This is a genomic window from Lactobacillus kimbladii (genome assembly GCF_000970755.1).
Classification (GTDB): Bacteria; Bacillota; Bacilli; order Lactobacillales; family Lactobacillaceae; genus Lactobacillus; species Lactobacillus kimbladii.
Genome location: NZ_KQ034007.1, coordinates 1,213,380 through 1,326,828, shown reverse-complemented (window position 1 = coordinate 1,326,828; position 113,449 = coordinate 1,213,380). Strand labels below are relative to the sequence as shown.

Sequence of the window (113,449 nt, the reverse complement as noted above, 5' to 3'; positions counted from 1 at the left end):
TTTAATTTTGGAGTGTTGTCCGAGTGGCTTAAGGAGCATGATTGGAAATCATGTATATGGGTTAATCCTGTATCGAGAGTTCAAATCTCTCACACTCCGTAAATAGTAATAAGAAGCTTGTAGTATCAACTGTTACAAGCTTTTATTATGCTTTCGCACGGAATAAAAGTATAAAAAATAAAACAGCTCGACGTGTTGTTAAATTTCATCCGGTACTTGCAATTTGTTAGAATTTTGAATTTAATTTATCTAGCATTCAGTCATTAACCCATGGCACAATAATGAGCGAATTTGGCGCTCTTAAATTATAGGTGAGCCTCATGTGTAGGCCTTAAACTCTCGAAATGAAATTCTTTTTCTTTAATGCCAAATTTTTAAAATGTTAGAAAAATTACGTTACAGACTTATGTGTCCTACATCAGATTGCGAAGCCAAATTATCTTTTGTGGTGGGGAAAATCTTATTTTAAATCAAGCAACAAAATCAGCTATTTATTTTATGCCGGTATAAAGATAAAGAAGAAAAAAATTAGTTTCATTAGATGAAAATAGCGTTTATACCATGCTTCATGAATTTAAAAATTATTTTTATACTAATTTAAAGACCAAAACTAATTAGCTAAAATATAATAACAAAGGCATTCAGAAGACTAAAAATAGTGTTCAAAATTCCAAGCCACAAGGTGTTGTTAGTGCTAATAGTGTTGTTTCACCTAGAGTCAGTAAAAAACGCTTAAATGAATTAGTATTAAGTGATCAAGGGAAAGTTTTTCAAGTAGCTGCAAAATTAGGAGAAACAAATATGCACCAACAAGTATATTTTTAAAATTGAAGATGAAGTAGGATTGCCTTGCAGTTAATTAAAGGTGGCTGACCAGCTAGTTTTAAAGTGATCAGAAGGAATATGAACGAACTGAGCTTAGGGTTTAAAAGCCAATAAATGAAATCGGCGCATGTGTTTTAGTTATTGCTATATAATTGGTGAGATTGCACCTAATTTAATTAAACTCAGCTTCTTTTACTTAAGACCAAATATGAAATAGTATGCGGATATTACTGAATTTCATCTTAGGGGACAAATGATTTATTTGTCAACCATTTTGGATGGCTATGTTGGCGATATCGATTCCTACTCAATTTCAGGGCATCTTAATATGGAACTGGTAGTGTCAATGTTGGATAAAATTTTTCCTAAACATCAGGCTTTAAATGCTTGTGATTTCCATACAGTGTAATATCAAAATTCGATTTATCAGAGTGTATTGAATTTACATGGCATTATTCAAAACGTGTAGCGCAAATGAAATACAATGCACGAGCGGATAGTGGAGAACTTCTTGGCTTGATTAAAACGAAAATGTTTTACGTCCAGGAATATAAGTACCATAATCTGCAAGAACTAAATAAAGAAATTGCGTAATAACACTGAAAGAAATAAAGACAGACCAAAAGGCCTGACCCAAAAGAATACTGGGCTCAGGCCTTAAAGAAATTATATTAATTTTTATCAAAATTTTAGGACTTAAAACATAATATAAATTTAAATTAGTCTTTTTTCATTAATAATAAGATCAATTGAATTGCCTTTTCTTTTTAAAATAGTTTTTCATCAATCAGATTAATGGAATAAAACCCCTAAAGCTATACTTTATAAATGAATTAAATGATTAATAAAATTAAATAAGTTTGGCTTCTATAATGCTTGTGATTTTAGTAGTTAGTCTTCTACTAATTTTATTTTAGGAACATCAGAAGTTATTATTTCACCTTTATTTAATTCAACATGAATTTTTGATACCTGGCCGTAGTCCTTATCAGGGTGCTTTGCTAAAATTTCATTAATGTCATCTTCGCCATTGTCAGAGAATATGTTTCCAGTTCCTCGTACAGCTTTAATAGTATAATCGCCAGGTTTGATATCTTTACCTACTGTCCAACTGCCGGGGGTTAGTATCTTTCTAAAAATACGTTTGTCTGGAGTTGGTATTAGTTTTGTTGATTCAATTCCGTCAATCTTTATCTTTTCTCCAGCTTTTAAGTCAGTGGTGTACGAAGAAAGTTTCATCCATGTATCATCCTCAGTTGGCCCTAAAATGACATTTATATTACGATCATTAGGACTGTTTCGTGAAAATAGATTGCCACTACCTGAGACGGCCTTAATTACATAACGCCCGGGTTTAATCTCTTTACCGACTTTATGAGTACCCGCCGATAGTGTTACTTCTTTAGCAGTATTTTTCTCTATTACTACTTTTTTACTTTGTCGATTGTTACTACCACCTTTATCACCTGATTTGTTCGTATCATCAGCTGAACATCCTATCAAAGAAAAGATGAATAAGCTTGTTATTAAAAATGATAAGGTTTTTTTTAGATTACCCATTACTTCCTCCCAAAGATTTACTACCATAGGTTTAATGTCGCTGGTGTTATGGACAAAATATGAACCTTAATATTTAAGATTTTTAATGTTACAAAAACTTTATATAATTAAATTTAAAAATTTCATGTGATGCTTTTATTTTTTTAATTCTAGTATAAATAATTATTATAGAAGATACAAGAATAGATTATTTTAAGTGACAATTTTTCAATATCAAAATATATTGTACTTTTTAAAATAAAAGTTGAAGTAGGATAAAATCTAACAAGTGAATAAGAAAACTCTTTTATCAGAAAATAAAAATTTTTAATGGAATGTGAGAGATTTAAACTTTCGATATAAAATTTTCAATCATACTCCCCAAAATTCAGATGAAAAATACATAGAAATTAAACTCCGATTGTCATACTTGATCCGACAACTTCTTGAATAGTAGTCAAGCATTCTTCACCTGATCTAGTTATATCCTTAATCTTTAATATAAAAAAGAATTGAAAAAAGTTTAGTTAATTCATAGAAATTAATATTAATAAACAGAATCCTACAAAAATTTCAAAAAAATGTAGACATAAATAGAAACTTATGCTAAATTATTAAGAGTGGTCGAGAGATGACAACAAAATGGAGGATTAGCTCAGCTGGGAGAGCATCTGCCTTACAAGCAGGAGGTCACAGGTTCGAGCCCTGTATCCTCCATAATAATGGTGGTGTGAAGGGAAGTTCGCGCCGCCATTATTTATTGATTTAATTAATAAATGGAATTCTTGCATTTTCTCTCAGAATAGGTATACTATTGAATGTGCTTTGATTCAGAACAATGACCCGTTGGTCAAGTGGTTAAGACATCGCCCTTTCACGGCGGTAACATGGGTTCAAATCCCGTACGGGTCACTTTGGAGGATTAGCTCAGCTGGGAGAGCATCTGCCTTACAAGCAGGAGGTCACAGGTTCGAGCCCTGTATCCTCCATCGTTCTATGGCTACCGAACATACGGTAGCTTTTTTTATTATCAATATAATATATAAGAACATAGAACGGAAATTTTAAAAAATCGGTTCAAGTCCTGAGAGGATCCTTAAATGGAGATGCCTTGTAACCGAATAGCTATTGTCTATAGGGGGACTAATATGGAAAAACGTTTGTTTACTTCAGAATCTGTTTCTGAAGGTCATCCAGACAAGATTGCTGATCAAATTTCTGATGCAATTTTGGATGCTATTATTGCCAAAGACCCTCAAGCTCATGTAGCTTGTGAGACCATCGTCAATACTGGTATTGTCTATGTCTTTGGTGAAATATCAACCAGTGCTTATGTTGATATTCAAGGAATTGTTCGCAAGACAGTTTTGAGAATTGGCTATGATAAACCTGAACTTGGCTTTGATGGCAATAATTGCGCTGTCTTAATTGATATTGATGAACAATCACCTGATATTGCTCAAGGCGTTGATCATTCTCTTGAAACGCGTGAAAATCAATCTGACGAAGATCAGCTTGATCAAATTGGGGCGGGAGATCAAGGCTTAATGTTTGGTTTTGCAATCAATGAAACGCCTGAATTAATGCCTTTGCCTATTTCGCTTGCCCACCGCCTGATGAGACAGGTTGCCAAGCTCCGTAAAGATGGTACTTTAACTTGGCTTAGACCCGATGCTAAGGCAGAAGTGACTGTTGAATACGATGAAAAACAAAAACCAACACGTGTAGATACCGTTGTTATTTCAACACAGACCGATGATAAGGTTTCAAACGAAGAGATTCGCCAAGCTATGATAGATTTGGCAATTAAAAAGGTAATACCTGCTAAATACCTTGATGAAAAAACCAAGTTTCTGATTAACCCATCAGGTCGCTTTGTTATTGGTGGACCTAAAGGTGATTCAGGATTGACTGGACGTAAAATTATTGTTGATACTTACGGTGGTTATGCTCGCCACGGTGGTGGTGCATTTTCAGGAAAAGATCCGACAAAAGTTGACCGCAGTGCCAGTTACGCTGCCAGATATGTGGCTAAAAATATCGTGGCTGCAGGTTTGGCAGATCGCTGTGAAGTTCAATTAGCTTATGCAATTGGCGTTGCCCATCCAGTTTCAGTTATGGTTGATACAGCCGGAACCGGCAAAGTAAGTGATGAACTTTTAACAAAAGCAGTACGTAAAGTCTTTGACTTGCGCCCAGCGGGGATAATTAAAATGCTTAATTTAAGGCGGCCGATTTATGAGCAAACAGCAGCTTACGGACACTTTGGCAGAACAGATATTGATTTACCATGGGAGCAAACGGATAAAGTTCAAGATCTTTTAAATTTTGTTCATGAAAATAAATAATTTTAGCAGCTAATGAAGGAGTTGTAATTGTGAAGAAGACAAATGTACGAGTAGTAATGATTGCGATTTTTATGACGACATTTATGACCGCCATCGAAGGTACAATCGTTTCTACTGCAATGCCGACAATTGTTTCCGATCTGAATGGATTAGAAATTATGAATTGGGTTGTTTCCATATTTTTGTTTATGACTGCTGTGTCAACTCCTTTATATGGCAAATTAGCAGACAGCTTTGGTCGTAAACCAATTTTTCTATTTGGAATAGCTCTTTTTGTGATTGGGTCTGCTCTTTGTGGTCAGGCTCAGAATATGGTTGAACTAATTTTATTCCGTGTTATTCAGGGACTGGGTTCTGGAGCTGTTCAACCAGTTGCGATGACCATAATTGCAGATTTATATAGTCTGGAAAAAAGAACAAAAATGCTGGGTCTCAATTCTGGTTTTTGGGGCGTAGCTTCAGTCATTGCTCCATTACTTGGTGGCTTTATTGTGCAAAATCTTTCTTGGCACTGGGTTTTCTACATTAATGTGCCAATTGGTATCATTGCACTTTTATTAATTGTCTTTTTCTTAAATGAACCAAGGAATAAGCAAAAGACTAAACTTGACGTTAAAGGAACATTTTGGCTGGTTGTTTTGCTTTTAACCTTAATGTTTACATTACAAGATCTTGGCACCATTAAACCGCTTATTTTAGCGGCTTTGGTTGCTTTAATCATCGTTAGTACAATTATCTTTTATCATGAAGAAAAGCGTGCCGCTGACCCGATAATGCCACTTTCAATGCTCAAGGGCAGAGAATTCTTAGCTGTCAATATGATTACCCTGCTTGTAGCAGGGGTAGTTATTGGCTTTGAGTTTTATATTCCAACTTGGATGCAGGGCATTAACGGAACTTCTGCTACAATAGCAGGTTTTGCCGTAACTCCAAGTTCTGTTATGTGGGTTGTAGGCTCATTTTTGATCGGGGGCATGCTAAGTCGCTGGGGTGTGAGAAAAACCTTCTTTGGATTGCTTACAGTTCTTTTAGTGGCTGATTGTATGTTACTGCTTGTTCCTATTCATACTCCGTTTTGGGTATTTTGCGTCATAGCAACGCTTAATGGCTTTTCCTTTGGTGGAGTTCTAACCGCATCACAGGTCAGGTCACAGGTTTTAGTTTCTAAAGAAAATATTGGTGTTGCCACTTCCTTTAACACATTAATGAGGTATTTAGGTCAGACTATGATGGTTTCCATTTTTGGTATTACCTTCAATACTGTGGTGGCACATCAACTTGCAAAACATCCGAATTTAACACCAGGCATGATGAACAAAATAGTTTCATCGGCTAAAGCCCAAGAACTATCTGCGAACTTAATTCCACAGCTAAGACAAGTACTTTTCAGTGCTTTAAAAGGGGTTTACTTTGTTTCACTTGTTGCTATATTAATATCTGTTATTTTTAACTGTATTTATAAAAGCAAAGAGAAAGCTAATTAGTAATTCGATTTATAACAGACCTGCTGGTTTATTTGCCAGCAGGTTTTTTATTAGTAGAAATATTTTTCCTGAAAAATTATAATTGTTAATATTAAATTTAATAGGTAACTGGGGTATTAAAAATGACAAAGGAAATTACTAATTGGCGTTCCTTAGGTGGTTACACTGAATTTGCAGGAAGAAAAGTAAAAGCTGGACTACTATTTCGATGTGGACAATTGAATAATTTGACGCCTTATCAAAAAGAACAAGTCCAAAATAAATATCAAATTAAGAGGGTTTTTGATTTTAGGGGCGAGGAAGAAAGAAAACAATTTCCGGATTATTTGTGGTCCGGATTAGATTACGTTGTAATTGATGTGTTAAAAGATGCGCAAGTTAATCAAGCCAGTGTTGATGAAATTGTTTCCGGTAATAATCAGGCTGAAGAAGATATGCTTACCACCTATGAAGAACTGGCTTTACAAAAATCTGCTCAAAATGGCTATCACCAATTTTTAATGGCGCTCATAGATGATCCTGTTCCGACAGCATTTCATTGCTTTGCAGGTAAAGATCGCACAGGAGTGGCAGCAGCTTTAATTTTGAAAAGCCTGGGAGTAAGTGACGATCAAATCTTTGCCGATTATCTAAAAACTATTGAAGCGCGCAAGCAGGAAAATCAGGAAATTTTGGACTACCTAAGAGACCAATTAACAAGTTCACAATTGAAAGATGTTGCTGTAGCTTTAACGGTTCAAAAGTCATATTTAGAACGGTATTTTTCTGCCATTAGGCAAAATTATGGGGATTTTGATAATTACCTGATTAAAGGACTGAATTTACCGAGTGATTTTAAGAGCAAAATGAGGCAAATTTATTTAGTCTAAATTTAATTAAATAAAAAAATGATATGTTTCTTGAATTCTGGAATCATATCATTTTTAGTTTTTGACTTCCTTCACAACTGATTTTGAATAATAGTGTCATACCAATATAAAGTATGTGCAATATTAGTTTTGGTAGATGTTGTTTGCCTACAAAAAAATTCAGCTGACAATAGAGACAAAGTGAGCTAAATTTATAATAAAGGAATTTAATTATTCAAAATTTATTAAGGAGAAAAAATGCAAAGAAACGACTATATCAAAAGTTTAAATCTTGAACCTCACCAAGAAGGTGGCTGGTTTAGACAAGTTTATACTAGTGACGAAGAATTTTATGATAAGGATAGCAAAGGAAATCGTTTTTATTACACTTCAATTTACTTTTTGCTTGATGATACGAGTTGTTCTCACTTTCACCGACTGAACCATGATGAAATGTGGTATTATCACGATGGAGAAACAATTACTATTCATTGTATTTTTCCAGATGGTAAATATACTGCTGTTAAGTTAGGCAAAAATGTTGCGGCTGGAGAATGTATGCAATTCAAAGTTCCCAAACACACCATTTTTGCATCAGAAGTTACTAAACCAAATAGTTTTTGTTTAGTAAGTTGTGTTGTTTCACCAGGATTTGATTACCATGACTTTGAGATGCTTAAAAAGGCAGATTTATTAAAACAGTACCCTGCATATAAAAGCATCATTGAACGACTAGCACTAGATTAGAGTAATTTTGATATAAAAAAGGATTCAAGCTTATTTTCAAAGCAATGAATCCTTTTTACTTAGTAAATATTGTTTTGTGCTCTTTGATTTTCTAAATAATAGTGGTATAAGAAAGAATAACCAATCAAAAGAAATGCAATTCCTTCTAAAAAACCACCAACCACATCAGAAGGGTAGTGAACGTGGTTAAAAATCCTTGTATAACCAATTAGTATTGGAAAACAGGCCCAAATGATGCACAATACAGTTTTTATAGCTTTATTTTTAATTAATAAAATTGTTAAAACAATCAAAATCCCAAATAATGTGGCACTGCCAACTGAATGTCCTGATGGAAAACTATAACCGTGAGCTGCCACAAGGTGTTGGGTAAGCGGTCTGTGACGAGCTATTGCGTGTTTGATGATCCAGTTGTATCCGTTAGCCGCAATCATTGTTCCAGCAGTAAAAAATGCATAAGCAAATTTTCTGCAAAACGCCAAAACAATTACCAAGATGATCGTTTCGACCATAATTACGTTAGTATTACCTAAATTAGTAAATGTAGTTGCAAACTTGATTGCAGCAGGATTGTTATTGCAAATAATATTTATGACAGTTTGATCAAATTTTTGGATAAACTGGTTTTCGGAAGCAACTAAAATTGCCCACGCTGCATAAGCAATCAAAAAGATTGTAGCAGGTACTATGGTGTCTCTTTTTGTCTGAATTGTTTTGTTCAAAAACTTTCTCCCCTTGTTTTTTTTATTCATTGTGGTAAATTATAATCATTATTGGTCAAAAAATAAAGATCAGGAACTAGTAGCAATTTTGTTTTTCTATAGAGAAGAGTCGGAAGGTGCAAGACTTGAAAAATAGGTTGTGAACTGAGCCTGGAACAAATCTAACGTTTGCTATCCGCGTTAAGGGGCATGAGTGTCGCACTTTTGGTGCGGAACTTAGGTGGTACCGCGATTATTCGTCCTATGAAAAAATATTTCATAGGACTTTTTTTATGAGGTAAAAAATATGTACAATCACAAAGTTGTCGAAAAAAAATGGCAGGATTACTGGGAAAAAAATCAAACATTTAAAACCGGTAATGACCCGAAAAAGAAAAATTATTATGTTTTAGATATGTTTCCTTTTCCATCCGGTAAAGGACTGCATGTAGGACACCCAGAAGGTTACACAGCAACCGATATTGTCGCACGAATGAAGCGCAGTCAAGGCTATAACGTCCTTCACCCAATGGGTTGGGATGCTTTTGGTCTTCCTACTGAACAATATGCTCTTCAAACGGGACAAGATCCGGCTGTTGTTACTACTGAAAATATTGCTAATTTTAAAAGACAGCTCAATACTCTAGGATTCTCATACGACTGGAACAGAGAATTGGCAACTTGTGATCCAAAATATTACAAGTGGACGCAATGGACTTTTGAGCAAATGTATAAAAATGGCTTGGCTTATGAGGCAGAAGCACCGGTTAACTGGTCACCAGATTTAGGTACAGTTGTTGCTAACGAAGATATTGTTGATGGTAAGACTGAACGTGGTGGTTACCCAATATATCGTCGTAACATGAAGCAATGGATGTTAAGAATTACCAAATATGCTGACCGTCTTCTTGCAGGCCTGGATAATCTTGACTGGCCAGAAAACATTAAGGAAATGCAACGTAACTGGATTGGTCGTTCAGTAGGTGCCCAAATTACTTTTAAGGTCAAAAATTCTAATGAAACATTTGATGTCTTTAGTACACGTCCGGACACTTTATTTGGCGCAACTTATGCTGTGTTAGCTCCTGAAAACAAATTAGTCAAAAAAATTATGACTGATGGTCATAAAGATGAAGTCAATGCCTATATTAAACAAATTGAATCTAAGTCCGACCTTGAAAGAACAGATTTAAATAAAACTAAGACTGGCGTTTTTACTGGTGCATATGCAATTAATCCTGTGAATAATGAAGAAATTCCTATCTGGATTGCTGACTACGTACTTGGCAGTTATGGTACTGGTGCGGTAATGGCTGTCCCAGCTCACGACTCCCGTGATTATGAGTTCGCCCGGAAATTCAATTTGCCTATTAAGGCCGTTATCAAGGGTGGAGATATTGCACAGGAAGCCTATACCGGTGATGGTCCACACATAGATTCTGAGTTCCTAAACGGCCTTAATATTGCAGATGCTAAAGAGAAAATTGTCGCCTGGCTTACTGAACACCATGCAGGAGAAAAAAAGGTCAATTACAAATTACGCGACTGGGAATTTAGTCGTCAGCGCTATTGGGGCGAGCCAATTCCAGTAATTCATTGGGAAGATGGGGAAACTACTTTAGTTCCTGAAGATGAATTGCCACTGGTTTTACCACACGCAACAGATATTAAGCCGTCAGGCACACCAGAAAGCCCCTTAGTAAACTTAAAAGACTGGGTTAATGTAGTTGATAAAAATGGCCGTAAGGGTAAACGTGAAACTAATACTATGCCTAACTGGGCGGGTTCTTCATGGTACTTCCTGCGCTTTGTTGATCCGCACAATGATAATAAATTAGCCGATTACGAATTGCTCAAGAAGTGGATGCCGGTTGATCTTTATATCGGTGGTGCAGAGCATGCTGTACGACACCTGCTTTATGCTAGATTTTGGAATATGGTTTTATATGATTTGGGAGTTGTTCCAAATGAAGAGCCATTCCAAAGATTATTCAATCAGGGATTAATTCTGAAAGACCATGATAAAATGTCTAAGTCAAAAGGCAATGTAGTTAACCCGGATGACGTGATCGATGAGTATGGTGCAGACAGTCTGAGAATGTACGAAATGTTCATGGGACCTCTTGATGCTTCTATTGACTGGGATGATAATGGTCCCGCTTCAACCAAGAAGTTCTTGGATAGGGTTTGGCGCTTATTTGTCAACGATTTAGATCTTAAAGCTATTCCTCAAGAAAATATCGTGGAGGACAACGATGGTACTTTAGATAAAGTTTATAATGAAACTGTTAAAAAGGTAACGGAAGATTTTGATGATTTACACTTTAATACCGCGATTTCTCAATTAATGGTCTTTGTTAATGCCGCACAGAAAGCTAAAACTATTCCAAGGAAATATGCGGAAGGTTTTATCACGCTTTTAGCGCCGATTGCTCCACACATGATGGAAGAAATCTGGCAGATATTTGGTCATAATGAATCTGTGACCTTTGCCAAATGGCCAACCTATGATTCGGCTAAATTAGTTGAGTCAACAGTTGAAATTATGGTACAAGTTAATGGCAAACTACGCGGAAATTTCACAGCAGCTGTTGATTTAGATAAAGCTGAAATTCAAAAGCAAGCCCTGGCTTTACCTCATGTACAAAAATTTTTAAAAGGCAAAGATATTAAGAAGGTCATCGTCGTACCAAATAAGATTGTTAATATTGTAGCCAAATAAAGTTAATTTTTCCTAAAGTGCAAAGTATATTTGTTGTTAATTGCCTTTTTTCATTCACAATAATATAGTTAGAAAACTAGATTTAGGGAATATTAATGAGAGAAAATAATTTAACTGAACAAAATACACAAAATACCTTCATTAAGGGCAGTGCGTGGATGACCTTTGGCTCTATTACGTCACGTATTTTAGGGGCACTCTATATTATTCCATGGTTTTATTGGATGTCACCTTACGGTAATATTGCCAATGCATTAACTGCTAGAAGTTATAATATCTATAGTATTTTTATTTTAATATCTACAGCAGGAATTCCAGGTGCTGTTGCTAAGCAGGTAGCTAAATACAATGCACTTAATGAATATGGTGTAGGACGTAAGCTTTTTCATCGTGGTCTGATTTTAATGGTAATTTTGGGTATCATATCAGCTGCAATAATGTACTTTGCTTCGCCTTTTCTGGCATCTAACGGCTCGCAGATTGATCCCAGACAGGTAAGAGTCATGCGTAGTCTGTCATACGCTATCTTGATTATTCCTGTGTTAAGCATCATGCGGGGATATTTTCAGGGCTATGAAGATATGATGCCATCGGCCATGTCTCAGTTTGTGGAACAGCTGGCGCGGGTTATTTGGATGTTATTAACTGCTTATGTAATTATGCAGGTGCAACACGGCAACTTTGTTGACGCTGTTGTGCAATCAAATTTAGCTGCAGCAATCGGAGCAATTTTTGGAATTGCCGTTCTAGCCTGGTTTTTGCTTTCGCGACGTGAGAAGCTTAATGAATTAGTTGAAAACTCTAATAATGAAATCCAAGTTTCAACCTCTGCTCTTTTTGCAGAAATTATTGCTCAGGCAATTCCGTTTATTATTATTGATGCTGGTATCCAGCTTTTTTATCTGGTGGATCAATATTCTTTTCATCCCATGATTGCTAGCTTAATCAATGCATCTAATAATACAATTGAGACTTGGTATGCGTTATTTGCCCTTAATGCCAATAAGTTGATAATGATTATCGTGTCTCTTGCCAGTGCAATGGCAGTGACAACAATTCCTTTGTTGTCTGCAGCACATACGAAGCATGACTTTCACGCGATTTCAAATCAAATAGGCAACACTTTAGATTTATTTCTATTCGTCATGATTCCTGCTTCTTTTGGTATGGCAGCAATTTCTACACCGGTTTATACAATTTTCTATGGTTATGATAAGCTGGGTGCAAATGTATTATATCTATCATCTTTTACAGCAATTAGTTTGGGTTTATTCACTGTATTGATGGCGATTTTGCAGGGATTATCAGAAAATGGTCTTGCGATAAAGTATTTATTATTAGGCTTGATTATAAAAATTTTGATGCAATATCCAATGATTTATTTGTTTAAGGTTTTTGGACCATTGATTGCAACTAATTTAGGGATGCTTGTCATTATCTTTATGGCTTTAAAACACCTTAAAGTCGGCTATAATTTTAACCAAGATCGAACAAGAAGGCGTTTTATCGGAATTACCGCATTTTCTGTAATCATGTTTTTAATCGTTTTGGCAGTAGAAAAGGGACTTGAATTGTTCTTGAATCCTGCAAGTAGTTTGCAGTCGTTAATTATAGTAGTTATATCCATTATTGTCGGGTGCTTATTTTACGGATTTGCTGCGATTAAGTCTGATTTGGCACAAAAAATTCTTGGGGATAAAATTATTCCTATATTGGATAAACTGCACATTCGTGCTTAAACAAAACCCAATATAATTAAATTTGATATCGATATTCTTTCGGTATCATTTTTTATTTTATTTAACTAACCGATTTAAGATTAATTATGCGGTGTAATTAAAAAATTAGGTAAAATAAAAAGCTCATCAATTGCTAAAATTCTATCTAGCAATTGATGAGCTGCTTTTAATATACCAATCTTGAATTTATTTGTTCAACTTAATTAAAATTATAACTTTATGCCTTCTGTTTATCATAATTCAAGGTATAATCTACACAATCAATAATTTTTTGAGCACCTTCTAATAAAATTTCTTTTTCAGTTGATAGGGAAATTCTGAAGTATCTTTCTGAATATTGAAAATCACTTCCCTTGGCCACAATTACATGGAAGTGTTTTTCCAGCAATTTATAGTATAAGTCAATGTCCTTGATAGCCTCTGGTACTTCAATAAACATGTATAAGCCACCCATGTATGAGGAGGAAGGAAAATACTTACTCGTAGCAAAAAGTCTAGTTAATTCTGCGCCTGTCTGTTTGATTTCTGCGATATGGTGGGTATATTTCTCTGGTTCTTCCAAAATTATTTCCCCGATGAATTGACTAATAGTCGGGGAACTAAAAGTGATTCCTTCATTATAAAAGCCATCCCGCTCAATAATATTGGCTGGTGCAATGACATAGCCAAGACGTATTCCTGGTATGGCAAAACTTTTGGAAAAGCTGCTTACTAAAATTTGATGGGAAATATCAGTTGAAATTGGCTGATATTGATATTTACTGGGATAATCGCTGTAAACGTGATCGTCAATCACAAAAATATTTTTCTCTTCACAAAGATTATTCAAGAATTCCCGATCCGTTTGCGATAAACTGGCCCCAGTAGGATTGTTAGGATAATTAATAATGATGGCCTTGGTATTTGTATTTACGGCTTTTTTGATTTGCTCAATTGGAAGTGCAAAAGTGGGTGCTTCTGATTTAACAATTACTGGAGTTGCGCCAACTCCCGCAATTAAATTTAAATATGAAGGGAAAAAAGGAGCAACAACAATAATTTCATCGGATTTAGTATTAATGAGTGATTTTAATGATAAAAAAGCACCGTGTAGACACGAAACGGTAATTTGAATATTATTGATGTCAATATCCTTTATTCCGTAGGTTTTACTGTAGTATGACACAATTTTTTCTCTCAGTTTAGGCAGTCCCAAACCCGGAGTATATCCATTTCCAGCATTCTCAACTCTTTTTACCAATTTATCAATTATTCTTTTGTTTATTCCAGAACGAAAATCTCCAATAGACAAGTCAATGTAGTCGGAGGGAAGTATATTAACGTCTAAGCTCATAATACGCTAACCTTTCTTTAAGTAAATTATTGTATAAATCATATTCTTTAATTAAAAAAAGGTCAACTTAACTAAAAAATAAATCCAAGTATAATTGAGCAGTTTTGCCCATATATACTTGGGTTTTTAGCTAATCTCACGTTAATTTAGTTTTGAAAGGCTTAAATAACGTGTTGAAATTCAATTATATTTTTATAATCAGTTTAAGGCTTGTGAAATTCACCATCAAGAGTATCATCATGACGATTTTTTTCAGGCATTACAATAGCAGCAATAATATATAAAAGCAGTCCGGGAAAGGTTGTACATAGTATTAATGCTGCACCACCAATTCTGGTCCACGCTTTATCCCAACCAAAATATTCTGCAACACCGCCAAATACTCCGGATATAACTTTATCCTTGGATTTTGTTAATCGTTTTTGCATGACTGTGCCTCCTTTTGTATTAATTTTAATACAAAATAATCATTAAAGTATATATTAAAATATTTTTTTATTATAAAAATACTAGTTACAATTTAAAGCCCAGTAAATGAATAAACTAATGACTTAAGAAGTAGTAATTTGGTAAGTAGTACTTTTTATATTTTAAAGAAGTTGTTGAATATGACATTTTAGATGTGTATTGTTTGTATGCCAAAAAACTTGTTTTAGATATTAACAAATACTAATTATACCCAAATTCATCAAACTCATATTGGATTGCAAAAAGAAAAGGGAGACTCAGTGATGTTACCTAGACGATATTCACTTATTTGTATTATGATATTTTTGAAAGATTAAGATGAAAGTCTTTCAATGGCAAAATTAACTCTTTTGTAGGTTAAGGTAAGGTTTCTCGTTTGTTATTTAAATGTCTTCGCTACAAAAGATTAGCTTAGTTGGTAGAGCATCTGACTTTTAATCCCTGAGTAGTTGGTTCAAATCCCGTCTCCTTCGTGAATTCTTAACAGGTGTTGAGAATTCTTATTTATTCATTTAAGAAGGTCTGGTTATTTTGACCAGGCTTTTATAATCGTTTTTGAGGTATGTAAAAATGAGCAAGGAAAATAATGAAATATCTAATCTTTTTAGAAATACTGTAGAACATTTAGTTGAAAAATATGTTCCAATTTGGGGGGATATTTTAGCTGTACTTAATAAAAATATTTCCGATAACAAATTGAATGAAATAAATACAAGGCTTGAGCCGCTAGAAAAAAAGTTGGCCAAAATTAAGAAATCAGATTTAAAAAAATTGGAAGATCTTTCTGGTGAAAATGCATTGTTGATGAAAGCCGATTTGTACAATTTATTAGATGCATATTTTAAAGCAGCTTTAGAAAAAAGAAGAGAGTATTTAGCTAATGCAATTTTTAATACTGTAACTTTAAAAAATTTTGATTATCAGCAAAATTCATTTTTTACTTTAACTTTGAATAATACACCTGATATATCAATTGAATTTTTGCAACTTTGGTATAATACTTTTAGGGAAGATGGGAGAAAAAAGATTCCTAATAAAGAATTTAAAAAATTACAAAAAAAGTATAGATCAAATATAGAACAGCATGAAGTTATATTAAGCTGTGTATCTAATGGATTATTACTTAGTTATGAAGATAGTACGAGAATTAGTATGAATGATGACCAAGATTATGGATGGAAAATTACTGAACTAGGAGAAAATTTATTAAAATTTATTTCAGAGAAAAAATAACTTTACATTGCTCCAAACTGATTGCCATTTATATGTACAAAATTAAACAGGTTGGTGGAAAAATATGTACAAATTAATTGCAAAACGAATATTTCAAAGTTCTATTGAAAAAAGTAGATTAATTTAGCTAAATAAGAAAACGCAGCTTTGAAAGATAAGTTACAAAAATTAGAATAGCAGATTGCTCAAGATGAACAAGAGAGTCACAACCTTTACAAATGATTGTGCCTGCATAAATGCCTATAACCTGCTGAAGTCATTTTGTTATGCCTTGGTCACCAAAAAGCTGCAGGCAATTAAAAAAGTCAATTGTGCTAAAGAAGATGTTGACAGGCAGAGGCCAAATTATATTAACTTTTAAGTATAATCTTAAAGCGGTAATAACGGGACAAAATCGGATTATTCCGAAGATATCTTGGAGAGCTTCAATCGCAAAATAAAACAAATCGAATGCACAGTTTTTGATTATTCCAATTTCCATAATTTGTTAATTAGGATTAAATTGAAGGAAAAAAGGTAAAAGGAAAAGAATCAAGCAGCTAATAAACTGCTTGATTCTTTTTTAATTACTTTTTAACAACAGAATTTGATAAAAACCAAAATTATTTGCACGACGACTGCCACAGCTTTATATCCTGCTGTTGATATTTTGAAATATGCCCCGAAAAAGATTCGAACTTTCACTTAGTTACCTAAACAGCGACCTGAACGCTGCGCGTCTGCCAATTCCGCCATCGGGGCTTATTATTTTTAGCACAGTAATAATCATACCAAAAATTTGGTAAAATGTAAGCATAAAACGTAAAATAATCCAAAAAATATCAGGGAAGGGAGACTCATACTTGAAAAAGAAAGCAAAAACCGCCATTCTATTTTTTATCAGCCTTTTATTACTGGCACTGCCAGTTGACGTAAATGCTGCTGCAAAATTGCCTGATAATTATAATCAAGGTAATGTAGCTATCGATGCCAAGGCAGCCATAGCAGTTGATAGTAAGACTGGGCAATTATTGTATGGCAAAAATATTAATCAGCCATTGCCAATAGCTTCAATGACAAAACTGGTAACCGCATATTTAACCCTAAAGGCAATTGATCAGGAAAAAATAAATTGGAACACTAAGGTTACACCTACTCGGCAAATATTTGCCGTTGCCAGTAACAGAGAGTATTCAAACGTTCCCTTGCGTATGAAGCACACGTATACGATTAGACAATTGTATCAAGCAACTTTAATTGAATCCGCTAACGGAGCCGCAATGATGTTAGCAGAAGCAGTTAGTGGTTCTCAGGTTGCCTTTGTTAAGCAAATGAGACAGCAATTGCAAAAATGGGGTATCAAAGATGCTCGTATTTATACGACTTGCGGCTTGCCCAATAAAAGCGTTGGTAATGATGCTTATCCTGGGGCAGGTAAAAATGATGAAAATATGTTGTCTGCCAAGGATATGGCTATTGTAGGGCAGAAATTAATACAGGATTATCCCGAAGTACTTAAGACGACTAGAATTGCTAAGATGGACTTTATTGACCAAAATATGGCAACGCCAATGAGCAATTTTAACTGGATGCTAAAAGGGATGCCGCAATACCATAAAAATCTAAAAATCGATGGTTTGAAAACAGGAACAACTGACGCCGCAGGTGCTTGTTTTATTGCGACTGCACCTCATCGTGGTGGGCGAATCATTACTGTAATCATGGGCGCAAAACATGTTACTAACACTGATCCAGCCCGTTTTATTCAAACAGCTAAACTGCTCAACTATGTTTATCAAAAATACGAGCCCCTAGTTTTTCAGCGTAATGAAATAATTATTGGTCACACTAATATGGCAGTTCACAATGGACAAGCCAGGCAGATAAATATTGGTATTAAAAATAAAACACTAATCTGGAAACCACGAAATGGTTCTAAATTTCGGGTAGGTTTAACATCCAAAATCGTTGAAGCTCCGGTAGAAAAAGGGCAAAAAATTAACTCTTATTACTTCAAGATTGGCAAAAACAAAATTATTTCATTGCAAAGTCCTGATGGTCTAATGTTGTCCGCCCAGGCTTTAGAATCAACCAATCGAGTAAACATTTTTGTAAGGTTTTGGCGCTGGTTATTTGGAGGCTAATATGGCAGAAATTACAGAAGATATTTTGACCAAAGTAATTAAAAAAAGGCCAAGTAATTCTCACAAAGGCAATTACGGCAGGGTCTTATTAATAGGTGGCAGTGAAAACTATGGTGGTGCAATTATCATGGCAGCCGAGGCTGCACTTAATAGTGGTGCTGGACTAATTTCTGTGGCTACCCATGCAGTAAACCTGGATGCACTGCATGCGCGTAATCCTGAGGTCATGTTTATTGACTGGCGTGACCGGAATTTGGTAAATTTAATGAAAAAAATGGATGTTATTGTTTGTGGACCAGGTTTGGGCTCCGGCACTTTTGCCCTGCAATTAATGTCAACGATATGTCAAAATATTTCTCAAAATCAAATATTAATTTTGGACGCAAGTGCTTTGGACATGATTAGTCAGGATGCAAAATTAATTCCAACTCAGGTCGGTTTAGTGGTCATAACACCACATCAGATGGAATGGCAAAGGTTGAGTCAAATTAGAATTTCATATCAGACTGACAGTGCGAATTTAGATGCTTTAAAAAAGATTTTTCCTACTCAAAATGCTATTTTGGTTTTAAAATCAAATCACACTCATGTTTATACCAAATCTAATCAGATTTTTGTAAATCCAATAGGCAATCCCGGTATGGCTACAGGTGGAATGGGAGATACATTGGCTGGTATAATAGGAGGCTTTACAGCTCAATTTGGTGATAGTTTAGATTCTGTTCTGGCTGCAGTTTTTATTCATTCTTTGGCAGGCGATAAAATTGCTGAAAATAATTATGTAGTGCGACCGACTGAAATAAGTGCAATGTTGCCTCAGCTAATGAGTCAATATGCTAATTAGATATTTTACGTTAAAAATTTGGTTGGGAGAAAGGTTATAACATGAAGAAAAGTCTTTTAAAAGTTCTTACTGCTTTTTGTGTTCTATTAATATGTGCTATTAGTCTGGCACGAATTTCAATGCCATCTCAGCCAGAAACTAAAAACTCAACTAAGGAAGCGAAGAAAACAGCTGTTATTAAAACCGCAGCATCTTATCGACCGTACCGGGACCCAAAGGATTTACGTTCTCCTTTTAATTGGAAAAAGCCAAGTGAGACAAAGCCTTATCCTAAAATTAAGCATCTCGAAAATGACTTAACAATTAGAGTCTCCCTCAAGGGTAATCGAGTTTACATCTTGCGGGGTAATAAACGAGTGTACACCATGCTGGCAAGTGCTGGTTTGTTTAAAAAAGGCAAGTCATTGACACCAACAGGAAATTATAAAATTAAAAATGGTCGTGGAGACTCTTTTTATAATCCTGAATTAAATGAAGGTGCTAATAACTGGACCAGCTGGGACAAGGAAAATGTTTATCTTTTTCATTCGGTTCCTACAAAAAGTAATGGCAAATACAACATCAAAGAGGCTGAAAAGTTAGGTGTTAAGCCTGCCTCTCATGGCTGTATCAGATTAAGCGTACCTGATTCACGCTGGTTGGCTGAAAATATTCCAGTAGGTACCAAAGTAATTATCAAAAATAACTAAAAAATTTGGCTAAGCTTTCATTTACTGTTATAATCTTTTGATGAAAGTGGTTAGGAGTAGTAGGCTTTTTTCTAGAAAAGCGAGCTTGAGTTGGTGAAAGTCAAGCTGGAAAAATGACTGAAGGCGTGTCTAACTAATAATTTAGCAAATTTAATAAGCGGATACTTTGTATCAAATAGAGTGGTACCGCGGGTTATAACTCGTCTCTTCTTCAAATAATGAGGAAGAGACTTTTTTTGGCATTTAGGAGGAAAAATGGATTTTAAAGATAAGGTAGTTGACTTAATCGCTAGTCAGGTTGACCTTCCCAAAGATCAAATCAATTCATTAATTGAAAGACCAAAAAATGAAAAAATGGGTGACTATGCTTTTCCAGCCTTTGCATTGGCAAAAGTGCTGCATCAAAATCCTGTAGTTATTGCGCAAAATATTGCAGACAAACTAAAAAGCAGCGACTTTGCTGCAATTAAAGCTGTTGGACCCTACGTTAATTTTTCTATCAATCACAGCAAGTTGATTTCACAAACTCTCACAGAAATCTTGCAACAAAAAGAACATTATGGTGACCAAAAATTGGGAGAGGGGAATGTTCCTATTGATATGTCTAGCCCCAACATTGCAAAACCAATGTCGATGGGGCACTTAAGGTCAACAGTAATTGGCAATTCAATTGCCAAGACCCTGCAAAAAGTTGGTTACACACCAATTAAAATCAACTATTTGGGTGATTACGGCACGCAATTTGGTAAATTAATAGCGGCCTACAAGCACTGGGGCGTTGAAGAAGACGTTAAAAAAGACCCCATCATGAATTTATTTAAATATTACGTCAAGTTTCACAAAGAAGCTGAAAAGCATCCAGAACTTGATGATGAGGGACGTGCATGGTTTAAAAAACTAGAAGACGGTGATCCGGAAGCAGTTAAATTATGGCAATGGTTCCGTGATGTATCTTTAGCTGATTTCAACCGTATTTACAAAGAATTAGGAGTTACTTTTGATTCTTATAAAGGTGAAGCTTTCTTTAACGATAAAATGCAACCCGTGATTGATGAACTAAAAGAGAAGGGACTTTTACATGAATCTCGCGGTGCACAAGTGGTTGACATGGGTGAAGATAAAAATCCAGCTTTGATTGTTAAATCTGACGGTACGAGTATCTACTTAACACGTGATTTGGCAGCTGCAATTTATCGTATGAAAACTTATCATTTTGTCAAAATGCTTTACGTAGTCGGTAATGAGCAGGCTCAGCACTTTGTGGAATTAAAATCTGTTTTGAAAAAAATGGGTTATGATTGGGCTGATGAAATTTACCATGTTCCTTTCGGCTTGATTACTCAAAATGGTAAAAAGTTATCTACTAGAAAAGGCAATGTGGTTTTTCTTGATCAAGTTTTACAAGATGCCGTTAAACTAGCTCAAAAACAAATTGAGCAGAAAAATCCTGATTTGACCAATAAAGATCAAGTAGCTCATGATGTTGGAGTTGGCGCAGTTATTTTTCATGATTTAAAGAATGAAAGAACTGAAAACTTTGACTTTGACCTTGATGAAGTTGTTCGTTTTGAAGGTGACACAGGTCCATATGTGCAGTATACAAATGCTCGTGCACAAAGTGTTTTGCGCAAGGCAGCCGTTCAAGGTCACGAACCGCAATTAACAGATATACAAATTGATGATGACTGGTCTTTTGGTGTTGCTAAGTCCCTTGCTGATTTTCCTCGTATCATTGCTCGCAGCAGTGATAAGTTTGAACCATCAGTTATTGCTAAGTTTGCTCTTGATTTAGCTAAGAAATTTAACAAGTATTATGCAAATGTTAAAGTTTTAGTAGATGATGATCAAATTAGTGCTCGATTGGCACTAGTTCAGGCAACTTCAATTGTTTTAACTGAATCTTTGCGTCTATTAGGTGTGAATGCTCCTAAAGAAATGTAAAAGTTTTAAATAATAACGTTTACATCAAATAAAAGATTGTTCAACGATTAATTAATACGATACAATATGACTGTAAGTTTAATAGGAGGTATATTTAATGGCATATTTAGATAATGGTAATCAAATCTTTAAAGATGCTCGTAAAAACCATTATGCAGTAGGTGCTTATAACACTAACAACTTGGAATGGACACGTGCAATTTTACAGGCAGCTGAGGAAACAAGAACCCCAGTTTTAATTCAGGTGTCAATGGGTGCAGCTAAGTACATGGGTGGCTATAAAGTTGCTAAGGACTTAGTTGAAGACGAAATTGATGCGATGGATATTTCTGTTCCAGTTGTATTGAACTTAGATCACGGTAGCTTTGAAGCTGCTAAAGAATGTATTGCTCTTGGTTACTCATCAGTTATGTTTGATGGTCATGCATTACCAACTGAAGAGAACTTAGCTCAAACTAAAGAAATTGTTAAGTTGGCGCATGAACGTGGCATTTCAGTTGAGGCCGAAATCGGTAAAATTGGTGAAAATCAAGGTGCCGATGGTGGTGAACTTGCTTCTGTTGAAGACGCAAAAACTTTCGTAGCTGCAGGTGTTGACAAACTTGCTTGTGGTATTGGCAATATCCATGGTGTTTATCCAGAAGGCTGGAAAGGTTTAAACTTTGATCGTTTGAAGGAAATTGCTGATGCAGTTTCTGTTCCATTGGTATTACATGGTGGTTCAGGTATTCCTGAAGACCAAGTTAAGAAGGCTATTTCTCTCGGAATTTCTAAAGTTAACATTAACACTGAATTTCAATTAGCTTTCCAAGCTGCTACTCGTAAGTACTTTGAAGCACATAAGGATGAAGATAAAGAGAACAAGGGTTACGATCCTCGTAAGCTTCTTCTTCCAGGTACAGAAGCAATTACAGCTTCAATGAAGGAAATGATCACTTGGCTTGGTACTCCATCAATTGATGACAAGATTAAGTCAGCAGGTTTTGACAAGAGTTCATTGAACTTGGAATAATTTAATAATTATAATATAAGAGAGATCAATCTGAATGATTGGTCTCTTTTTTATTTTAACAACTGGGATTAAAAATCGATTGCAAACGAAAAACATTATTTTCATAATTATATTTTAAGACTGAAAAATGTGCCTCTTCTAATTTGACTTTCTCATGTTCAAAATATTCTTTTTTCGGTTCTTTTGCTTGTTTAATTCCTAAAGAAGTTAGAGGTGAATCACAAAATCCCTGGATCTTATGTTGGACATTAAACAAAGTTTGTCCGTTACGCATTAGATAAACATATTTCATTTTTACCTTCTCGGATATATACATTTAATTGTAAACAAAAATATCATAAAATCTAAATGAAATAAATTGACTTAAAGTCTAATTTAAGCGTTATACTCAAGAAAAGAAGTATGGAGGGATAAACATGATTTTTGAAGAAACATTTACACTTAATAATGGGGTAAAAATCCCTAAACTAGCATTAGGAACCTGGAAAATCCCGGATAATGAAGTAGCTGCACCTGTGAAAAATGCCTTAAAAATGGGTTACCGGCATATTGATACTGCTCAGGCATATCATAACGAAAAAGGAGTTGGTCAGGGTATCAAAGATTCAGGTATTAGCCGTGATCAAATCTTTGTTAATTCTAAAGTAGAGGCTGAAATCAAAAATTATCAAGAAGCTAAAAAGTCAATTGATGAAACCCTTACTCGCATGGATCTTGACTATTTAGATATGATGATTATTCACAATCCTCAACCTTGGAAGGAAGTTAATCAGTCAGATGATCGCCATTTTGAAGGAAATCTAGAGACTTGGCGAGCATTAACAGATGCTATGAAAGAAGGAAAATTACGCGCAATTGGTGTTTCCAGTTTTCAGCCGAAGGATTTGCAGAATTTATTTGACAACAGTGATGTTAAACCAATGGTAAATCAAATTTTGTGTCATATTGGAGCAACACCAAAAAAGTTGATTAATTTTTGTCAAGAACATGACATCGTTGTGGAGTCATTTTCGCCTGTTGCTCACGGTGAGGCTCTGACGAATAATACTATTAAGAGTATGGCAGAAAAATATCAAGTTTCAGTTGCACAACTTTGTATTCGTTACGATTGGCAACTTAATACCGTAGTTTTACCTAAGTCTGTAAATCCAGAACATATGAAACAAAATTCAGAATTGAATTTTGAAATAAGTGATGTAGACATGAAAACTTTGGAGAATATTCATAATTTTGATTATGGCACTTCGAGTCATTTTCCAGTATTTGGTGGAAAAAGATAAAAGAATACTTCAAATCTTCTAAAGTAAACTATAGTTTAAATTTTTCGAATAAGTTATCGGAATATAAAGTTAATTTCTTGATTTAACTTGATAATAAAAACAATCAAATACCAAACTTGCCTTCTAAACTGATTTTCAGCATAGAAGGTTTTTTGTATTTAAAAAATTTAAATTAAGTCGATTTATAACTAATAAAGTAACTTCTTGATAAGCTTATTTTTACTTACAATTAATATAAATGTCCGTTGTAGAAACAAACAACGGACACTTTTTAATTATTTAAGCGTTTACATGAATGGCAAAATAAAAATATCAGGAGGTATGACCAGTGCATAAAGAAATTAGTCAAGAAATTATTGATTATCTCAAGCTTCACAATAAGTTCATTACTTCTGAGGAACTATCAAATGGTTTAAATGTTTCGAAAAAAACAATTGCTCGCCATATCAATAGTATCAATAAAAAATATTCTCAACCAATAATTATTTCTCAAAGGGGGCGGGGCTATGAGCTAAACTATTCAAATTATCTAAATGTGGCAAATAACAATGTCCATAATGATTCATCAACACAACTAAGACAGGAGAACATGCTGGCAAAATTGCTTTTTGCATCCCCCAATGATGTTAAAATTTATGACTTAGTTAACAGTTTGTATATAAGCGAACCTGTCTTGAGAAATGATGAAAAGCAAATCGGTAAAAGAATAAGTAAGTGGAATTTAAAACTTGAAAGCAAACAAAGATCTGTAAAGATTACTGGCAATGAAAAAGACATCAGAAGTGCTTTGATGGAGGTAGTTCTTCACATTAATAAGTCTACGGACATTGAAACTTTGCGAAAAAATACTTCTCAATTAGATCAAAAGGATTTTAATTTTGCTTTGAGCCAGGTCGAAATGGCACTGCGAGTTTTAAATGGCTCTTTACCTTATCCGTATAATATAAATTTCTTTGCTCATATTTATGTTCTTTTGATTAGGGCAAAAAAATTTAAGGCAATGGATAAGTCAATTTCTCTAGATACCAGTTTGCAAACAGAAATTAAAATGAATCCTGAAATTTTTAGCATTTGCAAAAGTATTGTATCAAACATGAAAAAGTATCTAGGCTTTAAAGGAGAAGAATTAGATTCCGAAGTTTATTACTTATTTAAGTATCTGCTAACTTCTCGCTTTAATTCATTTGATGGCATTGTTCTTGATGATCGCGATTTGGCAGATCAGGTTACCGACTTTTTTATTTCCAAAGTTTCCGCTTATTTACATTGCAGCTTTTCACCTTCTATAAAAGATGAAATTAAAAATCATGTTTTGGCCATGATTAGCAGGCTGAAAATGAAGATATCCTTACCAAATGCCCTTTTAAAAGATATTAAACTAGAATATCCGCAAGTTTTTACTGCCACTAAAAAAGCTGCCACCTTAGCAAGTCAAAAATTTAATTTACCGGTAATCTCGGATGATGAAACTGGATTTATCTGTTTGTACTTTGCTAAATATTATGAAGAAAATAATAAATCAAATAAGAAGATTAAGGCCTATGTTATTTGCACAACAGGTATTGGGACTTCCGGAATTATTTCCACCAAGATAAAAAATTCAATCCCTGAAATTGAAATTGTTGGGTTAGCTTCAAATTATGATGTTGAAAGTATTATCAAAAATGAGCCTGAAATTGAATTGCTAATTAGTACAGTTCCTATTAATTATCACGGAAAGATTCCTGTCGAATTAGTAAGTGCCTTTTTTACGAAAAAGGATGAACAGAAAGTCAGAAATGTAGTAAGGAACATCATTAATGAACGAAATTTTGCTTGAAAGTTATGATTTTGATGTAACAGATCAAAAAGCGGCTTTTCAAATTATAGCTGATATTGTCGCTCCCAAAATGGAGGTGAGCAAAGTAACAGTTTTAAAAAGCTTGTTAACGAGAGAAAAAACCGCTAATACGGCTTTAGTAAAAGGGATTGCCATTCCCCACATAATTTTAGAACTTGATTTTACGCCTTGGCTATTAATTATAAAATCACAAACTCTAGTCGCTGACTGGGATTGTCTTGATGATTCCAAGGTTAATACGCTTATCTGTTTAATAGTTCCTAGAATAATAAAAAAATCCAACAAAAGCTTTAAAAAAATAATTCAGATCATCGACAAGTTGGCTGATGACAATGTTATTGCAGAAATAAACAAAGCTGAAAGTGCAACTGAAATTGTTCAGATTTTAAAAAGATAGGAGGTCAAAAAATTTGGCTGAAAAAGAAATTAATATTGCGAAAGTCATTAATTTAAACTTGATTGACCTTCATTTAAATGGAAAAACTAAAAAAGATGTAATTAAAGAGCTTAGTAATCTTTTGAAAGAGGATGACGATATTACGAATACCCAAGACTTCATTGATGACGTATTTCTACGTGAAGAAGAAGGGGAAACTGGAATTGGTCAAGGGGTGGCAATTCCACACGGCAAATCAAAAGCCGTCAAAAATACTATGATAGCGATTGGTCTAAGTGATCATCCTATACCTTGGGAAACTTTAGATGATAAACCAGTTACAGCCGTAATTTTATTTGCAGTCAGGGATCAAGATGCGGATACGTTGCACCTAAAGCTTTTACAAAGAGTGGCAATTTTACTGTCTGATGATGATTTCATTGATAAGCTACATGACGCCAAAAATAAGAAAGATGTTATTGATCTTTTGTGTGGAAACAAAGGGAGATGATTAATTATGAAAATAGTTTGTGTTTGTGCTTGCACTTCTGGTATTGCCCATACTTACCTAGCTAAGGCAAAGTTGGAAAAAGCAGCCAAAGAATTGGGGGATGAAATTCACATTGAAACTCAAGGAACAATTGGTACAGAAAATGCATTAACTCCTGAGCAAATAGCTGAGGCAGATGTGGCATTGCTGGCTGTTGATATTGCAACTACTGGCAACGAGCGTTTTAAAAATATTCCGACAGTAAAAGTAGGTACTTCTCTTGTTGTAAAGGCTCCCAAACAATTGCTGGAAAAAATTGAAGAAGAAGTGAAAGAAAAAAAGAGTCAAAAGGAGTGATTTAAATGAATACATTTGTCACAGGTGCTAAAAAAGCTGGATCAGCCGTCAAAAAGCATCTGTTAACTTCCATTTCATACATGTTGCCATTAGTTGTGGCTTCTGGATTATTGATAGCCATAGGTAATCTGATGGGCGGTAAGCAGGTAACAAGCCTTGCACAAATGAACTTTCCCAATAGCATGACCACTTTAGGTGTGCTGGGAATGGGATTATTACCATCGTTCATCGCCGGTTATATTGGTTATTCAATAGCCGATAGACCGGGTATTGCGCCTGGATTTCTTGCAGGACAGATAGCTTCTTTTTTGGGAGCAGGTTTTCTTGGCGGTATCATTGGAGGATTTATTGCTGGTTATATCGCACTAGGTATTAGAAAAATTAAAGTCCCTCGGTGGGCTAACGGACTGATGCCTATGTTAATAGTACCAACTGTTACTGCAATTTTTACAGCTCTGATTATGTTTTTCCTATTAGGTCAACCATTAACTGCTGCCACGACCGCTCTTAATCATTTCATTACTGGCTTAGATCGGTCACAAAGAGCCTTATATGGCTTCTTAATTGGCTGGATTGGTTGTGCTGATTTTGGTGGAGCTATCAGTAAAATTCCAAACCTAATTTGTGATGGCTTATTGCTTGATGGAATCAAAGGGCCTGAAGGAATTAAAGTCCTAGCGGCCATGGTGCCACCATTTGGAATTACTATGTCTTACTTTTTTGCCAAACTATTTCATAAAAATATTTATACCAAAAGAGAAATTGAAAATATTGAAGTAGCCTTTCCGATGGGATGTTGCATGATAACTGAAGGTGTTATTCCTATTGCAATGAACGACTTATTACGGACTTTGCCTTGTACTTGGATTGGCTGTGGCATTACAGGAATGATTAGTTATGGCTGGGGCAATGAGAGCTCAGTTCCTTCTGGCGGAATTTTTGTAATTCCAGCTATGTCTAAGCCGCTGGTTGCTGTAATTGCTTTAGTAGCAGGTTCATTAGTAACAGGAATTTTATTGGCAATTATTAAAAAGCCGTTGACTGATAAAGAGGTAAATGAAACTCAAGATGAAAGTCAAGATGATGAAAAGAATGTTGATCTCTCAGGAGTGAATTTACAATAAAAAAATTAGAGGAAGTGATGCAAAATTAATTTATAAAAAGAAGTTAATAATATTTAAATTTATTATATTTAGTATTTGAGGAGAAAAAATGACCTTAGTAAATATGAATCAGCTACTTGAAGTAGCAAGAAATAACAATTTTGCAGTAGGAGCATACAATGTTTCAAACCTGGAATTAATGAGAACTTCAATTGAACAATGTGAAGCTGATTATGCCCCTGCAATTATTATGATCCACCCAACAGAGTTAAGATATTGCAAAGATGACTTTATCAGCTATGTTTTAACACGTATTCGTGATAGTAAAATTCCTGTGGCACTTCATCTTGACCATGGTGATTCTGTGGATAGTGCAGCTAGAGCAATTCATGATGGCTTTAGTTCGGTAATGATTGACATGTCAGCTGAAGATTGGGATACAAATGTTGCTCTAACTAAAGAAACAGTAACAATGGCTCATAGAGTTGGTGTTTCTGTTGAAGGTGAAGTTGGTACTATTGGTCAAACTGGAGTTCATGTTGAAGGACATAAAAAAGAGGGGATTTACACCACACCTGAAGAAGCTCAAAAATTTGTCGAAGAAACAGGTGTTGATACTCTAGCAGTAGGAATAGGTACCAGTCACGGCATTTACCCTGCTGATGTTACTCCTAAAATTAGAATTGATATTTTACAAAAAATAGTTCAGGCAGTTCCTGATACACCTCTAGTTTTGCATGGTGGTTCTTCAAATCCAGACGAACAGATTGCTGAAGCAGTAAAGAACGGTATTAGCAAAGTTAATATTTCTTCAGATTATAAACACGCCTTCTTTGAAAAGACTCGTGAAATTCTAGCTGAAAATGACGGTTGGGATCCTAATCATTTGTTGCCAGAAGCAATTGAAGCAGGGAAAAAGGTTATTCATCATAAAAATGACCTATTTAATTCTATTGGCAAAGCCAAATTATATGAGGGTATAGATCCTTGGCGAGCAGATAAAATCTAACTAAAAACTAAATTGTTACATAAAAAGTCTACAACGTTTAAAAGTAGTTGTAGACTTTTTATATACATTTGAACACTCAATATATTGTATTGGTGTACAAATTTAGAGTTAACAGTATAATGTATCTTGTAACGGATGAATAATGAAATATTTTTTGAGGTGATATAAAAATTGCGCGAAGAACTGAGATTTTTAAAATGTATTGATCATGATGTGCCAATGCAAATTGATATTCCGGATGAAAGTAGTAAATCTCCCGCTGTATTGATGATTCATGGTTTCATGTCTTCCAGAAATAATGATAATCATATGCTGGCCAGAATTAGCAAAAGAATTGTTGAAGCCGGAATTATTGCAGCAAGAATTGACTTGTGCAGCATGGGAGAGAACCTTTATTCAAGAGAAAATTATGGCATGAAAGTGATGACTGATGAGGTTAAAGCAAGTTTTAAATATTTGCAGTCTTTACCTTATGTTGAAGAAAATAGCGTGGGACTTTTAGGTCATAGCCTTGGTGGTCGTTTAGCATTTACTTGTTCGACATTACCTGCAAAAATCATAGTTTCTCTAAATGGTGCTATCAATACATCAGAGCCTCTTGAAATGACCTATGATAAATTTGAAATGGCTAATCTAGGTTACAGCATTGTTCATACTAGTAGCGGCGGTGTTGAACTGGTTTACCGCAGATTCTTTGATGAGTTGAAGACAACTTTGAATGATAACATTAAAAACTTTAAAAATCCTATTTTAGTTGAAGTTTGTACCAGCGATCCTACTTTGGATCCGAATATCAGTCTCAATTTTATTAAAAACTGTCACATGGATAATGTGGATTTGTTCACTGTTGAAAATGCAAATCATACTTACAATGTTGAAACTGGAGATTTTACCAAACTTAATGAAGTTATTAGTAAAGTCGTCCCATGGATTAATTCACATATCAAATAAAAACCAGCTTAATTAAAGCTGGTTTATAAGTACTATTTTGAGCTTAGCTTTAATCATAAAAGCTAAGTTTTTTTATTATAACTTTGTAAAGGTAGTTGGTTCTTTAAGTGCGCGCTCTGTCCAAAGCAAAACTTGATTTTGTTGAATTTCAATTGGTAAAAGCTCATGTTGATATAATCTTTCTTCCACAAACATCTTACCTTTTTCATTAACAATAACTGGATAATCCCACTTGCCAATAGTAACTGTTAAATTACCATCTTTTTCATTTAATGTAATTAGGCCATAACCGGGGTTTTGGTAGTCACCTAAAAGGTTATCCTTAGCCACAACATTTTGGGGTGAATTTCCTTTTAGTTCAGCAATATTAGCTTCTCGTGTTGCTGCTTTTTGATCAACAATCTGTTTTATTTTGCTTGTCCAATCAGTTTCTGAAATGCCCATAGCTTCATCAATGGTCTGGTAGGCTAAAGCAAAAATTGCATCTGTTGAATCCATATTTGTGGTTGAAACAAAAGCTAGATCAAGATCTGGTACAAAGCCCATGAAAGAGCAGTAGCCAATGTATGAACCACTATGGTAGAAGTATTTGTGTCCGCGGTAATCTTCCATCATCATGCCTAAACCATAAGCACCAAAATTAGCGCCACCGTAGGCGCGACTTGGAGGCATGATAGATTGAGGCAAAAAGTGTTCAGCCATGGCATTACCGTTATTTTCTTTTTGCAATTTTAGTTGATATTCGGCCCAAGTTAGCAAATCCGAAATACTTGCGAGCATACTGCTGGCACCGCCAACCTTACCTGGTGCAATAAAAGGAACCTCTTTCGTAATTCCATTATCTCTAATATATGGTTTAACTATATTTTCTCTTGGTGCTTCATGGTGGTTAATATAAGTGTTTTTTAAATTAAGTGGTTCTAGCAAGTGCTGCCGTTCATAAGTACCATAATCTGCACCAATTGCTTGTTCAAAAGCATAAGTGGCTAATGCAAAAACTAGGTTGCTGTATTGCATTTTATAACGCAGTTCATGGTTAGGTTTTAAATAACCCACGTGCTCTGCTTTTTCTTTTAAAGAAAGGTCATGCTTATTCATATTAGTGAAGCGCATCAGATCATGAGCAGGTAAGCCACTTTGATGACTAAGTGCATCCCTCCATGTTAAATGGTCTTCGGCATACTTATCTTCAAGCTTAAGCTCAGGCCAGTATTTTTTCAAAGGATCATCTAAATCGATTTTACCTGCATCAGCTAATTGACAAACAGCCGTAGCAAAAAATGTTTTGGAAATTGATGCTAAAGGATAAAGAATATTTTGCTCAGCTTGACCATATACATGACTATAGCTTTCACCTTTGTGATAAACACCAATTCCTAAACTAGGTAAATTAAAAGTATCAATAGCTTTTTGAGCTAAATCGGCAATTTTTTGCTTGTTCATATTCACTTTCTAACTCTTTCTATAATTATTTTTCCATACTAAAATTATACAGAAGCATTTGCTATTTTACACTAAATAAAAATCTTTTTAAATGCTCCTTTAAAATATATGATGATACAATTTGACATAAATGACAAATTTATTAATAATATGAGTAAAACATAATGAAATGAGTGATTTTTATGAAAAAAAGAAGTAAGCTTGCTTCTGCTGGTATTTTGACTCTAGCCGCTCTTACACTGGCAGCTTGCAATAAAAGTGCTAACAATAGTGATGACACTAAGACAGTAAAAAAATTTCCTGTTGAAACTCCTGAAAAGAATGTTAAAAATGGTGGAACTGTAAAAGTTGCAGTTGTCACTGATACTCCATTTTCAGGTATTTTTTCACAAGAACTTTCCTCTGAAGATGTAGACTCGATGGTTGCAGCTCCCGGTCAAGAAACTTTATTTGATAGTGATGATCAATATGGCGTCACTGATAAAGGTCCAGCTACACGTAAATTAGATCCTAAGAAAAAGACGATCACAATCAATATTAAAAAGGGCGTTAAATGGTCTGACGGTAAACAGGTAGTAGCTAAAGATTTTGAATATGCGTATGAGATTTTAGCTAACAAGGATACAGCTTGTCCGCGGTATAGCAGTCAGTTTGAAGTCTTAAAGGGCTTAAAAGAATATCACGAAGGCAAAGCTAAAACTATTTCTGGAATTGAAATGCCTGATGGAGAAAATGGCCGTAAAGTTGTTTTACACTGCTCAGCTTTAAATCCAAGTATGTCAAATGCAGGAAGTCGTTCGCTTTGGGAAGCAGTTGAACCTTATCATTATTTAAAAGATATTCCTTTTTCTAAATTAAAGTCTTCAGATAGGATCAGGAAGAATCCCTTATTTTTCGGACCGTTTAAGATTGAAAAACTAGTTAGAGGGCAATCTGCAACCTGGGTACCGAACAAATATTACTGGAGAGGGAAACCAAAATTAGATAAAGTTGTTATATCAGTGGTATCTCCTAATTCTGCTTCTCAAGCAATTAAAAGTCATAAATTTGATATTATTCCTGTAATTAATACCCAGTGGCCACAAGTTAAAAATACCAAAAACGTGAACTTCATTGCCCAAATCCCAATTGCTTATCATTATTTAGGCTTTAAAGTAGGAAAATGGGATGCTGAAAAGAGCAAGAATGTTATGAATCCTAATGCTAAGATGAATAATAAGGCTTTAAGGCAGGCAATAGGTTATGCCATGAATGTTGATGCGGTTAATAAGCGTTATACATATGGTTTAACGTTTAGAGTAAAAACTTTGGTTCCCGAAAAGTTTGGTGACTACTTTGATAAAACTGAGAAAGGATATAATTACGACTTAAAAAAGGCAAATCAGATTTTGGATAAAGCGGGTTACAAGAAGAAAGGAAAGTGGCGCGTTCAGCCAAATGGCAAGACTTTGGTAATTCATTTTGCAGCTATGAGTGGAGACACTACTCAGGAGCCAATAGTTCAAAACTACTTGCAGCAGTGGCATAAAGTTGGACTGAATGTACAATTGTCCACGGGTCGTTTAATTGAACACAATTCTTTCTATGATAAGTTGCAACACGATAATAAGGGCATCGACATGTATCTGGCTGGTTGGTCAACACCTACTGAGCCTTCGCCACACCCATATTATAGTGAATCAGCACCGTTTAACATGACCAGATTTGTAACTGCAAAAAATAATCAGCTTTTGGATGAAATAAATTCACAAAAAGCTTTTAATCATGATTATCGAGTTAAAAAATTTCATGAATGGCAAAGATATATGAATGAGGAAGCTTATGTTATCCCAGTTGATAATTCCTATCAGATCTTTGCTGTTAATGATAAGATTTCGGGCTATTCGCTTAAGCCGTCAAAACAAAACAATAATCATCCTTTATGGAATGAAGTAGGTTTTACTAAATAGAAAGAAGCTGTAAATTTTAATGAGAACTGGAACAAAAATCATCACTTTAGATAATGGCTATCATTTGTGGACAAGTACCCAAGGTGAAGGTGATATTCATTTATTAGCCCTTCACGGAGGTCCTGGAGGAAATCATGAATATTGGGAAGACGCTGCCGATCAATTAGCAAAGCAGGGACTACATGTTCAAGTTACTATGTATGATCAATTAGGTTCGCTCTATTCAGATCAACCGGATTATGATGATCCTGAAATTGCAGCCAAATATTTAACTTATGAATACTTTCTCGACGAAGTTGATGAAGTTCGCGCTAAGCTTGGTCTTGATAATTGCTACTTGATTGGACAAAGCTGGGGCGGCTTGCTCGCGCAAGAATATGCGGTTAAATATGGTCAACACTTAAAAGGTACAATTATTTCTTCTATGGTTGATGATACTGATGACTATATTGAGTCAATTAACCGTCGTAGGCAAGAAATTTTCCCACAAGCGGAAATTGACTTTATGCGTGAATGTGAAGCAAACAATGATTATGACAATAAACGCTATCAAGAGGATATTCAAATATTAAATATTAACTTTCTTGATCGGCGACAGCCATGCAAGTTATATCATATTAAGCGTATCGGTGGTTTGCCTGTGTACCATGCCTTTCAAGGTGATAATGAATTTGTGGTAACTGGTAAATTAAAAGATTGGCATTTTAGAAAGTATTTAAAGCAAATAAAAATGCCGACTCTTTTGACTTTTGGTGAAGAAGATACTATGCCTCTTGAGACTGCAAAGATTATGCAACGTGAGATTCCTAATTCACGCTTAGTTACTACACCGAATGCAGGACATCATCACATGGTTGATAATCCTGATGTTTACTACAAACATGTAGCAGACTTTATACGTGAAGTTGAAGCCGGTACTTTCGTGGGTGATTAAATTATTAAAAATCCTATTAAATAGATTTTGTTGAATTAAAATTTGTTAATAAGCTGCAAGCAGGAGAGGCATATAGTTTTATTATTTATTAGCAAAATTATCTAACTTGAATTTTAAAGAACTATATTTAGAAATTTTAATTATATAAAGAAGACTGTGGATCGTTTGATAAACGGTCTTTTAATTTTGCAGTAAAGGTATATTTTCATCTGGTAATTTCACTTTCAGTTTATCTAATGTAAAAGGTTTTTGTAGCGAAATTTGATACGCAGTTAAATGCAAAAATTGTTCATTTTTAAAGTCGGGGTTATACAGTGGATCTCCCACAATTGGGCAGTCAATCGCAGCCAAATGAACCCTAATTTGGTGTGTTCTTCCTGTTTCCAGTTCTAATTTAACTAAAGCAGTATTATTGTCTAAATGCTTTAAAATCTGATAATGTGTGATTGACTTTTGACCGTTACTTATTATCTTGCGTTTGCGCTGATCAAGTGGGTCATGGCCAATTGGCAAATCGATTGTTCCTCTGTTAGCTATCGGTTCATTAATATTAATCACAGCTAAATACTCGCGCTGAAAAAGTTTACTGGTTAATTCGCGATTTAAAATAGGAACAACAGCTGGGTTCTTGGCAACCAGTAGTAGACCACTGGTTAACATGTCTAGCCGATGTACAATAAAAGGGGAAAATCCTAAATAGGTGGCACAATCATTCAAAGCTGTATTAGTTTCATTTGAATTAGGATGCGTCTTTTGTCCTGCAGGTTTATTTATAATTAAGAGATTGTCATCTTCATAAATCACTTCTGGATTTTTACCACTTGCTGGATAAGTATGTTGCTTACTTTCAACGTGATTGAGCCAGAGTTCAACTTTATCCTTTGGCTTTACTTTTTGATTAAAATGATAGTATCTGCCATTAATCAGTACTTTTCGTTCAACGCGTAAAAAATGACGCCATTTTCTCGGAATGAGTAATAGACGTAATAAATTATTTACAGAACACGGATTGAGATTTTGGGGAAAGTTAAAGGTAAAATAATAGCTCATAAATATTTGTTAAATCTTTTTGAAAATAAAGGTAATTTCCTTTAATATGATACAATTTTAGTTGTTTCTAAAGGAGCAGATAAAATGGAAAACAATGAACCAAAGAAAAACGGGATAGGTGGCCTATGGCACCGTTTTGATAACCGTTTTTTTATCGGTCGCTGGATCATTTTGATTTTGCTTACCGTGATGTTATTGGTTTGTACTTATTATACCGTTAAAGTTAAAACTTCAAATATTTCAAATTTAAAGGCATCATTATCAGCTACAACTGGTATTTACGATTATAGAAGCCAAAAATCTGGTTCACTATACTCACAAAAAGGTACGTATGTTGGTTATAACAAAATTTCACCTAATGTAAAAAATGCCGTTATTTCTACGGAAGATCGTACTTTCTGGACGAACCCGGGCTTTAGCATCAAAGGCATGGGCAGAGCCGCTTTAGGTTTGATTCTTAATCGTGGTCAAATATCTGGTGGTGGTTCGACTATTACGCAACAATTGGCTAAAAATGCTTTATTAACGCAAAAACAAACATTCTCTCGTAAAGTTGAGGAACTTTTTTTTGCTGTTGAGATAAATCATGTTTATTCCAAAAAAGACATATTAACTATGTACCTTAATAAAGCATATTTTGGCAATGGTGTATGGGGGGTTGAAGATGCCAGTCAAAAATATTTTGGCAAAAATGCTAGTCAGTTGACAATCGGAGAAGGAGCAACATTAGCCGGTATTTTACGTAATCCAAGTAAATATAACCCAATTGATCATATGACCTACGCTTTGTCTCGGAGGAACCTGATTTTAAATTTAATGGTTGATAATAAAAAATTATCAAGTTCCAGGGCGAAAAGTGAACAAAAAATTGGTTTAACTTTACACGATACTTATCATAATAAAGATGGCTATCGTTACCCTTATTTCTTTGATGCAGTGGTGGACGAGGCAATTAACCGCTATGGGCTAAAAGAAGAAGATGTAATGAATAAAGGGTTGAAAATATATACAACCCTTAATCAAAATTATCAAAGTCAGCTGCAACAAAAATTTGACCAAGGCTATCTGTTCCCACAAAACGCGACTGATGGTACGAAACCTCAGGGTGCAACAGTAGTAATGGATCCCACAACTGGTGCAGTTAGAGCTGTAGTCGGTGGCCGAGGCAAACATGTTTTCCGTGGTTATAACCGTGCTACTCAAATGAAGAGACAGCCGGGCTCTTCGATTAAACCGCTAGTTTCTTATGCTCCAGCGCTGCAACAAGGTTATCACTATGATTCACAGCTTTCTAACAAACTGCAGCGTTTTGGTAAGAATGGTTATCAGCCGCATAACGTTGACAACGGTTATTCTGATAAAATCCCAATGTATTCTGCCTTGGCGCAAAGTAAAAATGTTCCCGCGGTTTGGTTATTAGATCGAATTGGGGTATCTAAAGGAGTTCAATCTGCTAATAATTTTGGTATCAAGGTGCCCAAAGAAGACCAAAATCTTGCTTTAGCTTTAGGTGGACTGTCAACAGGTGTTTCGCCTATTCAAATGGCGCGAGCATATTCGGCTTTTGCCAATAAAGGTAATTTGCCTAATAATTCTTATTTCATCACTAAGATTACTGATGCTAGTGGGAATGTAATTGCTGAAAATCATGATACTGGCACACACCGCATTATTTCGGAAAATACTGCTAAAGAAATGACTACCATGCTATTAGGAGTGTTTGCAGGAGGAACTGGAACATCCGCTCAACCAGCCGGCTATCGAGTTGCAGGTAAAACTGGGTCAACGGAAGTACCAAACTCTTATGGCTTTGGTACTAAAGACCAGTGGATTGTTGGCTATACACCGGACGTTGTGGTAGCCACTTGGGTTGGCTTTGACCGTACTAATCAGCAGCACTTCATGCATGGCGTTTCAGAAACTGGTATTACCAGGCTATATAAGGCTGAAATGGAAAGTATTTTGCCATATACAGCTCAAAATCAATTTAAAGAACAAGCGCCAAAGCAAATTATTCAAAATAACGGTGCAGGTTCGGATTGGACAAAAGGCTTCGGAGATAAAATCGAAAAAGGCATAGGTTCAGCAGGAGAAAAAATTAATGAATGGTATAATGACATTAAAGGACTTTTCGGTCATTAATTAGGAGGAAAAAGATGATTAATATTTATGATTCAGCAAATCAAGTAGCAACTGATCTACAAAAGCTTGACGAATTTAAGGCTTTAAGTGATGCTATTGCTGCGGTTAAAAACAATGAAGAAAGTACAGCTTTGTTCAAACAGATGGATGAGATGCAGACAAAGATTATTAATTCACAGTCTGAAGGAAGAGATTTTCCTAAGGACTTAGAAGAGGATTATAAAAAATTAAATGAAAAGGTGCAAAAAGATGCCCAAATATTAAAGCTCTTGCAGGCTGAACAAAGTATGTATAAAACTATTGATGATGTTCAAAAAGCAATTGCTAAGCCAATTAATGACCTTTATGACGGTCTTAGGAATAAATAATAATGAAATTTATCCATTTTGCTGACGCACATTTAGATAGTCCATTTTTGGGGCTATCTTTTTTACCATCTGAGAGTTTTAAGCAGATTCAAAATGCTCCAATGCAATCTTTAACTAAGATTGTAGATCTGGCTCTGAAAGAAAAGGTAGATTTAGTATTAATTGCTGGGGATACTTTTGATAGTTTCAAGCCAACTCCCAGTGCACAAATTTTTTTTGCCCATGAAATTGAGCGACTAGTCAATGCGCAGATTCAGGTAATTATGATTTTTGGTAATCATGATCATATGGCAAAAGAAGACTTGCTGGTCGCTGAAAGTCCCTATTTCAAATTATTGGGTAATGGTGAAAAAGTAGAAACTGTCTCTTATAAAACAAAAAATGGTTTTGAGTATGACGTGACAGGCTTTTCATATTTGGCAAATCATATTAATGAAGACTTTGCAGCGCAGTTTCCTGCTAAAAGCAATCGTTATACCTTTGGGATCATGCACGCACAGGAAAGAGCTGGTGCAAGTGCACAAAATGTTTATGCGCCTTTTAGTTTGAGTGAGTTACAAAATCTCAATTACAATTATTTTGCATTGGGTCATATTCATTTAAGACAAGTCTTGTCCGAAACGCCATTAATTGTATACCCGGGAAATATCCAAGGGCGTCACATTAATGAAACCGGCCCAAAAGGTTGCTATTTAGGAACTATTGATGAGCAAACAAAACAAACTAAGATTCATTTTGTGCAGACTAATTCTATTACATGGAGTAAAAAAGAAATTGAATTAACACAACCAATGACAAAAACTGAACTGGAAAATATGGTTATTAATTGTTTGTCCGCAATATCAACTACTTATTTTTGTCTGCAAATTAAGGGTGCTGATTTTTTGAATGAAAAAGAAAAAGAATTGGTTCAAGACAGTGATTTTTGGCAAATGATTTCCAGAAAACTGACTCACGATTCACAATTGGTAGATGTGAGGTTTATTAATGGGGATAATTTAGAAATCGCTTCTAATGATCAAAAATACTTTAAACAGGCTGAAAAAGAAGTTTTTAGTTCTGAACAATTTGCTCAAATAAGCAAAATTTGGGCTTTAAAATCTGATTATACTGATACTTTAGCCCAAGACCCTGAATTTGCTCAGGAAGTGAAGCAACTCGCTGAAGTTAAGTTGAATAGTAAATTGAAAGGAGCTAATGATGAAATTAATTAGAATTCAAATAGTTAATTTTGGTCAATTTTCAAACTTTACTTTTGACTTAACAAATTCAAATATTGATGTTTTTTATGGGGTAAATGAAGCGGGAAAGAGTACCGTCGTTGCCTTCATTAAGCAGATTTTATTTGGTTTCCACCTTGCCAATCAGGGTTCAGAATTTTTTGAGAACTATACTCCTTTGGCACAAGTTAGTCCAATGGGTGGGTCTTTATTTTTTGAAAATGAAAATGGTCAGCATTATCAATTGGAAAGACTTTATGCAAAGGGTAAAGGGTCAAAAGCTGGCACTCTGACTGTTAAATGTGACAATCAGGTTATACCAGAAAGTGTTTTTTTTGATCAAATTAAAAATATTGATGGTAAATTTTATACTGACAGTTTTATTTTTAATCAGGATATGCTGGCAAAAGTTGATCAGATTAAGCAGAAAGACTTAATGGAACGTATCTATTATTTGGGTGCGGCTAATAGCGACAGTCTGATAACTTTACGTGACGATTTTGCTAAAAGTGCTGACGCCTTGTTCAAAAAGACTGGTAGAAAGCCGCCTATTAACCAATTGTTGTTAGAAATTAAAGAACAAGAAAATGAAGTCAGTAACTCTGAAAATGAATTTTCGGTTTACCAAGAACTCAATGACAATTTTAAGAAGCAAAAAGGTTTGCAACATCAAGAAGAGCAAAAAGAACTTGAATTACAAAAAGAGTATGACAGTTTAGATAAGATTCAAAAACTTTTTCCGAGTTACGAAAAATTGCAAGATTTGCAAAATCAAGTTAGAACAATTAATTTTGATTCAGAGCAGTTTCAGTCTGCACAAACTTTAACAATGCATGCTGAATCTTTGCATAAAAAACAACAAAAAATCATAGCAAAGTTAAATGAATATTCTGATGATCCTGAAGAAAATACAGCAGTTTCAAAGCTTATTCAAAAAAAGCCGGAAATATTGCAATGGCAATCAGAATATAGTAACTGCTTGCAAAAAGATGAACAAATTAAAGATGAGCAAAATCAACTTATTGCACTCGATCCCAATCTGAATAAGATTGTGGGAATGGAGCAAGAAGAAATTATTAAACTGCAAGAAGACTATCAAAAACTACCCCAAAAGGAATTGAAGATTGGGCAGAGTAAGAATGGTAATTCTAAGCAGTATCTTTTATTTGGTGGCGTTATTTTTGTAGTCGGTTTAATTTTGTTGTTTATTGCACGAGCTTTTGGTTTTTTAGCTGTTGGTATGGGATTGGCTCTAGTAGTATTTGGTTCTTACCAGCAAAAGCAAACGCAAAAAGCAGTAAAAATTGCCACAGAGCAAAATGAAAAAATAAGGCAACAAAGACAAACCTTTGAAAAACGATATGGAATTAAGCCCATCAATTTAGATATAAATAATTTAATTAATGAATGGCGACAATATCAAGTATTAATTCAAAATCTAAAAAGAAATGATCAGCGAAAAACTGAATTAATAGGATTAGTCAAGCCGATAGCAGTTCAATTAGGACATGAACTGAAGCAAACTGTAAATACTTTTGCAGATATTTTGAATGGACTGGATCAACTGACCAAGAAAATAAATTTAGAACGTTTACGTCGAGAAAGGCAAACTAGCTTGGAAAATAGTTTGGCTGAAAATAAAGATGAACTAACTGAAAATGAAACTAAGCTAAAAATGGTTCTGGCAAAGGCTCAAGTTACTAGTTTAGCTGAATATGAGCAAATACAAAAACAAAAGCTAAAGCAGGATGAAATACAAAACCAGATCGATGCTCTTAAGACAAATTTGCAAAATGATTTGAGTGAATTAAAAAGTTATGCTAAAAATAAAACGGAAAATCAAACTGAACTTGCAAATTTAAGGTCAAAAATTTCTGCAGTTCATGAAAATATTAATCACTTACAAGGAAAAGCAGCTGAAATAAAAGTCAAAATGGAAAACTTGGCAAACTCAACAGCTGTTTTCGTGGAAAAGCAAAAGCTGGCTAACTTAAAGGCAAGATTGAAAAATTTGAGCGTTGAATATTTGGCTGACCTATTTACCGCCAAATGGATTAGTCGTGCTCTTGATTTAGCTTCGAATGAACGCTTTCCCAAAATGCTGGTTACTGCTAAAGAATATTTGCGACTATTAACGGATAACCGGTATAATAATATTGAAATTGATAAAAAAATAACGGTTACTCGTTTTGATGGTAAAAAAATAGAAGTGCAATATCTTTCACGAGGAACTTCTGAACAATTATACTTTGCGTTAAAACTGGCTTTTATTCAACAAATACGAGATGAAATAAATTTACCTATTTTAATAGACGACTCTTTTGTTAATTTTGATGATCACAGAGTTGATGAAATTGAAAAGCTGCTTCAAGCAATTGCTAGAAACAATCAGGTATTAATTTTTACTGCGCAAACAAGTCTTGTTGATAAATTGCGAATACAACCGCTAACTTTTAAGAGAGGAACTAAAAATGTATAAACGTTTGCTGGATTATAATGATGGCGAAGAACTAGAGTTGGTTGTGCTAATTAATAATTCTCAATTAAGACATACAAAAAAAGGCAAACTATATTTAGCAATGTCATTTAGTGACTCATCTGGTGAAATTCGCGGCAATTTTTGGGATGCAAATGATCAAGATGCTGCAACATTTAATGCAGGGACTATTGTTGAGCTTGATGGCAAGCGCGAAGAATATCAGGGACAACCACAAATAAAGATTTATAGTTTGCGTGTTGTGGGCCCCGAAGAAGGGTATGATCTTAGGCAATTTATCAAATCAGCTCCTGAAAAAATAGCTGATATGAAAGAAGAAATAAACCAATATGTCTTTGAGATACTGAATCCTACTTGGAACAGGATCGTACGATTCTTATTAAAAAAATGGGATAAACGTTTTTTTGAATTTCCTGCTGGTAAGAGTAACCACCATGCAGTGCGTGGTGGATTAGCCTACCATACTGTATCGATGCTGCGTGATGCAAAAGGTTTAGCTGATAATTATTCGCAAATTAACCGTTCTTTGTTATATGCCGGCTGTATTCTCCATGATATGGGCAAAGTACTCGAATTAACCGGTCCGGCTGCGACTCAATATACAACTGAAGGTAACCTGATTGGACATTTGGTTTTAATTGATGAACAAATTATGCTCGCGGCTCAACAGCTTAAAATTGATTTAGAATCTGAGGACTTGTTGCTCCTACGGCATATGGTTTTATCTCATCATGGTAAATTTGAATATGGCTCACCTAAGTTACCTGCTTTACTTGAAGCCGAGTTATTGCACCGCATAGATGATTTGGACGCATCTGTTTATGCTATCACCAATGCCTTACAGCACACTCGTCCTGGTAACTTTACCGATAATATAATGAGTCAAGGCGGCCGTAAATTTTATAGACCCAAAACAGATGAATCACTAGGAAAGGCTCATAAATTAGAGTAAAAAAAGAGTTCAAGCATGCTTGAACTCTTTTAATATACTTTAATATAATTATTTTTTATCAGTAGATGTAGAAACATAAGAAGCTAAGACATCTTTTAGATCTTTATCTTTTATGTCAACTCCAGCCTTTTTAATAACTTTGGCTAGAACATCATGCATAGTTTGTTGGTCTTGTGACATCGTCTGATAGATCTGGTCATCAATCTCTTTTTTGTGTGAAGCAAAAGTTCCTTTAGCAGGGTGCTTAATCATTTTGATTACGTGATAACCTGATTGAGATTTAACTGGGCTCTTTGTTATTTCGCCAGTCTTTAATTTAAAAGCGGCTTTCTTAAACGCAGGATCTAAACTGGAATCAGTAGAATCAAAAGCAGGCAACTTTCCTTCATTGTTTTTAGTTCCTGTATCTAAAGAATACTTTTTCACTAAACTCTTAAAACTTTTACCATTTTTTAGCTCATTAGTAATTTCTTCTGCTTTAGATTTTTTGGAAACTAAAATATGTTGTACTTTAACCTTTGGTTGATAATCTTTCCAAACTTTATCTTCTTGACTCTTTGAGATCTTCTTAATGTCCTTTAAAGCAGCTTCAGTAAGCAGGTTTGTTTTCAAGTTTTGCTTGAAACTTGAAGCAGTCATGCCATTTTGTTGCAAAACGGCATCAAATTGACTACCGTATTGCTTTTTGTAATTATTGTATTGTTTATCAACTTGCTTCTTTGAAACCTTGTTGCCATATTGTTGCTCTAGAACACGATTGATAATCATGTTTGCCAGGGCGGTTTTACCAGACTGAGACTTTTTCATTTCGTCATAGTATTCTTGCTGAGTAATCTTGCCGCCTTTATAAGAAGCAACGGTTTTACCGCCATTGGAACAGGCCGCTGTTGATAAGGCCATACTTGCTACGGCAATCACAGCTGCTGCTTTTCTGATATATTTTTTCATAAAATAAATTCTCCACATCCTTAATAAATTAAGTCACCGACAACTAATATAACATAAACTGGCAATTCTAGTTTTTATTTTTAAGTTTTTTGCTAAAATTGCCAGTTTCTTTACTAATTTTTAGAATTATCAGCTTCATTTTCAATATTACGATTAATTGCTGAAGCTTTGCCTTTTAGTCTGGCAATAACTCGATTAATGCCTATTTGATAATATTCCACCTCATTTTGTAATTCAGAAATAGCTCTTTTTGCTTCTGGCAAAGACTCTTTTAACTCCTGCTTGGCAGTCTTTAATTTTTTGTTAGATATGGCAAGATCATTAATGTCTTCTTTGACTGAATTAATTTGTTTTTGCACCGATGGGAATAAACGATTACCATTTTGGTCTTTAAATAGTGAAAGAACAACGCCAAAACCCGCTCCCACTGCTAAACCTAAACTAAAATGTTTCATCATGTCACCTTAGAACTCGGCTCTAATTGCAGCTGCAACTTTTTGGTAATCTTCCTCAGTATATTTTTCAGCATTATTGCGCGTTGCAATCTTTAAACCGTCTCCTTCAAAGCGTGGTATAAAGTGAATGTGTGAATGCATTACTACTTGGCTAGCACTAGCGCCATTATTGCTACTAATGTTCATACCAGTAATTCTTGGGTCAAACTTTTTAATTGCATTGGCAATTGTTGGAATATACTGCAAGTATCTTTGAGCATCTTCAGGCGTATAATCAAAAAAGTTAGTGATGTGTTTTTTAGGAACCATCAGAGTATGACCGGGATTAACTTGAGATAAGTCTAAGAAGGCTTTGACGTCATCATTCTCGAAAACTGTGTAGCTGTTGGCTTCACCTGTGATAATTTTACAAAATAAGCAATCTTTATCTAATTCTTCCATTTTAAAACCTCTTCATTTCAAAATTTAGTTTCTTTTAATATCATGCTATCATATTAAATGAGTAAATTCATTAAAAGAAAGATAGGAATTATGACTTTAAAAATTGAACATTTGACTGGTGGATACATTGGTGTGCCAGTCATTAAAGATATTAACTTGGAAATTAAACCAGGGGAAGTTTTAGGAGTTATTGGGCTAAATGGTGCTGGCAAATCGACAACAATTAAACATATCTTGGGGTTATTACGACCACAAAAAGGGAAAATTACTCTCAATGGCATTGATTTAGCTGCTCAACCTACTAAATTTAAAAGACAAGTCGCATATATTCCCGAAACACCGGTTTTGTATTCAGAACTGACTTTGAAGGAACATCTGCAATTAACTATTCTCAGCTATCAGTTAGATGAAAAGCAGGCTTGGGCAAAAGCTCATGAGTTGCTGCAGATGTTTAGGCTGGATGATAAACTGGATTGGTTGCCGATTCATTTTTCAAAGGGTATGAAACAAAAAGTCATGATTGTGTGTGCCTTTTTGGCAAATACAGAACTCCTTGTAATAGACGAGCCGTTCACTGGACTAGATCCTTTAGCAGTAGCCAATTTAGTTCAATTGATCAAAAGCGCTGCTGATCAAGGCAAAATGGTGTTAATGTCAACACATATTTTAGCTAACAGTGTCCAAGCAGTTTCACGCTACGCGGTCTTAAACAATGGCAAAATTGCAGCTGCTGGCACTTTGGCTGAAATTCGCATGCACTATGCTTTAAAGGAAACAGATTCATTTGACCAAATTTACCAGATTTTAAGTCAGGAGCAACAAAATGCGTGATTTGGCTAAAAGAAGGCTGCAGGAAAATTTAAGCCAATCTTTAAAATATCTAGTTTTGGTTTTTAATGATTTCTTCATCTTGGCTCTGATTTTTCTTTTTGGAGCGCTCATGTTCTGGTACGCACAGGCAATGAAAAGCATGCCTGAAAGTCTGTGGTACTACCGTCCACTAGTTGGGATTTTGCTATGGCTGCCACTTTTAATAGGCAAACTGGTAACTTTGCTAAAACCAGCTGATTTACAATTTTTACTGCCCGAAGATGAAAACTTAGCATCATATTTGCAACCAATGTTAATTTACAGCTTGATTGTACCTACAATTTGCTTGGTTTTAATGGCGGGGATTATATTTCCTTTTGCCACGATCAAGGCAAAGATTGGACTGTTAGATTATATTTTCGCTGTTTTTGCTGTTTTTTTAGCCAAGGTGCTGCAGCTTAAAGTTATGGAATATAATTTATACTTTAACCGTAAAATTTCCATCTTAATTTTAAATATCCTTTTCCTGCTTTTGTTGGGTTGGGGAATGTTTAAACCACAGAGCATGATCATAATCGCAATTTTGCTAGCTGCTGCTGTTTTTATTTTAGTTTTGAATCCGCTGCATGCAGCTCTTTTTGACTGGCAATATGCGGTGGGGCAAGAAGAAAAGCGCAAAAATGTTGTTTACAACGCTTTTAGTATGTTCACAGACGTTAAAGAAAGACAGACCAACATTAAAAGACGGAAATATTTGGATTTTTTATTGCCTAAAAATTTAGCGTCAGAAAATCCGCATAAATTTTTGTATCGCCGTTCAGAGCTTAGAAACCCCGAAAATATCAATTTAATAGTGCGGATGACTGCTTTTGCAGTTTTAATTTCCTGGCTGGTACAAAATTGGGTTTGGGCATTATGTTTATCATGCTTAGTAGTCTTTTTAACTATTTACCAGTTAATACCAATGGTTGATGAATTCGATAACAATATCATGTATCGTGTTTATCCAATTGAGCGTACCAATCGGGGATTAGATTTAGTATCCGCATTAGCAGGAATATTATTAGCTCAATGGCTTATAATCAGTATTTCCTGGCTGATCACTTTACCGATTAATTTACACTTATTTGTGGCAATGGGATGTTTAGTTGTTTTCAGCTGGGGCGTATTAAGGTTATACTTACCTGCAAAAGTAAAGAAAAGGAAGTAGCAAAATAGATGAGATTACGTAACAAGCCGTGGGCTGTAAAGCTGGTACAAGATCATCCGGAAAGTGTGATTGATCGACCAGATCCAAGTCAAAAAATTAATTGGTCAAAACGGTTTGCTGATATTTCAAAACCATTAGAGATAGAAGTAGGGCCCGGCAAAGGAAAGTTTATTACCACAATGGCAGAAGAGCATCCTGAAAAGAATTTTGTTGCTCTGGAATTGCAAATGACAGCAGCTGGCATGATTTTACGGACGAAATTAGCAAAAGATTTGTCTAATTTACAAATTTTATGTGCGGATGCTGCAAATATCGCTTCTTTTTTTGATAGTCACAGTGCAAGTAAAATTTATTTGAACTTTAGTGATCCTTGGCCTAAAACTAGGCATGAGAAAAGGCGGTTAACTTATAAGTCTTTTTTACAAAAATATCAAACCGTCTTGCAGGAAAATGGTCAAATAGAGTTTAAAACTGATAATGCAGGTCTTTTTGCCTATTCTGTGCATAGCATGAATAATTTTGGGATGCATTTTGATTTTGTGTCAGTTGATCTTCATAATGAAAAAGATGAAATTGTAGCTGCCAATATTGAAACTGAATATGAACACAAATTTGCAGCTCAGGGCAATCCAATTTATGCTTTGCATGCTGATTTTGGGGTAAAATAATTAAGTAAGAGTGATGAATGAGAGGTTTTTTCAAAATGGAACAAATAAAAGAATTAAACAAAGATAAATTAGACTCTATTACCAAAAATGGTCGCGTAGTTTTGGAATTTTCAGCAGGTTGGTGCCCTGACTGTCGTTTTTTAGACCCGTTCATGCCAGAAATCGAAAAAGATTTTTCCGATAGCAAATTTTATCAAATTGATCGTGATGGCTCAGTTGACCTAGCTAAGGAAATGAATATCATGGGTATTCCTTCCTTTGTGGTCTACCAAGATGGTCAAGAAATTGGTAGACTAGTTAATAAGGATCGTAAAACTAAAGATGAGGTTGAAAGCTTTTTACGGTCACTTGACTAAGTGAAAGAGGATTATTGATTCATGATTACTAGTATTAATAAAAGAAGTTATCCTAATACCTTGATTGTAATTTTAGGTCAAGACAAGGGTAAAAGTGCATATGACGAAAAAGGTGATGTTACACGCATTACTGATGAAAAGGGTAATGTTACCGGTTATAACTTTTTTAACGTTGATCAACTAATTGACTACGATAAGTTACCAGATGGACAAGTTAAGCTGTCAAATGATGATTTAACTGCTTTAAATGAAAAACTGGCGGAAGTTGGTTTTACTGATAAACTTGCCTATGGCAAGCCAACACTTGTTTATGGCTATGTCAAAAGTTGTGAGAAACATCCCGATTCTGATCATTTGCATGTTACACAAGTTGATGTGGGCAATGGTGAAGAACATCAAATTGTCTGTGGTGCACCTAATATTGCGCAGGGACAAAAAGTGGTTGTTGCCTTGCCAGGTACTTTGATGCCTAATGGCCAAGTGATTTGGCCAGGTCAACTCCGTCATGTGGATTCCTATGGTATGATTTGTTCTGCTCGTGAATTGGGTTTAGCTCATGCACCGCAAAAGCGTGGAATTATGGTAGTTCCTAATGAATTTACTGTTGGAGAGGCCTTTGATTCCGAAAAGTGTGATGAACTTTTAGCAAGCGGTCAGATTACTTTATAACACTGAGGACTTTATCAGGTTTTGGTAAGGTCTTTTTTGTTGCAAAAAGAATGTCAATTGCATTAGTTGTTTTATCGTCATATTGCTAAAATTTGATTGCAATTTTTTGATGATCCTGCTTTTTGGACTCAGTAATGGTAAAATAAACTGCAATGATAAAATTTTGGAGTTCAGTAAATGTTAGATAAAAATAAGCAAATTTGGTTTATCGGAATTAAAGGAACTGGAATGGCTTCTTTAGCTTTAGTGTTAAATGATTTAGGTTTTAACGTAGCTGGCAGCGATATTAAAAAGTATACTTTTACCCAAGAACCGCTAAAAAAAGCTGGTATTGAAGTTAAAGAATTTAGTGCGAATAATATTAAAAATTCAGGACAAATTATCGTTAAAGGAAATGCGTTTAAAGATGACAACGTAGAAGTAAAAACTTGTGAAAATAAGAACATTACCTGGCAAAGTTATCCTGATACAGTCGAAGAAATTATCAAAATGCATACAAGCATTGGTGTTTCGGGAACTCATGGTAAAACTTCTACTACCGGTCTTTTAGCCCATGTATTGGGTGAAGCTGCACCCACGTCCTATTTAATAGGTGACGGAGAGGGCAAGGGTGTTAAGGATTCTCGTTTCTTTGTCTATGAAGCAGATGAATATCGACGTCATTTCTTAGCCTATCATCCAGATTATCAAATTATGACTAACATTGATTTTGATCATCCGGATTATTTTAAGGATCAGGCTGATTATACTTCAGCTTTTCAAACTGCAGCAGACCAGACTAAAAAAGGACTATTTGTCTGGGGTGGTAATGAAAGATTGAGAGACTTGCATTCTGATGTTCTCAAATATACTTATGGTTTTGAAGATAATGACGATTTTCAAGCTGTCAATATTAGAAGAACAACTGAAGGATCGACCTTTACGGTTATGACTCATGGCAAAAAAGTTGGTGAGTTTGAAATACATCTTTTTGGTGATCACAATATTTTAAATACCACAGCTGTGATTGCTGTTGCCTACACCGAAAAGATTCCTGTAGCTGATATTCAAAAAGGTCTACTTACTTATCAAGGTGCAAAACGTCGTTTTTCTGAAAAAGATTTCGGTGATATCAATATTATTGATGATTATGCTCATCATCCAACTGAAATGAAAGCAACAATTCAGGCTGCACGACAAAAGTTCCCACAAAAGAAATTAGTTGTCGTATTCCAACCACATACTTTTTCCAGAACGAAGAAATATGCGCAAGATTTTGTAGAAATATTGCGTGATGTAGACAAGGCTTATGTGACTCCGATTTATGCTTCAGCAAGAGAGGCCAATGGAGATATTTCAAGTAGTGATTTAGTTGCTAAAATCCCTAGTTCTGAAGTGATAGATCTTGATAACATTGCAGATCTTGCTCAAAACAGAAATAGTGTGATCGTCTTTATGGGAGCTGGCGATATTCAGAAATATGAAGATGCTTTAGAAAAGTTACTGTAATTTAACTTTATAGCTTTACTAGAACTCTAGTAAGGCTATTTTTTTGCGCAAAATTTATGATATTTTGTGAAAAATAATGAAATATAATTAAATAAAATGAAAAATAATGATTGATAAATGGAAATAAATGAAATATAATAAAAATGTAAACGATAACAAGTGAAAAGAGGACGAATTGATGAAAGAAATAAAAACTGCAACAAGGTTAAATGCTTACTTGCCACATTATGACAATAAGATTGATAAGGTTTTTGGTGAACTGAAAAAAGTTGGAATTAATTATGTAGATATTAATTTCCCTCAACAGACTATTGGGATTCCGGCACGAGACATGAAGAAAATGTTAGACGAAAACGGTTTGCGTCCTAACGGAATGGAAATGAGATTTGAAGGTCATTACCTTAACGGTGATCTCGGGAATTTAAACGATAAGATCTATCAGGATGCAATTGAAATGTGTAAGCAGGCAGTGGATTATTGCCGAGAGATTGGCGGTTCAATGATTAATATCTGGAGTGCTCATGATGGTTTTGACTACAGCTTTCAAATTGATTATTTAAAAGTTTGGCATAGAATTGTCAAAGCTTGTCAAGAAATCGCAGATTATGCGCCTGATATTAAATTTAGTATTGAATATAAACCTTATGAGCCCCGTGCCTATGCTTTTGTGGACAGCATGGGAACTTTGGGAATGATTCTAAAAGATATCAACCGTAAAAACTTTGGCGTTCTTTTAGATTATTGTCACATGCTAATGAAACATGAAAACCCGGCTATGGGATCTGAAATTTTTGCCAGTCGTGGTGAATTATTTGGGGTTCATATTAATGACGGCTATGGTGTCCATGATGACGGCTTAATGGTCGGTACCGTTACTCCATTTAAAACCTTAGAATTTCTCTATTATATGAAAAAATATCATTTTGATGGCATGTACTATTTTGACACAGCTCCAGTAATCGAAGACCCTAGTCAAGAAACTAGTAAAAATATCGAAATGTTGAAATACTTTTTAAATCTGCTTGACCGAGTGGGCATGGAAAAAATAGACAAAGTGATTAATGAAAATGATGCAATAAAAGCAAGAGATCTATTGTTAGATTTTATAAAAAAATAACTATTTTAATTTAAAAATTGTATTTTTGGAGGCAAAAAATGGATTACAGAGAAACTGCACGAGGTATTTTGGATGCCGTTGGCGGACCAAGTAATATTTCTAATATGACACATTGTGCAACCAGGTTACGATTGAATTTAAAAAATGAAAATATTGATGATGCCAAAGTAAAGGCAGTAGATGGTGTAATTAATGTTTCAAAGGGTGGTGGACAATATCAGGTATTAATTGGTCTTGAAGTACCGAAAGTTTTTGATGAATTTGAAAAGCTTGTCAATGGAAGTACTGATAATGAAGTTAGTACGCAAATCAAACCTCATGGGTTTAAAGGATATGTCAATGCCTTATTTGCGGCAATTGCCGGTATTTTTTCACCACTGCTTCCAGCCCTTGCAGGATCGGGAATTTTATATGGCTTACTTTTGTTCTGCAGCCAAATAGGATGGATCAGTCAGAAAAGTGGTACTTTTGTCATCTTGACTGCTGCTTCAAAAGCCGTATTTTATTTTTTGCCCATTCTGTTAGCTTTTTCGGCTGCACGAAGATTTAAAGTCAGCCCTTACATTGCTGCATTAATTGCCGGCGCACTTTTATATCCAGATTTCATTCAATTAATGGGTACCCATGGAAATGGTGCAATGACTTCATTCTTGGGTATTCCAGTTGTTTTAATGAATTACAATTCAACAGTAGTTCCAATTTTAATTTCTATCTGGGCTTATTCATATTTGTATAAGTGGTTAGATAAACACGTCAGTAAAGATTTGGAGCTTGTGGTTGTGCCACTCGTTTGTCTTCTAGTTATGGTGCCACTGACTGTAATTGTTATTGGTCCACTCGGTGTATATGGTGGTCAATTTGTTGCAGATGTAGTTAATTGGTTAATTAAAAATGTTCCACTGCTTGCTGGAGTAGTTGTTGGTGGTGGATGGAGTTTCCTGGTATCTTTTGGAATTCACTGGGCTGTAAATCCAATAATGATTAATAATATTGCTACACAAGGCTTTGATTTTATTTGTCCATTAACCTTTGCCTGCAATTTTGGTGTTATCGGAGCTGCTATAGGAGTTTGGCTTAAAACGCGAAATAAAGAGCTAAAGAGCTTTTCTTTAACTGGAGTAATAACAATTTGCCTTTCTGCAATAATAGAACCAACATTATTTGGTTTACTGGTAAAAAACAGAAAAATATGGGCAGCACAAATGATTGCTGGTGCCGTTGGCGGAGCTTATCTAGGACTAACAAAGGTATTTACAAACGCATTCGTTTTTGGTTCGGTAACAACTTTTCCGGCTTTTGTAGCTAAAAATAGCAATAACTTCTTAAATGCGATGATAGGATTGGGGATTTCTGTAATTGTCGGAATCATTCTTGGCTTTATTGTTACCAAAAAAGATGAGCGTCTTGCTTAAAATAAAGTTAGATGGGGTATAATTAAGGGAGCAAAACACTTATGCATATAAGGAGAAGAGAATAAATTGCTTCCGATCGAAAGACAAAATCAAATCTTAAAAATTTTAGAAAACAAAAATTTGAGCAAACTGGATGAACTTCATAAACAAATACCCAATGTATCTATTTCAACATTAAGAAGAGATATCAAAACGTTAGAAGATGAAGGAAAAATTGAATATTTATTTGGCGGAGCTGTCAGGCTAAGTAACGGTTCTGGAGAAGTCGAATTCACTAAAAAGGAACATAAGTACCAAAAGGAGAAAAAACAAATTGCTGCTTTAGCTGCCCAGGAGATTCATGATAGCAATGCAATATATGTGGATTCAGGTACAACATGTACTCTGCTTCTTGATAAAATAAAAAATAAGCGAATCACAATTTATACTACAAATACACAAGTATGTCATATTGTTGGTAATTTTAAGGCTAAAATAGTTTTAATAGGTGGCAATTATAACGGAGTCACTTCTTCACTTACTGGCGCATTAACTAATGATTTACTATCCAGGCTCCGTTTTGATAAAGCTTTTTTTGGCATGAATGGTGTTGATATTAATAATGGATACACCACACCACAATTTGATGAAGCAATAAAGAAGCAGTTAATCGCAAAAAGAACTTCACAGTCTTTTATATTGGCTGATTCTAGCAAGTTTGGCGTATCTTCAAATGTTCAGGCTTTAGAATTAAAAGACGCAATCCTAATTTCTAATGATAATGATTCTCAGATTGCTAAAGAAACAAAGATTATTTGTCCGTAACTAAAACATAAAAGTTAATTAAGATTATATTTAGTAGAAACATCAAACCCAATAGGAGTTTGATGTTTTTGTTTAAAAAAGTTCTAAAAATCCTATACAAAAAGTGAAATAAGCAAAATAGGAAGTGATAATCTTAAGAGAGAAACTAAATATAACTAATTTGTTAAAAAATCAGTATTATGCAAGATCCATGGAAAAACTGTTAAAATGGTAGTTGAATAAAGAAACTTGGTTTAATTGTAAGGAGATCAAATGGCTGATAAAAAATTACTTTTAATTGATGGTAATTCAGTTGCTTTTCGTGCTTTCTATGCACTATACCGCCAACTTGAAAATTTCAGAAATCCTGAAGGATTGCATACTAACGCCATTTATACGTTTAAAAACATGCTTGATGTTGTATTAAACGATGTCGAGCCTGACTATGTTTTGGTTGCTTTTGATGCGGGCAAAACTACTTTTAGAAACAAGATGTATGCGGATTATAAAGGCGGTAGACAAAAGACTCCATCAGAATTATCTGAACAACTGCCATATATTCAGGAGCTTTTGCATGATTTGGGCTTGTCCACATATGAACTTGATAACTATGAAGCCGATGATATTATTGGCACTTTTGTCACTAAGGGAGAAAAGGCAGGCTTTAAAATTACTGTGGTCACAGGAGACAAAGATTTAACACAACTAGCTTCACCTCAAACAACAGTTATGGTCACTAAGTCTGGTGTCCTTAATTTAGAGTCATACACACCAGAGCACATGAAAGAAGTTAACGGTGTTACTCCAACAGAATTTATTGATATGAAAGCATTAATGGGTGATAATTCTGATAATTACCCTGGTGTGACTAAAATTGGGCCAAAAAAAGCTTCACAACTTATTCAGGAATATGGTACGGTTGAAAATCTTTATGATCATATAGATGATATGAAGCCATCTAAAATGAAAGAAAACCTTATCAATGATAAAGATAAGGCTCTTTTAGGTAAAAAATTAGCTACTATTGATCGTCATGCTCCTTTAACCATTGGGATTGATGATGTTAAAAGGGGTGAAGTAGATTATCAAAAATTGCGTAGATTCTATGAAAGAATGAATTTCCGGAAGTTTTTGAGTGAACTAAATCCGGATGGAGAAAGTCAACCACAAGATCAGTCTGAAAAGGCAAATGCTAAAGCAGTTGCTTTTACCGAACTTAAAGAAAATGATATCAATAATTTTGCTGTTACTGATGGTCAAACTATTACTTTTTATCTGGGAATGCTTGGTGCTAACTATCATTTAGCCAAGTTTGTTGGCTTTGCTTTAAAAATTGATCAAAAAATATTTGTTAGCCGCAACGTCGAGCTTTTAAAGGAAAATAAACTTAAAAACTTACTTGAGAGTGATAAAGTTTCTAAAAACGTGTTTGACCTAAAAAGAACAACTGTAGGTTTGAACCGATTGGGTATTCAAGCTCGCAACATTGATTATGATATGCTACTTGCTTCATATTTGATTAATAATGAAAACAATTCTGACGATATGGGTGAAATCTGTCGTATGTACGGCGATAATTCGGTTAAAAGCGATTATGATGTTTATGGCAAAGGCAAAAGCGTTCATATACCAAAAGATGATCAAGTTTTGTTTAACCATTTAGCTGGTAAAATAGCAGCTATTGAAAATCTAAAAGAGACATTACTGGCAAAATTAAAAGAGCATGAGCAGGATGATCTTTATGCAAATATTGAAATACCAGTTGCAAGAGTTTTGTCAGTCATGGAAATAAATGGTATTAAGGTCCAAGCCAATACTTTAACTGAGCTGCAAGATGAATTTGCGGTTGACCTCAAGAAAATGGAACAACAAATTTATGATGAAGCTGGTGAAGAATTTAATATTAATTCTCCTAAGCAATTGGGTCATATTTTGTTTGAAAAGATGGGCTTGAAGCCAATTAAAAAGACCAAAACTGGCTATTCAACTTCTGTTGATGTTTTAAACCAGTTAAAGGATGAGAATCCTATCATTGAGCAAATTTTGACTTACAGACAAATAGCTAAAATTCAATCTACCTATGTTAATGGCTTGCTAGATGTTATCCAAAAAGACGGTCGCGTTCACACCAGGTATTTACAAACCTTGACCGCTACTGGTCGCTTGTCCTCAGTTGACCCTAATTTACAAAATATTCCTACCAGAACGGAAGAAGGAAAGCAAATTAGAAAAGCTTTTGTGCCTAGTGAACCAGACGGTTATATTTTCTCATGTGATTATTCTCAAATTGAATTGCGAGTCTTGGCACAAGTTTCCGGTGATGAACAGATGCAGGAAGCTTTTAGAACGGGTTATGATATCCATGCTCATACGGCCATGCGCATTTTTCATCTCAAATCAACCGATGATGTGACTCCGCTAATGCGGCGTAGAGCTAAAGCAGTTAATTTCGGTATTGTATATGGTATCTCTGATTATGGCTTGTCTAAGAATCTTAATATTAGCCGTAAAAAGGCTAAGGAGTTTATTGATAATTACTTTGAGCAGTATCCGCAAGTTAAAGAATATATGAATAAAGCTGTGCAAGTGGCACGTGAAAAAGGTTATGCCGAGACAATAATGCATAGAAGACGTTATTTACCAGACATTCATGCTAAAAATTATAACGTCCGTTCATTTGCCGAAAGGACAGCCATCAATTCTCCTATTCAAGGTTCAGCTGCAGATATAATCAAAATTGCGATGATTAACATGCAGAAAAAGTTGGATGAATTGCATTTAAAGACTAAAATGGTGGTTCAGGTGCATGATGAATTAATTTTTGATGTACCAAAGGATGAATTAGAAACAATTAAAAAAATTGTGCCGGAAGTTATGCAATCCGCTGTAAGGCTTGATATACCTCTTGTAGCTGACTCTGGATATGGTCATAACTGGTTTGATGCGAAGTAAGGAGTAATTTTAATGCCCGAAATGCCGGAAGTTGAAACTGTCAGGCGGACTCTTCTTCCTCTTATCAAAGGGAAAACAATTAAAGAAGTAACTGTATGGTACCCCAAGATTATCACCGGAGATGCTAAAGAATTTGCAAAGCAGTTAACCGGAAAAAAGATTGAAAATATAGAGCGCTATGCTAAATATTTGCTAATTCGACTCAGTGACAATTTAACAATAGTGTCGCATTTACGCATGGAAGGTAAGTATCGTTTAGTCAAAATAAATACTAAAAAGGACAAGCATGATCACGTGCAGATCATTTTTAGCGATAACTCTGCATTGCGTTATAATGATGTGCGTAAGTTTGGCCGGATGCAGTTAATTAAAACCGGAACTGAAAAAGAAAAGACTGGTATTAGCAAATTAGGTGCAGAACCCAACTCAGCAGCTTTTACCGTTTCTTATTTACAAAATGGCTTAGCCCGTAAAAAGAAAAATATCAAAAGTACGTTGCTGGATCAGTCTGTTGTTGCAGGCCTAGGCAATATTTATGTTGATGAGGTTTTGTGGGAAACAAAAATTCACCCGTTAAGTCAGGCCAATAGCATTCCAGCAAAAAAGGTAGCACAATTGCACGATAATATTAATTCTTTAATAGAATTGGCAATTGCTGAAAGAGGTACTACGGTTCATACCTATCTAGATGCAAACGGTAAGACAGGTGGCTTTCAAAAAATGTTGCAGGTTTATGGACATAAAGGGGAGCCTTGTGTGCGTTGTGGTACGCCTCTTGAAAAAATTAAAGTAAACGGACGAGGTACGACATTTTGTTCTAAGTGTCAGGTGATTTATAAATGACAAAGATTTTAGGCTTAACCGGTGGAATAGCCAGTGGTAAAAGTACTGTGGATGTTTTTTTTAGAGAAAAACAAATCCCTGTTATAGACTGCGATCAAATTGCTCACGATATCTTAAATAAAGGTGAAAAAGGTTATGAACTAGTATTAAAACAGTTTGGAATGAACATACTTAAGTCAGACCAATCTATCAATCGTTCAGCGTTAGGACAGATTGTTTTTGATGATGAAAAACAGCTTGAAACCTTAAATAGAATTACCCATCCGTTGATTTTTCAAGAAATACAGGCTAAAATTGCGCTAAACAACCCGAGCAAAAATTCTTTGGTTGTTGTGGATGCACCAGTTTTGTTTGAAGCAAATGGTCAAAAATATTGTGATTTTACCTTATTAATTGCAATACCTGAATCGCTGCAAATGAAGCGGTTAATGTTAAGGGATCGTTTAAGTAAAGGCGCTGCTTTGAAGCGCATTCGCAGTCAGATGCCTTTGTCTCAGAAAGAGAAATTAGCTGATTTTGTAATTAATAATACTGGTACAAAACAAGATTTGAAATCCAAATTAGAACAGTTGCTTCTTGAAATAAAAGGGGAGGACTTATATGGAATGTCCTAATTGTCATAAAAATGCATCAAAAGTCATTGATTCACGTCCAAGTGATGAAAATCGCGCAATTAGACGTCGGCGTGAATGCGAAAACTGTGGCTTTCGTTTTACCACGTTTGAACGAGTTGAAACCACGCCTTTACTAGTGATCAAGAATGACGGTACTCGTGAACCTTTTAATCGTAAAAAAATTTTGCATGGCGTGATGGCGGCTGGTCAAAAGCGACCAATATCAAGTACACAATTTGAAGAACTAGTTGACCATGTAGAGAACAAAGTGCGTCAGCAAGGGGTAAGTGAGATTTCTTCGAAAAAGATTGGTCAACTGGTAATGGATGAGCTGGCAAAAATTGATGATGTTGCCTATATTCGTTTTGCTTCCATCTATCGTGAATTTAAAGATATGTCCAGCTTTATGAAAACAATGGAAGATATGATTGCAAAAAGGGAAAAGGGTAATTAATTATGTTTGAGACAAATGATCCCAAACAGCCGTTTTTCATTACCAACAGGGTGGATATTTTTCCTAAAGATTTGCGCATATTAATTAAACTATATCAACCCCTTATTGGTTCTCTTGCTTTAGCAGTCTATTTAAGTCTGAATGAAGATTACAGTGCACAGGCAATGCTTTCTGATGCTAAAGGAATTTATACACTGCAAGAACAGATCGATTGTGATATAAAAAAGTTATTTGGTGCGTTGCACAAGCTTGAAGCTGTCGGCTTGATTCAAACGAGACTGCTTGATAACCAAATCATGGGTCAGGTTTTGTGTTTCGAACTTAAGAGAGTTCCAGCAAGCAGTGAATTTTTTGCAACTGCACTTTTAGCTAGTTTATTAAAAGAAAAAGTTGGAGTAACTGCTTTTAACAAATTGAGTCACGAGTTTGCCAGAGAAACTAAACAAAACAAGAGCGAATTAAGTGGCATTAAAGAAGCACCTAACATTTCTGCTTCTTTTATGGATGTTTTCCATATATCCGATCAAGAGGCGATAGATCCTTCGGTTGAGGTCAAAGAAGCAGCTCAGGAAAATAATTATTCTTCTAACAATTTTGCTACTGTCAATGACCAGGATCAGATTGACTGGGATTTTATGAAACAGCAATTCGAAATTTATCAAATAGCTGGCAGTGAAATTGATCAAAACAAAGAGGCTATTCGGGCAGTCATGCGCATATATGGGCTGTCAGAACAGGAATTTGTTGACGAGGCATTACCTTGCTTGCATGGTGACTATCATTTAAACATGAGGGAAATTAAGCAAACTATTGCTAACAGCATCCATGGCAGTGATACTCGCAGACATTTGCAAAGCAAGGCTAAAATACCTGACAAATTTGATAATAATAGCCAATTAAATCAGGAAGAACAAAAATTATTGCAAAAAGCGCAAACGGATACTCCGGCACAGTTTTTATATCATTTAAAAACTGAAAAAAATGATTTTGTTGACGCTAGTGAATATCAGGTGTTAGATAGCCTATATAACGATAAGGGAATATCAGCGGAATTACTTAATATTCTGACATATGCATGTTTAAAAAGTGGCCCCAATATTTCATTTCGTTTAGCAAATAAAATTTTGCATGACTGGCTGCAACACGGTGTTAAAACTGGTAGTGAGGCCTTGGATTACATGGACAAAAGAAAAAAGGCACAAGAACAAAGGCAGAGCAAGCGGTATAGCCGGTTTGCTCCTAGAAAAATAGTTGAAAAGGGCACTGATTGGAACAAGCAACAGCCGAAAGTAAAATCTAATGTCTCAAGTGCGGAGCTAAAAGAATTTTTTAAAAATTTTGAAGATAAAAACGGTATGAAGTAGGTGAAAAAATGCAACCCATTAAAAAATTTATGGTTAAAGGACAAACAGCTAAAGCAGAAGACCAGAGCACCGCTAAAATTAAGCAAAAAGTTTTGGCTGAGCCCAAAGTGCAACAATTTATCAATCAGCACCGAGCACAACTTAATGACAGTATAATTGATAAAAGCCTTCCCAGTCTTTTTGAATTTTATCTAAGCCAACATAAAAAAGATCCTGTGACCAAAGGATATTATCCGGATTTGATAATGAATAAAAATGCCATTAGTCTTAAATTTGTTCCTGAAGACAGTAAATTGATACATGATCAGGAAATTAATATCAAAAAGCACTTGCGTTTAATTAATTTACCAGAGGGGTTGCATGATGTTCGTTTAAGTAAAATTGAAATGACACCAGAAAGAGCCGAGGTAATGACTGCTATTCAGCGCTTTTTATATCGATATTCTCAAGATATTCACCAAAAAGGTCTTTATTTATCTGGTAATTTTGGTATTGGTAAAACGTATATTTTAGCAGGACTGGCAAATCAAGTAGCTGCAATGGAAAAATATGTTGTGTTTCTGCATGTTCCTACATTCATTGCCAGTTTGTCCAGTCATTTTAATGACAATAGTTTACAAACTGAAGTACAAAAAATAGCTAATTCTGACTTGTTAATATTGGATGATATTGGCGCGGAAAATTTAAGTCAATGGTCGCGAGACGAAGTCTTAGCAGTAATTTTGCAGGCTCGAATGGACAATATTTTGCCCACCTTTTTCTCGTCCAACTTTGTCATGGCTGATTTGGAGGACCATTTCAAGGAAACTAAAAATGCAATTGAACCAGTAAAGGCTGCTAGAATAATGGAGAGAATACATTCTTTAGCAACGGAAATAGTAATATCTGGACCTAACCGGCGTCACTAAGTTATAAAAGATGCAGGATGATTTAATTTTTTAATGAAAATATACTTGCATTAAAAAATTATTGGGTTATAATTAAGTCCAATGAATGAACATGTTGCAACGCAACTCAGAGAGAAAGCATTATTCTGAAAGCTTTCATTAGCGTTTGCAATCCACTCATTCATACCTAAATTTTGATAATGGGTTAGATTCCGTTAACAATCTATAACGAGATAGTTCATTTTTTGAACTAAATTTTGGGTGGAACCACGTTAATTAACGTCCCAGTGCTTAATTGCACTGGGATTTTTTGTTATAAAAATTTTGGAGGAAATAATGAGTTTTTCGATTACTTTGCCTGACGGCTCAAAAAAAGATTTTACAGACGCTGTTTCAATATCTGATTTAGCACATGGTATTGGTACATCTTTAGGTAAAGCAGCTCTTGGTGCAAAAGTAAATGGTCAAATTGTTGCTTTAGATTACAAGTTAAGCAAAAATGCAGAAGTTGCAATTATTACTGACAGAGATGAAGAGGGCTTAGCAATTCTGCGTGATACTGTTGCATTTGTTCTTGAAGCTGTTGCCAAGAAGGCCTATCCTGAGATTCATTTTGGTGAACATGGAACCGACGACGAAGGTTTTTACGTTGACACTGATAAAGAAAATCAAATAAAAATTAATGAATTACCTGACTTGGAAAAAGCGGTCAAAAAAGTAATTAAAGCGGGAGAAAAAATTGCATCCTGTATGATGTCTAAAGACGAATTGGCCGATATATTCAATGATGATCCTTATAAGAGTGAAATGCTTAAGGCTGAAAAAGGTGACCAAGTTCAAGTATATAAACTGGGAGACTTTATCGATTTTGGCTTTGATGCATTACTGCCTAACACAGGAAAAATTAAGCAATTTAAATTATTGTCAGTTGCCGGTGCCTACTGGAAAGGGCAATCTTCTAATCCTATGCTTCAGAGAATTTCAGGTACTGCTTTCTTTAAAAAAGCAGATTTGGATGCAGATATTAAACGGCGTGAAGAAATTAAAGAGCGAGATCACAGAACAATTGGTCGTGATCTTGATTTATTCTTTGTTGATCCAAAAGTTGGTGCTGGATTGCCCTACTGGATGCCAAAAGGTGCCACAATTCGCCGTGTAGTTGAACGCTATATCATTGATAAAGAAGTCGCTGACGGCTACCAACACGTTTATACTCCAGTTTTAATGAACGTTGATGCTTATAAAACATCAGGCCACTGGGCACACTATCGTGATGACATGTTCCCACCAATGGATATGGGTGACGGTGAAATGCTTGAACTGCGGCCAATGAATTGTCCGTCCCATATTCAAATTTACAAGCATCACATTCGTTCATACCGTGAACTGCCAATTAGAATTGCAGAACTGGGTATGATGCACAGATATGAAAAATCTGGTGCTCTGTCAGGACTGCAACGTGTACGAGAAATGACTTTAAATGACGGTCATACATTTGTGACTTTAGATCAAGTTCAAAGTGAGTTCTCAAAAATCTTGACTCTAATTTTAGATGTTTACAAAGACTTTGACATCACTGATTACTACTTCAGACTTTCCTATCGTGATCCAAAGAATACTAAAAAGTATTTTGCAAATGATGAAATGTGGGAAAGAAGTCAGTCAATGCTGAAAAAGGCTATGGACGATATGGGACTTGACTATGTTGAAGCTGAAGGTGAAGCTGCCTTTTACGGTCCTAAACTTGATATTCAAACTAAAACTGCTTTGGGTGCAGATGAAACAATGTCCACAATTCAACTAGATTTCATGCTTCCTGAGAGATTTAACTTAACCTATGTTGGTCAAGATGGTGAAGAGCACAGACCAGTTATGATTCACCGCGGAATTGTAGGTACTATGGAGCGTTTCATTGCTTACCTGATTGAAATTTACAAGGGTGCTTTTCCAACTTGGCTGGCTCCAGTTCAGGTAGAAATAATTCCAGTAAATTTGGATGCCCATTCAGATTACGCCAAAAAAGTTCGCGATGAACTTAATAAACGTGGTTTTAGAGCCGAAGCAGATCTGCGTAATGAAAAATTAGGTTACAAGATTCGTGAGTCACAAACACAAAAAGTACCATATACTCTTGTTTTAGGTGACAAGGAAATAAAGGACAAGGGAGTTAATGTTCGTCGCTACGGCACTGAAGAAGAAGTAGCCAAGAGCTTTGATGAATTTATCAGTGAAATTAAGCAGGATGTTAAGTCATATTCACGTGAAGAATAATAGAGTAAATGATAGTAAAGATAAGTTTAATTTAATAGATTGCAGGAATAATTTGACAACTTAGACCATATAAATATAAAAAACCGCTAAAATTTGCACGTCGAGTAACAAAATGTAGTGTTGACGGGATGCACTTTTGATTAATTAATCAATTGCTAAAAAAGCTTGGTTTAGATAGTTAAATTAAGACTGCTAAAAAGGAGCAATAATTATGTCAATGGTAGAATTTCATGACGTGCAGAAATTTTATGGCAAATTTCACGCGTTGCATAGTATTAATTTACAAATCGATAAAGGCGAAACTGTTGTTTTAATCGGACCTTCCGGTTCCGGTAAAAGTACGCTTATTAGAACAATAAACCGCTTAGAGTCAATCCAGGGTGGAAAGCTGATAGTTAATAATCAGGATTTGTCCAATCCTAAGACTGATTCAAATAGGTTGCGTCAGGATGTCGGTATGGTTTTCCAGCATTTTAATCTTTATAAAAATAAAAATGTTTTGGAAAATGTCATGCTGGCTCCACGAATTGTCAGCCATATGCCTGAAGCAGAAAATAAAAAGCAGGCAATGCATTTACTTGATATGGTTGGAGTGGCTGATAAAGCCCAAAATATGCCAGCCCAAATATCTGGTGGTCAAAAGCAACGTGTGGCGATTGCTCGATCTTTAGCAATGCATCCTAAATTATTGCTTTTTGATGAACCAACTTCAGCGCTTGATCCAGAGATGATTGATGAAGTTTTACAAGTAATTAAAAAGATTACTTCGTCTAGCGATATGACCTCATTGATCGTGACCCACGAAATGGGCTTTGCCAAAGAAGTTGCCAACCGTGTCATCTTTATGGATCAGGGCCAAATTGTTGAAGATGATGACAGTTCTTCCTTCTTTAAACAGCCGCAAACAGAGCGGGCGCAACAATTTTTAAGCAAGATCATAGCGCATTAAGAGGGGGCAATATCATGAAAAAATTAATATGCTCAATCTCGTTATTTTTGGGAATGTTCCTTTTATCTGCTTGTGGCAACAGTGTCATTGACCAGTCTGCTTTGAAAAATGTGCGCTCGTCCAATACCATTACTTGGGCAGTTGAAGGTGACAAAAAACTTTTTAGTCTAATTGATATTCGAGATGATAGAGAAAAGGGCTTCGATATTGATATGGCCAAAGCTGTTACCAGAGAGATTTTAGGTCCTAAAGGGCAAGCTCGTTTTACTCTTGCCACTTCACAGTCGAGAATACCTTTATTGAAAAATGGTAATGTTGATGCTGTAATTGCCACACTGACAATTACCCCTGAAAGAGCACAAGTAATCAGTTTTTCTAAACCATATTTTCAGGCTGGTAAATCATTTCTTGTTCCTAAAGGGTCAAAAATTAAAAAGCCCAGCGATCTTAATGGGAAAACTGTAATCGGTATTGTTGGCGACAACTCTGTTGAGGCAGTAAAGAAAGTTGCCCCCAGAGCAAAAGTTGTCGCAATGCAGGACTATGGTCAAGCTGTATCAGCTTTGAAATCGCATCAAGGCGACGCTTTGACTAGTGATAATGGTATTTTATATGGTTTAGCTGCACAAAGTCCAGACAGCCTTGAAGTAACAGGAGGAACTTATACTAAAGAACCTTATGGTATTGCGGTAAATAAAAATCAAGAACCTTTTCACAGAGCTATTAATCGAGCGATTGATAAGATTCAAAAGAGTGGAGAATACAATCGCTTAATTAAAAAGTGGTTTGGTCAAGTTCCTGGTTTTAACTATAAGGAGATGTATATTAAATGATTCGTATCTTTAATAATTTTAGTAGTCAACTATTCGCTGGATTCGGCTGGACTATTTTATCAAGCTTGTTAACATTAGTATTTAGCCTGATATTTGGAGTTTTATTAGCTCTTTTAGAGGTTATCCCAAATAAAGTAGCAAATAAGGTCGGTAGGACTTACGTTGAGATATTTCGTAATATCCCGCTATTGATTATCGTAATGTTCTTTTACTTAATAGTTCCAAAATATTTTGTCAAAATAGACGGCTTTACTGCAGGTACAATTGGTTTGTTCTTGTATACCTCAGCATTTATTGCAGAAATAATTCGCTCTGGTATTCAGTCTGTTTCTCAAGGTCAAATGGAAGGTGCTAGATCAACGGGGATGACTTATAAGCAAGCAATGCGCTATATAGTGTTGCCGCAAGCTTTTAAGATTGTCATTCCACCGTTAGGCAATCAATTTGTCAATTTGATCAAAGATTCGTCAATTTTGGCTTTCGTGGCGGGTTTTGATTTAATGTATCAAGCTAATGCAATCGCTTCTGTGACTTTTGATACTTTTAACAGCTATTTTGTAATCGGGGTGCTCTATTTAATAATTACTATGCCGTTAAGTTATTATATGCAACATCTTGAAAAGAAAATGGCCTAGGGAGGCGAGCTAAAATGCAAACATGGATTAATGCCCTATCATGGTTAAACTTCGGTTTTCTATTAAAGGGATTAGCAGTCACATTATTTATTTCAGTTTTTGCAATCGTACTAAGTTTCATTTTAGGGTCGATACTAGGAATAATTCGCTATGCTAAAATTAGATTTATTTCAGCAATTGTCGGCTTCATCATTGACATTGTTAGAAACTTACCTTTATTATTGATTATCTTCTTTACTTATTTTGGCCTGCCCAATATTGGTCTGAGGCCTGGAGCAATTTTGTCAGCGATTATTGCAATGACAATCTTTGAATCCAGCATGATTGCAGAAATTGTGCGCTCAGGTATTCAGTCAGTTGCCGTAGGTCAAATTGAAGGAGCCAGATCTACAGGAATGACATTTGTGCAGGCGTTGTGGCATGTTGTTTTGCCACAGGCATATCGGCACATGATTCCTACCATCATTGGTCAGTTTGTATCTTTGATCAAGGATACGTCATTAGCAACTATCATTGTCGTTCCTGAATTAATGCAGCATGCACAAGTTATTTATGGTCAAAATGCAAACTATATTGTACCAATGTTTGCTGCCTTAACACTTTTGTACTTTATTGTTTGCTTTACTCTATCCGCTATCGGTAATAGACTCAATAAACGTTTAGCATAAATTAAAGCATTGAAAACTAATCTGATTGACACATTCGCAAAAGACGAGTATAATTACGAAAGTTGAGAACAAGAAGAAGCTTCCCGCTTCTCGCCTAAGTTAAGTTGACCTCTGGGCTGATCGATATTTTCTGTTGATTAAGGGCGGGTAAAGTTTACCCGTCTTTTTCTTGTCCTCAGATTAACACGGAGGTGAAGAATTATTCCAAGGAATTTGATATTGAACGATCAAATTCGCGCTCGCGAAGTTCGTTTAATTAATGAAGATGGTGAACAAGTTGGTGTTGTTACTAAAACTGAGGCTTTACGCCAAGCAAGTGTTGCAAATTTAGATTTAGTTCTAATTTCGCCTAATGCCAAGCCACCTGTTGCTCGTATCATGGACTATGGTAAATACCGTTTCCAGCAACAAAAGAAAGTTAAAGAATCTCGGAAAAAGTCTAAAACGGTTAGCGTAAAAGAAATCCGTTTAAGTCCAACGATTGAGGGTAACGATTTTAACACCAAGTTAAAACATGCGCGTAAGTTTATCACCAAGGAAGGTGCTAAAGTCCGCGTTTCGATCAGGTTCAGAGGTCGAGCAATCACTCATAAGGAACTAGGTCGTGAAGTATTGGAAAAAATGGCTGAAGCCACATCTGATATTGCTACTGTAATTAGCAAACCCAAGATGGAAGGCCGTTCAATGTTCTTAATGCTCGCTCCGAAGAGTGACAAAAATAATTAGTTAATTTGGAGGAATTAGAAAAATGCCAAAAATGAAAACCCACCGCGCTTCTGCTAAGCGTTTTAAGAGAACTGCATCTGGTCAATTAAAGCGTCATCACGCTTTTACCGGCCACCGTTTCCACGGCAAGACTAAGAAACAACGTCGTCATTTGAGAAAGGCTGCAATGGTTTCACGCAGCGACTTGAAGCGCATCAAACAGATGCTCTCTCAAATGCGTTAATCAAATATATAAAACGATATTTAGGAGGAATTTTAGATGCCAAGAGTTAAGGGTGGAACAGTTACACGTAAACGTCGTAAAAAGATTATGAAGCTTGCCAAGGGTTACCGTGGCGCAAAGCATATGCAATTTAAGGCTGCAAGTACACAATTATTTGTATCTTATAGATATGCTTTTCGTGACAGAAGAAGACGCAAGAGCGACTTCAGAAAGTTATGGATTGCAAGAATTAATGCTGCAGCAAGACAAAATGATATTTCATATTCTAAGTTAATGCACGGCTTGAAATTAGCTGGTGTTGATATTAACCGTAAGATGTTAGCTGATATTGCTTATAACGATTCAAAGACCTTTGCAAAATTAGCAGAAACTGCTAAAAAGGCTTTAAATTAACCAAAAATGGCGCTTATGGCGCCGTTTTTTTATGTCGAAATTTAGCACTTGCAGTAGAAAATTTGGTATATTAAACTAGTGCAATGATAGATAAGAAGGAAATTGAATGTTATTCAGACCACACTATACAATTGACACGATTTATCATTTAGATATTAAAGTGCTAAAGCAAATAGGTATCAAAGCTGTTTTTTCAGATTTAGACAATACTCTTTTAGCTTGGAATGAGTTCGAAACTGCTGCAAAAATGAATAATCTCAATAAAAAATTAGCTCAAGCTAGTATTAAGTTAGTTGTAATTTCTAATAACAATGCTGAAAGAGTGGGCAAAGTTTTAAATCCTTATCACATTGACTTTGTAGCCAAGTCGAAAAAGCCGTTGCCCTTTGCCATAACTAAAAAAAGAAAGAGTATGGGGTTAAAAAAAGACCAAGTTATGATGGTTGGTGATCAGTTAATCACAGATATACAGGCAGGAAATTTGGCTGGTGTAGAATCCGTATTAGTAAAACCGCTTATTCAAACTGATAAGTGGAATACACGTATTAATCGTTTTTTTGAGAAAATTATTTTTTTCTTTTTAAACCTTTCACACCCAGTTACTTTTAAGGAGACATTAAAAAATGGATGACCAAATTATTTGTATTGGTTGCGGAGCAGTTCTTCAAGCTGATAATGCAGAAGAAGCAGGTTATTTGCCTGCCTCTCGTTTAAAACAGGCGCAAGAAAGTGCAGATGAGGGCAACGATATCTATTGTCAGCGTTGTTTTCGACTGCGCCATTATAATGAAATCATGCCAGTCAAGGCTGACAATGATGATTTTTTAAAATTATTAAATTCCTTGTCAGAGAAGAAAGCTTTAATTGTAAATGTCGTAGACTTATTTGATTTCACCAACTCCTTGCTTTCTGCAATTAAACGCTTTATTGGAAAAAATGATTTTATTCTTGTTGGCAATAAATTTGATCTTTTCCCGCAAAATTCGCGTCAAAGCAAAATAAAGGATTGGATGCGACAAGAAGCCAATCGAATTGGTTTACATCCTAAAAAAATATTTCTGGTAAGTGCAAAAAGCAAGACTAATTTGCCAGAACTAATAGCGTATTTAGATCAAAACTCACATGATCAAGATGTTTATTTTGTAGGAACAACTAATGTAGGTAAATCAACTCTTCTTAATGCAGTTATTGACCAGATGGGTGAAATTCAGAACTTGATTACCACTTCCCGCTTTCCGGGAACAACACTAGATAAAATTGAAATTCCTTTGGCAAATGGTCATTTTTTAGTTGATACGCCGGGTATAATAACGAAAAATCAACTGGCTACGCGTTTGAACGCTCAGGAATTGAGCCTGATTTCACCGCAAAAGCAGCTTAAGCCAGTCACTTTTCAGCTTAATCCAGGTAACACTTTATTCTTAGCTGGATTGGGCAGAGTAGACTATTTAAAAGGTGAGAAAGCAAGTTTTACGGTTTATGCAGCACGAGGATTATATATTCACAGGACTAAAAGGGAAAATGCTGATAGTTTCTATGCCAAACACCTGGGCGAATTGCTTAATCCGCCAGAACAAAGTGCTGAGTTGCCACCTTTAAAAGGAAAGGAATATCATACTAAAGAAAAAAGTGATTTGCTTTTTGGTGGAATAGGTTTTATTACTATCCCTGCAAATTGTTTGGTTAGAATATATACACCAGATCAAATTGGTTTAGGTATTAGACGTGCATTAATTTAGAGGATATAATGATTGCTATTGCTAAGAATTATCAAAAAACGCCAACTGTTGAAGTAGCCGAAGAAAAAATAGAGCCTAAAAAGGGGCGTCAAATCGGTATTTTTGGTGGAACTTTTAATCCAATTCATTTAGGTCATTTAATAGTAGCGGAGCAAGTATTGACTAAACTTCATCTTGATGAAGTTTGGTTTATTCCCACCAATGTTCCTCCATTAAAGGATCGGCCAGTAGTTTCTGCCCAAGATCGTGCAAATATGCTTGAGCTAGGTACTCAGGATAATCCTCGGTTTCAAGTAAAATTATTTGAATTATATCGTGGAGGAGTTTCATATACGGTTGATACTTTAAGATATTTGCGTGAATCTCAACCTGAAAATCATTATTACTTGATTATGGGCAGTGATCAAGTTAATAATTTAGGTGAGTGGAAAGAGCCTACTAAATTGGCTCAACTGGCAACTCTTGTCGGAGTTCAAAGAGCTGGCTATCCCCAAAAAGCTAAATTACCAATGATTTGGGTTGATGTTCCTGCCATTGCAATTAGTTCTAGCCTTGTGAGGCAAACTATTGCGATTGGGGGCTCAATTAGATACCTGGTACCAGATACAGTGAGGAATTATATTCAGAAAAAAGGCTTATATCATGAATGATTTATTTTTCAAAAAAACTTATTCAACTTTATCTAGTGCTGAAATTGTGGCTAAAGAAAAAAGTAATATGACTGAAGACCGTTTTGAGCATTGTATTGGGGTTAGCAAAACTGCTCAAAAATTAGCAGAGTTAAACCACTATGATGAAGATAAAGCCGCATTAGCCGGATTCATACATGATTATGCAAAACAAGTTTCAGTTGAGGATTATCGTGAAGTAATTAAAACTAAGGGCTTTGATCAAGATCTGTTAAATTGGAATCGAAGCATTTGGCATGGTATTGTGGGTACATATTTTATCCAGAGAGATCTGAAAATTACTGATTCAGAAATTTTAACGGCAGTACGCAGGCATACAACGGCCGATGTTGAAATGACGACCTTAGATAAAATTGTATTTATGGCTGATTACATTGAGCCTGGCAGGTCGTTTCCAGGAGTTGAAGAAGCGCGTAAAATAACTTATGCTAATCTTGACAAGGGAGTCGGCTACCAATTAGCACATACTCTTGAATTTTTAATTGAAAAAAGAGATAAAATCTATCCACGTACTTTAGACGCTTATAATGTTTGGGGTATTGAAGAATAAGGAGAAAAATTGACTAGTAAAGAAATATTGGCTTTTACTCTAAAGGCAATTAGTGATCGTCATGGAGAAGATACTGCAGCTTACGACATGCAAGGACATAGTATTTTAGCTGATTATTATGTTGTGACCAGTGCCGGTTCCAACAGACAATTACATGCTATAGCTAATGCTATCATTGATGAAGCTCACAAGGTTAACTATTATGATTATCGCGTTGAAGGCACGAGTGAATCAAATTGGCTTCTGCTCGATTTAGGCGATGTTGTGGTAAACGTTTTTACTGAGGATGCACGTGATTTTTACAATGTTGAAAAACTGTGGGTTAACGGTAAAAAATTAGAATTAAAGGAAGATTAGCAAACAATGAGTGTAGTAGGGATCATTGCGGAATACAATCCCTTCCATAGTGGGCATGAATTTTTAATGAATCAGGCTCGCTATATTGCAGGCAGTAAAGACCCGATCATTGTTGTCATGTCAGGCAATTATGTTCAGCGTGGGGAAATGGCAATTATGGATAAGTGGTCTCGCACCCAAGCAGCGCTTGAAAGTGGTGCTGATTTAGTATTTGAGTTGCCTTTTTCTACTTCGGTTGAACCAGCTGATTTGTTTGCACTTGGCAGTATTGACCAATTGGTCAAACTCGGCGTCACTGACTTAATTTTTGGTGTTGAAGACGCTACACAAAATTATGCTTATTTAGGTAGCAAGATTGCTGAAATCCCACAAAGTCATATGGACTTTAATGATTACAGTCAAACCTATTCAACTCAATATAATCAAATGGTCGCAAGAGAAGTTGGTCATGAAGTTAGTGAGCCCAATGCGATTCTTGCTTTGGCTTATGCTGTTGCTAATCATAATTTGGGCACGCCCTTGGTTTTGCATCCAGTTAATCGGATTGGTGCCGGTCATGATGATGTCTTGCAGAGCAATAAAGTTGTTCAAAGTGCCAGTGCAATTCGAAATATGATTCTCCATAATGAAACTAATTATATTTTAGAGCAATGGCTGCCCAAAAAAGAGGTACAGCTTTTATTTCAACAAAAGAATTATCCAAATTGGAATCTGATGTTTCCGTTTTTGAAGTATAGGTTGGAATCTTCTTCAGTTTCAGAACTGAGAAGAATATACCAAATGAGTGAAGGTCTTGAGTATAAAATGAAACATGAAATTCATGCAGCCCAAACCTTTACGGAATTTTTGCGAAGAGTTAAGTCAAAGCGTTATACATATTCCCGCTTGCGCCGTCTGAGCCTGTATACGCTTTTAAATGTAACTCAGGAAGACATGATTGACAGCTTTAACTATGAATCGCTTCTACTTCTAGGCTACAGCAAACTTGGGAGAAAATATCTTAAAGATATCAGAAAAAAAACATCTGCGAATATTATTTCGAAGGTTGATCAAAAAAATACTAAAAATGGTTCAATGAAATTACAATTACGTGTTGATCGCTTTTTTGAACAACTTATGGCAGTTGATCAAAACTTCGGACAACGTCCGCTGGAGGTCTAAATGTTAACTTTAAATTTTATTCAAATTAAAAATAGTAATGAACCTCTGACCCATATTGAATGCAAGCTTGAATTAACAGAGGAATTTATCAAGCGAGGTCACGGTTTAGTTTATCAGGTTGATAATGTGATAGTCTCAGGTGATGCTTTTTACAATCAACCATATGTTACTGGAGACTTTCAAGTCCAAGCCAGTTTGATTGTTCCTTCCAGCCGCAGTTTGAATCCTGTTGAATTTACTGAAAATTTTCGCTTTAGTGAAAATTATACTGATATGGATGTGGCTAAAGAAAAAATTGATGAAAGTGACATTCCGATCGTAAAAGTAAAAAATGAAGTTATTAACTTGCAAAAAGCAGTTGAAGACAATATTTTACTGCATATCCCAACTACAATTTTGACTGCAGAAGAAAGAGAACAAAATATTTATCCTGAAGGAAAAGGTTGGGCTGTGATTTCAGAGGACGAATTTGCTAAGAAAGAAAAGGAACAAATAAATCCTGCCTTTGCTAAATTAAAAGATTTATTTAAAGAAAATAATGAGAACCACAATTAGTTAAATAAGAATAATTGAATATAATTAGAAATCAGTATTGTTGAAATGCTGGTTTTTAATCTTGTTTTAAAAGCATTTTTAAAGTATGCTTTACTTGTTGACAAGAATAAAATTAAATTAATCAAAATTAAGTTTTAAAAGGATGACGAAAAATGGCAAGAATATTAATTGTTGAAGATGAAAAAAATTTGGCGCGTTTTGTGGAATTGGAATTAAAACATGAAAAATATGATACCGTAGTTGAAAGTAATGGTCGCAAAGCCTTAGATTTGGCTTTGAAAGAAGATTTCGATGCTATTCTGCTAGATCTTATGCTTCCTGATCTTAACGGTTTAGAAATTGCCCGTCGAGTCCGTCAAGTTAAGAGTACACCAATAATTATGATGACTGCACGCGATTCTGTCATTGACCGTGTCTCTGGTCTTGATCATGGAGCTGACGATTATATTGTTAAGCCATTTGCCATTGAAGAACTTTTGGCGCGCTTACGTGCGGTTTTACGCAGAGTAAAAATTGAAAAAGACGCTTCAGATGATTCCGTTGAAAAGAAAGTAGTTAAATTTAAGGATCTTACTATTGAAACTGCAAATAGAATTGTTCGCCGTGGCGATGGTAAAGCCGTTGATTTAACTAAGCGTGAATATAACTTGCTCATGACCTTGATTAAGAATAAGAACAACGTTGTTAGCCGTGATCAGTTGCTCGCAAAAATTTGGGGACCCGGTTCAAATATCGAAACTAACGTTGTCGAAGTTTATGTACGTTATTTACGCAATAAAATAGACGTTCCTGGCAGACAATCATATATCAAGACGGTTCGTGGAACTGGCTACATGGTAAGAGATGAGGATGATGAAAAGAAGTAAAAAGAGAGCACAAAAGGAGACCAAGCACTCATCGCTTATCTTACGGTGGGTAAGTATCGTCGCTTTGACGATTATGGTCTCTTTTATTGTTTTTTCCGTAATAATATATTCATTTGTTGGTCAACAATCGATGGTCCAGCAAAAGGAAACCTCAAATGAGATGGTAAGCAAACTCAATAGTAGTTTGAACAGAATTCCAAATCAATTAGAAATTGCAAATGTTGTTCCTGCATTAACACCATCGACCAGAGAAGTATTAAAAGGCAATCCTCCGATTGGGTCTGACGAACGCAAAAGCAGTGCTTTTAATGACGATTTGTTGTCATCACTAACAAACCCCGATTTGAGCGTAGTCGTTTATAATCTTAGACAAGAGGATGTCTTTGATAATGGTGGCAAAATTTTACCTTTTAAAAAAATAAAAAGTGACTATGAGATGACTCGCGTTAATATGAATCATAAACAAGAGTTAATTACTTATCAAAAGGTTAGAGCTGCTCATTCAGGAAAAGTTACAGGATATATTGTTGTTGCCAATAAAATGACCTACTATAATGGGTTAATGAAAGACCTTTTAAAGTGGATGGTAAGAATTTCTTTAATCGCCATCGTATTTTTTACATTGGTAGCTTATATAATTGTTCGCGACATTGTTAAGCCTGTAAAAGAAATGTCACGAGTTGCTATGGAAGTTAATGATGATCCAAATAGTACAGTGAGAATCAGGGATTTTCACCGTCATGATGAATTGCAAGAATTAGCAGTTTCTTTTAACCAAATGCTAGATCGGATGCAACGTTATATTGATCAGCAAAAAGAATTCGTGGGTGATGTTTCCCATGAGCTCCGCACTCCTGTCGCGGTCATTGAAGGTCATTTAAACATGCTTAAACGCTGGGGCAAGGATGACCCGGAGATTTTGGAAGAATCAATTGATGCTTCTTTACAAGAAGCTAAAAGAATGCAGCATTTAATTCAAGAAATGCTTGATTTAACGCGTGCGGAACAAATTAATGTACAGTACCCTAATGCTGTGACCAAAGTTTCTGAAGTTCTTAAACGGGTCGTTGGTGATATGTCACTCGTTCATAAGGATTTTGTTATCAGACTGGATATGGACGATTTACCTAGCGATACCGAAGTCCAAATTTATCAAGGGCACCTTGAACAATTACTTGTTATTTTAATTGATAACGGTATTAAATATTCTACAGATCGTAAGGAAATCAACGTATCGGCTGGACTATCACAAGATGACGTGCATATTATAGTTCAAGATTTTGGTGAAGGCATTTCTGAAAAGGAACAAAGCAAAATTTTCAATAGATTTTACCGGGTTGATAAAGCCAGAACACGAGAAAAGGGTGGTAACGGTTTAGGTTTATCAATTGCTCAAAAATTAGTTACCAGTTATCATGGAAAAATTAGTGTTGAATCCGTTGAAGGACAAGGTAGTCAGTTTATAATGCAATTTCCGGCACTTTCAAAGGCTCAATCCGAAAAACTACATAAACGTGAACAAGCTGAAAAAGCAAAAAAAGATAAAAAAGAAACTAATTAAAAAAGACCTTTTTAAGTCTGTTGATTATTTGTTCAATGTAATCAAATTTAGACTTAAAAGGTCTTTTAACTTCTGAATTTATAAACTAACAACTAGTGTCGTTTTTGTTGCTTTCCTTTGTTACGATTACGTAACTTTTCGTGCAATTCTTTTGTTTGCTCAGACTGAACCGGAGAAGCCTTTTTAACATTAAGAAGCTCGTCTACTTTTTCTTTTGTTACTACTTCAGTGATAGGTTCACGTTTTAATTCTTCATCAACTTCTTTTTTAACTTTAGGCATAATGATGAAGGATACGATCAATTGCTGGATAACAGAGAAGATGTTACCAGCTGCCCAATATAAAGCAACAGATCCAGAAACCGAGAGGCAGATGAAGAGCGTCATAATAGGATTCATAAGCATCATTGACTGCATTTGCTTTTTTTGCTCCTGCGGTATGCCCACAAGTGAAAGGTAACCTTGTAAGAATGCAAAAATAGTTGCGATAACAGTTACCGCGATCGATCTGCTACTTAATGAAATGCCAAAGAATGAAGAACTGGCCAAGCTTTGTGAGTACATCACTGCATCGTAAATTCCAATCATAATTGGAAACTGGATAATTAATGGCAAACACCCCATTCCACCTGTTAATGATAAGTGGTTACGGGAATAAAGTTCACGCTGCCACCCAGCCAATGTCATTTGTTGGTCCTGGTTGAGATCTTTGCGCTTCATAGTATCCTGGATTAGCTTCATCTGAGGTTGCAGGCGTGCCATTTTTTCTTGTTGGGTAGTTGATTTCTTTTGCTGATTAAGCATTAAAGGCAAGAGAATCATTCTTACTACAAAGGTCATTAGGATAATGGCCCAGCCAGCCCCATTAGCTCCACCGATAATATTAGAGAAGTAGAGCATGATGTTTTGCATGGGTTTGCCGATAAATTTATAGATTGACCCGTATATAAAGCCTGTTGGGGGCTTATTAACTCCACCATTTTGTGCACAAGCAGTCACAAACAGCATGACTGCTAGGCAAACACTAATTAGTCCGATATATTTGCGAAATTTTTTCATTCAATTCACCCAATTATTATTTTTTGCCAATAACTAATATAATACATGAAAACCACTCATTTTGCTTACTTTTGTTAGTTTTTCTTTTTTGATATTTGAAATGCGTGCAAATTGAGAAATATTCTTAGGCAATTCAGCACAAAATTGATTGACTCGGCTTAATTCAGCTTGTAAAGTAATTGTGACAGTTTCATCACTGTTATTGCGAACATTGCCAGTCATCCCCATTTTTTGCGCAAGATTTAATACGCTCCAGCGAAAACCTACACCTTGAACGATACCTGAAACAGTTAATTGCCAAGTTTCTTTTGAATCATTGGTCGGATTGCTTTTTCTTTTGTTCCTGTGCTTGTTAAAAAATCCCATAATAATCCTTCCTAGTCCTGCTTTCTTGATTTTAACATTTTATCAGCTTGAAATTAAAATAATATATTGATGAAGATGAAAGAAGAGATTTAGATGTCAGAACAAATAACTTCCGTAAATAATAAGCTAATAAAAAATTTAACTAAATTAAAACAAAAAAAATATCGACAAGAAAATGGCTTATATATGATTGAAGGCTTTCACTTGGTTACAGAGGCTTTCAAAGCCAAAAAAAGCTACGAGTATCTTTTAGGGACTGAGGAAGCTTTAGCGGAGATCAAAGATATTTTTCCCCAACTAGTGACAAGCCAAAAAACTGTCATAATCAATTTATCCGTTGCTCACCATCTTGCAAGTACAAAAAATTCTCAAAATATTTTTATGGTTTTAAAGATTGGTCAACCTCAAAACTATCATTTTAATTTTGGTAAGTGGGTATTGCTAGATCATCTGGCAGATCCTGGCAATGTGGGAACAATTATCAGAACTGCAGATGCAGCGGGATTTAATGGTGTCGTTTTATCCCCTAAAAGTGTTGACATCTATAATCCCAAGACTCAGCGCGCAATGCAGGGCAGTCAATTCCATATCAATGTAATTACGGAAAACTTATTAACAGTTATAAAAGAAATGCAAGATAATACCATACCAATTTATTCAAGTATGTTAGATAAAAACGCCAAGGAATTACCAGAATTTAAAAAAGTACCGCAAGTTGGTATTGTTATTGGTAACGAAGCACATGGCGTTACTTCAGAGGTAGCAGAAATCTGTGATCAGAAACTATATATTCCTATCAAAGGTCAAGCCGAATCTTTAAACGCTGCTGTGGCTGCGGGCATTATTATTTACTATTTCTCTTAACTCTTAATGCTTGTTTTTAGTAAGTATATTTAATATAATAAAAGGCGAAACAGACACTTTCTTGTGGGAGGGACAGTATCATGCCTCAAGGTATTAAGGACAAAAATTGTGCTGGTTGTGGTGCTCCTAATTATGAGTACTGTAAACATTTTATTAACGCGTTTAAAATTATTGGTAAAAAGTGGAACGGTTTAATTATTAGTTCACTCTGTGCCGGAGATTATATGCGCTTTAAAGACTTAGCACAATGCGTGTTGCCTTGCTCTGACCGTGTTTTAGTTGAAAGATTAAAAGAATTAGAAAAAGAAGATATTGTTAACCGTTCAGTTGATGGTAAAACAAAGATTATTTCTTACAGTCTGACACAAAAGGGTGAAGAATTAAAGCCCGTTTTTGATCAAATTCATGGTTGGGCCGATAAATGGGTCTAATTTGTCTAATCCTCTTGCATGTTTTTTAAAAAAGATATATTCTATTAACTAATTACAAAGAGTAAGACTAGTAGCAGCAATCATTTAGTCAGAGAGACCTTTTTATTGAGCTGAAAGAAAGGTTTAAACGGAACTGTGAATTTCACCTTACTAGTAGAATCTAATCCATTCCGGTATTCACCGTTATCGAAACATGAGTGTGGACATTTTCTGTCCAAACTAGGGTGGTACCGCGAAGCTTCGTCCCTTTTGGGATGAAGCTTTTTTGTTTGATTTGAAAGGAAAAGTTTTATGGACTTATTTGACAGGTTAAAAGAACTGCGTGAAAAAGGTCTTGATGAGATCGATAAGGCTAAAAATGAAGAAAAGTTAAATGACGTTCGCGTTAAATTAACTGGTCGTAAAAGTGAATTGACAACCATTCTTCATTCCATGAAAGATATTGATCCCAGTGATAGACGTGAAGTTGGACAACGAGTTAATAAATTGCGGGATTTGTTTAACGCTAAGCTCGATGATGCTAAAAATGAAATAGTAGCAGCTTTAGTTGAGGAACAACTGGCTAAAGAAAAAATCGATGTTACTTTACCTGGGCGCGAAATGCATCTTGGTACCAAACATCCCATCAATATTATTTTGGATGATCTCGAAAAATATTTTATTGGCATGGGTTATAAAGTAGTGCAAGGGCCAGAGATTGAAACTGATCATTATTGTTTTGAAATGATGAATTTGCCAAAAGACCACCCGGCCAGGGACATGCAAGAAACCTTTTATATAGATTCTGAAGATTTATTACGTTCTCAGACTTCCGGTGATCAAGCTCGCGTATTAGAAAAGCATGATTTTGCCAAGGGTCCTTTAAAGATGGTAGGACCAGGTAAAGTGTATCGCCGTGATGACGATGATGCTACTCACTCACATCAGTTTATGCAAATGGAGGGTCTGGTAGTTGATAAAAATATTACGATGGGTGATTTAAAGGGAACTTTGGAATTAATGGCAAAGCATATTTTTGGCCAAGACCGCGAAACCCGTCTGCGTCCTAGTTACTTTCCTTTTACTGAACCTTCTGTTGAAATGGATGTTTCCTGCTTTAACTGCAATGGCAAGGGCTGTTCAATTTGTAAATATACTGGCTGGATCGAAGTTTTAGGTGCTGGAATGGTTCACCCTAATGTTCTTGAAAATGCTGGAGTTGATGCCAATGTTTATGGTGGCTTTGCCTTTGGCGTGGGGTTAGATCGTTTTGCCATTCTTAAATATGGTATTGATGATATTCGTGATTTCTACACTAACGATGTTCGCTTCTTAGAGCAATTCAGTAAGGAGGAAAGATAATGCTGGTTTCATATAGTTGGTTAAAGGATTTTATTGATTTAGACCAAGATCCTAAGGATTTAGCTGAAAAAATAACACGTACAGGTATTGAAGTAGCCGGTGTCAAGCATCCCGAAGAGGGCATGAAACAGCTAGTTGTTGGTCATATTATTGACTGTGAACCAATTGCTGGCACACACCTGAATCTTACTCATGTTGATGTGGGAGAAGATGAACCTCATCAAATAGTCTGCGGTGCACCTAATGTTGCTGCTGGAGAAGATGTAGTGGTGGCTTTACCTGGCGCTCGGATTGCTGGTAATGTAAAAATCAAAAAAAGCAAATTACGTGGAAATGAATCAAATGGTATGATTTGTGGCTTACAAGAAATAGGATTCCCGGATAACCTAGTACCTGAAAAATATGCTAAAGGTATTTATGTTTTTCCAGAAGATGCTGATGTCAAACCAGGTCAATCCGCATTTGCTCCTTTAGGAATGGATGATTATATTTTTGACTTTGACATTACCCCGAATCGCGCTGATACGTTATCAATGGAAGGCTCAGCTTATGAAGTCGGTGCTATTACTGACACACCTGTCAAAGTTGAAGATATAACTCTCAAGGAAGATGGTCCAGATTGGACTAAGGACTTCACTGTAGATGTTGATCCAGAGCTTGCACCTAAGTTTTATTTACGCAAAATCAGTAATGTGAAAATAGGGGACAGCCCTCTTTGGCTCCAAAGGCGACTTTGGAATGCTGGCATTAGACCCATTAATAATGTTGTTGACGTGACAAATTATATTATGCTCTTAACCGGCCAGCCAATGCACAGTTACGATGCTCGTGCTTTTAAAACAAATAAGTTAGTGGTCAGAAAAGCTGAAAAGAACGAGAAATTGACGCTTTTAAACAATAAAGAAGTTGATCTTGATCCTAATGACATTGTTATCACAAATGGTGAAGAAGTTGTGATGATGGCGGGAGTTATGGGCGGTCTTAATTCTGAAATTGAAGCTGATACTACTGACGTTTTGCTAGAGTCGGCTATTTTTGATTCAACCTTAATTAGAAAAGCAGCTTTGCGTCACGCTAACAGGACAGAAGCTTCTAGTCGTTATGAAAAAGGCGTTAACTGGGATGCAACAACTCGCGCATTAGATATGGCTGCTATGCTTTTACGTAATGATGCTTCTGGAAAAATAAATGAGGGTGTGATTACGGGAAGTTCTCAAAAAAGGCAACCTGTTCAAATTAAAACAACGATTTCTTACATAAATAAAGTTTTGGGCACCGATATTTCTTCAACAGAAATTGCTGCCATTTTTTCCCGTTTGAATTTCAAGGCAGAAATTAATAATGATGAACTAATTGTTGATGTGCCAGCAAGGCGCTGGGATGTAGCTATTCCTGCTGACCTCGTTGAAGAAGTGGGACGTTTATATGGCTATGATAATATCAAATCTACTCAGCCAGTTTTAGCAGAAACGCACGGTGGCTATTCTAAAAAAGAAGAAGCCATTAGGCGCATTAAGAATTTTGTTCAAGGTCAAGGTTTAATAGAAGCTATTTCTTACTCACTAACTTCACTTGAAAAAGCGATTGGCTTTTCCCAAGAACCTAAAAAACCAGTTGAGGTTCAGATGCCATTGAATTCAAATCGTTCAACTTTGAGACAAAACTTAATGACAGGGCTAGTAGACGCAGCAAGCTATAATATGGCTCGCAAGCAAAATCAACTGGCAATTTTTGAGCAAGGACGTGTCTATGATTTCGAAAATAATACTTATAATGAACATGAACATTTAGCTGCACTATATAGCGGTAATGTATATTTTGAAAACTGGCAAAACAATAATGAAAAAATTGATTTCTTTTATGTTAAAGGACAGCTTACCAACTTATTTTTAGCTTTGGGAATTAACACGGATGATGTTGAATACAAGGCTGAAGTAATTATGTATATGCATCCCACCAGGACTGCCGGTATATATATTAAGAACAAATATGTTGGGATGATTGGTATGTTAGATCGCCCTGTGACTCAATCTAATAAAGCTATGAAAGATAGCGAAATTTATGGTTACGAGCTAAATCTTGATGTCATTATTCCATTAATTCTTAATCCACACACTACAGCACAAACAGCGCCAAAATTCCCTGCCGTTGAACGTGACCTTTCAATCTTAGTAGACCAGGAAGTTACTAACCAAGCTGTTGAGGATGTCATCAAAGAAAATGGTGGCAAGTATCTTCATGATTTGCGTATTATCGATGTATATCGCGGGTCTCATATCGCCGAGGATAAAAAGAGTTTTGCATATCGTTTAACTTTCCTGAATGAAAATGATACTTTAACCGATACAATTGTTAATGAAGCGATAACTTCTATTGATTCGAGTCTCGAAAAGCAGCTTAAAGCAGAAATACGCTAATGGTTGACATTAATCGTTAAAGTAATATCATAGATCTTTGCAAAAAGAAATTTAACTTTAAGGAGTGGAAATTTAATGCCTGAAAAATCTTATCCGATGACTGCTGAAGGAAAAGAAAAACTGGAAGCAGAATTAAAAAATCTAAAAGTTGTGAAGCGCCCTGAAGTAATTGAAAGAATTAAAGTTGCTCGTTCTTATGGTGACTTGTCTGAAAACTCTGAATATGACGCTGCTAAAGACGAACAGAGCCATTTAGAAGATCGTATTAGTGTTGTTGAAGAAATGCTTAAGTATGCTCATGTAGTTGACGCTAACTCTAGCGATCCAGATGAAGTTGCAGTGGGTAAAACAGTAACTTATACGGAAGTTGGTGAAGATGAACCAGAAACTTATACTATCGTTGGTAGTGATGAATCTGATCCGATGAATGGTAAGATTTCTAATGATTCGCCAATAGCCCAAGCAATTTTAGGCAAGAAAAAAGGCGAAACAGTAACTATATCAACACCTGGTGGTAAATTTGATGTAGTGATCAATAAAGTAGAGGAATAGTTAGCAGTCTTTACAAAAATGTTTTACTATTTTCGATAAAAAAAAGACCAGAGCATATACGTTTTCTTAAAATGAAAAACGTAAAGTTCTGGTCTTTTTTGTGGCAGACTTAGTGACTGGTGAAATAGCGATAATCTTTGCTTTTATCAAAGATTACTCCGCGAGCATTTTCACCGTTAGAAATTGAAAATTGTGCGTCTGGATATTTTTCCCGAACTTTATCTTCAAGAAAATCTCGCAGCATGTGATTGTTAGCGAGTACAGAGCCGGTTAATGCGATTTTCATTGGTTTAGGATCTTCGTATCGATTCATGCCAATAATAATATCACGTGCAAGAAGTTCTGCTTGCTCCTTGATTACTGCTAATGCAAAAGGATTACCTTTATCAGCTAGTTGTGCTACATTAACGGCCATTGAGGCAAAGTCAGCGTTTGCTGTTTTATAAAATTTAGCTGTTGCATCATTAAGGTTGTCAACTTTGAATAATTTATTGAACATTGAAATCAGTTCATTTTCTTCTCGTTTGTCCCAACTAAGCAGAGCTGACTTCAAAGCTGATAGTGCAATGGCATATCCGGAACCTTCATCACCTAAAATGGCACCATATCCACCGGTTGTGATAATTCTGCCATTTTGCAAACCATTAAAAACAGAACCAGTCCCTGCAATTACTAAACCACCATCTTCACCTTCAAGCCCATTATAAAGAGCTAAAAGGGAATCAGTAATTGCTCTGGTAGGTAAGTTATCAACTTTTGCTGAAATTTCAGCTGCTATTTCCGGAGCATGACCAACCACAGATAAGCCAGCTATTCCGCATAAAATACGTTGACAATCACCATCGATTTCATCAATTAACTTGTTTATAGCATTGGTAATATTGATTATTGCATTGTCATAATTTGTGTTTACCTGACCTGGTCCAGCTTTAACACGTGCCAGTTCCTGACCTTTTAAGTCATAAGCAATTGCTATAGTATGGGTTCCGCCAGCGTCAACTCCAATTTGAAATTTAAGTGTCATAGTTTGATCTTCTTTCTAAATTTTTTATCCCATCAATATTTTATTACAAATGAATAATTTACAGAAGATTTTTTATGAAGTGTCTATAACTAGTTTATTACTTGTCATTTGCAACTTATCTATTAAAGTTTTTTCAAAACGTTAACATCTCAATAGATTTGTCATCTAGTTTTTGCTAAAATTACACTAGTTTAGTGAGGTTGAGTCTAATTGAATTTTTTTAAGAAAAAACTGAAGACTAAAAATAATAATTCCAAAAAACAAGCTTCTACTCCAATTAGGATGAAGATAATTTTGGGAATTATTTTTGTCCTTTTTGCTACATTAATTGGGCAACTGGCTTATTTGCAAATTGGCTATGGTTCACGCTTCAAAGCTGAAGTGCAAAAATCTAATTCTGCTGTAGTTTCCAGTCAGGTTCCTCGCGGAGTTATGTATGACAGTAAAGGACGCGTATTGGTAGGAAATAAAGCTAAAAATGCTATTACTTATACCAAAAGTGTTTCTACTACGAGTGAAGACATTTATGCAATTTCAAATTCTCTTAGTCAATATATTTCAATTAAAGATGAAAAACCGACACAGCAGCAAGTAACTGATTATTATTTGGCTAATAAAAAAAATAGTGCTAAGGAAGCTGCGAAAGTTCCTAAATCTGTCAGAGCAACTCAGGATGATAATTTAATTAATAAAAGAATCCAAGAGCAGGTTAGTGCTGAACATGTTAAATTAAGTGCACGTGAGAAAACAGCGGCTTTAATTTACAATAAGATTTCTGGAGCATATACTCTTTCTACTATTTATATTAAAAATAATCATCTGACAGATAAAGAAATTGCAGAAGTGGGTGAGCATCTTTCAGATTTGCCCGGTGTAGGCATTGGTACAGACTGGCAAAGATCATATCCCAACGGTTCTTCTATTCGCAGTATTATTGGATCCGTATCAACGGAGAAGGCTGGGTTACCTAGTGATAATTTACAGTATTATTTAACCAATGGCTATTCTAGAAATGACAGAGTAGGTACTTCATATTTGGAAGAAAAATATGAACCACTGCTAAAAGGAACGAAAGCCACGAGTAAAGTTTGGACTAAAAATTCAGGTGATATCGAACAATCGAAAGCGGTATATTCTGGTCAAGCCGGTGCAAGTTTGGTTTTGACTCTTGATGCTAAATATCAAAAAGAAGTTCAAAGTTCATTAGAAAAAATTTATGCTGCGGCTGTTGGTTCTGGGGCTGCTCACTATTCAAATGGTGCCTATGCTGTTGCCATGAACCCCAAAACCGGTGCAATTTTAGCTATGGCGGGAATCAATCGCGACCCCAAAAAGAATAAAACCACTAATAATGCATTAGGCGTAATTAATCAGTCATTTGTAATGGGTTCAGCTGTTAAAGGTGCAATGGTAGGTGGTGGATTAATTAACAAAGTAATTACTCCCACAAATAATGTAATGCCCGATACACCAGTTTACTTGCCAAGTACCCCTGTTAAAAAATCGGTTTATCCAATAGGGACATTTGGGGCACTTGATGCAGAAACTGCGCTTGAAGTTTCTAGTAATATTTACATGATGCATTTAGCAATGAAGTGGATTAAAGCTGATTATGTGCCCAAGAGTTTTATCCACATGCCACAAACAGCATTCGAACCTTTACGACATAATTTTAATATGTTTGGTTTGGGACAAAAGACAGGTATTGACTTGCCGGGCGAAATTTCAGGAATTCAAGGCAAATCATTTAATGATCAAGGATTGGTTCTTTCGGGTTCCGTCTTAGACTTGTCTTACGGCAACTATGATGCTTATACCCTGATTCAAATGGCTCAGTACGTTTCTACTATTGCAAACGGCGGTTATAGAATGCAGCCTTATGTTGTGCAATCAATTGGGCGAACTTCAAATAATGGTCAAAAAATTTATGTGGATTACAATAAGAAGCCAGAAGTGCAGTTACGTATCCCCTGGACTTCAGATGAATTAAATATTGTCAGACAAGGCTTCTGGCGCGTTGTTCATGGTACAAATTCATGGGGTACCGCACATAAATTAAAAAACGTGAAACCTGCTATTTCGGGTAAATCAGGAACAGCTCAGACATTTTATTACGATCCAGATAATCCTAAGCAAAAAAATCCGCCTGAGCTTGTTAATGCTACTTTTGTGGGCTATGCGCCATCAAATAATCCTGAAATAGCTACAGCAGTAATATTTCCGGGACTTGATCCCGAACACGAAGGTTCCTACACATTACAAATGACTAAGGCGATGGTGCAAGACTACTTTAAATTACATAAAAAGTAGAATTTTGTGAATATTACTGGTAATAATAATGGAAAAATGCTAAGATAATACAGTCAGAATAAAAGCGTAGGTGGTGAAAGAAATGGCAGATAACATCATTTTGGAATGCACCGAATGTGGCGATAGAAGTTACTTATCTAAGAAAAACAAGCGTAAGCATCCGGAACGTTTAAGTTTGAAGAAGTATTGCCCAGTTGAAAGACATACTACTCTTCATCGTGAAACTAAGTAATTAACCAATATGGCAGGAGCCTATGCTCCTGCTATTTTTTATATGGAAGAATCATGACAAAATTAAAAAAAGAAATTAGACAACAACAAGTTGAAAAACTAAGCGGCTTTGCGGAAACCGCTGAAAAGAATGCTGAAGATCAGGTTCTACTTAAGAATATTATGAATTCTGAACTCCTTGACAAATGCCAAAGCATTGGGATAACTTCTTCTCTTACTTATGAGGTAGATACCTCAGGTCTAATTGCTCAGCTATGGGATCAAGGAAAAGATGTTTATTTAGCACGGGCTAATGATAACAGTGAACGTTCACAAGATTTTATCTATTATAGTTATATGACCAAGTTAACTAAGTCCAAATTTGGTGTGGCTGAAGTAAGTGAACCGGACGCACAGATTAATAATGATCTTGACTTAATTATTGTGCCTGGACTGGCTTTTGCTTTAGACTCACATCAACGTTTAGGCTTTGGCGGAGGCTATTATGATCGCTTTTTGGCAAAACATCCTAGTTCAAAGACAGTAGCTTTAGTCAATTCAAAAATGATTTTTGAAACTGCAGCATGGAAAATAGAATCAACTGATGTTCCAATTCAAACAATTATCACTCCTGAATCAATTTTATCGAAATAACTGAGGCTATTATGAACCAGCGACAAAACCTGAAAAATTGTTATATAACCGTCAGTATATTGGTTATTCTTTTCTTGGTCTTTTTAATTGAAACTGCAATAGGTGGCTCCGAAAATATCTATGTTTTAATGAAAATGGGAGCTATGAAAAATGATGCTATTGTTATAGGTAATCAGTGGTGGCGCCTGTTCACTGCACAATTTTTACATATTGGAATTATGCATTTAATATCAAATGCAGTAATGATTTATTATCTTGGTGTTTATATGGAAACAATAATAGGTCATTGGCGTTTTTTAGTCATCTATTTACTTTCAGGTATTGGTGGAAACCTTTTAAGCCTGGCTTGGGGAAATGATAATGCCATTAGTGCCGGAGCTTCAACGGCTTTATTTGGACTTTTTGGCGCAATGACTGCTATTGCATTGCAAAATCGGACGAATCCAATTCTTGTTTATCTCGGCAGACAATCATTCTGGCTGGCGTTGATTAATATAGGACTTGACCTTTTTGCTCCTAACATCGATATTCCAGGACATATTGGCGGTTTTATAGCCGGATTTTTAATTGCTGTGATTTTAGGTGAAAAAAACTTGAGAAATTATTCAATAAAAATGCGTGTTGTTGCAGTATGTGCTTTAATAATTTATTGTGTGGCAGCTGTCAGAATGGGTATGGTAATTAACTTATAATGAAAACTCTGTATGATGTGCAACAGCTTTTGGAAAAATACGGTATTTTTGTTCATGTCGGCAAGAGAATTTGGGATATTGAACTGATGGCTCTCGAATTGGACAACATCAATCGTTCGCATTTAATTGACAAACATGATTATTTAGTTGCAAAAATAATACTGCGGCGTGAATACGAATATGAAGAACGCAGAAATAAAAATAAGCATGGCTCTTAAGCTACATTAAGAGTATATTGTTTTTAGAAACTTTTAGTAGGAGAAATACAATTTATGTCAACATTTTTATTAATTCTAGATGCGGTTTTAATTATTGTAATTTTAGCCTTTGTTGCAGTATGGTTATGGAATAAAATCCAGACTAAGCGCTTAGGTGGTGGAGATTTATCAAATGATGAATTTAATAAGGGAATGCGTAAAGCGCAAGTAGTGGATTTACGTGAAAAGGAACCTTTCAAAAGAAAACATATTGATGGAGCAAGAAACTTACCTTACACAATGCTTAAGTATCAATATACTGAATTAAGGTCCGATCTTCCAGTTTATTTATACTCTGATTCTTTATCAGTTACTTTACGTGCTGCCAGATTTTTACAGAAAAAGAACTTTTCTTCTATCAAATGGTTAAAAAATGGCTTTGATGAATGGGACGGTCGCACTAAGAAGTCCAAATATTAATGAGAAAACATGTTTGTTAATTTTCAAACGTGTTTTTTCTATACTATTTATTGAATGAGGGAAAAAGATGCAGAAAGTTCTGGCAATAGTGGGACCAACAGCAATTGGAAAAACCTCTTTGGCAATTCAGCTTGCTCAAAAAGTAAATGCTGAAATAATTTCGGGTGATTCAATGCAGGTTTATAAAGAGGTGGCAATCGGGACTGCAAAAGCAACTAAAGCCGAGCAAAAGACGATTCGACATTACCTTGTTGATACTCAATCAGTTTTTGAACCGTATTCTGTGATAGATTTTATTGAGCAGGCTGAAAAAGCGGTTGAACAAATCACTACCAAAAATAAGCTACCACTGTTAGTGGGTGGTACTGGTTTTTATGTTAATGCACTTTTAAACAAAATGAAATTAGGAGAACCGTCTCGCCAAGAATCAGTGACAACGAAAAAATGGGAAAACTTTTTGCAGGAACATGGTAAAAATGAATTGTGGGCAGAGTTAGACAAGAGAGATCCAGAAGCCGCTCAAAAAATTCCATCAAATAACTCTCGCCGTGTTTTACGGGCGCTGACAGTAATTGAACGTACAGGAAAAAAGTTTTCACAACAGCAGAAAAAAATAAAGGCAAGATATGATTACCTCATTATTGGTCTCAATTCAGATCGTGCTAAAATCTACCGTAGAATTGATTCGCGTGTTGATCAGATGATGGAACAAGGCTTGCTTGAAGAAGCAAAATTTGTTTATCAAAATCGTGCTCAAGAATATACAATCCTGCAGGCTATTGGTTATAAAGAGTTGTTTCCTTATTTTGCAAAACAAGATAACCTTGAAAATTGCATTTCAAATTTAAAAACAGCTTCAAGAAGATATGCTAAGAGGCAGCTGACGTATTTTCGTCATCAATTACCTGTCACTTGGTTTGATCCGCTTAAAGATCCGAATTGTTTAAATAAAATTACACAGAAAGTTGAGGTTTGGTTAAATGAATAACTGGCCAAATGAATTAAATGAAATAGTAGCAGAAACTGACAAACAGATAGCGCCGCAATTAGCAAAAATTGATCAAAATATTCTATTTAATCAAAATAAAGTTTTACAAGCTTTTAAAGACAAAGCTGTTGCTGAATCTGATTTAATTGGCAGTACTGGGTACGGGTCAGATGACAGCGGGCGAGATAAGCTAGATCGTATTTACGCACAGATATTTAACACTGAGGATGCCTTAGTCCGTTCACAGTTTGTTTCTGGTACTCATACTTTGGCTACTGCAATGGCAGGAAATTTGCTGCCAGGTGATGAACTAATCTATTTAACTGGTATGCCTTATGATACATTGCAACAAGTTATTGGAATTGCCGGTAATGGTCGTGGTAGCTTGAAACAATATGGTGTTAAGTTTTCTCACGTTAATTTGTTATCTGATGGCAGTGTTGATTTTGCTTCTGCACGAAAGCTGTTAAAAGAACATCAACCTAAAATGGTTGTCATTCAGCGTTCACGAGGCTACAATACCAGACCAAGTTTTACAGTGGCAAAAATCAAGCCAATGATTAAAATGATCAGGGAAGTTTCGCCGAAAAGTATAGTTTTTGTTGATAACTGTTACGGAGAATTTTCTGAGCAACATGAACCTACTGAATATGGTGCTGATATAATGGCTGGCTCATTAATTAAGAATGCTGGTGGTGGACTGGCAAAAATAGGTGGTTATGTTGTTGGTAAGCACGAACTGATTGAAAACACTGCGGCAAGACTTACGGCCGGTGGTATTGGTCGCGAAGAAGGAGCCAGCTTAAATAATAATCTTGATTATTTTGAGGGCCTTTTTGTGTCACCGAGTGTTACCGGCAATGCTATTAAAGGTGCAATTTACTCATCAGCTTTATTAGAAAAGATGGGATTAGAGGTTTCACCTAAATGGAATGATGAAAGAACTGACTTAATTCAAACAGTGATTTTTCATGATAAAGACAAAATGATCAGATTTGCTAAAACTTTACAGGAAAACTCACCAATTAATTCATTTGTTGATCCTATTCCGAGTAATGATACTGGATATGAAGATCAAGTGATTATGGCTGATGGTTCATTTATTGAAGGTGCAAGTATTGAGTTTTCTGGAGATGGTCCAATTAGACCGCCTTATGCTCTATATATGCAAGGTGGATTAACCTATGCTCATGTGAAAATAGCGATCACAAATGCAGTTAATGAATTATTTTTTCAAAATTAATCAAGGATATTTATAAAAGTAAAGTAAAAGTTTGGTAAAGTTTTAATATTTTTTGTTAGACCACTTTACAAGTTTTTAAACATTTGCTAATCTAAAATCTAGTTTTAAACGAGAAACAAATTTCTAGTTTAGACTGTACCAATTATTGTGTGATTTTTTAGGTGGAGAAGCATGACAAAGAAAATTTCAGCAGATGACATAAGAAAAAGTGTCAAAGAAGAAGATGTCAGATTTATTAGACTGGCTTTCACAGATATCAATGGAACGCTAAAAGCAGTTGAGGTTCCAAATAGTCAGTTAGACAAGGTTCTAGAAAATGACGTACGCTTTGATGGTTCTTCGATTGACGGATTTGTTCGTTTGGAAGAAAGTGATATGATATTATATCCAGATTTTTCCACCTGGTCCGTTTTGCCTTGGGGTGACAGTACAGGTGGTAAAATTGGTTGCTTAACTTGTTCTGTTCATACTACCGATGGTGAACCTTTTGCAGGTGATCCGCGGAATAATCTTAAAAGAGTTATTGGTCAAATGAAAGAATTGGGCTTTACCGCTTTTGATATTGGTTTTGAAGCTGAATTTCATTTACTTAAACTTGATGAAAATGGTAATTGGACTACTCAAGTTCCAGACCATGCCTCATATTTTGATCTAACATCAAATGATGAAAGTGCAAGTTGTCGTCGAGATATTGTTGAAACTTTGGAAAGCATCGGTTTTGAAGTGGAAGCTGCTCACCATGAAGTTGGTGATGGTCAGCAGGAAATTGATTTTAGGTTTGATGACGCTTTGACAACAGCTGATCGTGTGCAAACTTTTAAAATGATTGTGCGTGAGATAGCTAAAAGACATGGCTTATTTGCTACATTTATGGCTAAGCCTCTGCAAGGTCAAGCAGGCAACGGCATGCATACCAACATGTCTTTATTCAAAGGCAGTAAAAATGCATTTTATGATAAAAATAATAAATATCATTTATCCAAGACTGCCTTGTACTTTTTAAATGGCATTTTGGAGCATGCACGTGCCATTACAGCAGTTGGCAACCCGACTGTTAACTCATACAAGCGTTTAATTCCCGGTTTTGAAGCTCCAGTATATATTTCTTGGGCTTCAAAGAATCGTTCTCCTATGGTTAGAGTACCTTCTGCAGGGGAATTAAATACTCGTCTTGAAATGCGTTCTGCTGATCCTACAGCTAACCCGTACTTGCTTTTAGCCGCATGTTTAAGTGCAGGAATGGCTGGAATTAAGGAAGAAAAGATGCCTATGGATCCAGTAACCTGCAACTTATTTGATTTAAGTGAAGCTCAACTTAATGAGATGGGGATCAAACCGCTTCCTTCAACATTGCATAATGCATTAAAGGCATTTAAAAAGGATAAATTAATTCAAGCAGCTCTAGGTGAACATTTGACTCAGAGCTTTATTGATTCTAAAGAATTAGAATGGTCTCAATATACTCAAACTGTTTCTGACTGGGAAAGAAATCGTTACATGGGCTACTAAAACAAATTTGTTTTATAATTAAAAAATCTAGAAACTGAAAATTCATGAATTAGGGAAATAATGTAAAGGCTGATGAAAAATGGGCTAAATTATTTTTCTTGCACATGACCAATAATTTTAAGAGTCTGGGAAAAAACTCTAACTTAACTAAAAAGGCTGACAAATCACGTCAATAAAACGTTGATTTGTCAGTCTTTTTAAATTGTGAAATTTTTTAATTTAACTTCAAAGAGCACTTTTTTATTTTAGAAAAGTTTTTAACCATACGAATTAATTTTGCTATTTAAAAGGAATATCTACATTTTATTTAATAACAGATTATATGTGTTTATTAAGTGTTGCTATGTAATTACTTTTTCATTTAATTCCTAAAATAGTATAAATAAAATAAGAGTTAATAAGATATATAACTTTTTGTGTGCGCTTTCAAAAATACAAATTATATTTATATTATTTTTAAATAAAAAACAAATTTTTAAAATTAAATAATTTATTGACATTTATGACTACATTTATTAGGATTATATTATCTAATAAATTTAACCATATATTATACATAATATCAGGGAGGTAATGTTATTTTAAATAATTTAGGATATTTGAATTAAAAAAATTAATTAATAGTTTAAGAAAGAAAATGCTATGAAGTAAAAAAGCAACTTCAATGTCATGATCAATTGAAGCTGCTTGCAGCAATGTTAAGAATAAATCTATAAAGTGTTTCATCATGCTAAAGATTATATTTATCCTTAACGTTGAAAATTAGTAGCGAGATAAATTAAATTGAACTCACTATTAAAAATTAATAAAATTGTAGAAAGAAATTTATTGTTGTGAAATTTTTACCTTTAATGAAGTAAAAAGATAACAAGCATGTAGATTTAATTATAAAATTTTCTATAAATAAACATCTAAAAATCACATATACACTAGCATAAAGGTTGTACGGAAATTCAATACAACCTTTTTTAGCTGATTTATATTTCTTTGAAAGAAAAAGTACAAAATCATGCAGACTAAAATTTACTTCAAGTTTTTTGCGGGTCGGATAAATAAGATCGTTTTTTAGTACATTTTATTATATGCCAACCTTTAAGTGATAGAATAGATAAGTCAAGTTTAAAGTAAGTGAGGTAAAAATGACAAAAGAAAAATCGGTTTATACTAAAGATGTATTATTAGTTATGGCAGCTTCATTCTTTTTTATGTTTAGTACCATGTTTGTGAACCCTCTGATTAACGGCTATGCTAAAAGTCTAGGAGCTAGCAGCGGCTTTGCAGGCTTAATTGTGGGAATTATGAGTATAGCTGCAATGTTTTTACGACCGATTGCTGGCAATTTGACAGATAAATTTTCAAAATATCGTTTATCTTTTATAGGCGGTATTCTGATAGTGGTCGGTGTAACCGGCTACGTAATAGCTCCAGCAAGCAATTGGCTGCTCCTTTTTCGCTTAATTAACGGTTCAGGCTATGTTCTTTGCACGGTTTGCATGACGACTTGGCTAGCCTTCTTAGTACCACGTGCACATGTTGGGCAGGCAATGGGCTTTTATGGTCTAATGAATGCACTGGCAATGGCTGTTGCTCCAGCGCTAGCTATTAGTATTTATCAAAAAACTGGTTACAGGACTGCTATCATTGCTTCCGCTATTTCGGCTTTTGTGATGGTCATTATCATTCAATTTGTTGGCAATAAAGCCAAACCCAAAGAAGTTAAGCATTCAGAAAAGAAAAAATCATTTTTGCATCTCAAAATCATTCAGAAAAACGTATTGCCGATAGCAATTCTCACTACTTTATTTGCCTTTCCTTATTTTGCCACACAAGCCGATTTGGTCACTTATGTTGAAGAACGGCATTTGAATGTAAATGTCGGCTCCTATTTTTTGATTTATGCCGTCGTATTATTGCTTATTAGAATAGTTTTAAAAAATCTCTTTGATACCGTTAAATTTGGCACTTGGTTTTGGTATAGTGTTGTCGCTACCATGATTTACCTAATTTTGCTGGCAACAATGAAAAATAACTGGGTAATGGCTCTCGCAGCTACTTTTATGGCTATTGGTTATGGCTTAATGTATTCAGTTTTACAGTCAACTGCAATGCTCTTAGCGCCAATTAGTGAGCAGGGCTTAGCAAGTAGCACATTTTACTTAGGTCTCGACTTTGGCATGGCTTTTGGTCCAATAATCATGGGATTTATAAATGACTTATTGCCAGTTAAATATTTTTATTTAGTGCAACTAATTTTAATACCGTTTATGATATTAATTTATTTACCTTACCGCGTTCGTTTGAACGGTGCAATAAGGCACCATTAAACCTTTTTAATAAAAGAAAAACTGACTAGTCTTGTTATAGCAAAAGATTAGTCAGCTTTTAATATCTCATAAAACAATTAGCTTTGCTTTTATTGGAACTTTTTACCCCATTCCCAAGGATCTTCGTGCCAGTTCTTCAAAGCTTCATATTCTGTTGGAGTTATATATTTCATCTCTTTTTCTTTTTGGAGCAGTTCAGGATATGTTAACAGAGGACTGTAGTCAACTTTAGCTTGAGCAAAATTGGCTTTAGTATCTTTTAGATAATAAGTAAATATTGAACTCACGCCGATTACATTACCGCCTTCTTTTTCAGTTGCTTTTACCGCATTAATAACTGACCCACCAGTTGTAATTAAATCGTCGATTAATACAATTCTGTCGTGGCTATTAAAAAGTCCTTCAATTTGTTTACCTTTTCCATGATCTTTTGGTTTTGGCCGTACATAAATCATTGGTAGGTGCAATTTAGCAGCAACCCAGGCCGCATGGGGAATTCCGGCAGTAGCAACGCCACCGATTATACTAACATCTGAATATTTTTCTTTAATAAGAGCTGCTAAATCTGAAGCAATCCAGTCACGCAAGTCTGGATAGGAAACAGTTAATCTTAAATCAGTATAAATGGGAGATAACATGCCACTTGCATAAGTGAATGGTTTGTCAGGGGATATTGTAATAATTTTTTTATCAACTAACTTATTAATAATTTGATCTTGATGCATTTTACTCAAACTCCTTTTTAATTTCTCGATAAACTAAAGCAGGATCTTCAGCCTGCGTAATTGGTCGACCCACTACAAGAGCACTTGAACCAAATTCTTTAGCCTTTTGTGGCGTGGCTATACGCTTTTGATCATCAGTGGTGCTATTTGACAATCTTATTCCCGGTGTTACATATAAAAAGTCAGAACCAACCTGTTTTTTTAATTTTTTTACCTCAAGTGGTGAGCAGATTACACCATCTGCTCCAGCTTTTTTTGCAGTTTGTGCCAGACTAACAACTTGATCAGTCATTGATAATGAACAATTTTGTTCGTTTGCCAAAATCTTTTCCGAAATTGAGGTCAGTTCAGTCACAGCTAATAATTTAGGAGTATTGTTTCCAGTTGGTGTGCCATCTATCAAGCCTTTTTTTGCGGCGTAAATCATTTCACTGCCACCTAGAGCATGAATAGTCGTGCAAAAAATACCTAAATGAGCAATTTGCCTAGCAGCTTGATAAACTGTATTGGGAATATCATGTAATTTAAGATCTAAAAAAATATGATAGCCTTGATTTACTAATTTTTCTACAAAATCGGATCCATAATGGTAATAAAGTTCCATGCCGATCTTTAAGTATGTTTCTTGGGGCTGTCCCAATTTTGCTAGTAATTCATGAACCTTATTTTGGCTGTCAAAGTCCAAAGCTACAAACACTGCTTTTTCCATTAAAAACCTCCACAAAAAAAGTCTATTCTGGTACGAGAGTGCATCAAAATAGACCTTTTATATTTAATTTAAGTCATGTTTTTAACTTGCGGTCTCTCTGTACCGTTTAAAGTTTATCAATAATGAGATTACCATTTTTATTTATAAAATACAATAAAATTTTGTTTTTAAAAAGTAAAGAAATTGTGTAAAATATATCCAAAAATAATTGTACTGACAGTGAGCTTACATTTTTGGAGGGTAATATGACAAATATCAGTGTAAAATTGCCTGGATTTACTTTAAAAAACCCGGTGATGCCGGCTAGTGGTACTTTCGGCTTTGGGGATGTACCAGCAGCAAAAAAATTTGACTTGAATGAACTGGGAGCACTAGTTATTAAAACGACTACACCTAAGCCAAGTTTAGGAAATCCGCAACCCCAAATTGCAGTTTTAGATAATGGCATATTAAATTCAGTTGGGTTGACCAATCCAGGGGTTGATAAGGTTATTAGCGATAAGTTGCCTGCTATTAAAAAGCAATATCCAGCTCTACCAATAATTGCCAGTGTTGGTGGTGAAAGTGAAGATGGCTATTTTGAAGTTGCCCAAAAACTGTCAGATTCAAAAATGGTTACTGCTGTTGAAATTAATGTTTCTTGCCCCAATGTGGCTCAAGGTGGAATGTCATTTGGTGTTCACCCAAGAGTGGTGGAGAAGCTAACTGCTGCAATAAAAAATGCAGTTGATTTGCCCGTTTTTGTAAAGTTGACACCTAATGTAACTGATATAGTGGCATTAGCACAGGCTGCTGAAGCTGGTGGTGCTGATGGCTTATCCTTAATAAATACTGTAACTGGCATGAGGATTAACATTAAGACTCGCAAACCTCTGCTGGGAAATAATTTTGGTGGTTATTCTGGTACTGCAGTGAAGCCCATTGCCTTATACCAGATTAATCAGGTAAGGCGAATTACCAATTTGCCAATTATCGGCATGGGGGGAATTTCCTCTGCTGAAGATGTGGTTGAATTTATGCTTGCTGGTGCTAACGCTGTTGCAGTAGGTAGTGCCCATTTTAAAGATCCTTTAGCTTGTCTTCATATTGTCCATGACTTACCGCAGGTTTTGAATAGTTTGGGAGTCAATGATATTAAAGATTTAGTTGGTCAAGTTGAATATAATTAAAAAAGCTAATATCAGCAATATTTAACTTTACTATTGACAATTTAAGTTTGAAACAGTATATTTAAACAGATGTCCTTTAAAATTAGTCCCGTGAGGCTAGCAAGGAAAGCTCAATTAAGTATTGACTTTTACAAAGCATTTAGTCTCAAATAGATTAAGTGCTTTTTTCATGGGCAATGTACTATAGGAGAAAAAAATGACTAAAGAAATTTGGGACGCTTCAGCAATGAAAAGAGCGTTGACAAGAATTACTTATGAAATCATTGAACGGAATAAGGGCACAGAGGATTTGGTTCTGGTAGGAATAAAAACTCGTGGTGTATATTTAGCTCAACGTATTCGTGATCGTATTCAGAAGCTTGAAGGTGTTGATGTTCCACTCGGTCAACTTGATATTACTTTATATCGTGATGATCGTCATGATGCAACATTAAAACTAGATCCCGTTGTTAATTCGAGTGAACTTGGTGTTGAAATTAGCAATAAACACGTGATTTTAGTTGATGATGTCATTTTTACCGGTCGCACAATCAGAGCCGCAATGGATGCTTTAATGGATAAAGGCAGACCTAGTTCAATTGCCGTTGCCGTTTTAGTTGATCGTGGTCATCGCGAACTACCAATTCGAGCAGATTTCGTTGGTAAAAATATACCAACTTCATCACATGAAGAAATTGCCGTCAATGTAGAAGAAATTGATAATAAAGACAGTGTGGAATTAAAACCATTGCCACAATAAAAAATTAATTCAACCGTTTAATTGGCTCCAGAGAGGGTCAGAAGGGTTTGAGTTCTTTTATTGAGTCTCTAACTATACGAAAAACCCTTTTGCTAAACCTGGAGCTGAAAAAGCTTTAGGTTTATTTTTTTGGAAAAGAGCAAAAATGAAGAATATTAATCTTGTTACCCTAAAATCATTTGTAAGTGTTGAAAGTTTAAGAATTGAAGAAGTAATGGCACTTATCGAGCGAGCAGAATACTTCAAAAACGGTGGAGCTCGTCCGCATTTAACGCATCCCGTTTTTGTCACCAACATGTTTTTTGAAAATTCCAGCAGGACTCACACAAGTTTTGAAATGGCAGAAAGAAAATTGGGTTTAAGTGTAATACCATTTGATCCTGCACACAGTTCAACCAAAAAAGGGGAAACGCTTTATGATACTTCGCTTATTATGGCAGCTCTTGGGATTGATCTTGAAGTTATCAGGCATACTGAAAATGAATACTATAACCAACTGATACATCCCAAACAAAACCAACATCTTGATATTGGTGTCATCAATGCAGGAGATGGTAGTGGGCAGCACCCTTCACAATGTATGCTTGATATGATGACAATTCATGAGCATTTTGGACATTTTAAGGGTCTTAAAGTAGCTATCGTAGGAGATATTACTAATTCGCGAGTTGCTAAAAGTAATATGGAACTTTTGACCAGACTGGGAGCCAAGGTTTATTTCTCTGGTCCTGATTATTGGTATGACAAACAATACGATAAGTATGGTGAATATAAGCCCATTGATGACTTGATAAATCAAATGGACGTGATGATGTTGTTAAGAGTGCAGCATGAACGACACGCAGGTGATCCTAACGAAGCAAATTTTGACGCCAAAAGCTACCATGAAAAATTTGGTATTAATCAAAAAAGGTATGAGCAAATGAAAGATGATGCTATTATCATGCACCCAGGTCCCATTAATCATGATGTTGAACTTAGCGGTGACTTAGTTGAAGCTCCTAAGTGTCGGTTTGTAAGGCAAATGGAAAATGGCGTTTTTATGAGAATGGCAATGATTGAAGCAGTTATGCGAGGACGTAAATTAGGGGGATTGTCCTGATGGCAACTGTAATTAAAAATGGCTATATCTATACCAACGGAGAAATAGTGCATGGTGACCTTTTAATTAAAAATGGCCTAATTTCTGCAATTGGTACTGATTTGAAAGCGGAAAATATAATTGATGCCAAAAAGCAATTAATTAGCCCTGGACTTATCGATGTCCATGTTCATTACAGAGATCCGGGACAAACTGATAAAGAAAACGTCAAAACAGGGTCACTAGCAGCAGCACATGGTGGCTTCACTACGGTTTGTGCAATGCCAAATGTAGTCCCTGTACCCAACACGCCAGAGCTGATGCGTAAAATGGTGAAAAACAACTGTGAAAATGGTGTAATTCATGTTTTGCAATATGCACCAATTACAGTTAATGAAGATACTAATGAAATTCCTGATTATGCCGCTCTAAAAAAAGCTGGCTGCGTTGCACTGAGCAATGATGGCAAAGGTGTGCAGAATGCGTACACGATGTATCTGGCAATGCAAAAGGCACAAGCTAATAATTTAATTATTGCCGAACATGCTCAAGATGATTCGTTGTTCAATCAAGGCGTGATAAATGAAGGTAGAAAAGCAAGTGAATTTAATTTAGCTCCGATTACTGAATTAGCTGAAACTACTCAAATTGCCCGAGATTTATTATTGGCGCAAAAGACTGGCGCTCATTACCATGTTTGCCATGTTTCTACTAAAAAAAGTGTTGAATTGATCAGAATTGCTAAAAGCAAAGGTATTAATGTTACCTGCGAAGTTGCTCCTCATCATCTTCTATTAGGAGAAGAAAATATTATTAGTGATAATGCTAACTTTAAAATGAATCCGCCTTTGAGAACCAAAGCAGATCAAGAAGCACTTATAGCTGGATTGCTTGATGGCACAATTGACATGATAGCTACTGATCATGCACCTCATACTGCAAGTGATAAACAAAATGGTTTTGCTGAGGCTGCATTTGGTATTGTTGGCAGTGAAACGGCTTTTTGCGAACTTTACACTAAATTTGTTAAAACTGGTATTTTTACTCTGGAGCAGTTAATAAATTGGCTCACTTTGGCTCCCGCCACAGCTTTTGGATTAACAAAAGCTGGAAAAATAGCTTTAGGTCAACCGGCAGATATTGCAATTTTCGATCTTCATAAAAAAGAAGCTATTAATGCAGCTAATTTTAAGTCTAAAGGGAAAAATACTCCTTTTAATAATGATGCAGTTTACGGTCAAACAGTTTTAACAATGGTTGATGGCCAGATTGTTTTTCAAAGTGAGGAAAGTAAATGAGATATTTAATTTTAGAAGATGGCAGTGTATATGCTGGCGAAGGCTTTGGTGGAAGCCAAACCACTAAAGGCGAAGTAGTCTTCACCACCGGAATGACAGGTTATCAAGAGGCTATTACAGATCAATCATATGCAGATCAAATTTTAGTTTTTACTAACCCATTAATTGGCAATTATGGGATCACACTAGCAGATTATGAGTCACTCGAACCAGGCATAAAAGGAGTGATTTGCCATGAAGTGGCACGTCATCCTGATAATTGGCGCATGCAAACTACTTTACCAGATTTTTTAAAGGGATTAGATGTGCCTGGTATTCAAGGAATAGATACCAGAAAATTAGTTAAAAAATTACGCGCCCACGGCACAATGAAGGGTCAAATTTGTGATTCTAGGGAGAAAGCTGCTGAAATTGCAGAGCAGTTAAAAGCAAGTCAGCTTTCAAAGGGCGTAGTTAAGAGAGTTGCGACTACAAAATCTTATCCTGTACCAGGCTCAAAGCGCAATATTGTTGTAGTCGATTTTGGCTTAAAAAACAGCATCTTGCGTGAATTAAGCCAACGAGATTGCAACTGTATCGTTCTGCCTTATACTACATCAGCTGAAAAAATTTTATCTCTTCATCCGGACGGCGTTTTGCTTTCTAATGGACCTGGAGATCCTCTAGAAATGAAAGATGCCGTTAAAATGGTTCAAGAAGTGGAAAAGCAGATCCCACTAATGGGAATTTGCATGGGTCACCAGGTTTTTGCTCTGGCTAATGGTGCAAAAACTTACAAAATGAAATTTGGTCATCGCGGATTTAATCACCCCGTACGTGAAATTGCCACAGGTAACATTGGGTTTACTTCTCAAAATCATGGCTATGCTGTTAGTCGGGATTCAATTGATTCTGATAATTTAATGATTACACATGTTGAAGTTAATGATGGGACTGTAGAAGGTTTGCGGCATAAGAAATATCCTGCTTTTTCCGTGCAATTTCATCCTGATAGTACACCGGGCCCGCACGATGAAGAAGGCATCTTTGATTACTTTATGCAAATGATTGACCAAAGAAAGGACGTTGAAAATCATGCCTAAAAGAACTGATATTAAAAAAATAATGGTAATTGGTTCAGGCCCAATTATTATTGGCCAAGCTGCAGAATTTGATTATTCGGGCACGCAAGCATGTCTGGCACTGCGTGAAGAAGGCTATGAAGTGGTACTGGTCAATTCTAATCCTGCTACAATTATGACCGATACTTCAATAGCTGATAAGGTTTATATTGAACCGTTAACTGTGGAATCTGTATCGCGTATTATCCGTAAGGAATTTCCTGATGCAATTTTGCCAACTTTAGGTGGTCAAGTTGGTTTAAATATGGCTTTATCATTAGCTAAAAGTGGTATTTTAGATGAATTAAACATCGAATTATTGGGGACAAAGCTTGATTCAATTGAACAGGCAGAAGACAGAGAAAAGTTTAAAGAGCTCTGTCAAAAATTAGGGGAGCCTGTGCCACCATCAACTAGTGTTAAGACAGTACAAGAGGCATTAGATTTTGGAGATAAGATTGGTTATCCCATAATCGTGCGTCCAGCTTTCACTATGGGTGGAACCGGCGGCGGTATTTGTAATGACAGGGATGAACTAGCTAAAATTGCTAAAAACGGTTTGGAATTGTCACCAGTTACCGAATGCTTAATTGAGCGTTCAATTGCAGGATATAAAGAAATTGAATTTGAAGTCATGAGAGATCATGACGATAATGCCATGATTGTTTGTTGTATGGAAAACTTCGATCCTGTTGGTATTCATACGGGCGACTCAATTGTTTTTTCACCGTCTCAGACATTATCTGATAAGGAATATCAGATGTTACGGGATTGTTCTTTAAAACTTATTCGGGCACTAAAAATTGAAGGTGGTTGCAATGTTCAATTAGCCCTTGATCCAAACAGTTTTAATTATGATGTCATTGAGGTTAATCCCCGGGTTTCGCGTTCTTCTGCATTAGCGTCAAAGGCTACTGGCTATCCCATTGCCAAGATGGCTGCTAAAATCGCTGTGGGTCTGACTTTAGATGAAATTAAAAATCCGGTAACAGGCACTACATTTGCCGAATTTGAACCAGCATTGGACTATGTGGTCTGCAAGATCCCTCGTTGGCCCTTTGATAAGTTTGCCAAAGCAAATCGTGAACTGGGAACCCAAATGAAAGCAACTGGAGAAGTCATGGCGATTGGCAGGACAGCTGAAGAGGCGTTTCAAAAAGCTGTGCGCTCTTTAGAAATTGACCAAAAAGATTTTTATTCAACTGAAGCACATGATGCGAGTGATGAAGAGCTGGAAAATAAGCTGGTTAAAGCGCAAGATGACCGTCTCTTTTATTTAGCTGAAGCTTTCCGCAGGGGCTATTCAATGTCTGATGTTCATGAATTGACTAAAATAAACTTCTATTTTTTAGATATTGTTAAGCATATTGTTGATTTAGAAAAATCAATTGCAGCTGGCCCTGATGATCTGGCAGTGCTCAAAAATGCCAAAAAGTACGGCTTTAGTGATCATACTATTGCCAATTTGTGGCACGAAGATGAAGATCATGTGCGTAATTTACGCAAGAGAAATCATCTTTTACCCGTTTACAAAATGGTTGATACATGTGCTGGGGAATTCGTCTCAGAAACACCATACTTTTACTCTACTTATGATACGGAAAATGAGAGTGAAAAAACTGCCAAGAAATCGGTCTTGGTTGTTGGTTCAGGACCTATCAGGATTGGTCAAGGTGTGGAATTTGACTACGCCACTGTGCATTGCGTTAAAGCATTACAAAAGATGGGTTATGAAGCTATTGTCATTAATTCAAATCCCGAAACCGTTTCAACCGACTTTTCGGTGTCAGATAAATTATACTTTGAGCCACTCACTTTAGAAGATGTCTTAAATGTCTGTGATCTTGAGCAGCCTGAAGGTGTAATTATCCAGTTTGGTGGTCAAACTTCAATTAATTTGGCAGCTGGGCTAGAAAAGCATGGTGTTAAAATCTTGGGTACCAGTGTGGAAGACCTGAACAGAGCTGAAGATCGCGAATTATTTGATCAAGTAGTAAAAGAATTGGGCTTAAAGCAACCGCAAGGAATTACGACTACTACACATGATGGTGTTATCAAAGCAGCAAACAAGTTGGGGTATCCGGTTTTAGTCAGACCAAGTTATGTTTTGGGTGGAAAAGCAATGGAAATTGTTTATAATCAGCCAGAACTTGAAGACTATTTGCAAAATCATGTGGATATTGCAAGCAGTCATCCAATCTTAGTTGATGATTATCTTGATGGGCGCGAGTGTGATGTCGATGCAATTTGCGATGGCGAAAGGGTCCTTATTCCCGGAATAATGGAACATATTGAACATGCTGGAGTTCACTCCGGAGATTCCATGGCTGTTTATCCCGCTCAAACATTTTCTCCCGCAATTAAACAAAAAATAGCGGACATTACTAAGAAGTTAGCGTTAAAGCTTAATTGTCGCGGAATAATGAATTTGCAGTTAATTGAGCGCAATGGTGAAATTTATATTATTGAGGTCAATCCTCGTGCTAGTCGTACTGTACCTTTTTTAAGTAAGATTACTTCTATTGAAATGGCGCAGGTGGCAACAAGAGTAATTATGGGTGAAAGCTTACAGGAGCAGGGTTATGATGATGGCCTGGCACCAGAAACCAAAATGATTAGTGTTAAAGCCCCAGTATTCTCATTTAGCAAGCTTTCTGATGTTGACAGCTACTTAGGACCGGAAATGAAGTCAACTGGTGAGGTCATGGGTAGTGATTTTAGTTTTCCTAAGGCACTTTACAAAGCCTTCTCAGGTGCAAACATGCATATTCCGGACAGTGGCAATATTTTATTAACAATCGAAGATCGTGATAAACAAGAAATTTTGCCTATTGCCAAAAGATTTGCCCAAATCGGTTACCGTATTTTTGCTACCAGTGGTACAGCAACATTTTTAAAACAAAATCATTTACATGTTGCTTTGGTAGATAAAATTCATGAAGATACTGACACAAACATTCTAAATGAATTAAAAGACGGCAAAATCGACTTGGTAATCAACACTATGGGACATGATTTGGCTAAAACTTCTGACGGCTTTGTCATTCGTCAAACAGCCATTCAGCAAAACATTCCGCTAATTACCAGTTTGGATACTGCACGTGCATTGCTAACTGCTTTAGAAAACAGGTCGTTTGCTACAATAAACATAAAATAGAATTTTCCAATTTAATTTAAAAAAGCAACTGTGTTAAAAATGATATGACCCCCAAATTAGGATAAATTTGGGGGTCATTTTTATGTTCCACCTTGAGAGGTACCGATATATATAAAATCCAAGTTATTTAGTGCTAAATTTAATGGCGGTTTTAGACAGATCGATTGTGTAATCTGTATTTTCAAGAGGTCTTTTCGTCATTCCCTGGTCAGTTGAATAAATAATTAAGCAAAGCTTGCTGCCTGCCGGCATTGTGTAATAAGTTGGTTGTAATTTAAATTGCAAGTCATAAAACTCACCGGCTTTAATACTACTTGGCTTTTTCATATCTGCATAATTCTGCAGATTCATGTGCGCCTTGGTAATCAATTTGGCGTGAGTTAGTTTGTCAGGCATAAATTCTTGTAAAGAGTCAAGTTGAAAATGGAAGCCCAGTTCTTGTCCACCAGGCATTAAAATTTTAGGGGTAGGAGTCAAACGCTTGCGATCAGCAATTTCTACTAAAGCAACAGAAATCTGTCCTTTGTTAAGGCTGGATGCAACACTCAGCCGTATTTCCGGTCGTCCCACAATTGTTACTGGATGAATAAATTCATCGGTGGTAAAACGCAAGCTGGCTTTTGCCCACTTTTCTTCACCACAAATAAATTGGTATTGCCAGTCATTCTCAGAAATTTTTGCCTTCTTAAATTCAGTTCCGCCAGTATCAGTAAAGGAAAGTTTTTGCTTGCTGCTAGTATCTTTGGTTAACTCATTATCGGAATTAGGGAAATAAACAGTTTCGCTGCCAATGTCATTACTCCAATCCTTTTCTTTGTGCCACTGATCTGCTTTTAGGTTATCTTGAATAAGCACAGTTGGCCACTGATTATAGGCGTTATTTTCAATGCCCAAGAGTTCATGAACCAGCCATAAGTTCATTAGGTCAGTAAAATCAATTGAAACCAAATTATTCATATTATAATGGGGTCCCTGATGCAAGAAAAGGTGATGTGCAATAGGAAGGTCTTTGACCTTTTGCCAAACTTTATAGACGTTCTTAGGCTTGACATTCCAGTCATTTAAACCATGGACGCTAATCCAGGAGCATTTAATATTATCAGTATGATGGCGATAGTTGCGTTTTTCCCAGAAATCTGAATACTGACCAGTCTTGCGATCGGCCTTTTCTAATAAAATCTTCTGCATTTCGTCAAATTTAGGTTTTATTCTTAAATAATCTCCAGCATCCCACAAGTTAGACTGACAAGTTTCTGCAAGCATATCCAGATCTTCACCTTGGCAATCTTCTGGTGCAATCACCAAGCCATGTTCGCGGTAATAATCATACCAAGAAGAAATAGCAGCTTCAGAAATAACTGTTTTCAAGCCAGGTACACCTGTAGTAGCAATGGCTATTTGCAGAGTGCCTAAATAGGAACGACCAGTCATCCCAATTTTTTTATTACACCAAGTTGCTTTGGTTTCGTGCTGCCTTGTTCTATCAGTATAAGCAACGCGATCTCCGTGTAGCCATTCAATTATTTCCTTGGCACTTTCGGTTTCTTCTGGAGCACCAGTAATTCTAAGACCATCACTGCCCCGTGTTCCGATAGCACCAGCAAACACACTGGCAAAGCCACGAGCTAGCATATATTCGTTCAAACCGTAAGAAGATTTGCCGACAGCCTGTTCTACCGGTTTGTATGAGCTTTCACTATCCAGAGGCTTTTTGGCTTTAACAATTGCAGAAGCCTGATATTGTGGGTTAGTCCACTCAGTCGCATCAGTCAAATTTTCATCTACGTTGTGGTTGCGCTTTTCGTTATCAATGATGCCGCCAAAATAGGGGCTGGCAGTGTAAAGAGCGGGAACCGGTAAGGTTTCGCTTTCAATTGGACGAAATATTGTCGTTTGCAAAAGGTCACTTTTGCCATCACCGTCTGTGTCCAAATCACTTTCAACATAAACAACTTCACGGATTATCTTGCTGGTATCAAAAACAGGCATACTTTTACCATTAAAAAAGAGAAACTTATTCTGCGCAAATTCCGTTTTTCTATTGTAAAAATAGCCTTGACCAGCCATGACGTCTATTAACAGTTGTCCATTTTTAGCGCGCGTATTAAGCAAACGATAGAAAGCTTGAATAAGAGACTGCTTGTCATTAATTTTCTCAATATAAGGTAATGCCTGCTTTTTCATAAAAGCCAAAGGGTCATTTAGCTGATAATCGTAGCCAACATGATAGCCAAGAAGCTGCAATGCAACATTATAAAATTGGTTAGAAGCAATTTCCTCGGGATTGGTATCTAAAAAAGCATTAAGAGGCTGGACACTTGAAACTGCAAACTCAGCTAATTTTGCTTTGCGAGCACTTTCGTCGCGGGGGCTAATCACTGCCACTGCATTTGCGATCAGCTCTCCTAAAAGATTGGAAAAAGAGCGTTTTTCATAATCTATTGGCAAAAATTTAATTTGCAATAATTCTTTAACTTCTGTTTTGTAATCAGTTTCCACATAAGCGTATTGGTTATACTTCATAAAATTCTCCTTTTTGTATTATTTTACCTGTTAACAATGATATTAGAAAGCTGATTAATAAAAAAGAAGGTACTGTTTTCAATACCTCCTTTTTAAATATTAAATTTATAACCAAACTTTTTCGTAAATTTTTTCATTAAAACCGCAGGTCAGTTTTTTACCTTCAACAACCAGAGGCCTTTTTATTAGTTTTCCATTTTTGGACATCATGTCAGCGGCATCTGCAATTGACATATCTGCAATTTGATCTTTAAGGTGTAATTTGCGATAGTCTTGACCGTGAGTGTTAAAAAAATATTTTAAGCCGCGATCTTGATGCTGGCTCAGCCATTCTACTAGATCTTCTTTTTTTGGCGGTTCTTCGACCAAATCTTGAAAATCGAACTCAACATTGTGCTCCGTCAGCCATTTTTGAGCAGCCCTTGAAGTAGAGCAACGCTTGTAACCATAGAATTTTATCATATTCATACTCTCCTTTACTTCAATTATAGCAATAAGACTGATAAACCAGAAGAGTAGAGTATTTTAAACTAACTGAAATCCAGTTCAAAGTCTTTACTAGTGAAAAGATGAACTTTGTTATTAAAAAGGTAATTCATTGCGATGCCTAATGCAATAGGTAACACGAAGAAAAGAACAGCAATTAATATAATATTAACCAAATTCGCTGGGCGATTTGCCATGGCGGCAATAGGGCCAATTAAACCTGAAAAGCCAAATCCTGCACTCATTGGTGTACCCTGAATTTGAAATACTGCGCCTAAGGCACCCATTATACCGGCATTAATTAAAAGCGGGATAAGTAATTTGGGATTAGTCATTAGATTAGCCATTTGCATTTTAGGAGAACCTAAGAAGTGGGCAATTGATGTACCAAAACTATTTGCTTTCCAACCGAAAACAGCTAAAGAGAAAGCAACGGCTGTGATACCTAAATTGGCAGAACCGGAAGCTATGCCAGAAATGCTTATCGCGGTGGCAATACCGACTGAAGAAATAGGGGAAACGATAAGTAATCCAAATACTATTCCCATCAACATTCCCATAATAATTGGTTGCAATGCCGTCAATTTTTCAACTCCGACACCGATCAAACTAGTTAATTGGCCAACAGGGATGCGGGTAAGACAGCCAATTCCTCCAGCTATTAGCAGAACAAGTAATGGAACTAATAGAATTGTGTATGCTTTCAATTTCTTACCAAAAAACAAAACTAAGCCGTAAGCTATCATAATAGTAATGGCCGTATTAATAACGTCACCACTGCCCATAACCCCAACCTTGCCTTTGTTCATCACAAAGTTACCAGCTCCAGCTGTTGCCGCTAAGGCAATAGATGAAGTTTGGATGGGTGTTAATTTACCAGTCATACCAACACAGACGGCACTGATTGCTGGCAATAATGCCGAAGCAAAGGTGGTCAAAGCTAAAATAAAGCTTAATTGTGGCATGCTTGGCAAGAGTGCTTTTACCAACTGATTAATTAAGGCTCCAGGAATTAAAGCTACAACTATACCTGTTGATAAGCCATTTAGTGTATCTAACGTAATCTTTTTTAAAGTATTCATTTTACTCTCCCAATAAAAAACTCACACAGATGACGACAACTGTGTGAGTCTTCAGAGAAGAAAGTACTTAAATCTTTTAAACACACAATTGTCATGAAGATTGAACTGTGTGTCTAAGACAATGACAAACTAGGCACTCAGATCAAATAGCTGAAGTACCAGAAATAATATTTAACTTGCGGTTGATTAATTTTTTTAATTGCCGTCATAATCTTTACCTCTCATAAATATTTAAGCAATATCATAACTTAATAGCATAAAAAAAGCAAGAGAATTTTTAAAGAAAAAATTTCATTGGTATATCAAGCTTTAAGTATCTAATAGTCTTTTTATTGGGAAAGAAAAAGTTAGTTAATTATTAAAAAAATATTTTTTCTTTTTCAATTAGCAAAATAGCTTGCCAAGATTTGAATAACTTTTTTGAATAACAGGTCGGTAACGACTAAAATAATGGCAAGTAAAAATAATAATTCAGTTTTATAATAAAAAGATATAGAAAGAAGTGTTTATTATCTCACTGTTTATTAATTGCATCAGTTTCTTAGGAGATTGGTTGTTGTTTGCCTTTCCTCTTTATCAGGGATTAATGGAGCTTTATGATTATGAATGGTTTTTGAAGGAATTTAACCAATCAAGTAAAGCACAACCAAAGATCTCTCCTTTGTACTGGATTATACCTATTGTCAAAATTTATCTTGAAAAACGGCGTGCAGTCAAGATTTTAGGTAGTATTATCAAAAATGAATCTGATTTGCGTACAGCTATGAGTTTTATTGATAAGGCTACTGCCTGGTATTTTGTTTCTCTTGGTGGTTGGTTGAAGATGGTGTCTTCTCTATATGAATTTATCGGAGAACTTCATGAAGATAGCATTTTATTGCTGGTTATCGGAACAGTTGTTTTAACTTTTTTGGGAATTTTCTCAGGTTATTACCGGTTAAATCCAAAACGTCAAAAAGTGCTGATATCAAAAATCAAGAAGAATTAGCGATCAAAAAAAGAACTATAACACGCTTTGTTATAGCTCTTTTTTTGAAAAATGATCCGGGTGAGATTCGAACCCACGACCCACGGTTTAGAAGACCGTTGCTCTATCCAGCTGAGCTACCAGACCGTCAGTTTTGCGTATTCCCGCGCAAGAACATTAACTATTATAGAGAAAAGTTGTTGTAATTGCAACTGGAAATTTCTTTTTTGTCGAACTTATTTTTAAAGCTAGATAGGTGGCAGGATTAAGGGAGTGAAAATTCATTTGTTAATTGTATTTCACAACCTGTATAATTAAGAAAAGTGAAGAATGAAAGATAGGAAAAAGCATGAAACATAAAATTCTAAAACTGATGTCTCTTATAGGAATTCTTTTATTTTTCTTTGTTTCTGGACAAGAAGTAAAAGCAGATGTTGATTATGATATTGCTAAAAACATCACCACTGCTAAAGTGAATTCTGATGGTTCGTTGTCGATGAAAAGGGCAATCACCTATAAATTTAACAGCTCTGCACATGGTGTTTTTTATCGCCAAAATTTACAATCGAATCAGAAACTTGACGATATCGAAGTGACAGTCAAGGACGATCAAAACAAGGGTCGCAAAACAGAGAATTATGATCTTAAAAGAAGTAAAAAAGGTTACCGTTTTAAAGTATTTCATAATATAAAGAATAATAGTCATTTTACTGTTACCTATTTTTACCGTATCACTAATGCTATTACCAATTATCGGGATGTTGCGGAACTTAACTTTAAGATTATCGGCAATGGCTGGGATAGAGATTTGGACTATGTCAGAGCCAGTGTGATTTTTCCAGGGCCTGTAAAGGGTCTAAAAGCATGGGCCCACGGACCACTTGATGGTCATTTGCAAGTTAATCCTCAAAAAGGAAAAATTGTCATGACAGCTGAAAATCTTGCTGGTGACATGGGTATTGAAGTTCATACTATTTTCCCTCCTAAAATTACTGCCAACAATCAAAATGTCAAAAATAAGAATCACAGGCAGGCAGTGATAAAGCAAGAAAAAGAGTTAGCGCGAAATACGGAATTAAAGCAAAAAAAAGGGGTAAGAAGAAGTCTCTGGCTAATTGCTGTGAGTATAATAGCAGGACTTTTAGGTATCATTAAGGGCTTTAGGGCCAAAAAGATTGGTTTTAAGCCCCGCAAAATTCGTGAATTAGCCCATAACTATGAAATACCTGATGTGGATCCCATATTAGCGCAGATTTTGGATACTGCAAAGCAACCGGATAATCGTGCGTTTACCGCTTATTTGATGGAACTGGCAGCACAGAAAAAAATTAAGATTGAAGATTATAAAGCCCATCTTAAAACTTATTATCGGATAACCGCGATAGACGAAAGTATTGTTGACGAAAGCCGATTAATGAAAACACTCTTTAACAAGATTGGGGATGGAACTAGTTTTACCACTCAAGCCTTGAAAAAATATCATGGTAAGAGATTAGGCAATGATTTTGACTTTTGGGCAGGAGATTATTTTGACAGCAAAGAAAAGCAAGTTTATTTGCCTGATTCATTAATAAATCGAAAAAATAAAAATATTGCTATCATAATTTTAATGATGGTCATCAGTTTTGCTGCTTCTGTAGTAGCATTAATGAGCTCACTTAAGTTTATTTTAGTGATAGTTTTTGGCGAAGCTTCGATCCTAATTTTGAGTTTACTGGCGCTGATTTTCAGTATCAGGAAGACAGGTATTTATTCAGAAAAAGGAAAAATTGAAACCGAAAAGATACGTGGTTTCAAGAAAATGTTGAAAGATATCGGTAAGTTTAAGATGAAGGATGTGGGTGACATCATTTTATGGGAAGACATCATGCCTTATGCTGTTGCTTTTGGTTTAGCTAATAAAGTAATGAAACAGCTCAAAATCGAATTTAGTCAAGAAGAATTGGCTAAGAGTGATTACTTTTACTATGGTTTTGCCTCTAATACCGGCAAAGATAGCTTTTCTGCCAACTTTGATTCTTGCTTTAACGACAGTATATCTACTGGTTCAAGCAGCTTTTCCAGTGGTTCATCCGGTGGCTTTGGTGGAGGTTCCGGTGGTGGAGCTTTCTAGTATAAGTTTTGATTTTAAGTCTAGCATAACGCTGGACTTTTTTGCTTTTGCTATACTTAAGTAAATTAAAAAGAGATAGGTAAAAAGATGTTCGATTATCGCAATAATTTAAAAAGGATTCTTAATCAGACTGCCGGAGATGAGAAGAGCCTTAAGAATGGCTTGGCTGCAATAAAACTGATCTTAGGTATTACTGATAGGGAAGAAAAAACCAATTCAACCGTAAAAAATAAAGATACTGTAGAAGTTGATTTACAGCAGCTTAATTTATTATTAACAAGTCTAACGCGACTAATTACTAATCCGGCAAACATTTCAGCTAAAAATACAGTGCTTTCGGCTACGCAGAAATTAACGCTTGCCCAAGGTATCAATAAAGAATACCGTCAAAATTTAGTTGATTTAAAAGAAGCAATAAAGTCACTTGGGACTTCAAAAGATTTAATCAATAAAAAAGTATTTGAGCAAGCAGTTGCTACACCTAAAAAACCTCCAAGGGATTACCGAAAAGGGAAGCGTTATACGGTAATTCGTTTATTGTCAGGCTGTGATTTGATTAATGATAGCAATAGGACCGTTTATACGTTAAAAGAATCACAGATCCATTCCCTGAATTTGAAAAGTGGAGACATCGTTGAAGCTGTACCAGAAGAAAAAAGTTCTCATTATGAAGCGACTATTTTAAGGATTGTTGGCTATCGTGATTTGCCCAGTATGGAAGTTGATTCTATTTCAACCTTTAAGTATGCAGTAGTTCAAGGACGAACCGGACATCTGGCTATTTCGCGTAATGCTCAAGGTAAAAAATTGCGGGTTCATGGTAAAGCAATTCTTTTACCAGTTGATTCAAGCAAATATTGGGATGAAAATATTAAGTTAGTTGATGGTTCAATAGTAGACTTAGCTTGGTATGATGGGGACGTGCGTCTGAAAAAGAATCCGGCTGAGGCAATTCAAATTCGCTGGGTTTATCAAATTGAACAGCCCCAGAAATCTATTGGCACAAAAAAGAAAAAAAGTACTGCTGAATCAAAGAAAGTTGATTTACCTAAACTAGCTATGGACCTACATTATCAAAGAGTTGGAATTGCCATTGGTAATAATCAAAATGAAGCTATGCTTGAAGGAATAGTTAATCGTTATGGCGGTATTCCAATTCCTATTGATGCTTTTCAGGGCAGAAAAAAAGTTATTGAAAACCAAATTAAAGATCTAGATATCGTGATTTTGGTTACGGCTTTTGCAGCTCATGACAGTACTTGGAATATCAGAGAATTTGCCAGTAAATACCATATCAAGTTTGCCGTTAGTTCAAGTAAAGGCTACCAAGCGTTTGAACGAGCATTATATCGGGCTGAAAAAGGTCTACCAGCATACGAAGGCAATCAGACTATTAGATACGAACTTGCTGAACAGTAATATTTATAATTTCTTAATAATTTAAGAAAAATTCCTCTGAGTTATAGTTTAAGCGATTTTAAGAATGATCAAGCATAACCAAAACCCATATTCCTTGCATAATATAGCTGATTTCCTGTAAAATGTAAAATAACAATTTTATGGAAGGAAGATGAGATGGACTCACAAAAGCAAACCCATACCTGGCAATACTGGCTCTTTTTCTTGGCTGGTCTGGAAATAATCACAATATCAATTAACTTCTTTTATGCTCCAATAAATGTTGCTGCTGGTGGCTCGACTGGAATCTCAATATTGATTGATGCTGTTTGGGGAATTAACCGCTCAATTTCGGTATTTGTGGTTAATGGCTTAATGTTAATTTTAGCTGCCGTCTTTTTAGGCAAACAAACTTTAAAAAAAGTTGCATTGGGCAGTCTTTTAGTACCTGTCTTAATGGCAATTACCCCTAGCTTTAAACTAACTTCAAATAATATGCTGGCGGTAATTTATGGTGGGGTTTTAATGGGCATTGGTGTTACAATGCTCTACCGAATTAACGCTTCATCTGGCGGAACCACAATTCCCCCACTAATTATAAAAAAATATTTTTATGTTGACCCTGCTATATCGCTCATGGTCATTGATATGTCGGTCATTGTACTTAACATTTTTGTTGATGGAACTGAAGCATTTTTACTGGCAGCTTTTTCTCAGGTCATTACTACTATTACTATGCGATATACTGAAACTGGTTTTGATAAAAAATATCAAGTGCGCATAATGAGTAACACTAAATTAGATAAAATTAGGCAAATGCTCCAGCAGGATTACGATGGCCTGACTGTTTATAACGTTGTGGGTGGATACAGTGACCAAGATAAGCAACAATTAGTTATAATTGTTGATACTAATGAATATGGTCAATTAGTTGCCAAAGCCCGCGAAATTGACAGTGAAGCATTTATTGTTACCGAAAATATTGCTAAAGTACACGGTGGTAAGTGGCAGATTTAATGCCAATTTACCCAATAAAAAGGGCATTTTTTATTGCCAACTAGACTTAAGAGTAGTATTATGTAGTAGTTGTATTTGTGGGTTCCTCCACATCTGCAACCGCACATTTCGGGGTAATAAGTCTTTTACGGAGCACCTCGATTGGCGAGTCTAAGTAAATTTTGGAGGGTAGTAAATGTACGCAATTATTAAAACCGGTGGCAAGCAATATAAAGTTGCTGAAGGCGATAGTGTTTTTGTTGAAAAGCTTGATGCTGCAGAAGGCAAAGAAGTTACTTTTGATGAAGTAGTTCTTACTTCCGATGGCAAAGATGTTAAAGTTGGTACACCGTTAGTTAAAGGTGCTAAAGTTGTTGCTAAAGTTGAAAAGCAAGGTAAGGAAAAGAAAGTAGTTACTTTCAAGTACAAGCCTAAGAAGCACTCACATTCAAAATATGGTCACCGTCAACCTTATACTAAGGTTACAGTTGAAAAAATTGAATTAAACTAGAGGTGAAGTAATGATGAATATTTTAAATCTTAAATTATTAGCCCACCACAAGGGTGGAGGTTCTACTGCCAATGGTCGTAATTCAGCTGGACGTCGTTTAGGCGCTAAAGCTGCAGATGGTCAAACCATTCATGCTGGTTCAATTATTTATCGTCAACGTGGTACAAAGATTCACCCTGGTAAGAATGTTGGTCAAGGTGGAGACGATACTTTATTTGCCTTAGTAAATGGAGTAGTAAAATTTGAGCGGAAAGATAAATATAGAAAACAAGTTTCTGTTATTCCGGTTGAAGAAGATGCTAAGTAATTTAATTCTTAAGCAAGAAGGCGAAAAGCATATGCTTCTCGTCTTTTTTCTGTTTTAATTTAGTAAAGATAAGTTAGCAATGTATCTCTTTTTAGGGTTAAAATTAAGGTAAAGATTGATATACAGGAGATTATGGGTATGACTGAAAAGGAAGAACTAATAACGCTGCTTAACAGGCGAATAAATAAGGTTACCGAACTAATTAAAAAACGTAATGCCGATGG

Annotated in this window: 105 protein-coding genes, 6 tRNA genes, 1 pseudogene, 1 riboswitch and 4 other annotated features (1 of these 117 running past the window's edge); of the genes and pseudogenes, 92 read left to right on the top strand and 20 right to left on the bottom strand. The window is 35.6% G+C overall.

Annotation, left to right across the window (positions count from 1 at the left end; all coding sequences use genetic code 11):
• Positions 1-9 precede the first annotated feature (9 nt).
• A tRNA-Ser gene (locus JF75_RS06640) sits at positions 10-99 on the top strand.
• A 979-nt stretch (positions 100-1,078) separates the two neighbouring features.
• Complete coding sequence (locus JF75_RS10585; protein ID WP_158595203.1) at positions 1,079-1,234, top strand: hypothetical protein; 156 nt, start codon at positions 1,079-1,081, stop codon at positions 1,232-1,234.
• A gap of 482 nt (positions 1,235-1,716) precedes the next feature.
• On the opposite strand, the gene JF75_RS10145 is transcribed toward JF75_RS10585, so the two are convergent.
• Positions 1,717-2,385, bottom strand: a complete 669-nt coding sequence (locus JF75_RS10145; RefSeq protein WP_052726879.1) for a hypothetical protein — start codon at positions 2,383-2,385, stop codon at positions 1,717-1,719.
• Positions 2,386-3,008: 623 nt separating this feature from the next.
• Between JF75_RS10145 and JF75_RS06625 the strand changes: the two genes are divergently transcribed.
• From JF75_RS06625 to JF75_RS06595, 7 genes are all read left to right on the top strand, one after another.
• Positions 3,009-3,081 (top strand) — tRNA-Val (locus JF75_RS06625).
• 123 nt (positions 3,082-3,204) lie between these two features.
• Positions 3,205-3,276 (top strand) — tRNA-Glu (locus JF75_RS06620).
• A gap of 4 nt (positions 3,277-3,280) precedes the next feature.
• A tRNA-Val gene (locus tag JF75_RS06615) sits at positions 3,281-3,353 on the top strand.
• 81 nt (positions 3,354-3,434) lie between these two features.
• A riboswitch (SMK box riboswitch) is annotated at positions 3,435-3,515 on the top strand.
• On the top strand, positions 3,513-4,712 hold the full coding sequence (gene metK / locus JF75_RS06610) for a methionine adenosyltransferase (protein ID WP_046332372.1): 1,200 nt from the start codon (positions 3,513-3,515) through the stop codon (positions 4,710-4,712). It overlaps the preceding riboswitch by 3 nt.
• Positions 4,713-4,741: 29 nt before the next feature.
• Complete coding sequence (locus tag JF75_RS06605) at positions 4,742-6,196, top strand: MDR family MFS transporter (protein WP_046332371.1); 1,455 nt, start codon at positions 4,742-4,744, stop codon at positions 6,194-6,196.
• 122 nt (positions 6,197-6,318) lie between these two features.
• Positions 6,319-7,065 carry a tyrosine-protein phosphatase gene (locus tag JF75_RS06600; RefSeq protein WP_046332370.1) on the top strand — a complete coding sequence of 249 codons (747 nt, stop codon included), beginning with the start codon at positions 6,319-6,321 and terminating at the stop codon, positions 7,063-7,065.
• Between the two features lie 237 nt (positions 7,066-7,302).
• Positions 7,303-7,791, top strand: a complete 489-nt coding sequence (locus tag JF75_RS06595) for a cupin domain-containing protein (protein ID WP_046332369.1) — start codon at positions 7,303-7,305, stop codon at positions 7,789-7,791.
• A gap of 59 nt (positions 7,792-7,850) precedes the next feature.
• Here JF75_RS06595 and JF75_RS06590 read toward each other — a convergent pair whose 3' ends face one another.
• Positions 7,851-8,543 (bottom strand): phosphatase PAP2 family protein, encoded by a 693-nt coding sequence (locus JF75_RS06590; protein WP_046332368.1) that lies wholly within the window; start codon positions 8,541-8,543, stop codon positions 7,851-7,853.
• Between the two features lie 26 nt (positions 8,544-8,569).
• Positions 8,570-8,760, top strand: a binding site (T-box leader).
• A gap of 39 nt (positions 8,761-8,799) precedes the next feature.
• On the opposite strand from JF75_RS06590, the gene leuS reads away from it, so the two are divergent.
• Complete coding sequence (gene leuS / locus JF75_RS06585; protein WP_046332367.1) at positions 8,800-11,214, top strand: leucine--tRNA ligase; 2,415 nt, start codon at positions 8,800-8,802, stop codon at positions 11,212-11,214.
• Between the two features lie 95 nt (positions 11,215-11,309).
• A complete protein-coding gene (locus JF75_RS06580) occupies positions 11,310-12,953 on the top strand; it encodes a putative polysaccharide biosynthesis protein (RefSeq protein ID WP_046332366.1) in 1,644 nt (547 codons plus the stop codon).
• Positions 12,954-13,170: 217 nt separating this feature from the next.
• Here JF75_RS06580 and JF75_RS06575 read toward each other — a convergent pair whose 3' ends face one another.
• Complete coding sequence (locus JF75_RS06575) at positions 13,171-14,286, bottom strand: pyridoxal phosphate-dependent aminotransferase (protein ID WP_046332365.1); 1,116 nt, start codon at positions 14,284-14,286, stop codon at positions 13,171-13,173.
• Positions 14,287-14,489: 203 nt separating this feature from the next.
• Positions 14,490-14,714, bottom strand: coding sequence for a PspC domain-containing protein (locus JF75_RS06570; RefSeq protein ID WP_046332364.1), 225 nt, complete (start codon positions 14,712-14,714; stop codon positions 14,490-14,492).
• A 610-nt stretch (positions 14,715-15,324) separates the two neighbouring features.
• On the opposite strand from JF75_RS06570, the gene JF75_RS06565 reads away from it, so the two are divergent.
• The gene (locus tag JF75_RS06565) at positions 15,325-15,987 is read left to right on the top strand and encodes a hypothetical protein (protein ID WP_046332363.1); all 663 of its coding nucleotides are present in this window, start codon (positions 15,325-15,327) and stop codon (positions 15,985-15,987) included.
• Positions 15,988-16,644: 657 nt separating this feature from the next.
• Here the strand turns inward: JF75_RS06565 and JF75_RS06560 are convergent.
• A tRNA-Leu gene (locus tag JF75_RS06560) sits at positions 16,645-16,728 on the bottom strand.
• A 101-nt stretch (positions 16,729-16,829) separates the two neighbouring features.
• On the opposite strand from JF75_RS06560, the gene JF75_RS06555 reads away from it, so the two are divergent.
• From JF75_RS06555 to fba, 5 genes are all read left to right on the top strand, one after another.
• On the top strand, positions 16,830-18,110 hold the full coding sequence (locus tag JF75_RS06555; RefSeq protein ID WP_046332362.1) for a serine hydrolase: 1,281 nt from the start codon (positions 16,830-16,832) through the stop codon (positions 18,108-18,110).
• Between the two features lies 1 nt (position 18,111).
• Positions 18,112-18,954 (top strand): NAD(P)H-hydrate dehydratase, encoded by an 843-nt coding sequence (locus JF75_RS06550; protein ID WP_046332361.1) that lies wholly within the window; start codon positions 18,112-18,114, stop codon positions 18,952-18,954.
• Positions 18,955-18,995: 41 nt separating this feature from the next.
• Positions 18,996-19,643 carry a L,D-transpeptidase gene (locus JF75_RS06545; protein ID WP_046332360.1) on the top strand — a complete coding sequence of 216 codons (648 nt, stop codon included), beginning with the start codon at positions 18,996-18,998 and terminating at the stop codon, positions 19,641-19,643.
• A gap of 255 nt (positions 19,644-19,898) precedes the next feature.
• Entirely contained in the window at positions 19,899-21,584 is a 1,686-nt protein-coding gene (gene argS, locus JF75_RS06540; RefSeq protein WP_046332359.1) for an arginine--tRNA ligase, read from the top strand.
• Between the two features lie 97 nt (positions 21,585-21,681).
• Positions 21,682-22,596 carry a class II fructose-1,6-bisphosphate aldolase gene (fba, locus tag JF75_RS06535; RefSeq protein ID WP_046332358.1) on the top strand — a complete coding sequence of 305 codons (915 nt, stop codon included), beginning with the start codon at positions 21,682-21,684 and terminating at the stop codon, positions 22,594-22,596.
• A gap of 180 nt (positions 22,597-22,776) precedes the next feature.
• Here the strand turns inward: fba and JF75_RS10785 are convergent.
• Positions 22,777-22,888 (bottom strand): annotated as a pseudogene (locus JF75_RS10785) (histidine phosphatase family protein); the annotation flags it as partial.
• Positions 22,889-23,012: 124 nt separating this feature from the next.
• Here JF75_RS10785 and JF75_RS06525 point away from each other — a divergent pair.
• The 8 genes from JF75_RS06525 to JF75_RS06490 all read left to right on the top strand — a co-directional run bounded on the left by JF75_RS06525 (position 23,013) and on the right by JF75_RS06490 (position 30,002).
• Positions 23,013-23,876 carry an aldo/keto reductase gene (locus JF75_RS06525; protein WP_046332356.1) on the top strand — a complete coding sequence of 288 codons (864 nt, stop codon included), beginning with the start codon at positions 23,013-23,015 and terminating at the stop codon, positions 23,874-23,876.
• 328 nt (positions 23,877-24,204) lie between these two features.
• Positions 24,205-25,695 (top strand): BglG family transcription antiterminator, encoded by a 1,491-nt coding sequence (locus JF75_RS06520; RefSeq protein ID WP_046332355.1) that lies wholly within the window; start codon positions 24,205-24,207, stop codon positions 25,693-25,695.
• On the top strand, positions 25,676-26,113 hold the full coding sequence (locus JF75_RS06515) for a PTS sugar transporter subunit IIA (protein WP_046332354.1): 438 nt from the start codon (positions 25,676-25,678) through the stop codon (positions 26,111-26,113). The genes JF75_RS06520 and JF75_RS06515 overlap by 20 nt, the downstream gene beginning before the upstream one ends.
• 13 nt (positions 26,114-26,126) lie before the next feature.
• On the top strand, positions 26,127-26,603 hold the full coding sequence (locus JF75_RS06510) for a PTS sugar transporter subunit IIA (RefSeq protein WP_046332353.1): 477 nt from the start codon (positions 26,127-26,129) through the stop codon (positions 26,601-26,603).
• Between the two features lie 6 nt (positions 26,604-26,609).
• Positions 26,610-26,939: a PTS fructose transporter subunit IIB gene (locus tag JF75_RS06505; protein WP_046332352.1), complete on the top strand. Its 330-nt coding sequence runs from the start codon at positions 26,610-26,612 to the stop codon at positions 26,937-26,939.
• An 80-nt stretch (positions 26,940-27,019) separates the two neighbouring features.
• Positions 27,020-28,063, top strand: a complete 1,044-nt coding sequence (locus JF75_RS06500; protein WP_245190730.1) for a PTS fructose transporter subunit IIC — start codon at positions 27,020-27,022, stop codon at positions 28,061-28,063.
• An 88-nt stretch (positions 28,064-28,151) separates the two neighbouring features.
• Positions 28,152-29,051 (top strand): ketose-bisphosphate aldolase, encoded by a 900-nt coding sequence (locus tag JF75_RS06495; protein ID WP_046332350.1) that lies wholly within the window; start codon positions 28,152-28,154, stop codon positions 29,049-29,051.
• Positions 29,052-29,222: 171 nt separating this feature from the next.
• Complete coding sequence (locus JF75_RS06490) at positions 29,223-30,002, top strand: alpha/beta hydrolase family protein (protein WP_046332349.1); 780 nt, start codon at positions 29,223-29,225, stop codon at positions 30,000-30,002.
• A gap of 75 nt (positions 30,003-30,077) precedes the next feature.
• Here JF75_RS06490 and JF75_RS06485 read toward each other — a convergent pair whose 3' ends face one another.
• Positions 30,078-31,445, bottom strand: coding sequence for a serine hydrolase domain-containing protein (locus JF75_RS06485; RefSeq protein WP_046332348.1), 1,368 nt, complete (start codon positions 31,443-31,445; stop codon positions 30,078-30,080).
• A gap of 182 nt (positions 31,446-31,627) precedes the next feature.
• On the opposite strand from JF75_RS06485, the gene JF75_RS06480 reads away from it, so the two are divergent.
• On the top strand, positions 31,628-33,394 hold the full coding sequence (locus JF75_RS06480; RefSeq protein WP_046332347.1) for an oligopeptide ABC transporter substrate-binding protein: 1,767 nt from the start codon (positions 31,628-31,630) through the stop codon (positions 33,392-33,394).
• Positions 33,395-33,413: 19 nt separating this feature from the next.
• A complete protein-coding gene (locus tag JF75_RS06475) occupies positions 33,414-34,328 on the top strand; it encodes a proline-specific peptidase family protein (RefSeq protein WP_046332346.1) in 915 nt (304 codons plus the stop codon).
• 180 nt (positions 34,329-34,508) lie between these two features.
• On the opposite strand, the gene JF75_RS06470 is transcribed toward JF75_RS06475, so the two are convergent.
• Complete coding sequence (locus JF75_RS06470; RefSeq protein WP_046332345.1) at positions 34,509-35,378, bottom strand: RluA family pseudouridine synthase; 870 nt, start codon at positions 35,376-35,378, stop codon at positions 34,509-34,511.
• 84 nt (positions 35,379-35,462) lie between these two features.
• Here JF75_RS06470 and JF75_RS06465 point away from each other — a divergent pair, with 84 nt between their 5' ends.
• Genes JF75_RS06465 through JF75_RS06445 form a run of 5 tightly spaced genes read left to right on the top strand, consistent with a single transcriptional unit; the run spans position 35,463 to position 42,557 of the window.
• Complete coding sequence (locus tag JF75_RS06465) at positions 35,463-37,520, top strand: PBP1A family penicillin-binding protein (protein WP_046332344.1); 2,058 nt, start codon at positions 35,463-35,465, stop codon at positions 37,518-37,520.
• Between the two features lie 14 nt (positions 37,521-37,534).
• Entirely contained in the window at positions 37,535-37,888 is a 354-nt protein-coding gene (locus JF75_RS06460; RefSeq protein ID WP_046332343.1) for a YlbF family regulator, read from the top strand.
• Between the two features lie 2 nt (positions 37,889-37,890).
• Positions 37,891-39,102 (top strand): metallophosphoesterase family protein, encoded by a 1,212-nt coding sequence (locus tag JF75_RS06455; protein ID WP_046332342.1) that lies wholly within the window; start codon positions 37,891-37,893, stop codon positions 39,100-39,102.
• Complete coding sequence (locus JF75_RS06450) at positions 39,089-41,587, top strand: ATP-binding protein (protein WP_046332341.1); 2,499 nt, start codon at positions 39,089-39,091, stop codon at positions 41,585-41,587. Before JF75_RS06455 ends, JF75_RS06450 begins: the two co-directional genes overlap by 14 nt.
• Complete coding sequence (locus tag JF75_RS06445; protein WP_046332340.1) at positions 41,580-42,557, top strand: 3'-5' exoribonuclease YhaM family protein; 978 nt, start codon at positions 41,580-41,582, stop codon at positions 42,555-42,557. The genes JF75_RS06450 and JF75_RS06445 overlap by 8 nt, the downstream gene beginning before the upstream one ends.
• A gap of 48 nt (positions 42,558-42,605) precedes the next feature.
• On the opposite strand, the gene JF75_RS06440 is transcribed toward JF75_RS06445, so the two are convergent.
• The 3 genes from JF75_RS06440 to JF75_RS06430 form a co-directional block, all read right to left on the bottom strand.
• Complete coding sequence (locus JF75_RS06440) at positions 42,606-43,505, bottom strand: peptidylprolyl isomerase PrsA (protein ID WP_046332339.1); 900 nt, start codon at positions 43,503-43,505, stop codon at positions 42,606-42,608.
• 113 nt (positions 43,506-43,618) lie between these two features.
• Entirely contained in the window at positions 43,619-43,960 is a 342-nt protein-coding gene (locus JF75_RS06435) for a hypothetical protein (RefSeq protein WP_046332338.1), read from the bottom strand.
• A 9-nt stretch (positions 43,961-43,969) separates the two neighbouring features.
• Positions 43,970-44,401, bottom strand: a complete 432-nt coding sequence (locus tag JF75_RS06430; RefSeq protein ID WP_046332337.1) for an HIT family protein — start codon at positions 44,399-44,401, stop codon at positions 43,970-43,972.
• 90 nt (positions 44,402-44,491) lie between these two features.
• On the opposite strand from JF75_RS06430, the gene JF75_RS06425 reads away from it, so the two are divergent.
• From JF75_RS06425 to JF75_RS06270, 32 genes are all read left to right on the top strand, one after another.
• Positions 44,492-45,232, top strand: a complete 741-nt coding sequence (locus JF75_RS06425) for an ABC transporter ATP-binding protein (RefSeq protein WP_046332336.1) — start codon at positions 44,492-44,494, stop codon at positions 45,230-45,232.
• Positions 45,225-46,421: an ABC transporter permease gene (locus JF75_RS06420; protein WP_046332335.1), complete on the top strand. Its 1,197-nt coding sequence runs from the start codon at positions 45,225-45,227 to the stop codon at positions 46,419-46,421. Before JF75_RS06425 ends, JF75_RS06420 begins: the two co-directional genes overlap by 8 nt.
• A gap of 8 nt (positions 46,422-46,429) precedes the next feature.
• The gene (gene trmB / locus JF75_RS06415) at positions 46,430-47,089 is read left to right on the top strand and encodes a tRNA (guanosine(46)-N7)-methyltransferase TrmB (RefSeq protein ID WP_046332334.1); all 660 of its coding nucleotides are present in this window, start codon (positions 46,430-46,432) and stop codon (positions 47,087-47,089) included.
• 35 nt (positions 47,090-47,124) lie between these two features.
• Positions 47,125-47,445 carry a thioredoxin family protein gene (locus JF75_RS06410; protein WP_046332956.1) on the top strand — a complete coding sequence of 107 codons (321 nt, stop codon included), beginning with the start codon at positions 47,125-47,127 and terminating at the stop codon, positions 47,443-47,445.
• A 21-nt stretch (positions 47,446-47,466) separates the two neighbouring features.
• Entirely contained in the window at positions 47,467-48,114 is a 648-nt protein-coding gene (ytpR, locus tag JF75_RS06405) for a YtpR family tRNA-binding protein (protein WP_046332333.1), read from the top strand.
• A gap of 177 nt (positions 48,115-48,291) precedes the next feature.
• Entirely contained in the window at positions 48,292-49,602 is a 1,311-nt protein-coding gene (gene murC / locus JF75_RS06400) for a UDP-N-acetylmuramate--L-alanine ligase (RefSeq protein WP_046332332.1), read from the top strand.
• Between the two features lie 187 nt (positions 49,603-49,789).
• Positions 49,790-50,719: a sugar phosphate isomerase/epimerase family protein gene (locus tag JF75_RS06395; protein ID WP_046332955.1), complete on the top strand. Its 930-nt coding sequence runs from the start codon at positions 49,790-49,792 to the stop codon at positions 50,717-50,719.
• A gap of 38 nt (positions 50,720-50,757) precedes the next feature.
• A complete protein-coding gene (locus tag JF75_RS06390; RefSeq protein ID WP_045928325.1) occupies positions 50,758-52,131 on the top strand; it encodes a PTS transporter subunit EIIC in 1,374 nt (457 codons plus the stop codon).
• 66 nt (positions 52,132-52,197) lie between these two features.
• A complete protein-coding gene (locus JF75_RS06385) occupies positions 52,198-52,935 on the top strand; it encodes a DeoR/GlpR family DNA-binding transcription regulator (protein WP_046332331.1) in 738 nt (245 codons plus the stop codon).
• A gap of 252 nt (positions 52,936-53,187) precedes the next feature.
• Positions 53,188-55,866, top strand: a complete 2,679-nt coding sequence (polA, locus tag JF75_RS06380; RefSeq protein ID WP_046332330.1) for a DNA polymerase I — start codon at positions 53,188-53,190, stop codon at positions 55,864-55,866.
• Positions 55,867-55,878: 12 nt separating this feature from the next.
• Positions 55,879-56,709 (top strand): bifunctional DNA-formamidopyrimidine glycosylase/DNA-(apurinic or apyrimidinic site) lyase, encoded by an 831-nt coding sequence (mutM, locus tag JF75_RS06375; protein WP_046332329.1) that lies wholly within the window; start codon positions 55,879-55,881, stop codon positions 56,707-56,709.
• Positions 56,706-57,323 carry a dephospho-CoA kinase gene (gene coaE / locus JF75_RS06370; protein ID WP_046332328.1) on the top strand — a complete coding sequence of 206 codons (618 nt, stop codon included), beginning with the start codon at positions 56,706-56,708 and terminating at the stop codon, positions 57,321-57,323. The genes mutM and coaE overlap by 4 nt, the downstream gene beginning before the upstream one ends.
• A complete protein-coding gene (gene nrdR / locus JF75_RS06365; RefSeq protein ID WP_034980131.1) occupies positions 57,310-57,777 on the top strand; it encodes a transcriptional regulator NrdR in 468 nt (155 codons plus the stop codon). The genes coaE and nrdR overlap by 14 nt, the downstream gene beginning before the upstream one ends.
• Positions 57,778-57,779: 2 nt before the next feature.
• A complete protein-coding gene (locus JF75_RS06360) occupies positions 57,780-59,141 on the top strand; it encodes a DnaD domain protein (protein ID WP_046332327.1) in 1,362 nt (453 codons plus the stop codon).
• A gap of 8 nt (positions 59,142-59,149) precedes the next feature.
• Positions 59,150-60,049, top strand: a complete 900-nt coding sequence (dnaI, locus tag JF75_RS06355) for a primosomal protein DnaI (protein ID WP_046332326.1) — start codon at positions 59,150-59,152, stop codon at positions 60,047-60,049.
• Between the two features lie 315 nt (positions 60,050-60,364).
• Positions 60,365-62,299, top strand: a complete 1,935-nt coding sequence (gene thrS / locus JF75_RS06350; RefSeq protein ID WP_046332325.1) for a threonine--tRNA ligase — start codon at positions 60,365-60,367, stop codon at positions 62,297-62,299.
• Positions 62,300-62,510: 211 nt separating this feature from the next.
• The gene (locus tag JF75_RS06345; RefSeq protein ID WP_046332324.1) at positions 62,511-63,248 is read left to right on the top strand and encodes an amino acid ABC transporter ATP-binding protein; all 738 of its coding nucleotides are present in this window, start codon (positions 62,511-62,513) and stop codon (positions 63,246-63,248) included.
• A gap of 14 nt (positions 63,249-63,262) precedes the next feature.
• On the top strand, positions 63,263-64,081 hold the full coding sequence (locus JF75_RS06340; RefSeq protein ID WP_046332323.1) for a transporter substrate-binding domain-containing protein: 819 nt from the start codon (positions 63,263-63,265) through the stop codon (positions 64,079-64,081).
• Positions 64,078-64,716, top strand: a complete 639-nt coding sequence (locus JF75_RS06335; RefSeq protein WP_046332322.1) for an amino acid ABC transporter permease — start codon at positions 64,078-64,080, stop codon at positions 64,714-64,716. Before JF75_RS06340 ends, JF75_RS06335 begins: the two co-directional genes overlap by 4 nt.
• Positions 64,717-64,730: 14 nt before the next feature.
• Positions 64,731-65,384, top strand: coding sequence for an amino acid ABC transporter permease (locus JF75_RS06330; protein WP_046332321.1), 654 nt, complete (start codon positions 64,731-64,733; stop codon positions 65,382-65,384).
• A 64-nt stretch (positions 65,385-65,448) separates the two neighbouring features.
• Positions 65,449-65,560, top strand: a sequence feature (ribosomal protein L20 leader region).
• A 37-nt stretch (positions 65,561-65,597) separates the two neighbouring features.
• A complete protein-coding gene (gene infC, locus JF75_RS06325; RefSeq protein ID WP_034980154.1) occupies positions 65,598-66,110 on the top strand; it encodes a translation initiation factor IF-3 in 513 nt (170 codons plus the stop codon).
• 22 nt (positions 66,111-66,132) lie between these two features.
• On the top strand, positions 66,133-66,333 hold the full coding sequence (rpmI, locus tag JF75_RS06320; RefSeq protein ID WP_034980158.1) for a 50S ribosomal protein L35: 201 nt from the start codon (positions 66,133-66,135) through the stop codon (positions 66,331-66,333).
• 36 nt (positions 66,334-66,369) lie between these two features.
• Positions 66,370-66,726 (top strand): 50S ribosomal protein L20, encoded by a 357-nt coding sequence (gene rplT, locus JF75_RS06315; protein ID WP_034980161.1) that lies wholly within the window; start codon positions 66,370-66,372, stop codon positions 66,724-66,726.
• Positions 66,727-66,832: 106 nt separating this feature from the next.
• On the top strand, positions 66,833-67,357 hold the full coding sequence (locus JF75_RS06310) for a YqeG family HAD IIIA-type phosphatase (protein WP_045928311.1): 525 nt from the start codon (positions 66,833-66,835) through the stop codon (positions 67,355-67,357).
• Positions 67,350-68,465 (top strand): ribosome biogenesis GTPase YqeH, encoded by a 1,116-nt coding sequence (gene yqeH / locus JF75_RS06305; protein ID WP_046332320.1) that lies wholly within the window; start codon positions 67,350-67,352, stop codon positions 68,463-68,465. Before JF75_RS06310 ends, yqeH begins: the two co-directional genes overlap by 8 nt.
• 8 nt (positions 68,466-68,473) lie before the next feature.
• On the top strand, positions 68,474-69,115 hold the full coding sequence (locus JF75_RS06300) for a nicotinate-nucleotide adenylyltransferase (protein WP_045928309.1): 642 nt from the start codon (positions 68,474-68,476) through the stop codon (positions 69,113-69,115).
• The gene (yqeK, locus tag JF75_RS06295; RefSeq protein ID WP_046332319.1) at positions 69,108-69,704 is read left to right on the top strand and encodes a bis(5'-nucleosyl)-tetraphosphatase (symmetrical) YqeK; all 597 of its coding nucleotides are present in this window, start codon (positions 69,108-69,110) and stop codon (positions 69,702-69,704) included. The genes JF75_RS06300 and yqeK overlap by 8 nt, the downstream gene beginning before the upstream one ends.
• A 9-nt stretch (positions 69,705-69,713) precedes the next feature.
• Positions 69,714-70,061: a ribosome silencing factor gene (rsfS, locus tag JF75_RS06290; RefSeq protein WP_045928307.1), complete on the top strand. Its 348-nt coding sequence runs from the start codon at positions 69,714-69,716 to the stop codon at positions 70,059-70,061.
• Between the two features lie 6 nt (positions 70,062-70,067).
• Complete coding sequence (locus tag JF75_RS06285) at positions 70,068-71,222, top strand: nucleotidyltransferase (protein WP_046332318.1); 1,155 nt, start codon at positions 70,068-70,070, stop codon at positions 71,220-71,222.
• Positions 71,223-71,777, top strand: coding sequence for a DUF177 domain-containing protein (locus tag JF75_RS06280; protein ID WP_046332317.1), 555 nt, complete (start codon positions 71,223-71,225; stop codon positions 71,775-71,777).
• A 152-nt stretch (positions 71,778-71,929) separates the two neighbouring features.
• Entirely contained in the window at positions 71,930-72,643 is a 714-nt protein-coding gene (locus tag JF75_RS06275; protein WP_045928304.1) for a response regulator transcription factor, read from the top strand.
• Positions 72,621-74,204: a HAMP domain-containing sensor histidine kinase gene (locus tag JF75_RS06270; protein WP_141639322.1), complete on the top strand. Its 1,584-nt coding sequence runs from the start codon at positions 72,621-72,623 to the stop codon at positions 74,202-74,204. The genes JF75_RS06275 and JF75_RS06270 overlap by 23 nt, the downstream gene beginning before the upstream one ends.
• A 92-nt stretch (positions 74,205-74,296) precedes the next feature.
• Here the strand turns inward: JF75_RS06270 and yidC are convergent, their stop codons facing one another.
• Positions 74,297-75,262, bottom strand: a complete 966-nt coding sequence (gene yidC, locus JF75_RS06265) for a membrane protein insertase YidC (RefSeq protein ID WP_046332315.1) — start codon at positions 75,260-75,262, stop codon at positions 74,297-74,299.
• 33 nt (positions 75,263-75,295) lie between these two features.
• Positions 75,296-75,628: an acylphosphatase gene (locus JF75_RS06260; protein WP_046332314.1), complete on the bottom strand. Its 333-nt coding sequence runs from the start codon at positions 75,626-75,628 to the stop codon at positions 75,296-75,298.
• 93 nt (positions 75,629-75,721) lie between these two features.
• On the opposite strand from JF75_RS06260, the gene JF75_RS06255 reads away from it, so the two are divergent.
• From JF75_RS06255 to greA, 5 genes are all read left to right on the top strand, one after another.
• Positions 75,722-76,492 carry a TrmH family RNA methyltransferase gene (locus tag JF75_RS06255; protein ID WP_046332313.1) on the top strand — a complete coding sequence of 257 codons (771 nt, stop codon included), beginning with the start codon at positions 75,722-75,724 and terminating at the stop codon, positions 76,490-76,492.
• A gap of 80 nt (positions 76,493-76,572) precedes the next feature.
• Positions 76,573-76,923, top strand: coding sequence for a winged helix-turn-helix transcriptional regulator (locus tag JF75_RS06250; protein ID WP_046332312.1), 351 nt, complete (start codon positions 76,573-76,575; stop codon positions 76,921-76,923).
• A 48-nt stretch (positions 76,924-76,971) separates the two neighbouring features.
• Positions 76,972-77,174, top strand: a binding site (T-box leader).
• A gap of 40 nt (positions 77,175-77,214) precedes the next feature.
• Positions 77,215-78,264, top strand: a complete 1,050-nt coding sequence (pheS, locus tag JF75_RS06245) for a phenylalanine--tRNA ligase subunit alpha (protein ID WP_046332311.1) — start codon at positions 77,215-77,217, stop codon at positions 78,262-78,264.
• Complete coding sequence (gene pheT, locus JF75_RS06240) at positions 78,264-80,681, top strand: phenylalanine--tRNA ligase subunit beta (RefSeq protein ID WP_046332310.1); 2,418 nt, start codon at positions 78,264-78,266, stop codon at positions 80,679-80,681. The genes pheS and pheT overlap by 1 nt, the downstream gene beginning before the upstream one ends.
• Positions 80,682-80,756: 75 nt before the next feature.
• Positions 80,757-81,233, top strand: coding sequence for a transcription elongation factor GreA (gene greA, locus JF75_RS06235; RefSeq protein ID WP_034980198.1), 477 nt, complete (start codon positions 80,757-80,759; stop codon positions 81,231-81,233).
• A 109-nt stretch (positions 81,234-81,342) separates the two neighbouring features.
• On the opposite strand, the gene JF75_RS06230 is transcribed toward greA, so the two are convergent.
• A complete protein-coding gene (locus JF75_RS06230) occupies positions 81,343-82,257 on the bottom strand; it encodes an N-acetylglucosamine kinase (RefSeq protein ID WP_046332309.1) in 915 nt (304 codons plus the stop codon).
• Between the two features lie 282 nt (positions 82,258-82,539).
• On the opposite strand from JF75_RS06230, the gene JF75_RS06225 reads away from it, so the two are divergent.
• The 10 genes from JF75_RS06225 to JF75_RS06185 all read left to right on the top strand — a co-directional run bounded on the left by JF75_RS06225 (position 82,540) and on the right by JF75_RS06185 (position 92,864).
• Complete coding sequence (locus JF75_RS06225) at positions 82,540-84,567, top strand: peptidoglycan D,D-transpeptidase FtsI family protein (protein WP_379859273.1); 2,028 nt, start codon at positions 82,540-82,542, stop codon at positions 84,565-84,567.
• An 82-nt stretch (positions 84,568-84,649) separates the two neighbouring features.
• Positions 84,650-84,799, top strand: a complete 150-nt coding sequence (gene rpmG / locus JF75_RS10360) for a 50S ribosomal protein L33 (RefSeq protein WP_081945351.1) — start codon at positions 84,650-84,652, stop codon at positions 84,797-84,799.
• A gap of 53 nt (positions 84,800-84,852) precedes the next feature.
• Complete coding sequence (locus tag JF75_RS06220; RefSeq protein ID WP_046332307.1) at positions 84,853-85,431, top strand: 5-formyltetrahydrofolate cyclo-ligase; 579 nt, start codon at positions 84,853-84,855, stop codon at positions 85,429-85,431.
• 11 nt (positions 85,432-85,442) lie between these two features.
• On the top strand, positions 85,443-86,123 hold the full coding sequence (locus JF75_RS06215; protein ID WP_046332306.1) for a rhomboid family intramembrane serine protease: 681 nt from the start codon (positions 85,443-85,445) through the stop codon (positions 86,121-86,123).
• Positions 86,123-86,341 carry a YqgQ family protein gene (locus JF75_RS06210; protein ID WP_034980203.1) on the top strand — a complete coding sequence of 73 codons (219 nt, stop codon included), beginning with the start codon at positions 86,123-86,125 and terminating at the stop codon, positions 86,339-86,341. The genes JF75_RS06215 and JF75_RS06210 overlap by 1 nt, the downstream gene beginning before the upstream one ends.
• Positions 86,342-86,395: 54 nt before the next feature.
• Positions 86,396-86,800 (top strand): rhodanese-like domain-containing protein, encoded by a 405-nt coding sequence (locus tag JF75_RS06205; RefSeq protein WP_046332305.1) that lies wholly within the window; start codon positions 86,396-86,398, stop codon positions 86,798-86,800.
• 67 nt (positions 86,801-86,867) lie between these two features.
• A complete protein-coding gene (gene miaA, locus JF75_RS06200) occupies positions 86,868-87,788 on the top strand; it encodes a tRNA (adenosine(37)-N6)-dimethylallyltransferase MiaA (RefSeq protein ID WP_046332304.1) in 921 nt (306 codons plus the stop codon).
• Positions 87,781-89,031, top strand: a complete 1,251-nt coding sequence (locus JF75_RS06195) for a methionine gamma-lyase family protein (protein WP_045928291.1) — start codon at positions 87,781-87,783, stop codon at positions 89,029-89,031. The genes miaA and JF75_RS06195 overlap by 8 nt, the downstream gene beginning before the upstream one ends.
• A gap of 171 nt (positions 89,032-89,202) precedes the next feature.
• Positions 89,203-90,540: a type I glutamate--ammonia ligase gene (gene glnA, locus JF75_RS06190; protein WP_046332303.1), complete on the top strand. Its 1,338-nt coding sequence runs from the start codon at positions 89,203-89,205 to the stop codon at positions 90,538-90,540.
• Positions 90,541-91,679: 1,139 nt separating this feature from the next.
• Complete coding sequence (locus tag JF75_RS06185; RefSeq protein ID WP_046332302.1) at positions 91,680-92,864, top strand: MFS transporter; 1,185 nt, start codon at positions 91,680-91,682, stop codon at positions 92,862-92,864.
• Between the two features lie 89 nt (positions 92,865-92,953).
• On the opposite strand, the gene pyrE is transcribed toward JF75_RS06185, so the two are convergent.
• Positions 92,954-93,589, bottom strand: coding sequence for an orotate phosphoribosyltransferase (gene pyrE / locus JF75_RS06180; protein WP_046332301.1), 636 nt, complete (start codon positions 93,587-93,589; stop codon positions 92,954-92,956).
• Position 93,590: 1 nt separating this feature from the next.
• A complete protein-coding gene (pyrF, locus tag JF75_RS06175) occupies positions 93,591-94,298 on the bottom strand; it encodes an orotidine-5'-phosphate decarboxylase (RefSeq protein WP_046332300.1) in 708 nt (235 codons plus the stop codon).
• A 245-nt stretch (positions 94,299-94,543) separates the two neighbouring features.
• Between pyrF and JF75_RS06170 the strand changes: the two genes are divergently transcribed.
• From JF75_RS06170 to carB, 6 genes are all read left to right on the top strand, one after another.
• A complete protein-coding gene (locus JF75_RS06170; RefSeq protein ID WP_046332299.1) occupies positions 94,544-95,467 on the top strand; it encodes a dihydroorotate dehydrogenase in 924 nt (307 codons plus the stop codon).
• Positions 95,468-95,663: 196 nt separating this feature from the next.
• Positions 95,664-96,206, top strand: a complete 543-nt coding sequence (gene pyrR / locus JF75_RS06165) for a bifunctional pyr operon transcriptional regulator/uracil phosphoribosyltransferase PyrR (protein WP_046332298.1) — start codon at positions 95,664-95,666, stop codon at positions 96,204-96,206.
• Between the two features lie 145 nt (positions 96,207-96,351).
• Positions 96,352-97,308: an aspartate carbamoyltransferase catalytic subunit gene (locus JF75_RS06160; RefSeq protein ID WP_046332297.1), complete on the top strand. Its 957-nt coding sequence runs from the start codon at positions 96,352-96,354 to the stop codon at positions 97,306-97,308.
• A complete protein-coding gene (locus tag JF75_RS06155; protein ID WP_046332296.1) occupies positions 97,308-98,585 on the top strand; it encodes a dihydroorotase in 1,278 nt (425 codons plus the stop codon). Before JF75_RS06160 ends, JF75_RS06155 begins: the two co-directional genes overlap by 1 nt.
• On the top strand, positions 98,582-99,667 hold the full coding sequence (locus JF75_RS06150; RefSeq protein ID WP_046332295.1) for a carbamoyl phosphate synthase small subunit: 1,086 nt from the start codon (positions 98,582-98,584) through the stop codon (positions 99,665-99,667). The genes JF75_RS06155 and JF75_RS06150 overlap by 4 nt, the downstream gene beginning before the upstream one ends.
• Positions 99,660-102,842, top strand: a complete 3,183-nt coding sequence (gene carB, locus JF75_RS06145) for a carbamoyl-phosphate synthase large subunit (protein WP_046332294.1) — start codon at positions 99,660-99,662, stop codon at positions 102,840-102,842. Before JF75_RS06150 ends, carB begins: the two co-directional genes overlap by 8 nt.
• A 123-nt stretch (positions 102,843-102,965) precedes the next feature.
• On the opposite strand, the gene JF75_RS06140 is transcribed toward carB, so the two are convergent.
• The 3 genes from JF75_RS06140 to JF75_RS06130 form a co-directional block, all read right to left on the bottom strand.
• Positions 102,966-105,365, bottom strand: coding sequence for a Xaa-Pro dipeptidyl-peptidase (locus JF75_RS06140; protein WP_046332293.1), 2,400 nt, complete (start codon positions 105,363-105,365; stop codon positions 102,966-102,968).
• A 105-nt stretch (positions 105,366-105,470) separates the two neighbouring features.
• Positions 105,471-105,827: an arsenate reductase family protein gene (locus JF75_RS06135; protein ID WP_045928279.1), complete on the bottom strand. Its 357-nt coding sequence runs from the start codon at positions 105,825-105,827 to the stop codon at positions 105,471-105,473.
• Positions 105,828-105,895: 68 nt separating this feature from the next.
• Positions 105,896-106,933, bottom strand: a complete 1,038-nt coding sequence (locus JF75_RS06130; protein WP_046332292.1) for a PTS sugar transporter subunit IIC — start codon at positions 106,931-106,933, stop codon at positions 105,896-105,898.
• Positions 106,934-107,489: 556 nt separating this feature from the next.
• On the opposite strand from JF75_RS06130, the gene JF75_RS06125 reads away from it, so the two are divergent.
• Entirely contained in the window at positions 107,490-107,921 is a 432-nt protein-coding gene (locus JF75_RS06125; RefSeq protein ID WP_052726878.1) for a hypothetical protein, read from the top strand.
• Between the two features lie 52 nt (positions 107,922-107,973).
• Here JF75_RS06125 and JF75_RS06120 read toward each other — a convergent pair.
• Positions 107,974-108,047 (bottom strand) — tRNA-Arg (locus tag JF75_RS06120).
• A 202-nt stretch (positions 108,048-108,249) separates the two neighbouring features.
• Here JF75_RS06120 and JF75_RS06115 point away from each other — a divergent pair.
• From JF75_RS06115 to JF75_RS06090, 6 genes are all read left to right on the top strand, one after another.
• Positions 108,250-110,013 carry a DUF2207 domain-containing protein gene (locus JF75_RS06115; RefSeq protein WP_046332291.1) on the top strand — a complete coding sequence of 588 codons (1,764 nt, stop codon included), beginning with the start codon at positions 108,250-108,252 and terminating at the stop codon, positions 110,011-110,013.
• An 87-nt stretch (positions 110,014-110,100) separates the two neighbouring features.
• A complete protein-coding gene (locus tag JF75_RS06110; RefSeq protein ID WP_046332290.1) occupies positions 110,101-111,432 on the top strand; it encodes a DUF2325 domain-containing protein in 1,332 nt (443 codons plus the stop codon).
• A gap of 156 nt (positions 111,433-111,588) precedes the next feature.
• Positions 111,589-112,428, top strand: coding sequence for a YitT family protein (locus tag JF75_RS06105; protein ID WP_045928275.1), 840 nt, complete (start codon positions 111,589-111,591; stop codon positions 112,426-112,428).
• An 87-nt stretch (positions 112,429-112,515) separates the two neighbouring features.
• Positions 112,516-112,590 (top strand) — a sequence feature (ribosomal protein L21 leader region).
• A 13-nt stretch (positions 112,591-112,603) separates the two neighbouring features.
• Positions 112,604-112,918, top strand: coding sequence for a 50S ribosomal protein L21 (rplU, locus tag JF75_RS06100; protein ID WP_046332289.1), 315 nt, complete (start codon positions 112,604-112,606; stop codon positions 112,916-112,918).
• Between the two features lie 13 nt (positions 112,919-112,931).
• Complete coding sequence (gene rpmA, locus JF75_RS06095; protein ID WP_046332953.1) at positions 112,932-113,225, top strand: 50S ribosomal protein L27; 294 nt, start codon at positions 112,932-112,934, stop codon at positions 113,223-113,225.
• A gap of 138 nt (positions 113,226-113,363) precedes the next feature.
• A protein-coding gene (locus tag JF75_RS06090) for a M24 family metallopeptidase (protein ID WP_046332288.1) crosses the window boundary here: on the top strand, positions 113,364-113,449 show its beginning. 1,024 nt of this gene lie beyond the right edge of the window; the window shows 86 of its 1,110 coding nt (coding positions 1-86); the start codon lies at positions 113,364-113,366; its stop codon lies beyond the right edge, outside the window.

Bases quoted from the DNA above. Each gene is read 5' to 3' on its own strand.
- JF75_RS06260 (WP_046332314.1), bottom strand. From the start codon at position 75,628: ATGGGATTTTTTAACAAGCACAGGAACAAAAGAAAAAGCAATCCGACC.
- JF75_RS06115 (WP_046332291.1), top strand. From the start codon at position 108,250: ATGAAACATAAAATTCTAAAACTGATGTCTCTTATAGGAATTCTTTTA.
- JF75_RS06480 (WP_046332347.1), top strand. From the start codon at position 31,628: ATGAAAAAAAGAAGTAAGCTTGCTTCTGCTGGTATTTTGACTCTAGCC.
- greA (WP_034980198.1), top strand. From the start codon at position 80,757: ATGCCTGAAAAATCTTATCCGATGACTGCTGAAGGAAAAGAAAAACTG.
- murC (WP_046332332.1), top strand. From the start codon at position 48,292: ATGTTAGATAAAAATAAGCAAATTTGGTTTATCGGAATTAAAGGAACT.
- JF75_RS06220 (WP_046332307.1), top strand. From the start codon at position 84,853: ATGACAAAATTAAAAAAAGAAATTAGACAACAACAAGTTGAAAAACTA.
- coaE (WP_046332328.1), top strand. From the start codon at position 56,706: ATGACAAAGATTTTAGGCTTAACCGGTGGAATAGCCAGTGGTAAAAGT.
- JF75_RS06545 (WP_046332360.1), top strand. From the start codon at position 18,996: ATGAAGAAAAGTCTTTTAAAAGTTCTTACTGCTTTTTGTGTTCTATTA.
- JF75_RS06105 (WP_045928275.1), top strand. From the start codon at position 111,589: ATGGACTCACAAAAGCAAACCCATACCTGGCAATACTGGCTCTTTTTC.
- argS (WP_046332359.1), top strand. From the start codon at position 19,899: ATGGATTTTAAAGATAAGGTAGTTGACTTAATCGCTAGTCAGGTTGAC.
- glnA (WP_046332303.1), top strand. From the start codon at position 89,203: ATGACAAAGAAAATTTCAGCAGATGACATAAGAAAAAGTGTCAAAGAA.
- thrS (WP_046332325.1), top strand. From the start codon at position 60,365: ATGAGTTTTTCGATTACTTTGCCTGACGGCTCAAAAAAAGATTTTACA.
- rpmG (WP_081945351.1), top strand. From the start codon at position 84,650: ATGGCAGATAACATCATTTTGGAATGCACCGAATGTGGCGATAGAAGT.
- JF75_RS06225 (WP_379859273.1), top strand. From the start codon at position 82,540: ATGAAGATAATTTTGGGAATTATTTTTGTCCTTTTTGCTACATTAATT.
- JF75_RS06255 (WP_046332313.1), top strand. From the start codon at position 75,722: ATGTCAGAACAAATAACTTCCGTAAATAATAAGCTAATAAAAAATTTA.
- JF75_RS06270 (WP_141639322.1), top strand. From the start codon at position 72,621: ATGAGGATGATGAAAAGAAGTAAAAAGAGAGCACAAAAGGAGACCAAG.
- rplT (WP_034980161.1), top strand. From the start codon at position 66,370: ATGCCAAGAGTTAAGGGTGGAACAGTTACACGTAAACGTCGTAAAAAG.
- JF75_RS06590 (WP_046332368.1), bottom strand. From the start codon at position 8,543: ATGAATAAAAAAAACAAGGGGAGAAAGTTTTTGAACAAAACAATTCAG.
- JF75_RS06470 (WP_046332345.1), bottom strand. From the start codon at position 35,378: ATGAGCTATTATTTTACCTTTAACTTTCCCCAAAATCTCAATCCGTGT.
- JF75_RS06195 (WP_045928291.1), top strand. From the start codon at position 87,781: ATGAATAACTGGCCAAATGAATTAAATGAAATAGTAGCAGAAACTGAC.
- JF75_RS06390 (WP_045928325.1), top strand. From the start codon at position 50,758: ATGGATTACAGAGAAACTGCACGAGGTATTTTGGATGCCGTTGGCGGA.
- JF75_RS06210 (WP_034980203.1), top strand. From the start codon at position 86,123: ATGAAAACTCTGTATGATGTGCAACAGCTTTTGGAAAAATACGGTATT.
- JF75_RS06280 (WP_046332317.1), top strand. From the start codon at position 71,223: ATGTTAACTTTAAATTTTATTCAAATTAAAAATAGTAATGAACCTCTG.
- JF75_RS06160 (WP_046332297.1), top strand. From the start codon at position 96,352: ATGAAGAATATTAATCTTGTTACCCTAAAATCATTTGTAAGTGTTGAA.
- JF75_RS06460 (WP_046332343.1), top strand. From the start codon at position 37,535: ATGATTAATATTTATGATTCAGCAAATCAAGTAGCAACTGATCTACAA.
- JF75_RS06595 (WP_046332369.1), top strand. From the start codon at position 7,303: ATGCAAAGAAACGACTATATCAAAAGTTTAAATCTTGAACCTCACCAA.
- JF75_RS06565 (WP_046332363.1), top strand. From the start codon at position 15,325: ATGAGCAAGGAAAATAATGAAATATCTAATCTTTTTAGAAATACTGTA.
- JF75_RS06275 (WP_045928304.1), top strand. From the start codon at position 71,930: ATGGCAAGAATATTAATTGTTGAAGATGAAAAAAATTTGGCGCGTTTT.
- JF75_RS06430 (WP_046332337.1), bottom strand. From the start codon at position 44,401: ATGGAAGAATTAGATAAAGATTGCTTATTTTGTAAAATTATCACAGGT.
- yqeH (WP_046332320.1), top strand. From the start codon at position 67,350: ATGGATGACCAAATTATTTGTATTGGTTGCGGAGCAGTTCTTCAAGCT.
- JF75_RS06570 (WP_046332364.1), bottom strand. From the start codon at position 14,714: ATGCAAAAACGATTAACAAAATCCAAGGATAAAGTTATATCCGGAGTA.
- metK (WP_046332372.1), top strand. From the start codon at position 3,513: ATGGAAAAACGTTTGTTTACTTCAGAATCTGTTTCTGAAGGTCATCCA.
- polA (WP_046332330.1), top strand. From the start codon at position 53,188: ATGGCTGATAAAAAATTACTTTTAATTGATGGTAATTCAGTTGCTTTT.
- carB (WP_046332294.1), top strand. From the start codon at position 99,660: ATGCCTAAAAGAACTGATATTAAAAAAATAATGGTAATTGGTTCAGGC.
- JF75_RS06440 (WP_046332339.1), bottom strand. From the start codon at position 43,505: ATGAAAAAATATATCAGAAAAGCAGCAGCTGTGATTGCCGTAGCAAGT.
- JF75_RS06505 (WP_046332352.1), top strand. From the start codon at position 26,610: ATGAAAATAGTTTGTGTTTGTGCTTGCACTTCTGGTATTGCCCATACT.
- miaA (WP_046332304.1), top strand. From the start codon at position 86,868: ATGCAGAAAGTTCTGGCAATAGTGGGACCAACAGCAATTGGAAAAACC.
- pyrR (WP_046332298.1), top strand. From the start codon at position 95,664: ATGACTAAAGAAATTTGGGACGCTTCAGCAATGAAAAGAGCGTTGACA.
- JF75_RS06360 (WP_046332327.1), top strand. From the start codon at position 57,780: ATGTTTGAGACAAATGATCCCAAACAGCCGTTTTTCATTACCAACAGG.
- ytpR (WP_046332333.1), top strand. From the start codon at position 47,467: ATGATTACTAGTATTAATAAAAGAAGTTATCCTAATACCTTGATTGTA.
- JF75_RS06575 (WP_046332365.1), bottom strand. From the start codon at position 14,286: ATGAGCTTAGACGTTAATATACTTCCCTCCGACTACATTGACTTGTCT.
- pheT (WP_046332310.1), top strand. From the start codon at position 78,264: ATGCTGGTTTCATATAGTTGGTTAAAGGATTTTATTGATTTAGACCAA.
- JF75_RS06155 (WP_046332296.1), top strand. From the start codon at position 97,308: ATGGCAACTGTAATTAAAAATGGCTATATCTATACCAACGGAGAAATA.
- rpmI (WP_034980158.1), top strand. From the start codon at position 66,133: ATGCCAAAAATGAAAACCCACCGCGCTTCTGCTAAGCGTTTTAAGAGA.
- JF75_RS06500 (WP_245190730.1), top strand. From the start codon at position 27,020: ATGTTGCCATTAGTTGTGGCTTCTGGATTATTGATAGCCATAGGTAAT.
- mutM (WP_046332329.1), top strand. From the start codon at position 55,879: ATGCCCGAAATGCCGGAAGTTGAAACTGTCAGGCGGACTCTTCTTCCT.
- JF75_RS06300 (WP_045928309.1), top strand. From the start codon at position 68,474: ATGATTGCTATTGCTAAGAATTATCAAAAAACGCCAACTGTTGAAGTA.
- JF75_RS06345 (WP_046332324.1), top strand. From the start codon at position 62,511: ATGTCAATGGTAGAATTTCATGACGTGCAGAAATTTTATGGCAAATTT.
- JF75_RS06170 (WP_046332299.1), top strand. From the start codon at position 94,544: ATGACAAATATCAGTGTAAAATTGCCTGGATTTACTTTAAAAAACCCG.
- JF75_RS06455 (WP_046332342.1), top strand. From the start codon at position 37,891: ATGAAATTTATCCATTTTGCTGACGCACATTTAGATAGTCCATTTTTG.
- JF75_RS06425 (WP_046332336.1), top strand. From the start codon at position 44,492: ATGACTTTAAAAATTGAACATTTGACTGGTGGATACATTGGTGTGCCA.
- JF75_RS06250 (WP_046332312.1), top strand. From the start codon at position 76,573: ATGCCTCAAGGTATTAAGGACAAAAATTGTGCTGGTTGTGGTGCTCCT.
- JF75_RS06285 (WP_046332318.1), top strand. From the start codon at position 70,068: ATGAGTGTAGTAGGGATCATTGCGGAATACAATCCCTTCCATAGTGGG.
- JF75_RS06450 (WP_046332341.1), top strand. From the start codon at position 39,089: ATGAAATTAATTAGAATTCAAATAGTTAATTTTGGTCAATTTTCAAAC.
- JF75_RS06110 (WP_046332290.1), top strand. From the start codon at position 110,101: ATGTTCGATTATCGCAATAATTTAAAAAGGATTCTTAATCAGACTGCC.
- yqeK (WP_046332319.1), top strand. From the start codon at position 69,108: ATGAATGATTTATTTTTCAAAAAAACTTATTCAACTTTATCTAGTGCT.
- JF75_RS06185 (WP_046332302.1), top strand. From the start codon at position 91,680: ATGACAAAAGAAAAATCGGTTTATACTAAAGATGTATTATTAGTTATG.
- JF75_RS06205 (WP_046332305.1), top strand. From the start codon at position 86,396: ATGTCAACATTTTTATTAATTCTAGATGCGGTTTTAATTATTGTAATT.
- JF75_RS10585 (WP_158595203.1), top strand. From the start codon at position 1,079: ATGATTTATTTGTCAACCATTTTGGATGGCTATGTTGGCGATATCGAT.
- JF75_RS06215 (WP_046332306.1), top strand. From the start codon at position 85,443: ATGAACCAGCGACAAAACCTGAAAAATTGTTATATAACCGTCAGTATA.
- JF75_RS06475 (WP_046332346.1), top strand. From the start codon at position 33,414: ATGAGAACTGGAACAAAAATCATCACTTTAGATAATGGCTATCATTTG.
- JF75_RS06230 (WP_046332309.1), bottom strand. From the start codon at position 82,257: ATGACACTTAAATTTCAAATTGGAGTTGACGCTGGCGGAACCCATACT.
- JF75_RS06140 (WP_046332293.1), bottom strand. From the start codon at position 105,365: ATGAAGTATAACCAATACGCTTATGTGGAAACTGATTACAAAACAGAA.
- JF75_RS06150 (WP_046332295.1), top strand. From the start codon at position 98,582: ATGAGATATTTAATTTTAGAAGATGGCAGTGTATATGCTGGCGAAGGC.
- JF75_RS06465 (WP_046332344.1), top strand. From the start codon at position 35,463: ATGGAAAACAATGAACCAAAGAAAAACGGGATAGGTGGCCTATGGCAC.
- JF75_RS06435 (WP_046332338.1), bottom strand. From the start codon at position 43,960: ATGAAACATTTTAGTTTAGGTTTAGCAGTGGGAGCGGGTTTTGGCGTT.
- pyrE (WP_046332301.1), bottom strand. From the start codon at position 93,589: ATGCATCAAGATCAAATTATTAATAAGTTAGTTGATAAAAAAATTATT.
- JF75_RS06495 (WP_046332350.1), top strand. From the start codon at position 28,152: ATGACCTTAGTAAATATGAATCAGCTACTTGAAGTAGCAAGAAATAAC.
- leuS (WP_046332367.1), top strand. From the start codon at position 8,800: ATGTACAATCACAAAGTTGTCGAAAAAAAATGGCAGGATTACTGGGAA.
- JF75_RS06525 (WP_046332356.1), top strand. From the start codon at position 23,013: ATGATTTTTGAAGAAACATTTACACTTAATAATGGGGTAAAAATCCCT.
- JF75_RS06580 (WP_046332366.1), top strand. From the start codon at position 11,310: ATGAGAGAAAATAATTTAACTGAACAAAATACACAAAATACCTTCATT.
- JF75_RS06130 (WP_046332292.1), bottom strand. From the start codon at position 106,933: ATGAATACTTTAAAAAAGATTACGTTAGATACACTAAATGGCTTATCA.
- JF75_RS06340 (WP_046332323.1), top strand. From the start codon at position 63,263: ATGAAAAAATTAATATGCTCAATCTCGTTATTTTTGGGAATGTTCCTT.
- JF75_RS06310 (WP_045928311.1), top strand. From the start codon at position 66,833: ATGTTATTCAGACCACACTATACAATTGACACGATTTATCATTTAGAT.
- JF75_RS06550 (WP_046332361.1), top strand. From the start codon at position 18,112: ATGGCAGAAATTACAGAAGATATTTTGACCAAAGTAATTAAAAAAAGG.
- JF75_RS06330 (WP_046332321.1), top strand. From the start codon at position 64,731: ATGCAAACATGGATTAATGCCCTATCATGGTTAAACTTCGGTTTTCTA.
- nrdR (WP_034980131.1), top strand. From the start codon at position 57,310: ATGGAATGTCCTAATTGTCATAAAAATGCATCAAAAGTCATTGATTCA.
- dnaI (WP_046332326.1), top strand. From the start codon at position 59,150: ATGCAACCCATTAAAAAATTTATGGTTAAAGGACAAACAGCTAAAGCA.
- JF75_RS06485 (WP_046332348.1), bottom strand. From the start codon at position 31,445: ATGAACAAGCAAAAAATTGCCGATTTAGCTCAAAAAGCTATTGATACT.
- pyrF (WP_046332300.1), bottom strand. From the start codon at position 94,298: ATGGAAAAAGCAGTGTTTGTAGCTTTGGACTTTGACAGCCAAAATAAG.
- JF75_RS06410 (WP_046332956.1), top strand. From the start codon at position 47,125: ATGGAACAAATAAAAGAATTAAACAAAGATAAATTAGACTCTATTACC.
- JF75_RS06135 (WP_045928279.1), bottom strand. From the start codon at position 105,827: ATGATAAAATTCTATGGTTACAAGCGTTGCTCTACTTCAAGGGCTGCT.
- JF75_RS06600 (WP_046332370.1), top strand. From the start codon at position 6,319: ATGACAAAGGAAATTACTAATTGGCGTTCCTTAGGTGGTTACACTGAA.
- fba (WP_046332358.1), top strand. From the start codon at position 21,682: ATGGCATATTTAGATAATGGTAATCAAATCTTTAAAGATGCTCGTAAA.
- JF75_RS06420 (WP_046332335.1), top strand. From the start codon at position 45,225: ATGCGTGATTTGGCTAAAAGAAGGCTGCAGGAAAATTTAAGCCAATCT.
- yidC (WP_046332315.1), bottom strand. From the start codon at position 75,262: ATGAAAAAATTTCGCAAATATATCGGACTAATTAGTGTTTGCCTAGCA.
- JF75_RS06445 (WP_046332340.1), top strand. From the start codon at position 41,580: ATGTATAAACGTTTGCTGGATTATAATGATGGCGAAGAACTAGAGTTG.
- JF75_RS06515 (WP_046332354.1), top strand. From the start codon at position 25,676: ATGAACGAAATTTTGCTTGAAAGTTATGATTTTGATGTAACAGATCAA.
- rpmA (WP_046332953.1), top strand. From the start codon at position 112,932: ATGAATATTTTAAATCTTAAATTATTAGCCCACCACAAGGGTGGAGGT.
- pheS (WP_046332311.1), top strand. From the start codon at position 77,215: ATGGACTTATTTGACAGGTTAAAAGAACTGCGTGAAAAAGGTCTTGAT.
- JF75_RS06335 (WP_046332322.1), top strand. From the start codon at position 64,078: ATGATTCGTATCTTTAATAATTTTAGTAGTCAACTATTCGCTGGATTC.
- JF75_RS10145 (WP_052726879.1), bottom strand. From the start codon at position 2,385: ATGGGTAATCTAAAAAAAACCTTATCATTTTTAATAACAAGCTTATTC.
- trmB (WP_046332334.1), top strand. From the start codon at position 46,430: ATGAGATTACGTAACAAGCCGTGGGCTGTAAAGCTGGTACAAGATCAT.
- rplU (WP_046332289.1), top strand. From the start codon at position 112,604: ATGTACGCAATTATTAAAACCGGTGGCAAGCAATATAAAGTTGCTGAA.